The following is a 112,055-nucleotide window of genomic DNA, read 5'->3' on the forward strand; positions in this document are numbered from 1 at the left end:
CGGAGGGGACCTTGCCGTCCTTCTCGTACTCGACGCCCTTGTGGACGAGGAGGGTGGCGTCACCGCCGTCGTCGAGGATCATGTTCGGGCCGCCGGTGGGGCTGTCCGGCCAGGTCAGCGCCTGCTCGGTGCACCACCAGTACTCCTCCAGCGTCTCGCCCTTCCAGGCGAAGACGGGGATGCCCTGGGGGTTGTCCGGCGTGCCGTTCGGGCCGACGGCGATGGCGGCGGCCGCGTGGTCCTGGGTGGAGAAGATGTTGCAGGAGGCCCAGCGGACCTGCGCGCCCAGGGCGGCGAGGGTCTCGATGAGGACGGCGGTCTGCACCGTCATGTGCAGGGAGCCGGTGATGCGGGCGCCGGCCAGGGGCTGCGCGTCGGCGTATTCCTTGCGGATGGACATCAGGCCGGGCATCTCGTGCTCGGCGAGGGTGATCTCCTTGCGGCCGAACTCGGCCAGGGAGAGGTCGGCGACCTTGAAGTCCTGTCGGTTTTCGACAGTCGTCATTGCGAGCTGCTCCTCGGGGTTGGGGCGAGGTTGGGTACGGCTGGTCTGCGCGGCGGCGGACACAGGGGTGCCCGAAAGAGGACACAGGCATGCCCGCGTACGCGCAGCGCAGTCCGTCGGAGGCCCTCTCTCCCTCGGTCGGTCCGCGGTGGGACCGCCCGACCGCCATCAGCAGCGACGTCTGGCTCGGTTCCAAGCTACACCGGTCGCCCCGGCGGTCCCCAGTCCACCATCGAACACATCAGGCCGATCACGCTGTGTTGCGGGTGGCGGACGGCCGTTCAGTGGCCGGCGGGGTGGGGGGCCGGGCCGCCCGGTGTCGCTTCGCGGTCCGGGCCCTTGGCGGCCTCGGCCTCGCTGTAGATGTCCGGTTCCAGGTAGATCACGCGTGCGATGGGGACCGCGGCGCGGATGCGGGCCTCGGCGGCGTTGATGGCGGAGGCGACCTCGGCGGCCGTGTCGTCGTGCTGGACTGCGATCTTGGCGGCGATCAGCAGTTCCTCCGGGCCGAGGTGGAGGGTGCGCATGTGGATGATGCCGGTGACGGTGTCGCCGTCGACGATGGCGGCCTCGATCTTCTTGACCTCCTCCAGGCCCGCGGCCTCGCCGAGCAGGAGGGACTTGGTCTCGGCGGCGAGGACGAGCGCGATGGAGACGAGCAGCAGACCGATGCAGACCGTGCCGATGCCGTCCCAGACGCCGTCGCCGGTGAGCAGGGCCAGGCCGACGCCGCCGAGGGCGAGCACCAGACCGATGAGCGCGCCGAAGTCCTCCAGGAGGACGACGGGCAGTTCGGGTGCCTTGGCGCGGCGGATGAACTGCGACCAGGAGAGCTTGCCCCGTAGTTCGTTCGACTCCTTGATCGCCGTCCTGAAGGAGAAGCCCTCGGCGAGTAGCGCGAAGACGAGAACGCCCACCGGCCAGTACCAGTGCTCCACCTCGTGCGGGTGGCGGATCTTCTCGTAGCCCTCGTAGATGGCGAACATGCCGCCTACCGAGAAGAGCACGATCGAGACGAGGAAGGCGTAGATGTAGCGCTCGCGGCCGTAGCCGAAGGGGTGTTGCGGGGTCGCCTCGCGCTCGGCCTTCTTGCCGCCGATCAGCAGCAGGAACTGGTTGCCGGAGTCGGCGAGCGAGTGGACACCCTCGGCGAGCATCGAGGAGGAGCCGCTGAAGGCGAACGCGACGAACTTCGATGCCGCGATCGCGAGGTTGGCGCCGAGTGCCGCCACGATCGCCCTGGTGCCGCCTGACGCACTCATGTGTCCGCGTTGTCCCTTCGCCCTCGTCCGTCCGGCCGGTGTCGGCCTTTGCCCGTCCTTTGCCGGTGGGCCATTCTTGCAGTCCCGCCCGGCACTGACGTCTCAGGTATCCACAACCCCGGTCATACGATCACAGTGGCGCGGAAAATCGTGCCCGCACCCGTCACCTCGGCCTGTTCGCCCGCCGGGACGAACACCGACTGGCCGGGGGCCAGTTCGTACTCACCGGCCCGTACCGAACCGGCCGTGCACAGCAGGATCTGGGGGGTGGCGCGGGTGAGGTCGTGGGTCGTGCCGCCCTCGGGGAGGACGTACCGCGACAGCCGGAACTCGTCGATGGGGGTCTCGTAGACCTCCTCGCCGTCCGGGGATGCCTCGGGCCGCAGCACGCCCGGGTCGCTCGCCTCGAAGCGGACGATCCGGAGGAGTTCGGGGACGTCGATGTGCTTGGGGGTCAGTCCGCAGCGCAGCACGTTGTCGGAGTTGGCCATGATCTCGACACCCAGGCCGTTGAGATACGCGTGCGGGATGCCGGCGCCCAGGAAGAGGGCCTCGCCCGGCTGCAGACGGACGTGGTTGAGCAGCATCGCCGCGATGACGCCGGGGTCGCCCGGGTAGTGGTGGGCGATATCGGCGTAGGGGGCGTGCTCGCCGCCCAGGCGGGCGCAGGCGGCCGCGGCCTCGGTGACGGTGTGGCGCATCTCCTCCGGGTCGGCGCTGAGGATCGCCGTGAGGACCTCGCGCAGGGCGGCGTCCTCGGGGTGGGCGTGCAGCAGGTCGACGTACGGCTTGAGGGAGTCGACGCCGAGGCCGTCCAGCAGGTCGGCGGCCCGGAGCGGGTCGCGGAAGCCGCACAGGCCGTCGAACTCGGTGAGCGCGCAGATCAGTTCGGGCTTGTGGTTGGCGTCCTTGTAGTTGCGGTACGGGGCGTCGACGGGAATCTGGCGGCGCTCCTCGTCCTCGTAGCCCTCCTTCGCCTGCGCGAGGTCGGGATGCACCTGGAGGGAGAGGGGGGCGCCGGCGGCGAGGATCTTGAGCAGGAACGGCAGGCGGGGGCCGAACTTGGCGACGGATCCCGGGCCCAGTTCCTTCTCCGGGGCCGCGTCGATCACCTCCACCAGGGTGCCGCGTGGGGTGCGCGAGGGGGCACCGGGGTGGGCGCCCATCCACATCTCCGCCTGGGGTTCACCGCTCGGTTCGACGCCGAGGAGCGCGGGGATGGCGGTGGTGGAACCCCAGGCGTAGGGGCGGATGGTGTTGTCCAGGCGGTCCATGCGGTTCTCTCTGCCGGTCGATCGGTACGCGCGTGCGTGCACGGCTGCGTCAGGGCGCAGGCGTCAAGATCAGGCCCCCGAGGCGAGCGCCAGGTAAACGGCGGCGAAATCGGTGATGGCGATCAGTTCGGCGAGCGTCTCCAGTTCGCCGCCCTCCTCCGGCTCCAGCTCGCTGATCGGCGTGTCGTGGCTGAGGGCCAGGTCACGGGCGGCCGGGGCGGCAGTGAGGCCGCCGATGGGGCGGTCACGGAGGAGCACCACGCGCGCGTGCAGCGCGGGCGGCTCCTCCACACGGTCGCGGAAGAAGTCGTCCGGATCGGCGCTGGCGGCGAGCGGGCCGGCCAAGAGGGCGCTGTGCGCGGCGAGCGCCTCGGGGAGTTCGGCGACGACGGCGGGGGTGCCGGAGAGTTCCGCGAGCGCGGCGGCGAACCGACGCCCGGCCGGGCCCGCCGAGGTGCCCTCGGTCCATACGACCGGCAGTGCGTCGGCGAGTTCGGCGGCGAGGGTCTTCGCGGGGTTGCTGTAGGTCGCGATGGCGGGGCCGCAGCGCTCGGCGACCTGGTCGAGACGGTCGGCGACCTTCTCGATCGCGTCCGCCGGGGCGCTGAGCAGACCGGTGCGGTCCAGGAGCGCGAGCAGGGGCGTCAGCAGCGCCCACAGCACGCCGGGGGCCGAGGCCGCGAGGGGCTCGTCCTGGTCGTACGGGGCCGTCGCCATCGGTACGAAGAAGCCGTGTGCGCCCTCCACCGCCTCCGTGAGGGGCGTGCGGGCGGGGGCGACGGCGACGACCGTGCAGCCCCGGCGGTAGGCCGCGTCGGCGAGGAGGGACAGGCCTGGTTCGGTGCCGTCCGGGGTGGCGATCAGGAGCAGGTCGACCGAGCCGGCCCAGCCGGGGAGCTCCCAGCGCAGGGCGCCGGCCGCGGGGGCGACGCCGGTCGGGGCGAGGCGGATGACGGGGCTGCCGGGGCCGGCGAGGGTGCCGAGGAGGTCGGCGGCGTGGGTGGCGGCGGCGCCGGGGCCCGCGATGAGCACTGCGCGGGGGCGGCCGTCGGGCTTGAGGTCGTTGACGCCGGCCTCGGCGGCGTGCCGGGCGGCGGTACGGACGCGGGCGCCGGCCTCGGCGGCGCCGCGCAGCAGGCCGCGGCGGTCGGCCTCCGACAGGGCCTCGGGGGTGTCGAGCAGCGATTCGTCGAGCATGGGGCGGCGGCCTCCGATCGCCGGTGACGTTGTGCCGGCGGCGGCTTGGCGGGTGTGTGGGCGGGCGTCCTCGGGTTGTCTGCCGGGGGACGCCTTGGTGTGGCTTGTTTGCGGCTTGTGTGCAGCTTGTGTGCGGCTGTCTTCGGCTTGTCTCTGTGGCCGTCTGTGGCTTGCTTCGGTTGTCTACGGCTGTCGGTGGCTTGTTGCGGTTTGTCAGTTGTGCGGGCGGCGGGGCTGTCGAGTGTGTCGGCGGCCCGTCGGGTACGTCGGCTGCGGGCTGTTGGGTAACTCGGGTGCGGGCTGTTTCGCTCGGGGTGGCGGAGGCTCGTTTCCCACACTGGTTGCGGTCTCGTCCGCTTGCGTCGGGGCGGAGATCGTCGCTCGCGTCGGCGGCGGGCTGCGGCGCTTGGAGGCGGCGCTGGTCGTCGGCTGGTGAGCGGGTCGCCTCTGCGCCGGCTTTACGCGGGGCGGCGGGCCTCGTCGACGAGGAGGACGGGGATGTCGTCGCGGACCGGGTAGGCGAGGCCGCAGTCCTGGCCGGTGCAGATCAGCTCGGTGTCCTGCTCCTTGAGGGGGGCGTGGCAGGCCGGGCAGGCGAGGATCTCCAGGAGGCCGGCTTCGAGCGGCATGGGGTGTCCCTTCGGGGCGGGTACGCGTGGGCGTGCGGGTCGGTGTGCGGGGTGCGCGGATGTGCCTGGTCAGGGTACCGCCGGTGGGGGCGGGGTGGCGGGGGTTGGTGCGGGTGGGTGGGGGTGCGGGACTGGTTTCTCGCCCCCGCCGCCCCTACCCGTCCCATCCCCAGGGGCTGCCGCCCCTTCGACCCCGCCCAGGGGGCTCCGCCCCCTGCACCCCCGCCGGGGCTCCGCCCCGGACCCCGATCGGCCCTTCGGGCCTCGTCCTCAAACGCCGGACGGGCTGGATGATGCGGACCCGCGTCACACGCCCGGCGGACGGAATGGCGAGGACCGACGTCAAGCACTCGACGGGCTGAATGAAGCCGACCGGCGTCAAGCGCAGGGTCACTCAGGTCAGCCGGAGAAGGTCGGTTCAGGCTCTGATGATCGCCAGTACCTCGTCCCGCACCTTGGTCATCGTCGCCTCGTCCCTCGCCTCCGTGTTCAGCCGCAGCAGCGGTTCCGTGTTGGAGGGGCGGACGTTGAACCACCAGTCGGTGGAGGTGACGGTGAGGCCGTCGAGTTCGTCGAGGGTGACGTCCTCGCGGGCGCCGTACGTCGATCGGATCGCCGCCAGGCGGGACTTCTGGTCGGCCACCGTGGAGTTGATCTCGCCGGAGCCCACGTAGCGGTCGTATGCGGCCACGAGCGAGGACAGGGGGCCGGACTGGCCGCCCAGGGCCGCGAGGACGTGCAGGGCCGCCAGCATGCCCGTGTCGGCGTTCCAGAAGTCCTTGAAGTAGTAGTGCGCGGAGTGTTCGCCGCCGAAGATCGCGCCCGACGAAGCCATCTCGGCCTTGATGAAGGAGTGGCCGACCCGGGTGCGGACCGGGGTGCCGCCGTGCTCCTTGACCACCTCGGGGACCGACCACGACGTGATCAGGTTGTGGATGATCACGCCCTTGCCGCCGTTCCTCGCCAGTTCGCGCGCGGCCACCAGTGCCGTGATCGCGGACGGGGAGACCGGGTCGCCGTGCTCGTCGATCACGAAGCAGCGGTCCGCGTCGCCGTCGAAGGCGATGCCGAGGTCGGCGGACTCCTCGCGCACGCGCTGCTGCAGGTCGACGAGGTTGGCCGGGTCGAGCGGGTTGGCCTCGTGGTTGGGGAAGGTGCCGTCGAGTTCGAAGTACATCGGGACGACGGTCAGGGGCAGGCCCTCGAACACCGTGGGCACGGTGTGGCCGCCCATGCCGTTGCCCGCGTCGACCACGACCTTCAGGGGGCGGATGGAGGTCAGGTCCACGAGGGAGCGGAGGTGGGCCGCGTAGTCCGTCAACGTGTCACGCTGTGTGATGGTTCCCGGTGACGCGGCCGTTTCCGGCGCGCCCGACTCGCTCCACTCCTCGGCCAGTTCGCGGATCTGGACCAGGCCCGTGTCCTGGCCCACCGGTGCCGCGCCCGCCCGGCACATCTTGATGCCGTTGTACTGGGCCGGGTTGTGCGAGGCCGTGAACATCGCTCCCGGCAGGCCGAGCGCGCCCGAGGCGTAGTACAGCTGGTCCGTGGAGCACAGGCCGATCTCGGTGACGTCGGCGCCCTGGGCCGCCGCTCCGCGCGCGAAGGCGCGTGACAGGCCCGGCGAGGACGGGCGCATGTCGTGGCCGGTCACGATCGCGTCCGCCCCGGTGACGCGGACGAAGGCGGCGCCGAAGAGCTCGGCCAGTGTCTCGTCCCACTGGTCCGGGACCACTCCGCGTACGTCGTACGCCTTCACGATCTGCGACAGATCAGCAGCCACGGCCAACCCTCCTGAAGTCCTATCGGTCGCCCACAAACTACCCGTAGCGGATGACCGGGTGCCGTCCGGTCGTCGCGTAGCGCAATCCGAGCCGTTGGCTCGGGTCAGAACCGGGTGCGGGCGAAGGACGCGGGCGGGAAAACGCCCGGAGGGGGAAACCGGAGGAGGGTCTGGGGAGTCCCGAGCGGAACCGTCCCCGGGAGTCGGTCAGTTGTCCGGGGAGCGCAGTACCCGCAGGTGGCCGCGGCGCGCGACCTCCATGGGGTCCGCAGAGCGGGCCCCGCCGCCGCCCGCCTGGGCCGCCCGTTCCTGCGGACGGGCCGCCTCGCGCACCGCGTTGGCAAGCGCTTCCAGGTCGTCGCCGCTGGGGCGGGCCGGGGCGGAGCCGTCGAGGAGGCGGACGACCTCCCAGCCGCGTGGGGCGGTGAGGCGCTCGGAGTGCTCGGCGCACAGGTCGTAGCAGTGGGGTTCGGCGTAGGTGGCGAGCGGGCCGAGGACCGCGGTCGAGTCGGCGTAGACGTACGTCAGCGTCGCGACGGCGGGTCGGCCGCAGGCGGTTCGCGAACAGCGACGTACAGGGCTCACGACGTTGGACGGTACCGCACTCTTGAGCGGGCCGCGACGACTCTCCCCCAGGTCACCCCACCGTGTCGTGCTGTGAATCGCCCCACACACCTCTTCCGGCACCCCCCGCTGACCTGCGGGGACATCCGTTCACAGGGCATCGACCGCCCCCTCGTACGATCAACACTCCGTACAAACACCGTCATTTGCCTCGACATCGACGGTCTCGGAGAGATACGGAATCGAGCCCAACCTTGGCTGGAATGGTCATCCTGAGACAGGGCTTACCAGGCCCCCGGGACCGTCCGGTATGCCGTGTGGGGTCGGGCGGCCGGTCCGCGCGGGGACTACGCTTCACCGGTGATGGACAACCCCGTAACGCCCCGGGCCGCCGCCCCCGGGCCCCGTCGTCGTGACCGCCACGGCCGCGGCATGCGCGGGCCGATCGCACCGCCCCAGGTGCCGCTCGCCGCGAGCCGCGCCGACGCGTTCGCCGATCTGGTGCAGGACTCGGTGGAGCGCCTGGAGCGGCGCTGGCCCCAGCTCGCCGACATCGATTTTCTCGTCCTCGAGGTGCCACGTCTGGACGGCCCCGGGCAGAGCTGGAACGACGAGGCGGTGCCCCTGGGCGGCACGATCGCCGCGCGCGAGGGACGTCCCGCGCGCGTGGTGGTCTACCGGCGGCCGGTGGAGATCCGCACGAAGGGGCGGGACGAGCGGGCCGCCCTGGTGCACGAGGTCGTCGTCGAGCAGGTCGCCGAGATCCTGGGGCTGACCCCCGAGACGGTCGATCCGCGCTACGGCGAGGACTGACCCCCGCCGCCCGCCTACTTCTGCAGCACCGACAGGTCCTGGTCCGTCTGCGGTACGGCGACCGTCCCGCGGTCGTCGGGCAGCGTCTGCACGGTGAAGCCGAGCACGCCCCCTTCCGTCGCCGCCAGGGTGCGCGCGGCGTACACGGGCCCGCCGGACACGGGCTCGACCGTCAGCGCGTACGTGCCCTTCAGGCCGCTCGGGACCGGGGCGTCGACGTCCTGGGTGGTGCCGGCCTTGATCGTGTACGTCTTCGAGACCGCCGTACCGCCGTCGCTGCCCGCCGAGGCGGTGACCTTCACCTGCGCGGTGCGGGTGGGCGCGGTGATGGAGAGGGTGGTGCCCTTGCCGCTGTTGTCTGCGGACGTCGCGCGCGTGCCGACCGGCGCGGTGGCCGGGATGAACGCCGTCTCCTGCTTGGCGCCCTTGCCCCGTACGACCTTCAGCGCGGCCACGACCGGCACGGACTGGCCGGTGGGCGTGAGGATCAGGGAGCCCGCCTCGCCGCGGGTGACGTCACCGAGGTCGGCGGCGGTCGTCATGCCCGCCTTGACGTGCAGCGTCTCGTTGCCCGCCGGGGTGATCGAACCGCTCGGGGAGGCGAGGCGCACCTTCAGGTCGGCGTCCGCGTCGCCGGGCGTGAAGGCGATCAGGCGCACGGACGTGGCGTCCTTGGGGATGCCGGGCAGGACGAGGCTGCCCGCGGGGTCGCCGGCGGCGGCCAGCCAGTCCCCGCCGGCCTTGTCGTCCAGCGCCTGCACGGCGGCGCCCAGCCGGCCGCTGCGGACGTTCACGTGGACGGTGAGGTCGGTCTGCTTCTCGTCGGTGAGCGTGGACAGCAGGATCGGCTCGCTGGAGTGCGGCGGGACCGTGATGCCCTCCCCCACCGTGGACTTGAGGTCGCCGTCCTTGCCGTAGAGCCCGATGTCCACGACGGCGGCGGAGTCGTCGGGGTTGGTCAGGTGCACGTAGTCGGTGCGGCCTACGGCGGTGCTGGCGCCCGGGAACCAGAACTCGGTGTCGGGAGCGGTGCAGTTGACGCCCTGCAGGCCGCGCCCGTTGCCCGCGGCGACCTCGGTGGTCTCCTGGACCGTCCAGCCGGGCGCGAACTTCCCCTCGGCCGTGCCGACCAGACCGGGAGTGTCCGAACCGGAGGCGTCGGCCGTGACCGGAGTGCCGGGTTCCTTGGGGGTGAGGGTCGGCGCGCCGGTCTTCTTGTTTCCGCCCTTCTTGGCGCCCTTCTTGTCGCCGTTCTTGCCGTCCGTCTTGCCGGTGCCGCCCGTCCCTTGGGCCGACTGCCCGGAGGCGGCCTGGAACGCGGCCTTGCCGTCGCTTCCCGTGCCCTTGGTGACGGGCGTGAAGGACGTGTACGAGGTCTCGGCGAGGTCGGAGGTGCTGGGCGCCGGGCACAGCAGTGAGGTGCGCTCCACGGGCAGTTCGGCGGCCGCCCTGGCGGTGTCCGTGCCGGAGGCGCCCGGCGCGGACAGCGAAGCGAAGCCCGTGACGGCGGCGAGCGCGGCGGTCCCGGCGATCAGGGACAGGGTGGTGCGGTTCACTGCTGACTCCCGTCGGGGCGCTCAGGGGCGTGCGGCTGCTGCTGCGCCGGGTCGTACGCGGGGTCGTAACCCTGCTGGTACGTCGGGTCGTAGGCGGTCTGGTCGTACGTCCCCTGGGTCTGGCCGCCGTAGCCGTACGGGTCGTACTGGCCGCTCTGGTACGGGTCCGCCTGGTACGTCTGGTCGTAGCCCGCCGGGTACTGCTGGGCGCCCTGGTACTGCTGCTGCTCGGCGTAGTCGCCGTACTGGGCGCCCGCGTAGGTCGCCGGATTCCATTCGTCGTAGGCCTGCTGCTGCGGGACCGCGACCGGGGTCTCCTCCTGCGGAGGAGACGGGAACTCCTCGCTCTGGTCGGCTTCCTCGGCCTCGGTCTCGGCCTGGGCGCGCAGGCGGCGGGCGCGGCGGCCCTCGCCGGCGACGGCCTGGGCGGGGATCGACGGCTCCTCGGGGAGGTCGTCGTCGACGTCGCGGCGCCTGCCGGGCAGGGCGAGGACGACGAGGACGACGGCGAGGGCGCCCTGAGCCCACAGCCAGGCGGTGTGGGTGATCGGGGCGTCGTAGGTGACGTCGAGGCGGCCGCCGGAGGCGGGGAGCTGGAAGCCCTGGGCCCAGCCGTCGACCGTGGTGCGGGTGAGCGGCTTGCCGTCGAGGGTGGCCGTCCAGCCCTCGGCGGCGGTGTCGGCCAGGCGCAGGACGCGGCCGTCGGGGCCGGCGGGGACCGTGGTGTGGATGTCGACAGGTCCGGCGGCGACGGGCTGCGGGGCGCCGGTGCCGGAGACGATGGTGGCGCGCGCGACCTCCTGGTCGACCCGCCACAGTGCGCCGCCGCCCTGCTGGCTCAGCCGGGACAGACCCGGCGTGGCGTCCAGGACGCGGGTGATCTCGCGGGGTGCGCCCTTGTGGACGAGGACGTAGCGCACGGCGAACTTGCCGAGCTGGTCGGCCTGGTCGGCGCCGGAGCCGGCGACCAGGTTGGCGACGACCTTGTCGAGCTGGGCGTTCTCGCCGTCGGCCGCGGCCGTCTCGGCGTCGCCCATGCGGGCGCCGGAGCCGCGGACCAGGGTGTAGCCGACGCGCGCGGTGGAGTCGCTGTCGAGGACGAGCGTGCGTGCCTGGTCGCGGGTGCCGCTCTCCTCGGCGACGAACGCGGGCACCTGGGTGGGGTCGCGCCGTTCGACCGGGCCGTCGGCGCCGCGGAGCATCCAGCCGCCGGCGATCAGCAGCGGGCCGGCGAGCGAGGCGAAGGCGATCAGCGCGGCCACCGGCTGGCGCCAGCCGAAGCTCTGCTCGGCCACCCGCGCGCGGGCCCCGTCGGCGCCGAGGGCGGCGGCGGCGAGCAGGGCGATGCCGTAGACGAGGGTCGCGGGTCCCGCCCAGGTCGAGTCGTTGGACAGGACGGCGAAGACCAGGCCCACCAGGGCGACCACCCAGGCCGCCCAGATGCCGGACTGGCGCTCCGAGCGCAGCAGGGCGGCCAGCGCGGCCAGCACGATGCCGATCAGCATCAGTCCGCTGACCGTGCCCGGGCCGCCGGGGCTCGCGCCGAGCAGGTCGAGGGCGGAGGCGGCCGAGGGGCCGTAGTCCAGGCCGGCCTCCTTGAAGAAGCCGGACGGCAGCAGGGTCAGCGACCAGGGGGCGAGGACCAGCAGGGGCGTGCCCAGCTGGGCCAGGAAGCGCAGGCCGTGGGCGGTGATGTCGTTGCGGCGCACGGCGAGGACCGCGACGCCCAGGATCAGGGCGATCGGCCACACGATCGGCGTGAAGGCGGTGGTGATCGTCAGCAGCAGCGCGTACGCCCAGGTGGCGCGCCAACTGCCGCGCGCTCCGGAGGTGTTCGCCAGGCCGCTTGCCGCCACGCCCGCGCGGGCGACGAGCGGCAGCAGGACGGCGAGTACGGCGGTGCCGATGCGGCCGCCGGCGAGGGCGCCGGTGGCGGCGGGCAGGAAGGCGTAGACGACGGCCGCCCACGCGCGCAGCAGCCGCGACTCGATGAGCGGACGGGAGGCGAAGTAGGCGGTGAAGCCGGCCAGCGGCACCGAGCACACCAGCAGGACCGTGACGGCGAGTCCGGTCGAGCCGAACAGCACAGAGGACAGCGTCGCCACGATCGCCAGGTACGGCGGCGCGGACGGGGTGCCTCCGGCGCCCACCGCGTGCCAGGCGTCGAGGTAGCGCGACCACAGCTCACCGGAGTCGCCCGGCGCGGGCAGCAGGGCGCCGCCGGAGAGCGCGCCGCCGGCGAGCAGGTCGCGGCAGGCGATCAGGGAGACGAACAGCAGGACCAGGAAGAGCATCGGGCCGGGCGCGCGGGCGACGCGCTTGAGGCGGGCGAACTGCTCGATCTCCAGGAAGTCGGCGTCGTCGCCGCCGGGCCCGGACTCGATCCCGCCGCCGTGCCGTCCCGCGCCGGAGGTGGCGTCGGGGTCGGAGCTGCCGAAGAGGTCGCCGGCGACCTGCTCGACGGTGGCCCGCACGGTCGCGCCGGGCGGCGGGAACAGCGCGCGCAGCTCGCCCTTGTCGATCTGCGGCTGACCGCGCCTGCGCCGGCCGGCGATGATCCGCTCGGGCCGCAGCAGGGTGCCCAGCAGGCCGCGGATCTCGTCGAGGGCCTGTCCGGGGACCTTGCCGACGAGATAGGCGACGGTACGCACGAGCGTGCCGAGCACCAGGCGCAGCAGCACCCAGGGCAGCGCGGCCGTACGCGCGTTGACGAGGAGGGTGTAGGCGGCGCCCGCCTTGTCGACCATGTGCGGGGAGGCGGCGCTGCGGCCCACGCAGTCGACGGTGCGGCGCTCGCGGGAGGCGGCCTCGGCGTGCCGTACGACCGCCTCGGGGGCGACGAGGACGCGGTGGCCGGCGGCGGTGGCGCGCCAGCACAGGTCGACGTCGTCGCGCATCAGCGGCAGCCGTTTGTCGAAGCCGCCGAGCTGTTCGAAGACGTCGCGCCGGATCAGCATGCCGGCGGTGGACACCGACAGCACGGACCGGACGTGGTCGTGCTGGCCCTGGTCCTGCTCGCGGCGGTCCAGGCCGGTCCAGCGGCGGCCGGAGTTGGCGATGGAGACGCCGACTTCGAGCAGCTGGCGCTTGTCGTACCAGCCGCGGAGCTTGGGGCCGACGACGGCCACGTCGTCGCGGCCGAGCTCCAGTTCGTTCTCCACGACGCGCAGCAGCCGGGCCAGGGCGTCGGGGTCGGGGGCGCTGTCGTCGTGCAGCAGCCACAGCCACTGGACCGGCTCGCCGTGCGGCAGCTCCGGCATGTCGTAGGCGTCGTCGCGCCAGGTGCGGGTGACGGGGTCCCAGCCGCTGGGCCGCTTCAGATAGGGCAGTTCGTCCGGGGTGAGCACGGGGGCGGTCCGGGCCGCCTCCTCGACGGCCTGGCCGAAGCCGGTGCGGCGGGCGAGGTGCAGCACCCGGTCGGCGCCGAGGGCCTGGGTGACCAGCTGGGCGGAGTCGTCGGCGCTGCCGGTGTCGGCGGCCATGGCGAACTGGACGGGCCGCTCCTGGCCGAGCAGCCCGGCGAGCGCGTCGGGCAGCCAGCGGGCGCCGTCGTGGGAGACGAGCACCGCGGTCACCACGTGACGCGGGAACTCAGGCGTGGCAGCGTCGTGTTGGGCTGCCGTGTGGCTGTGCACGGACATCGAGGTACGGGCCCCGGTTCGCTGGACTGCGGTGGACGTCTGTGCCCGGTGGGGGCAGCGAGGCGTCTCGGACGAGCGACCACACTATCGGCTGGGCACAGGGGCGGCCCGCCGCCTGTGGATAACCCACCTGCGACGGGCCGTTCGGTTGCGTGGGGAGTGGGGGCCGTCGGCTCAGACGGCCGCCTTCTTCAGGCGGCGTCGCTCCCGTTCGGACAGGCCGCCCCAGATGCCGAAGCGCTCGTCGTTGGCGAGGGCGTACTCGAGGCACTCGGAGCGGACCTCACAGGCGAGGCAGACCTTCTTGGCCTCCCTGGTCGAGCCGCCCTTCTCGGGGAAGAAGGACTCGGGGTCGGTCTGGGCGCACAGCGCGCGCTCCTGCCAGCCGAGTTCCTCGTCCGCGTCGTCGACCAGCAGTTGCTGCACCAGCTCGGTCATGTGCGCCCCTCGTCTGTCTTTCGCGTCCCCGTGATGTAGCCGTTACCGATTCCGGCTGAACGACACGAGTGAAATTACAAGTGTGCTGCTCCGGGCGAGTCAAGCCGAGATCTGCTATTGGGCCCCTTATTCACTCTGCGGAACCAAGGCCATGCGGAAAGTGTTCAAATCGGCATAATCCTTGACATGCAGACGAGGCCCCCGAGGGCCTACGGCCCGTACAGAGCCTTGTACGGGGAAGGACGCCCGGATGTTCGATCTCGTTCCACGCGCATCCCGAAGCAAGCCGGATCACAGTCGGATCACGGGATCACAACGAGGCTTGTGCGCCCGGTTGTGCGCCATGTGTCCCCGAGGACGCCAGCACAAACCTTTCACCTCTCAGATGAACCGGATGAGGTGAAACCGGTCCCACATACCGGGCGTCGAGTTGACAGTCGTGGTGTGAACCGATTGCCTTGTGGGCATGCTCGCGAACTTGGCACTCACCTGGACCGGCTCCGCCGGGTCCCACGGTGCTGCCCGCGCGCGCTGTAGCTGTTGTTGCTGTTCCAGCTGTTGAGCCACGTCTCGCTCCGGCTGTGACCGAGTCCCCTGCGACCCGGTCGGCGTTTTCTCATCACCCCGTTCCCTCTGACCTTCTTTCACTGAGGAACCACAACACCCCTTATGAACAGCGACAACGACCTCAAGATCGCCGGCGACATCCTTGAAGTCACCCACCTGCTGCAGCCGCCGCGCGAGCACCCGGCCACCGTGGCCGAGTTCGTGGGCCTGGCCCGCGCCATCGCCGCCGACCGCTCCCAGTGGGAGCACCTCGTCGAGTACGACGCCACGACGCGCTGGTACCACCGGCTGCGCACCGGGCCCGGCTACGAGGTGTGGCTGCTGTCCTGGGTACCGGGCCAGGGCAGCGGGCCGCACGACCACGGGCGCTCCTCCGGGGTACTCACGGTCCTGGAGGGCACGCTGACCGAGCGCACCGGGCGCGGCACGCGCGCGCTGGCGGCCGGGGCGCAGCGGGTGTTCGCGCCGGGGTACGTGCACGAGGTCGTCAACGACGCCCTGGAGCCCGCGATCAGTCTGCACGTCTACTACCCGGGCCTGACCGAGATGCCGATGCACACCAGTGCCGCCTGCGAGGCGCGTCCGGTGACTGCCTGACGCTTTGTCGTACCCGCCTGCCAGACTTGGCCCCATGCGCATTGTGGTTCTGGCAGGCGGCATCGGTGGTGCCCGGTTCCTGCGTGGTCTGAAGCGGGCCGTGCCGGACGCGGACGTCACGGTCATCGGCAACACCGGGGACGACATCCACCTCTTCGGGCTGAAGGTCTGCCCGGACCTCGACACGGTGATGTACACGCTCGGCGGCGGCATCAACGAGGAGCAGGGCTGGGGGCGGGCCGACGAGACCTTCCACCTCAAGGAGGAGCTCGCGGCCTACGGTGTGGGCCCGGAGTGGTTCGGGCTCGGCGACCGGGACTTCGCCACGCACATCGTGCGCACCCAGATGCTGGGCGCCGGCTATCCGCTGAGCGCGGTGACGGAGGCGCTGTGCGACCGGTGGCAGCCGGGCGTGCGGCTGATCCCCATGACCGACGACCGCGTCGAGACGCATGTCGCCGTCGAGGTCGACGGCGAGCGCAAGGCCGTGCACTTCCAGGAGTACTGGGTGCGGCTGCGGGCCTCCGTGCCGGCCGAGGCGGTCGTACCGGTCGGGGCCGAGCAGGCGAAGCCGGCGCCGGGGGTGCTGGAGGCGATCGCGGAGGCGGACGTCATCCTCTTCCCGCCGTCGAACCCGGTCGTGTCGGTGGGCACGATCCTCGCGGTGCCTGGGATAAGGGAGGCGATCGCGGAGGCCGGGGTGCCGGTGGTGGGCCTGTCCCCCATCGTCGGGGACGCGCCCGTGCGCGGCATGGCCGACAAGGTGCTCGCGGCGGTGGGCGTGGAGTCGACGGCCGCGGCGGTCGCCGAGCACTACGGCTCGGGGCTGCTGGACGGCTGGCTCGTCGACACCGTGGACGCGGGCGCCGTGGAGCGCGTCGAGGCCGCCGGGATCCGGTGCCGGGCCGTACCGCTGATGATGACCGACCTGGAGGCGACCGCGCGGATGGCCCGGGAGGCGCTGGAGCTGGCGGAGGAGGTGCGGGCCTCGTGAGCGGGACGCCGTCCGACGGCTACACGGTCTGGGCGGTGCCCGGGCTCCCCGAGGTGCAGCCCGGGGACGACGTCGCCAAGCTGATCGCCGCCGCCGAGCCGGGGCTGGCCGACGGGGACGTCCTGCTCGTCACCTCGAAGATCGTGTCCAAGGCGGAGGGGCGGATCGTCGCCGCCGCGGACCGGGAGGCCGCGATCGACGCCGAGACCGTGCGGGTCGTGGCCCGGCGCGGGGCGCTGCGGATCGTCGAGAACCGGCAGGGGCTGGTCATGGCGGCGGCCGGCGTCGACGCCTCCAACACCCCCGCGGGCACCGTCCTGTTGCTGCCCGAGGACCCGGACGCGTCCGCGCGCGCGATCCGCGACGGGCTGCGCGCGGCCCTCGGTGTCGACGTGGGGGTCGTGGTGACCGACACCTTCGGCCGGCCCTGGCGCGCGGGGCTCACGGACGTCGCGATCGGCGCCGCCGGGGTGCGCGTGCTGGACGATCTGCGCGGGGGCACGGACGCGTACGGCAATCCGCTGAGCGCGACCGTCGTGGCCACCGCGGACGAGCTCGCCGCCGCCGGTGACCTGGTCAAGGGCAAGGCCGCCGGACGTCCCGTCGCCGTGGTGCGCGGGCTGGCGCACGTGGTCGCCCAGGACCACGGGGAAGGGGCGCGGGCCATGGTGCGCGGGGCGCGCGACGACATGTTCCGGCTGGGGACCTCCGAGGCGGTACGGGAGGCGGTGACCCAGCGCCGTACCGTACGGGCCTTCACGGACGAGCCCGTCGACCCCGGGGCGGTGCGGCGGGCCGTGGCTCTGGCGGTCACCGCGCCCGCCCCGCATCACACCACGCCGTGGCGGTTCGTGCTGCTGGAGTCGCAGGAGTCGCGGACCCGGCTGCTGGACGCGATGCGTGACAAGTGGATCGCGGACCTGCGGCTCGACGGCAAGAGCGAGGAGTCGATCGCCAAGCGGGTGCGGCGGGGGGACGTGCTGCGCAACGCGCCCTACCTGGTGGTGCCGTGTCTGGTGACGGACGGGTCGCACCCCTACGGGGACCCGCGGCGCGACGGGGCCGAGCGGGAGATGTTCGTCGTCGCGATGGGCGCCGGCGTGCAGAACTTCCTGGTCGGGCTGGCCGGTGAGCGGCTGGGCTCGGCGTGGGTGTCGTCGACCATGTTCTGCCGGGACGTGGTGCGGGAGGTCCTGGGGCTGCCTGAGGAATGGGATCCGATGGGGGCGGTGGCCGTGGGTCATCCGGCCGAGGAGCCGCGGGCGCGCGGCGAGCGGGATGTGGGGAGCTTCGTCGAGGTGCGGTGACGTCGCGCCCGTACCCCCTAGTCTCTTAGGACGTCCCCGGCAGTCTCTCGGGACGATGCTCTCAGGACGTCCCCGACCTCCAGGAACCCAGCCGTGGCAGGACGCTTCTCTCCCCGGCCCACTCGTACGACCGTGCGGGGCGGGCATGTCGGTGTGTCCGCGGGGATACCCCGGCAGGCCGCGGCGCCCGGACGGGTGCGGACCGTGGTGCCCGCCGGGCCGCTGGAGCTGGGGCTGGTGCTGGGTGTGCTGCGGCGCGGGCCCGCGGATCCGACCTTCCGGGCCATGCCCGACGGGTCCGTGTGGCGGGCGAGTCTGACGCCCGGCGGGCCCGGGACGCTGCGGGTGTCCGTGAGCGGGGGCGCGGTCCGGGGCGAGGCCTGGGGACCGGGGGCCGAGTGGCTGCTGGAGCAGCTGCCGGAGCTGCTGGGCGGAGCCGACGAGCCGGAGGCGTTCGTGCCGCGGCACCGGGTGGTGGCGTCGGCGTGGCACCGGCGGCCGGGGTTGCGGCTGACGCGGACCGGGCTGGTGCTGGAGTCGTTGATCCCGTCCGTGCTGGAGCAGAAGGTCACGACCGACGAGGCGTACCGGGCGTGGCGGCTGCTGGTGCGGAAGTTCGGGGAGCCGGCGCCCGGGCCCGCGGCCGGGGGACGGTTGTGGGTGATGCCGGGACCGCGGACCTGGGCGCTGATCCCGTCGTGGGAGTGGCATCGGGCCGGGGTCGACAACAAGCGGGCGTCGACGATCCTGCGGGCCGTCCGGGTGGCCGGGCGGCTGGAGGAGGCCGTGGGGATGTCGCCGGAGAAGGCGCAGGCCCGGCTGGAGGTCGTGCCGGGGATCGGGCCGTGGACGTCGGCGGAGGTCGTGCAGCGCAGCCATGGGGCGGCGGACGCGGTGACCGTGGGCGACCTGCATCTGCCGGGGATCGTGGGGTGGGCGCTGGCCGGGGACCGGGACGCGGACGACTCCGTGATGCTGAAGCTGCTGGAGCCGTATGCGGGGCAGCGGCATCGGGCGGCCCGGCTGATCCTGCTGAGCGGGCGGACGCCGGCTCGGCGGGCGCCGAAGATGCCGCGGGTGGACATCGGACGGTTGTGAGGCGCGGTGGGTGCGGCCGCCGGCTTGTTCTCGCCCCCGCCGCCCCTACCCGTCCCGTCCCCAGGGGCTGCCGCCCCTTCGACCCCGCCCAGGGGGCTCCGCCCCCTGGACCCCCGTCGGCCCTTCGGGCCTCGTCCTCAAACGCCGGACGGGCTGAAAGAAACAAGCGCCGGACGCCGGAACGGACGGGCTGAATGATCCGGCCCGCACCCGCACCCCCTACTGGTCCGAGGAGAACCTCACCGCCCCCGCCGGGATCCTCGCGTCGCACCACACGCGCATGCCGTCCCGCAGTTCGTTGTCGGCGCCGATCACCGCGCCGTCGCCGATGACCGTGCCGGTGAGGACCGAGCGTTCGCCGACGCGGGCGCGGGTGCCGATGAGGGAGTCGGTGATGACGGCGCCGGGTTCGATGACGGCGCCCGGCAGGATGGTCGAGCCGAAGACGCGGGCGCCCCCGGCGACGAACGCGCCCTCGCCGACCACCGTGCCGCCGGTCAGTTTCGCGTCCGGGGCGACCGTGGCCGTCGGGAGGATCAGGCGGTCGCCGCAGCGGCCCGGCACGGCCGGCGACGGGGCCCGGCCCAGGACCAGGTCGGCCGAGCCGCGGACGAAGGCAGCCGGGGTGCCGAGGTCCAGCCAGTAGGTGGAGTCGACCATGCCCTGCAGATGGGCCCCCGCCGACAGCAGTTCGGGGAACGTCTCGCGCTCCACCGAGACCGGGCGGCCCTGCGGGATCGTGTCGATGACCGAGCGGCGGAAGACGTACGCCCCCGCGTTGATCTGGTCGGTGACGATCTCCTCGGGGGTCTGCGGCTTCTCCAGGAACGCCAGGACCCGGCCCGTGTCGTCGGTGGGGACCAGACCGTAGGCGCGGGGGTCGGTCACCTTGGTGAGGTGCAGGGAGACGTCGGCGCCGGTCGTCTCGTGGGTGTCGACGAGCGCCCCGATGTTCAGGCCGGTGAGGATGTCGCCGTTGAAGACCAGGACCGGGTCGTCGGGTCCCGAGTGGAGGCGGGAGGCCACGTTGCGGATGGCGCCGCCCGTGCCGAGGGGCTCCTCCTCCGTCACGTACTCGAGGTGCAGCCCCAGCGACGAGCCGTCGCCGAAGTACGGTTCGAACACCTCGGCGAGGTAGGAGGTGGCGAGGACGATGTGTTCGACGCCCGCCGCTCTCGCTCTCGCCAACTGATGTGTGAGGAAGGGGACCCCGGCCGCCCGGACCATGGGCTTCGGTGTGTGCACCGTGAGCGGACGCAGCCGCGTGCCCTTGCCGCCGACCAGGAGGATCGCTTCTGTCACCTGTCGTCTCTGCTTCCTGCCGGGACCGGCCGAAATGTCCTTTGGCCGGCCAGTCTATGCAGATCGTCGCGCGACGCCTTCGACGGCCCGGTGGCGTGGTGTCGGTTCCGCCCCATGTCCCCCGACGGCGGTGAACGCGGGTCCCCTCCCGGCGTCAACGGCCCTGATAGCGGGCCGCGGTCGAGCGGGCCGTGCCGAGTTTGCCGTAGAGCCGGCGGCCCGGGCACTCCGTGGCGAAACCGTCACGGTGGCCGGAGATCACGTTCAGTCGTACGTTCTTCCCTTTTCGGTAGAGATTGCCACCCCCGGAGGTGAGATATGTCTTCCCCCGCGGATTGGCCCCGTAGAGACCGAGTTTCCAGGCCGTCAGGCGGGCGATGGCGTCGAGGACCGCCGTCGGCGGCTTCGCCGAGCCGAAGCTGCCGAGGACGGCGATCCCCATGCTGTTGCTGTTGAAACCGAGGGTGTGCGCGCCCAGCACGGGTTTCGCCACGCCGCCGGCCCTGCCCTCGTAGATGGTTCCGCACTTGTCGACGAGGAAGTTGTAGCCGATGTCGCGCCAGCCCATGCTCCGGACGTGGTAGCGGTAGATACCGCGGATGACGGAGGCCGCCTGGGAGCACGTGTACCCGTTGCCGGAGGCGGTGTGGTGCACGAAGGCCGCCTTGACCTTCTTCGTGTAGACGAACCCCCTCGCACGCAGCGTCTCGTCGGCGCCCCAGCCGCGCCGGGTGATGATGCGGGGGCGCGGGCCGATGTAGGGGTTGGCGCGTTGACGGGGCGTCAACTCGACATCGGAGAGCGTCCGCAGTTCGTCCTCGGTGGCGGCCTTGGTCAGGGCCGGGATCTCGGTGGCGCCGGGGCCCTGGGCGCGGTCCGGGGGCGGGTCGCCGGGGTCGACGAGTTCCAGGCGCAGCCCCGAGGGCAGCGGGCCCTCGGCCGTGCCGGCACGGGTGCCGCGGGCCGTTCCGCCCCTGCGGTGCCGGCTCTCGGCGCGGACACGGACGTCCACACCGTCGGAGTCGCCGACCCACAAGGGGGCGGTGGAGCCGCGGACCCGGCCGGAGGCGCGCTCGGCGGCGCCGGGGTCGGCCACGTCGTCGTTGTGGGTCTCGAGGTCCCGCCAGCGACTCCAGGCGCCGTCGCGGGTGGAGCGGGTGCGGACCTGGACCCGGCCGTGGAGCGGGGTGTCGGCGTCGTCCCAGACCACTCCGACGAGGGCGAAGTGCCGTACGTCGTCGCGGGTCAGGCCCTGTTCGGCGGCCGCCGGACCCAGGGTGCGGTCGCGGGCGACGGGGACGAGGGCGAGTGACTGGGTGCTGCCGGGGACGGCGGCGTCGGGGGCGCTCGGCAGGGTCGCCGGCCGCGCGGATCTCGCGCCGGGCGGCGACGCCGGGCTCGTCGGGGCGGCGGTCGCGGGCGGGGCGAGCGGGAGGACGAGGGCGGCCGCGCAGCTGACGCCGATCGAGGCGGCGATCGTAGAAGCAAGGAATCCACGCATGCCCCTGATCTTGAACATAGTCAGACATATATGTCTATTGCGGAACTGACGGTTCGTCGGCTCCCGTTCGTCCGAACCGGTGGCACCTCCGCTGGGTGCGCGGGCGGGCGCGCGCGTACCCTTGCGCGGGTGAACGCCAGTGATCGCACCCCTGCCGACCTGCTGTCTTCCGCGCTCGTCGCGGATCCCTCACGCCCCTTGGTGACCTTCTACGACGACGCCACGGGCGAGCGGGTCGAACTGTCCGTGGCCACCTTCGCCAATTGGGTGGCCAAGACCGCGAACCTCCTCCAGGGCGATCTCGGCGCCGGGCCCGGCGACCGGGTGGCGCTGTTGCTGCCGGCGCACTGGCAGACCGCCGTGTGGCTGCTGGCGTGTGCGTCGGTCGGGGTGCTGGCGGACGTGGACGGCAACGCGGCGGCGGCCGACGTGGTGGTGAGCGGGCCGGATTCCCTTCAGGCGGCTCGGGCCTGCAAGGGGGAGCGGGTCGCACTCGCGCTGCGGCCGCTGGGCGGGCGGTTCCCGCAGGTGCCGGACGGCTTCGTCGACTACGCCGTGGAGGCGCCGAGCCAGGGTGACCGGTTCGTGGCGTTCGCGCCGGTGGACCCCGAGGAGCCCGCGCTGATCGTGGCCGGGCGGGAGTTCAGCGGGGCGGAGGTCGTGGAGCGGGCGCGGGAGGAGGCGACGGGGCTGGGGCTGACCGGGCCGGGGTCGCGGATCCTGTCCGGGCTGCCCTACGACACCTGGGAGGGCCTCAACGCCGGGCTGTACGGGCCGCTCGCCGTCGGCGGGTCCGTGGTGCTGTGCCGGCACCTTCAGGAGCTGGACGCCGAGGGACTGGCCCGGCGGATCGAGAGCGAGCGGGTCTCCGTCACCCGAACGGGGCACTAACGCCCGCCCCCGCCTCCCCCCGCGGGTCATGGTCGTAGGAGCCACACGTCCGTACGCCATGAGGGGTGGGCCCGCGCGTGAACGACAGCGTCAGCTCCCGTGGTCCCGGCGCCGGGTCGTCGGCCACCGGCAAGGGGCTGGTACGGCGGCGCCGGCGCAGGTGGGTCCGGGCCGGCGGGCTCGGTGTCGCGGTGGTCGTTCTCGCCGCGGTCGGGGTCGGATGGGGCGTCTATCTGAAGCTGGACGGGAACATCACGGCCGACGAGGCCGCCGCCGCCGAGCTCGCCCGGTTCGAGAAGGAGCGGCCCACGTCGCTCGTCAAGGACGCGCAGAACATCCTGGTGATCGGTTCGGACTCGCGCTCCGGGGACGGCAACGCCCGCTACGGGCGCGACTCGGGGACCGAGCGGTCGGACACGACGATCCTGCTGCACCTGTCGGCGGGGCGCCACACGGTCACCGCCGTGTCGCTGCCCCGGGATCTGATGGTGGACGTCCCGGCCTGTCTGCGGCCCGACGGGACCCGCTCCGAACCGGCGTTCACGATGTTCAACTCCGCGTTCGAGACGGGAGGTTCGGCCTGCACGATCCGGACCGTGGAGCAGCTGACGGACGTGCGGATCGACCATCACGTCGTCGTCGACTTCCACGGGTTCAAGGAGATGGTCGACGCCGTCGACGGGGTGCGGGTGTGTCTGAAGGAGCCCATCGACGACCGCGACGCCAAGCTGAGGCTGCCCGCGGGGCGGGTGACGCTCGACGGGGAGGAGGCCCTGGGCTACGTGCGGGCGCGCAAGTCGCTGGGCGACGGGAGCGACACGGAGCGGATGGACCGTCAGCAGCGGTTCCTGGGCGCACTCGTCAACAAGGTGCGCAGCAACGACGTACTGCTGAATCCGGTGAAGCTGTATCCCGTGCTGGACGCGGCCACCTCGTCGCTGACCACCGACCCGGGTCTGGCGAGCCTGCGGGGCCTGTACGACCTCGTGCGGGGGCTGCGTGACATCCCCACGAAACGGGTGCAATTCCTCACGGTTCCGCGGGAGTCGTATGTGTACGACGCCAACCGGGACCAGCTGATGGAGCCGGAGGCGCGGAAGCTGTTCGACCGGCTGCGCGCGGACCGGCCGGTGACGGTGGCCCGGGCGACCCCGGGGAATTCCGGCGCAAAGAGCGGCAATTCGGATTCGGCCGAGGGGTCGAACGGCTACGGCGCGTACGGAGTCGGCGACGGAAAGTCCGGAGCAATGGGGTCGGATGAACCGTCGAACGGGGTTTCGCCCGCACCGACGTTCTCGGGGAACACGGCGGCAGAAGACACCTGCGGGTAAAGGGATTACCAAATCGTCGCACTTATGTCCGAGAAAAAGGACGAATTGGCCCCCGTCGGGGCGTGGAATTTCTCACCGCCGTCATTGGGTGCCGAGCAGGGCGGATAGTGTGAGCGATCCGGTGCCCTCGGCCGTATGGGCTTGTGCACTGTGAGACCGAGACCCGAGCGCCTTGAGGGGGGAAAGGCGCCGCGCCCCGACGGAGGAATCGGACAACCGTGGACGCGACAGGCCGTGGGCGGGCGGACGACATCGATCCCGCAGACCAGTGGGTGCTCAATCCGACCACCGGCGAATACGAACTGCGACTGAGCCCTTCCGCACCGCAATCGGCGGTACCCGCTCCGCGCAGATCCGCGCCGCGGGACGCGGGGGCCACCGTGCGCAGCCGTACGGTCGCGCCCGACCGGCTGCCCGGCCGTGAGGTCCCGGGTCCGCGCCGGCGCCGTGGCGCGCCCGAGGAGCCGTTGCCCGGGCGGCGCGGACGCCGGCCGGTGAAGAAGAAGGGCAGGGGCAAGAAGATCCTGCTGTGGACCGGCGGGACGATGGCCTTCGTCCTGGTCGGCACGGCCGGCGCCGCCTACCTCTACATCGAGCACCTGAACGGCAACATCACATCCGTCTCCGACGACGGCGCGAGCACCGGTGGCTTCAGCAAGGGCAAGGCGATCAACATCCTGCTGATCGGCACCGACAAGCGCACCGGCAAGGGCAACGAGAAGTACGGCGACGCGGGCAGCGTCGGCCACGCGGACACGACGATCCTGCTGCACGTCTCCAAGGACCGCTCGAACGCGACCGCGCTCAGCATCCCCCGTGACCTGATCACCAATGTCCCGGACTGCCCGACCACCCTCGCCGACGGCACCCAGAAGGTCATCGCCGGCACCAGCGACGTCCGTTTCAACACCAGCCTCGGCCAGGACGACCGCACCCCGAGCTGTGTCGCGCGCACCGTCACGGAGCTGACGGGCATCACGCCCGACAACTTCATGGTCGCCGACTTCAACGCGGTCAAGACGCTCACCACGGCGGTCGGCGGTGTCGACGTGTGCCTGGGCAAGGACATCGACGACCCCAAGTCGCACCTGAACCTGAAGAAGGGCATGCGGCACATCGAGGGCGAGACCGCGCTCGCGTTCGTGCGCACCCGGCACGCGGTCGGCTTCGGCGGCGACCTGAGCCGGATCACGCTGCAGCAGCAGTTCCTCAGCGCCCTGATGCGCAAGCTGAAGTCGAACGACACGCTCACCAACCCGGCGAAGATGATCAAGGTCGCCGAGGCGGGAACCAAGGCGCTGACCGTCGACGACAACCTCAAGAGCATCGGCAAGCTGAAGGACCTCGGTCTGGAGCTCGGCAAGCTCAACCCGAAGAACCTGACGTTCACCACCGTGCCGGTCGTCGACAACCCGGCGGAGAAGGTGAAGGCGACCGTCGTCCTCAGCCAGGCGCCGGCCCAGCAGGTCTTCCAGATGATCAAGAACGACGTGTCGTTCACCGCGGTCAAGGCGCAGCAGAAGAAGGAGGCCGCCGCGGTCGCCGCCCGCCTGAAGGGCCCCAAGTCGGCCGCCTCCGCGGTCCGGGTGCGGATCCTCAACGGCGGTGCCGACGCCGGCAGCGCCCAGGCGGAGCTGAACTACCTGCAGAACGAGGCCGGCGTGCTGAAGTCGTCGAACGACGGCAACGCGGACGCCGTGCTGGCGAAGACGACGCTGGAGTACGGACCGGACCAGGCCGACCAGGCACGCCGTCTGGCCGACATCATGGGCCTGTCGGGCGCGGCGATGAAGCCGGGCAAGAGCGTGCTCAACGACCAGGGACTGCCGACGATCACACTGACCCTGGGCAAGGACTTCAAGGGGGCCGGGGTGAAGCTGAACGCCTCCTCGGGGACGGCACCGGCGGGGGTCCAGAAGTCCACGGCCGACAAGGTCGAGTGCGCCAAGTGACCTGAGGGGCCTGTCGTGCGTCTAACAGGACGCACGACAGGCCCGTTTCATGGCGCAAGGGTGGGGAGGACGGGGAATGACGCAGAGCAGTGTGCGCGCGGAGGGGACGCGAGGGGGCGTCCGGCGCGGTGCGCAGGATCACGCGGTCGCGCGGGAGGACGGCTCCGGCAGATCGGAGGACGGGCCAGGGTCGGGACACCGGCGGCGGCAGCCGCGGCCGCGCGGGCGCCGGGTGCTGAGATGGTCGGCGACCACGCTGGCGGTGCTGATACTCGGGACGGCCGGCGCCGGATACCTGTACTACGAGCACCTCAACGGCAACATCCACAAGGGCGAGCGCAGCAGCGGTGACGCCAAGGCGCAGAAGAGCAGGGCCAACGCGGCCGGCCAGACGCCGTTGAACATCCTGCTGATCGGCTCCGACAGCCGTAACTCCGACGAGAACGTGAAACTCGGCGGCGCCAAGTACGACCGGGGCAGCCCGCCCCTCGGCGACGTGCAGATGCTGATCCACCTGTCCGCGGACCGCAAAAGCGCCGCGATGGTGAGCATTCCGCGCGACACCCGGGTCGACATCCCCAAGTGCACCGACCCCAAGACCGGCAAGGTCTACCCGGCGACCAACACCATCATCAACGAGTCGCTGGCCCGCGGCGGCGCCGGTTGCACGCTGGCCACCTGGGAGAACCTCACCGGCGTCTACATCGACCACTGGATCACGATCGACTTCTCGGGCGTGGTGCAGATGGCGGACGCCATCGGCGGCGTCGACGTCTGTGTGCGGCAGAGCGTGTGGGACCGGCCGACGGCCGCGGTGCCCGGCGGCTCCGGACTGAAGCTGACGGCCGGCACGCACAAGGTCAAGGGCAAGCAGGCGCTGCAGTGGCTGCGCACCCGGCACGCCTGGGGCAGCGACCCGCTGCGGGCCAAGGCCCAGCACATGTACCTGAACTCGATGATCCGCACGCTCAAGGGCCAGAACGTCTTCACCGACACCGGGCGGCTGATGGACCTGGCCGAGGCGGCCACGAAGTCCCTGACGGTCTCCGAGGAGATCGGCACCCCCAAGAAGCTCTACGACCTGGGCATGCAGCTGAAGTCGGTGCCGACCGACCGCATCACGAGCCTGACGATGCCCAACGTCGAGGACCCGCAGAACAAGGACCACCTCGTGCCCGACGGCGCCAACGCCGACAAGATGTGGCAGATGCTCCGCGACGACGTGGCCTTCGACAAGCACGGCAAGGCGTCGGCCGCGAAGAAGACCACCGCCGAGGCCACCAAGGCCCCCTCGGCGCCGGACGACCAGATCGGCGTCACCGTCCAGAACGCCACCGCCACCACCACGCTCGGCCCGGTGTCCGGACGCGCCGGCACGATCGCGCAGGCGCTGGTGCAGAAAGGCTTCACCAAGGCGTCGAAGGACGTGACGGGCGGTCTGACCGCGCAGCGGACCCTGGTGCGCTACCCGAGCGCCGAACTCCAGGGAGACGCCCAGCGGATCGCCAAGTCCCTCGGGATTCCGCTGAGTTCGGTGAAGCAGTCCACCGATGTCTCCGGGGTCACACTCGTCGTGGGCGCCGACTGGCGCGACGGCACGACGTATCCGAAGGCCTCCGCCCCCAAGGCGGGCGACCTGCCGGCGGGCTCGGACGCCATCAACGGCTCGGACAAGGGCCAGTGCATGGACGTCTACGCGCCCTATCGCTGGTAGCAGTGCAACCCAACGGGTCCGTCGTAGGTCTCCTGGACGTACGGCGGGCCCGCCATGGGCGCCCAAAGGCATGGGGAGTACGGGAAATTGGGGCAGAACAGCGTGCGGCGACGCGTGCTCACGTGGTCCGCGGCCACCCTCGCGGCCCTGCTGCTGGGCACGGCCTGCGCCGGCTGGCTCTACTACCGGCACCTCAACGCCAACATCCAGCAGGCCGACCTCAACCTCGGTGACGACAAGGCGCCCGCTCCGACGCCGAACACCGCCGGCCAGACCCCGCTGAACCTGTTGCTCATCGGCTCCGACGCCCGTGACACCAAGGAGAACCAGAAGCTGGGCGGGGCGCGCGAGACCTTCGGCGGCACCCCGCTGGCCGATGTCCAGATGCTGGTGCACCTGTCCGCCGACCGGACCAACCTGTCGGTCGTCAGCATGCCCCGCGACACCCTCGTACGGATTCCGAAGTGCACCGATCCCGGCAGTGGGAAGGTCCATCCCGCGAGCGAGGGGCGGGTGATGACCAACCAGAGCCTCGGGCACGGGGGTCCGGGCTGCACGGTCGCCACCTGGGAGAAGCTGACCGGCATCCACATCGACCACTTCATGATGGTCGACTTCTCCGGCGTGGTCTCCATGGCCGACGCGATCGGCGGGGTTCCCGTGTGCGTGGACGCCGACGTCTACTCGCACACCTCCTCCGGCCACGGCTCGGGCCTGAAACTCAAGAAGGGCACCACCTCCGTCAAGGGCGAGCAGGCCCTGCAGTGGCTGCGCACCCGCTACGGCTTCGAGGACGGCAGCGACCTCGCCCGGGCCAAGGCGCAGCACATGTACCTCAACTCGATGGTCCGCGAGCTGCGCGCCAAGGCCACCCTGGGCAACCCGGGCAAGCTCCGCACCCTCGCCGAGCGGGCCACCGAGTCGCTCACCGTCGACCCGGGCCTGGACACCGTGAAGAAGCTCTACGACCTCGCCGACGAGCTGCGGCGGGTCAAGCCCGAGCGCATCACCATGACCACCATGCCCAACCGGTACGTCGGCGCCCGCGTGGAGCCCACCGAGGAGGCCCGGCAGCTGTTCCGGCTGGTGCGCGAGGACGTCGCGCTGGACGGCAGGGGCGGGAAGGAGCGGCAGCCGGCCGGGGAGAGTGTGCCCGCCTCGTCGGCCGACGGCGAGATCGGCGTCCAGGTGCGCAACGGCAGCGGTACCGGCACGCTCGCCGCGGCCCCGGGTCGGGCGGAAGCGGTGGCGGCGCTGCTGGTGGGCCGGGGCTTCACCCAGGCCGTGGCCGACCCGAGCGCGCCGACGGCCCGGCCGACGACCGTGGTGCGCTACCCGAGCGCCGACCTGGAGGGCGACGCCCGGCGCGTCGCGAAGGCGCTGGGGCTCCCGCCGAGTTCCGTGCAGCGGTCGACGGACGTCTCCGGCGTCACCCTCGTCGTGGGCGCCGACTGGCGTCAGGACACGGCCTACCGGGCGCCCCGGGCGGACGACCGGACACCGAAGTCCGCCGAGGCGCTCAACGGGGCCGACGACGGGGCCTGTATGCAGGTGAATCCCGCTTTCACATGGTGACCACAGCCGGGTCCTAACCGTCTGCTGAATGATGAGGCGCGCTCACCTCCTGGAGCCCGGAGCGCACAGGGTGAAAGGACAGGGAGTTGGCGCGAAGCGGTGTGCCCGCGGTCGAGGACACGATGTCCCTCACCCCACAGGGCACGGAAGCGGGTCCCGGCGGACGACGGTCGCACGAGGGTGACCGCAGGCGCCGCAGACGCCGGATACTGCGCTGGTCGGCGACGGTGCTGGCGGTCGTCGTGGTCGGCACGGCGGGGGCCGGCTGGCTCTACTACCGGCACCTCAACGCCAACATCCAGAAGGACAACCTCAACAACGCCGACGCCAAGGACCGCGCGGCCGAGTCCAAGGCGAACGCGGCGGGGCAGACCCCGCTGAACATCCTGCTGATCGGCTCGGACGCCCGCGACTCCGCCGAGAACCAGAAGCTGGGCGGCGCGAGGAGCACGTACAACACCGCTCCGCGCGCGGACGTCCAGATGCTCGTGCACGTCTCCGCCGACCGCACCGACATGTCGGTGGTCAGCATGCCCCGCGACACCCTGGTCTCCATCCCCAAGTGCACCGACCCGGACACCGGCACGGTGTACGCGGCGAGCACCTCCACCATGGCCAACGCCTCGCTGGAGCGCGGCGGCCCCGGCTGCACGGTCGCCATGTGGGAGAAGCTGACCGGCATCCACATCGACCACTTCATGATGGTCGACTTCTCCGGCGTGGTCTCCATGGCCGACGCGATCGGCGGGGTGCCCGTGTGCGTGGACGCGAACGTCTACTCGCACACCTCCTCCGGCCACGGCTCGGGCCTGAAACTCAAGAAGGGCACCACCTCCGTCAAGGGCGAGCAGGCCCTGCAGTGGCTGCGCACCCGCTACGGCTTCGAGGACGGCAGCGACATAGCGCGCACCAAGGCCCAGCACATGTACATGAACTCGATGGTCCGCCAGTTGCGGGCCAGCGCCACGCTCAGCAACCCCGACAAGCTCCTGAAGCTGGCCGAGACGGCGACCAGGGCGCTGACGGTGGACGACGGACTCGGCACGGTGACCAAGCTCTACGACCTCAGCAAGGAGCTCAGGAAGGTCCCCACCCGGCGCATCACCATGACGACCATGCCTTGGGTGTACACCTCGGACGGCAACCGGGTGCTGCCCCGGCCGGCCGACGCGGCGAAGCTGTTCCGGCTGGTCCGCGAGGACATCGCGCTGGACGGCAAGGACAAGAAGAAGACCACGAAGCCGGCCGCCACCGCCCGGCCGGCCCACGCGGACGACAAGATCGCCGTCCAGGTGCGCAACGGCACCCGCGGCGCCACCGGGGCCGCCGTCACCGGCCGGGCGCGGACGGTCGCCGAACTGCTCGTCGGCAAGGGCTTCGACGAGGCCGTGGCGGACTCCTCGGCGCCGCTGAGCGAGGACACCACCGTCGTCCGCTACCCGAGCGCCGACCTGAAGGGCGACGCCCAGCGCGTCGCGAGGGCCCTCGGTATCCCCACCGCCCAGGTGAAGAAGTCCACGGACGTCGACGGGGTCACCGTGGTCGTCGGCGCGGACTGGCGGTCGGGTACGACGTACACGGCCGCGGAGGACGACGACAGCACGCCGAGTTCGGCGAGCGCCCTCAACGGCGCGGACACCACGGCCTGCATGCGCGTCGACCCGGACTACACCTGGTAGTCCGGGCCGATCCGGGCCCCGCCCAGCTCAGTTGGAGGTGAGCACCGCGGGGCGCCGGGACGCGATGACCTTCCTCGCGAGGGACTTGGGGCTGGTCAGAAAGCCCCAGCCCCAGGACATGTGCATGGTCGCGAGGGCGACGGGGATCTGCAGCCGGGCCTTCAGCGGCAGGCCCCGTCCGGCCGGGACGGAGCCGAGGACGATCGCCGCGAGGTAGCCGCCGGGGATCAGCAGGGCCCAGGGGGTGACCAGCGCGCCCACGACGAGGCCCGCCGTGATGGCGAGCAGTGCCGTCGGCGGGGCGAGGTAGCGCAGGTTGATGGAGCCCTCGTGGTAGCGGGCCACGACATGGCGCCAACGGCCGTAGTCCTTGTACTGCTTGGCCAGCGCGCGCACGCTCGGCCGCGGCCGGTACGACACCCTCAGCTCCGGCGAGAACCAGATCAGCCCGCCCGCCTCGCGGATCCGGAAGTTCAGCTCCCAGTCCTGCGCGCGGATGAACTCCTCGTTGTAGCCGCCCTGCCGCTCCAGCGCCTCGCGCCGGAACACACCGAGGTAGACCGTCTCGGCCTCACCGGCCGCGCCCCCGGTGTGGAAGACGGCGTTGCCGACGCCGATCTTCGAGGTCATCGCGGCGGCGACCGCCTGCTCCCAGGCGTTCTCGCCCTCGGCGTGCATGATGCCGCCGACGTTCTGCGCGCCGGTCTCCTCCAGGAGCCGTACGGCGGTGGCGATGTAGTTCGGGGAGAGCATGCCGTGGCCGTCGACGCGGACGACGATCGGGTGCCGGGAGGCCTTGATCGCGGCGTTCAGGGCGGCGGGTGTACGGCCCGTCGGGTTCGGCACGGTGTGGACGCGCTTGTTCGCGTCGGCCGCGGTCTCGGCGACGAGCCGGGCCGCGATCTCGTCCGTGCGGTCCGTGGACGGACCGAGGGCGATCACGACCTCCATCTCGCCGGCGTACTCCTGCGCGAGGATCGCTTCGACGGCCCCGCGCAGATGCCGCTCCTCGTTCAGGACGGGCATGATCACAGAAACGGCGGGGAGCCGCACGTCGGAATTGGCGTTCATCGGTGCTCACGTTACCGCGAACGGGGGACAGCTCCGCGCCCCGCCGGGGCGGCGGACCGGGCCACAGATCGTATCGGCCTACGGTGCTCACGATCCCACGTACGGCCGTCGCCCGGAGGTGTTCCCCCTTGCCCACGCAGCCCCGGTCCGCCGCCCCCGCCCGCCCGCAGCGCCCCACCCGGCCGCCCCGCACCCCGCAGCAGCGCGGCGGCGGGCCCCGGCCCCCGGTGCCGCGCAGGAAGCCGCGCTGGGCCATGCGTGCGGTGACGACGCTCTCCGTCGTCGTCCTCGCCTCGGCCGGGATCGGGCACGCGGTGGTCACCAGCCTCGACGCGGACATCGCCCGGGTCGACCCCTTCAAGGACATGAAGAACCGTCCGCGCGCCGGCAACGGCATGAACGTCCTGCTGGTCGGCACGGACGGCCGGGACCGGATCACCGAGCGCGAACGGCACCGGTACCACCTGGGCGGGGCGCCCTGCCACTGCACCGACACGATCATGATCGTGCACATCTCGGAGGACCGGGAGCGGGCCAGCGTGGTGAGCCTGCCCCGCGACTCCTACGCCGAGGTGCCGGACTCCCATGGACACGGCACGCATCCCGTCAAGCTCAACGCGGCCTACGCCGAGGGCGGTCCGAACCTGACCGTGCGGACCGTCGAGAACATGACCCAGGTGAAGATCGACCACTATCTGGAGGTCGACTTCATCAGCTTCATGAGGACCGTCGACGTGCTCGGCGGCGTGCGGATCTGCACCCCCGCGCCCCTGAAGGACTCCTACACCGGCCTGAACCTGCCCGCCGGCACCCACACCCTCCTGGGCGGCCAGGCGCTGCAGTACGTCCGGGCCCGCCATGTCGACGGCGCCTCCGACCTCGGCCGGATGAAGCGCCAACAGCGCTTCCTGGCCGCGCTGATCGAACGCGCCACGTCCTCCGGGACCCTGCTGAACCCTATGCGATTCCGCGACGTCACGACCGCGGTGCTGGGCTCGGTCCGCGCCGACAAGGGCTTCGGCACGGACGAACTTCTCGACCTGGGGCGGGCGATGCGCAACTTCTCTCCCTCCTCCTCGGAGTTCACGACCGTCCCCGTCGGCCAGATGGGATACGTCGTCAAGGGCGTCGGCTCGACCGTGAAGTGGGACACGGCGCGGGCCGCGGCCCTCTTCCGCGACCTCCGCGACGACAGGCCCCTCACCGTGCACCGGCCGGCCGCCGCCAAGGTGGTCGAGGTGGAGGTGGCCCCGCAGCGGATCCGTGTGCAGGTCGAGAACGGCACCGCCACGGCCGGGCTCGGCAAGCGGGTGGACGGCGCGCTGGCGGGTGCCGGGTTCACCACCACCCGTACGCCCGTGAACGCGGCCGACCGCACGCAGAAGCGGACGGTCGTCGCGTACGACCCCCGCTGGGACCGCTCCGCGCGGTCCCTGGCGGCCGCGCTGCCGGGCAGCGAGCTGCGCGCGGTCACGGGGCTCGGGCCGACTCTGAAGGTGATCGCGGGGGCGGACTTCACGGCGGTGCGGAAGGTGCGGGCGCAGGATGCTGCGCCCGGGCGGTTCGAGGCGGTGACCGGGGATCAGGTGGTGTGCCCGTAGGGCCGTGGGGTGAGGTCGTCGCTCCAGTCGTCACGCCAGTCGTCACTCCCGTCGTGACTCCAATGGAGGCGTGACGGAATGTGTTCGACCGTTCCGTGTGCGGCAAAGAATGCGGATTGGGTGCGTCCGCCCGATGGCGCCCGGGTCGGGGAGGGCGTAGGACGGGAGGCACACGGGGCCCGCCCCGGGCCCCTCTCCCTCCCAGGAGGAGCCATGACCCAGACCGGACCCATGAGCGCCATGAGCAAGGAGATGCAGGACTGCGTCGAGGCGTGCATGTCCTGCCACAGCATGTGCGAGGAGACCATGAGCTCCTGCATGCAGATGGGCGGCCAGGCCCAGATGCAGGTCATGCGCGCGCTGATCGACTGCTCCGAGATGACCCGTATGTGCGCGGACATGATGATGCGCCGCTCCCCCATGGCGGCCGAGATGTGCGCGATGTGCGCCAGGGCCTGTGACATGTGCGCCGAGGCGTGTATGGCCATGCCCGACGATCCGCAGATGATGCGATGTGCCGAGGCGTGTCGCCGCTGCGCCGAGATGTGTCGCGCGATGGCGGGCGCCACCATGTGACCGACGTCCTTGAGTTGGGCGCCCCTCGGCAGGGGTGCCCGACGCGGCCCATCGGTGGGTGGGTCGGGGGCGTGGCGGTACGGCGAGCCCGCCGCCGACGGGGCGCCTGCCTGTCGAACAGGTGCGACGTGTCCAGGACGCGTAAGCGGCGGGCTGCGCCGCACCGCCACGCCCCACTCCCGTGCGTCGGCGACTGCAGGGGTAGACGTGGTTGCGCTTCGGTGGTGTCAGGTGAAGAGGGGCTGCAGGGCCCGTTCCAGGTCTGCCGGCTCGTGGAAGTGGAGCGCTTGCATGCCCAAGGCCTCGGCTGCGGCCACATTCTCCTCGCTGTCGTCTACGAACAGACAGCGGTCGGGGTGAACGCCGGCCAGGTCGGCGGCCAGGCGGTAGATGCGGGGGTCCGGCTTGGCGAGGCCTACGCGGGCGCTGTTGACGACGTGGTCGGCGAGATCGGCCAGGCCTAGGGAGGCGAGGTCGGACTCCAGTTCCAGGGCCGCGTTGGAGACGAGGACCAGGGGGACGCGGATGCGGGCCCGGCGCAGCAGGGCGACCACCTCGTCGTCCGCGTGGAAGGGGGACTCGAGGAGCGCCCGGGCCAGTTCGTACGCCGTCTGCGGCTCGGGGACCAGGCCGGCGAGGCCGTCCGCCACCGCCTCCGCCCATTCCTGCGAGGTGATCTCGCCGAGCAGCAGGGGAAGGTCGACGCCGGGGGCGAAGGCGATCTTCTTCGTCGTGCCCTCGGCTATGCCCGCCGCTCGCTCCAGTGCCTCCAGGCGGGCTGAGTCGAAGGTGCGGACCACGTTGTCCACGTCGCACAGAACCGCCCCGAAGGGCGGTCTGGCGTTGCTGTTGTCAGTCACTCGAGACCGTGACCTTCTGGTCGTTGTTGAGCTCGTCCACCAGGGTCTTCACCTTCGCCTTGTCCCAGACGAGGTTGCCGCCGACCGAGCCGGAGATCGGCATGTTCATCGACTTGCCGTCGCCGCCGTTGACGCCCTTCATCGCCCAGAACATGGATGCCAGGTCCCACAGGCTCATGCCCTTGTCGACGGTGAGGGAGTCCAGGCCCGCACCCATCGTGGGGTAGAGCTTGAAGGGGTTCAGGACGGTCGACGGGGTCGCCACCTGGTGGGCCAGCGCGGAGAGGAACTTCTGCTGGTTCTTCGTGCGCTGCAGGTCGCTCGCGGCGAAGGCGTGCCGGGTGCGGACGAAGGCCAGCGCCTGCTCGCCGTTCAGCGTCTGCTTGCCCGCCTTGAAGTCGGCGCCCGAGTACTTGTCCTTGAAGCCCTTGTCGATGTCGATGGTCACGCCGCCGACCGCGTCCACGATGTTGGCGAAGCCGGCGAAGCCGATCTCCACGTAGTGGTCGATGTGCAGGCCCATGTTGGCCTCGACCGTGCGGACGAGCAGCGTCGGGCCGTCCTCGGCGTAGGCGGCGTTCAGCTTGGTCTGCCGGCCGGTGGCCGGGTAGAGCTTGCCGGACGTGGATCCCTTGTACGAGGGGATCGTCACGTTCGAGTCGCGGGGCAGGGAGATCAGCACGTCGTCGCCGTTGTCAGCGACGTGCAGGATCATCATCGAGTCGGTCCGCTTGCCCTCGGCGGAGCCGGTGTGCAGCTTCTTCTTCTGCTCGGCGGACAGGCCGGCGCGACTGTCGGAGCCGACGATCAGGTAGTTGGTGCCGTCGCCCGACGCGGGGCGGTCGATGACCTTGGACAGGTCGACGTCCCGGTGCAGCTTGGAGTCGGCCCAGAAGTAGGTGGCGACGGACGTCACGACCAGCACGGTGACCAGGGTGATCGCCGTCCACTTGATACGGCGTCGCCAGTTCGGCCGCGGCCGGACCGCGCCGGGGTCTCCGGGACCGCCCGGTCCGCCGCCGCCCGGCGACCCGTAGACGTGGCCGGTGTTGTAGCCGCTGTCGTACCCGTCATAACCGGCGTCGTCGCCGTATCCCTGGCCGCCCTGGTACGAGGGCTGCTGGGGCACGCCGCCGCCGTACGGAGGCGCCGACGGGCCGGAGCCCCCGTACGCGCCCGAGGCGGGCCGGCGGACCTGCCGCATCACGCGGGCAGGGTCGGGCTGTGCGCTCGCGCTGCCGCGTCCGTAGCGGTTGCCGCGGTTGTCGTCGGACCATGCCTCGGGCCAATCATTCATGGGGCTTAGTGTGCCGGTGCTGGCCAGGTCCTTTACAAGGGTCGTAGGAAAATCAGGGCACGCCTGTTGCGAACCCAACACAAAGTCCGCAGATGTCACGTCCGCATAAGGTGGAGGCCATGACAGACCAGGCCGGCGTTGTGGAAACGGACAGCGCGGATATCCCGGGCAAGCCCACCTCGGCGTCGCGGACCACGCTCAGCCACATCATGACGCACAACGACACCAACCTGTTGGGCACCGTGCACGGCGGGGTGATCATGAAGTTGGTGGACGACGCGGCGGGGGCCGTGGCCGGCCGGCACAGCGGGGGGCCCGCCGTCACCGCGTCGATGGACGAGATGGCGTTCCTGGAGCCGGTCCGGGTGGGTGACCTGGTGCATGTGAAGGCGCAGGTCAACTGGACCGGGCGGACCTCCATGGAGGTCGGGGTCCGGGTCCTCGCCGAGCGCTGGAACGAGTCGACGCCGCCCACCCAGGTCGGCTCCGCCTACCTCGTCTTCGCGGCTGTCGACGCGGACGGCAGGCCCCGCCGGGTGCCGCCGGTGCTCCCGGAGACGGAGAAGGACAGGCGCCGCTACCAGGAGGCCCAGATCCGCCGCACCCACCGCCTGGCCCGGCGCCGGGAGATCATGGAGCTGCGGGAGAAGCGGGCGGCGGAGGGCCTGGACGACTGAGCCCCGGACGCACGACGGCCCCCGGCAGGACGCCGGGGGCCGTGGGGTGTGGGTGTTACGGCAGGTTGCGGGCCATGACGATCCGCTGGACCTGGTTCGTGCCCTCGTAGATCTGCGTGATCTTCGCGTCGCGCATCATGCGCTCGACCGGGTAGTCGCGGGTGTAGCCGTACCCGCCGAGCAGTTGGACGGCGTCCGTGGTGACCTCCATCGCCACGTCCGAGGCGAAGCACTTCGCGGCGGCGCCCTGGAAGGTCAGGTCGCGGTCGACGCGCTGCGAGGCGGCCGCGGCCTGGTAGGTGAGGGCGCGGGCCGCCGAGATCTTCATGGCCATGTCGGCGAGCATGAACTGGATGCCCTGGAAGTCGGCGATCGGCTTGCCGAACTGCTTGCGCTCCTGGACGTAGCCCTTGGCGTAGTCGAGGGCGCCCTGGGCGATGCCGAGGGCCTGGGCGGCGATGGTGATACGGGTGTGGTCCAGCGTCTTCATCGCCGTGGCGAAGCCGGTGCCCTCGTCGCCGATCATGCGGTCCGCGGGGATGCGGACGTTGTCGAGGTAGACCTCGCGAGTCGGGGAGCCCTTGATGCCGAGCTTCTTCTCCGGGGCGCCGAAGGAGACGCCCTCGTCCGACTTCTCGACGACGAAGGCCGAGATGCCCTTGGAGCGCTTCTCGGGGTCCGTCACAGCCATCACCGTGTAGTACTCGGACTCGCCGGCGTTGGTGATCCAGCGCTTGACGCCGTTGAGGACGTAGTGGTCGCCGTCACGCACGGCCTTCGTCTTCATGCCGGCCGCGTCGGAGCCCGCGTCCGGCTCGGAGAGGCAGTAGGAGAACATGCCGTCGCCCTTGGCGAGCGGGGTCATGTACTTCTTCTTCAGCTCCTCGGAGCCGGAGAGGATGACGGGCAGGGAGCCCAGCTTGTTCACGGCCGGGATCAGGGAGGAGGAGGCGCAGACGCGGGCCACCTCCTCGATCACGATGACCGTGGCCAGCGCGTCCGCGCCCGCGCCGCCGTACTCCTCGGGTACGTGCACGGCGTGCAGGTCGTTCGCGACCAGGGCCTCGAGGGCCTCGCGCGGGAAGCGGGCCTCCTCGTCCACCGCGGCGGCGTACGGCGCGATCTTCGCCTCGGCCAGGGAGCGGACGGCGTCACGGAGCATGTCGTGCTCCTCGGACGGGCGGTACAGGTCGAAGTCAGCCGATCCGGCCAAGGTGTCTCACGCTCCAAAGAAACTGCGCTTGCCGACGCTAATTACCGTTAAGTAACTCAAATTTTAGGGGGCGGCCCACGGGAGTGATACGTGAGCTTGGCGACAGCGGGAAAGTTGCCCGCTGAAGGCCTGTGGCATGCCCCGGATATGCTCGGGCAGCGCAGCGAACCACGTCCCCACTGGAGCCCCCATGAGCCTCAAGATCACCGTGATCGGCACCGGCTACCTCGGCGCCACCCACGCCGCGGCCATGGCCGAGCTGGGGTTCGAGGTGCTGGGCCTTGACGTCGTGCCCGAGAAGATCGAGAAGCTGGAGCGCGCCGAGGCCCCGATGTACGAGCCGGGGCTGGAGGAGCTGCTGCGCCGCCATGTCGCCGGGATCGAGGGATCGACGGGGCGGCTGCGCTTCACGATGGACTGGGCCGAGGTGGGGGCCTTCGGCGACGTGCACTTCCTGTGCATCAACACCCCGCAGCGGCACGGCGAGTACGCGGCGGACATGTCGTACGTCGAGTCCGCCTTCGCCTCCCTCGCCCCGCATCTGACCCGGCCCGCCCTGGTCGTCGGCAAGTCGACCGTGCCCGTCGGGTCGGCGGAGCGGCTCGCCCGCTTCCTCACCGAGAACGCCCCCGCCGGCGAGAACGCCGAGCTCGCATGGAACCCGGAGTTCCTGCGGGAGGGCTTCGCGGTGGACGACACCCTGCACCCCGACCGGATCGTCGTCGGCGTGCGCAGCGAGCGGGCCGAGAAGCTGCTGCGGGAGGTGTACGCGACCCCGCTCGCCGAGGGCACGCCGTTCGTGGTGACGGACTATCCGACGGCGGAGCTGGTGAAGACCTCCGCGAACTCCTTCCTGGCCACCAAGATCTCCTTCATCAACGCGATGGCCGAGATGTGCGAGGCCTCCGGCGGAGACGTCGCCAAGCTCGCCGAGGCGATCGGGTACGACGACCGGATCGGCCGGAAGTTCCTGCGGGCCGGTATCGGCTTCGGCGGCGGCTGCCTGCCCAAGGACATCCGGGCGTTCATGGCGCGGGCGGGTGAACTGGGCGCCGACCAGGCGCTGACCTTCCTGCGCGAGATCGACTCGATCAACATGCGGCAGCGCGGGCAGATGGTGGAGCTGGCCCGGCAGGTGCTGGGCGGCGGCCCGTTCCTGGGCAAGCGGGTCGCGGTGCTCGGCGCGACCTTCAAGCCCGACTCGGACGACGTGCGCGACTCCCCCGCGCTGAACGTGGCCGGCCAGATCCATCTGCAGGGCGGCCAGGTCACGGTGTACGACCCGAAGGGCATGGACAACGCCCGCAGGGTCTTCCCCACCCTCGGCTACGCGGACACGGCGCTGGACGCGGTGCGCGGTGCCGACGTGGTCCTGCATCTGACGGAGTGGCGGGAGTTCCGCGAGCTGGACCCGGCGGCGCTCGGCGAGGTCGTGGCCGCGCGGGTCGTGCTGGACGGCCGCAACGCCCTGGACCCGGCACTGTGGCGGAAGGCCGGCTGGACGTACCGGGCCATGGGGCGCCCCACGGCGTAGAGGCGCGCAGGGGCACGGCTGAAAGCGCCCCGGAGGCGAACGAGCAATCAGAAGGCGACGCCGGTTCGGCCGAGGCTCAGTCGGCCGAACCGGCGTCTTGTTGCATTCTGCACCACCGGCCTGTGCGGCGGCCGTGGAATGGGTGCGGGACTACTTGGCGCGGTACCGCCGCATCTTCGCCCGCGCCCCGCACACCTGCATCGAGCACCAGCGGCCGCGCCCGGCCGGGCTGCGGTCGTAGTACGCCCAGTGGCAGGTCTCGCTCTCGCAGGCCTTGAGTCGGGTCCAGGTGCCGTCGACGAGGGACTGGGCGACGGCGGCGGCGACCCGGGAGCGGAGCGGGCCGGCGTCGGCGGGGGCGAGGGCGGCGGTACCGTCCGCCGGGTCGACCCTCACCCGCAGCGGCGCGGACGCCAGCAGGTCGTCCAGGGGTGTGACCGGCGCGTGCGGCGGGTGACCGGCGTGGGCGAGCAGCGTGGCGCGCAGGGACTCGCGCAGTTCGCGCGCGGCGGGGACCTCGTCCGGGGTCAGGCCGAACGGCGCGCGGCCGTCCACCGTGTCGAGCGCGTCCGCCCCCGACTCGATGTCCAGCGTGTTCACCAGGGCCTCCACCAGGGCCAGGCTTCCCGGTGCGGCCGATCTGTCACTCACCCTTGCGACGTTACCGCCAATGCGGCAGCATGCAGTAACCGTTACTGGATGAAGCCTTCTACAGGTAACCGGAGGAAGTCATGGCTCTCGCCAAGCTGGGCGCCGTCGTCCTGGACTGTCCCGATCCGCGCGCGCTCGCCGGGTTCTACGCCGAGCTCCTGGGCGGCACGGTCGAGGGAGAAGGAGAGTGGGTGGACCTGAAGGTGCCCGGCGGTCAGTCGCTGGCCTTCCAGGCCGCCGAGGGATTCGTACCGCCCAAGTGGCCCTCGCCCGAGCACTCGCAGCAGTTCCATCTGGACCTGGTCGTCGACGATCTCGACCGTGCCGAGCAGGGGGTGCTGGCGCTGGGGGCGAAGCCGCTGGCCGAGGAGGGCGGCAGCAGCTTCCGGGTTTACGCCGACCCGGCCGGGCACCCGTTCTGCCTCTGTGCCTGCTGAACTCAGCCCGCTGAACTCCGTGCCGAACCAGGAGGAACCGTCGTGACCGTGGCCCGCTTGCGTTCCGTAGTGCTCGACTGCCCCGACCCGCGCGCGCTCGCCGACTTCTACGCCCAGGTCGTCGGCGGCACCCCCCAGTCGGAGGACGACGAGTGGGTCGTCCTCCAGGTCCCGGACGGGCCGCGGCTCGCCTTCCAGCGGGCGGAGGGGCTCACCCCGCCCGAGTGGCCGCGCGCGGACCGCAACTCGCAGCAGTTCCACCTCGACTTCGACGCCGGGTCGACGTGGGAGGAGATCGACGCGGCGCACGAGAAGGTGCGGGCGCTGGGGGCGCGGCCGCTGGATCTGGAGGACCGGGAGAAGAAGGACTTCCAGGTGTACGCCGACCCGGCGGGGCATCCTTTCTGCCTCTGCCGGATCGAGCACCCGTAGGCCCGCACGGGACGGCTATCCGTCCAAGTCGGCGATCTTCGCCGTCGACGGCTCGCGGCGCTGCTGGGCGGCGCGGGCCGTGAAGTCGGCGCTACGCAGGAGCCGCTGGGCGTTGCCCCAGGTCAGCAGGGCCAGATCGGGCTCGGACCAGCCGCGGTGCAGGAGTTCGGCGACGAGGTGCGGGTAGCAGGAGGCGTCGCCGAGGTCCTGCGGGTGCGCGGTGCCGGCGTCGTAGGTGCCGGACAGGGCGACGCACTCCGGGCCCGCGACCTCGCGGACGTGGTCGAGATGGTCGGCGACGTCCCGGACGAACGGGCCGGTCTGCTCGGCCGTCAGCGGCACCATGCACAGGCCCTTGACCGCGCCCAGCTCGGCGAGCAGGTCGTCGGGGAGGTTCGCGGGGTGGGGGCGCAGGGCGCGGGCGGCGGAGCGGGTGAAGACGACCGGCGCCTTGGAGACCGCGAAGACCCGGCGGATGGTGTCGGCGGAGGCGCCGGAGAGGTCGGCGAGGACGCCGAGCCGGTTCATCTCCCGCACGACCTCCTCGCCGAAGCGGGTCAGCCCGGCCCCGCTCGCCCAGCTGGCGCCGGACAGGGTGAGCGCGCGCAGGCCGAGGGCGTGCAGGGAGCGCAGGATGCCGAGGGAGTCGCCGAGGGCCGCCGCCCCGGCGGGGCCCAGCAGGACCGCGACACGGCCGCAGTTGCGGGCGTCGGTGACCTGCCCCGCGGCGTACGCCAGGCGCAGGCCCTCGGGGTGGGCGAGCACCACGGTCTTCACCAGGTCCAGCTGCTCCAGGGTCGCCCCCACGGCCCGGTCCCCGGCGAGGCCCTCCGGCAGGTGCAGCGACCAGAACAGGGCGCCGACGTGTCCCTCCCGCATCCGGGGCACGTCCGTGTCGACGGAGCTCTCGCCGAGCTCCAGGTCGTACCAGGGCAGATGTCTGAGGGCCCAGGGCAGCCCGCTGTAGCCGTCGGCGACGGGATGGGCGGCGAGGATGGCGTGGGCGCGCTCCAACGGCGCGTCGTCGGGGTCGGAGACGGGCGTGTAGGGCTCGGCCGCGAAGGTGTCCGGCAGCCCGTCGAGCGTGCCGACCTCGGCGGCGGCGTGCAGTTCGTCCTGGAGGTCTGCCATGGCGGGCTCCGTACGTCGTGATCGTCGTCCCCAGTCGTCCCCGAGGGATACGGTCACCGTCGCACGGAGCCCGGAAGGCTTCCTGGTGGGTGGGGCGTTCGGGGGTCCGCCGGTTCAGCGATCCCCGGCGGCCCGCCCGGTCAGCCGTCCAGCTCCTCGATCGTGGCGTTCGACGGCCCCCGCGTCGCCTGCAGACCGCGGGCCACGTCCTCCGCCGCGCCCAGCACCCGTACCGCGTTCTGCCAGGTCAGCTTGGCGAGATCCGAGGACGACCACCCTCGCGCCAGCAGTTCCGCGACGAGGTTCGGGTAACCGGAGACGTCGTTCAGGCCGTCGGGGGTGAAGGCCGTGCCGTCGTAGTCGCCGCCGATGCCGAGGTGGTCGATGCCGGCGACCTCACGCATGTGGTCGAGATGGTCGGCGACGGTCGCCACGGTGGCGACCGGGCGCGGGTTGCGCTCCTCGAAGGCGCGGTGCAGCTTCATCGCCTCCTCGCCGGTGTCGAGGTGGTGGAAGCCGTGGGAGCGCAGGTTCTCGTCGGCCGCGGCCGTCCAGTCCACGGCCGCCTGCAGCACGAACTTCGGCACGAACGTCACCATCGCCACGCCCCCGTTGCCCGGGAGGCGTTCTAGGACGTCGTCCGGGATGTTGCGGGGGTGGTCGCAGACGGCCCGGGACGAGGAGTGCGAGAAGATCACCGGCGCGCTGGTGGCGTCCAGCGCGTCCCGCATGGTCGTCGCCGCCACGTGCGAGAGGTCGACGAGCATGCCGAGCCGGTTCATCTCCCGCACGACCGCGCGGCCGAAGGCGGTCAGGCCACCGGCCCTGGGCTCGTCGGTCGCCGAGTCCGCCCAGTCGTTGTTGTCGTTGTGGGTGAGCGTCATGTAGCGGACGCCCAACGCGTACAGCCCGCGCAGGGTGCCGAGCGAGTTGGCGATCGAGTGCCCGCCCTCGGCGCCCATCAGGGAGGCGATACGGCCCTCGGCCCGCGCCGCCTCCATGTCCTCGGCCGTCAGCGCGGGCGCCAGGTCCGCCGGATACCGCGCCAGCAGCTGCCGTACGCAGTCGATCTGCTCCAGCGTCGCGGGCACCGCGTCCGGCAGGTCCGAGCGCACGTACACCGACCAGTACTGCGCCCCGACCCCGCCCTCGCGCAGCCGCGGGAGGTCGGTGTGCAGGTGCGCGTTCTGGTGTACGGCGATGTCGCGGGCGGCGAGGTCGTAGCGGACCTGCTCGCGCAGCGCGTAGGGCAGGTCGTTGTGGCCGTCGACGACCGGGAACTCGCGCAGGAGTTCCCGGGCCTCGTTCAGGAAGCTCACGGACGTCACTTCCCGAAGCCGAAGCCGCCGCCGTTGCCCTCGGCCTTGGCGCGCAGCCGCTTGCCCTTCTCGGTGGCCTGGTCGTTGAGATCCTGCTGGAAGTCCCGCATCCGCTGCAGCAGGTCCTCGTCGTGCGCGGCGAGGATCCTGGCCGCCAGCAGACCGGCGTTGCGGGCCCCGGCGACGGACACCGTGGCCACCGGGACGCCGGCCGGCATCTGCACGATGGAGAGCAGGGAGTCCATGCCGTCCAGGTACTTCAGCGGCACGGGGACGCCGATCACCGGGAGCGGGGTGACGGAGGCGAGCATGCCGGGCAGATGGGCGGCGCCGCCGGCACCCGCGATGATCACCTTCAGCCCCCGCTCGGCCGCCTGCTCGCCGTAGGTGACCATCTCGCGCGGCATCCGGTGCGCGGAGACGACGTCGACCTCGTACTCGATCTCGAACTCGTCGAGTGCCTTGGCGGCGGCCTCCATGACGGGCCAGTCGCTGTCCGACCCCATGACGATGCCTACAACGGGGCTCATTCGGTGATCGTGCCTCTCAGGTAACCGGCTGCGTGACGTGCGCGTTCGAGGACGTCGTCCAGGTCGTCGCCGTAGGTGTTGACGTGACCGACCTTGCGGCCGGGCTTCACGTCCTTGCCGTACATGTGGATCTTCAGCTGGGGGTCGCGGGCCATGCAGTGCAGGTACGCGGAGTACATGTCCGGGTAGTCGCCGCCGAGCACGTTGACCATGACCGTCCACTTCGCGCGGGGGCGCGGGTCGCCGAGGGGGAGGTCGAGGACGGCGCGGACGTGGTTGGCGAACTGGGAGGTGATCGCGCCGTCCTGGGACCAGTGGCCCGAGTTGTGGGGGCGCATGGCCAGTTCGTTGACGAGGATGCGGCCGTCGCGGGTCTGGAACAGCTCGACGGCGAGGTGGCCGACGACACCCAGCTCCTTGGCGATGGTCAGCGCCATCTCCTCGGCCCGCAGGGCCAGGGTCTCCTCCAGGCCGGGGGCCGGGGCGATGACCGTGTCGCACACACCGTTGACCTGCTGGGACTCCACGACGGGGTAGGCGACCGCCTGGCCGTGCGGGGAGCGGACGACGTTCGCGGCGAGCTCGCGGACGTAGTCGACCTTCTCCTCGGCGAGGACCGGGACGCCCGCGCGGAAGGGGTCCTCGGCCTCCTCCGCGCTGTCCACGACCCACACGCCCTTGCCGTCGTAGCCGCCGCGGACGGTCTTGAGCACGACGGGGAATCCGTCGCCCTCCGCCGCGAAGGCCGCCACGTCGGCCGGGTCGCTCACGATCCGGTGCCGGGGGCAGGGGATGCCGAGCGCGTCCAGCCGTGCGCGCATCACGCCCTTGTCCTGGGCGTGCACCAGCGCGTCGGGGCCGGGGCGCACGGGGATGCCGTCCGCCTCCAGGGCCCGGAGGTGCTCGGTGGGTACGTGTTCGTGATCGAAGGTGATCACGTCGCAGCCCTGCGCGAAGGCGCGGAGCGTTTCGAGGTCGCGATAGTCGCCCACGACGACATCGCCGACGACCTGCGCCGCGGAATCCTGAGGGGTGTCACTGAGGAGCTTGAACCTGATGCCCAGCGGGATGCCCGCCTCGTGCGTCATACGCGCGAGCTGGCCCCCGCCGACCATGCCGACTACCGGGAACGTCACGCCCCTAGGGTATCGGCCGTGCGGGCGCGACCGATTTCCGGTCGAAATCTTGCCCTCTTACCGGGCTCTTCCCGGACTTTTCATCCTCTTCCCGCGCTCTTCCCAAGCTGTTTCCGACCCGTGAACTCATCCACGGGAGATTGAGAGGCTGGGTGGTTAGCATGGCTTGAGTTGGCGAGAACAGCCGCAGAACTCCGAGAACGCCGAGAACGACGACGCAACGACCCGGATGGGGGCCTTCAGGACCATGGGACAAGGTTCCTCAGGGCTGCGAAGGCTCGTACAGGAGATCGCCAAGTTCGGTGCGGTGGGTGCCCTCGGTACCGTCGTGAACTTCGGCGTCTCCAACCTGCTGTGGCATCTGACCACGCTGCAGGCGGTGCGCGCGAACGTGATCGCCACGGTGGTCGCCATCGGCGTCAACTATCTGGGCTTCCGGTACTTCACCTACCGTGACCGCGACAAGGGCGCCCGGACCAAGGAACTCACGCTGTTCCTGGTCTTCAGCCTGGTCGGCCTCGTGATCGAGAACGGTGTGCTGTACGCCGCGATCTACGGCTTCGGCTGGGACAGCTCGCTGCAGCGCAACATCTTCAAGGTCGTCGGCATCGGCCTGGGCACGCTGTTCCGCTTCTGGTCCTACCGCACCTGGGTCTTCAAGGCCCTGCCGGTCGCGGACGCGGAGGCCCTGCTGGAGGCCGAGGCAATGAAGCGCTCACTGACCCCAAAGACAGAACAACACGTCAGCTGAACCCCGACGCCGATCAGCACCCTGCCTTTCCGCCCGGCACTGCGCCCACCCGATGCCCGGCCCATTCCGGCCCCCGGCACCCCGCACGCCTGGTGCCCGGCCCATTCGGCACCAGGCAGCGCACCCGCCCAAGCCCCCGTCCGAAGCCCGGCCCGGTCGGCGTCCAGCCACCCGGCGCCCAGCCACCCGGCGCCCGGCCCATTTGGCTCCGGGCAGCCCGCCCGCCTGTGCCCGCCCACCCGACCCGCACCTGATGCGCCCGAAACCCGGCTCATCTGACGCCCGGGCCGCCCGACACGCGCCCCATTCGGCACGGGTCAGCCCGGCCCCGCTCGCCCAGCTGGCGCCGGACAGGGTGAGCGCACGCAGGCCGAGGGCATGCAGGGAGCGCAGGATGCCGAGGGAGTCGCCGAGGGCCGCCGCCCCGGCGGGGCACAGCAGGACCGCGACGCGGCCGCAGTTGCGGGCGTCGGTGACCTGCCCCGCGGCGTACGCCAGGCGCAGGCCCTTGGCTCCCGGCCCGCCCGAGCCCCCGTTCACCTGACCGTCGGCTCCTCGTCTGCTGGATGGGGGCGCTTCAGTGGGGGGGTGCGGGAGAGGAACAGGCCGAATACCGGGGGCTTGGTCTGGAGCATCTCCAGGCGGCCGCCGTCCGCCTCCGCCAGGTCGCGGGCCACCGCGAGTCCGATGCCGGTGGAGTTGCGGCCGCTGATGGTGCGCTCGAAGATCCGCGCCCCGAGGTCGGCCGGCACGCCGGGGCCCTCGTCGGTGACCTCCACGACGGCCTGGTTGCCGGTGACGCGGGTGCGCAGCGCCACCGTGCCGCCGCCGTGCATGAGCGAGTTCTCGATCAGCGCCGCCAGCACCTGGGCGACGGCGCCCGGCGTGCCCACGGCCTGCAGATGCCGCTTGCCGGAGCTGACGATGGCCCGCCCCGCGCTGCGGTAGGCCGGCCGCCACTCGGCGAGCTGCTGTTGGATGACCTCGTCGAGGTCGAAGGAGACGGCGTTGCCGGCGCGCGGGTCACGGGAGTTGGTGAGGAGACGTTCCACCACGTCCGTCAGCCGCTCCACCTGGGTGAGCGCCACATTGGCCTCCTCCTTCACGGTGTCCGGGTCATCCGTGAGGGTGATCTCCTCCAGCCGCATCGACAGCGCGGTCAGCGGCGTACGGAGCTGATGGGAGGCGTCGGCGGCCAGCCGCCGCTCGGCGGTGAGCATCCGGGCGATGCGCTCGGCGGAGGAGTCCAGCACATCGGCGACCCGGTCCAGCTCGGGGACGCCGTACCGCTTGTGGCGGGGCCGCGGGTCGCCGGATCCGAGCCGTTCCGCGGTCTCGGCGAGGTCGGTGAGCGGGGAGGCGAGCCGGTTGGCCTGCCGGATGGCGAGCAGCACGGCGGCCACGACCGCGAGCAGCGCGACCAGCCCGATGATCAGCAGGGTCCGGCCGACCTCGCGGCTGACGGTCGAGCGGGGCTCCTCGATGACGACCGTCTCGCCCTCCTCGCCCTTGGCGTGCCCGCGGATGACCTCGCCCTCGGGCTTGGTGCCGAGAGTGAAGGCGGGCTGCCCCGGGATGTGCACGATGGCGTACCGCTCGCCGGTGACCTGGCTCTTGAGCACACCCGGGCTGACGGTCCCGGCCCCGGGCCCGGCCCCGCTCAGCCGGCTGTCCACGATGCTGGCCAGCCGCTGCGCCTCGGAACTCACCCGTTCCTGGGCGCTGCTGCTGATGGTCCGCGTCTCGACGATCACCAGGGAGACCCCGAAGACGGCGATGACCACCAGCACGACAGCGAGGGTGGACTGAATCAGACGACGACGCACGGGGCCCTCCGGGCAGCGGTTTTATGCGGACCAGTGTGCCTCGGGGCGCCTGCGACGCGCGTAGTCCCGCCAGCTCTTCCCGGCTCGACTCGAGTTCCTAGCTCTTCTCGAAGCGGAAGCCGACACCCCGCACCGTGGCGATGTACCGCGGGTTCGCCGCGTCGTCGCCGAGCTTCTTGCGCAGCCAGGAGATGTGCATGTCGAGCGTCTTCGTCGACGACCACCAGGTGGTGTCCCAGACCTCGCGCATCAGCTGGTCGCGGGTGACGACCCGGCCCGCGTCCCGTACGAGCACCCGCAGCAGGTCGAACTCCTTGGCGGTGAGCTGGAGTTCCTCCTCGCCCATCCAGGCCCGGTGCGACTCGACGTCGATCCGCACCCCGTGCGTGGCGGGCGGCTGCGCCGGCTCGGCCGCGCCGCGCCGCAGCAGGGCCCGCACCCGGGCGAGCAGCTCGGCGAGCCGGAAGGGCTTGGTGACGTAGTCGTCGGCGCCCGCGTCGAGGCCGACGACGGTGTCCACCTCGTCGGCCCGCGCGGTCAGGATGAGGATCGGCACGGTGTGGCCTTCGGCGCGCAGCCGGCGGGCGACCTCGAGGCCGTCCATGCCGGGCAGCCCGAGGTCCAGCACGACGAGGTCGCAGCCGCCCTGCATTCCGGCGTCCAGTGCCGTCGGGCCGTCCTCGCGGACCTCGACCTCGTAACCTTCCCGGCGCAGGGCGCGGGCCAGCGGCTCCGAGATGGACGCGTCGTCCTCGGCGAGCAGTACACGGGTCATGAGCTGATGGTAGTCCGCTCCTGACCTGTGCTGAGGTGTGATCGGCACGCGTGCTTCTTACCTTTGACCGCTTCGAGGCGAACCTGTGACTGCACGGTGCGAGAACCGTAGGACCTTGGAAAGAGGGTGTACGGTTCCTCGATCACCTGTGATCCCTGTCTCAAGTCCTTCCATATCCGGCAGTGTCCTGCCGTATGGTGAAAGAACGCCTGTAGCACTGCGGGGACCTTTGGCGCACTTGACGCCGAAGGTCCTCTTTGTGTGCGGTAAACCCCCACCAGCAAGGATCAACCATGGCGTCCAGCCTGACGAAGGACTCGGTCCGCCCGGGCACCCCCGGCTCCGGGAAGACCTTCTTCGGCCACCCCCGCGGTCTGGCCACCCTCTTCATGACCGAGATGTGGGAGCGATTCTCCTACTACGGCATGAAGGCCCTGCTCCCGCTGTACCTGGTCGCCCCGGGCGGCCTGCACCTGAGCGCGGCCACCGCGACCGCGATCTACTCGGTGTACCTGTCGCTCGTGTACCTGCTCGCCCTGCCGGGCGGCTGGTTCGCGGACCGGGTCCTCGGTCCCCGCAAGACGGTCGCCGTGGCGGGCGCGGTCATCATGCTCGGCCATCTCACCCTGGCCCTGCCGAACGCCGGCACCTTCTACGCGGGCCTCGGTCTCGTCGCGATCGGCTCCGGTCTGCTGAAGGCCAACATCTCCACGATGGTCGGCCACCTCTACGACGGCCCGGAGGACCCGCGCCGCGACGGTGGCTTCACGGTCTTCTACATCGGCATCAACCTGGGCGCCTTCGCCGCGCCGCTGGTCATCGGCACCGTCGGCGAGAACGTCGACTGGCACCTGGGCTTCGCGCTGGCCGCGCTCGGCATGGCGCTGGGTCTGGCCCAGTTCCTGCTCGGCAGCCGGCACCTGGACGCCCGCTCGGACGTCGTGCCCACCCCGATGTCCGCCGCCGAGAAGGCGGCCACGCTGCGCAAGTCGGCGCTGTGGGCGGCCGTGGCGGTCGTCTTCTACGCGGTCGTCGGCTTCTCCGGTCACTACACGCTCAACTGGCTGCTGGTGCCGATCACGCTCGCCGGTCTGATCATCCCGGTGATGGTCATCGCCCGGATCAAGCGGGACCGCGAGTTGGACCGGACCGAGCAGTCGAAGATGAGCGCCTACATCTGGTTCTTCGTCGCCGCCGCCGTCTTCTGGATGATCTACGACCAGGGTGGCTCGACGGTCTCGCTGTTCGCCGAGGCGTCCGCGAAGAACACGGTCCTCGGCTGGGAGTTCCCGGTCTCCTGGTACCAGTCGGTCAACCCCGTCATGATCATGGCGCTCGCGCCGGTCTTCGCCTGGGCGTGGCTGGCGCTCGCCCGGCGCGGCAAGGAGCCGAGCACCGCGGTGAAGTTCGCGATGGGCCTGGTGCTGATCGGGGCGTCGTTCTTCCTGTTCCTGGCGCCGCTGGCGATCGCCGACGGCGGTCACAAGGCGGCCGCGCTGTGGCTGGTCGGCATCTACTTCGTGCAGACCGTCGGTGAGCTGACGCTGTCGCCGGTGGGCCTGTCGGTGACGACGAAGATGGCGCCGGCGAAGTACGCCTCGCAGATGATGGGTGTGTGGTTCCTGGCGGTCACCGCGGGTGACGCGACGACCGGTCTGCTGTCCATCGCCGGGGTCGACCTCAACAAGACGGGGATCGTGGCGCTGGAGGCCGTGCTCGCGGTCATCGCCGGTGGGGCGGTGTGGATGTACCGCCGGAAGGTCCGCGAACTCATGGGCGACGTGCGCTGACCGTCGTCCCGGCCAAGGGCCCTGCGCACCTCGTCGAGGTGCGCAGGGCCCTTCCGTTCCACAGGGTCACCTGGTCCGCCGTCCCGGCATGAAGGTGAAGACGCCGGCTCCCAGCAGGACCGCCGTGCCGGCCACCAGGCCGAGTGCCTTCAGGGCGCCGTGGTCACTGGAGCCCGTCGCCGCGAGGCCGCCGCCCGACGAACCGCCGGTCGAGGTGGATCCGGAGGTGGAGGAGCCGCCCGAGGCGCCGCTGGCCTGCTGGGTGGTGTCCAGGGTCAGGGAGACGGCCGTGGTGTCGGGCTTGCAGGTCGTCGTCGTGCCCAGGGCGCTGATGGTCAGGACGCCCGGGGAGAGGGTCGAGGAGCCGCTCGCCCCCGGCTTGTAGGTGCCGGTGAGGTCGGGGATCTCGATGGGGTCGCCGGTCTTGATGTCGGAGGCGTTGGTCGGGCCCTCCACATGCACGGTGCCCTTGTCCGCGCCGCCCAGGACGACCTCCATCGACGGCTTGACCGAGCCCTTGGGGATGTCGGCCGGGCTGTCCATCACCGACTTCTTGAACTGCACGGTGAGGCCGAAGCTGCCGCCGTCCTTCTTGGCGTTGATCTGGATCGGCGAGGTCGCCTTCTTCGTGCCGAGGGGCGACTGGCAGGTGTAGGGGATGTCGACCTCCTTGCCGGTGAAGTCGGTCTGGCCGCTGCCGGTGCCGTCACTGGGTGAGGCCGAGGCGCTCGCCGTGTCGGAGGGGGACGCCGACGGGGACGAGGACTGCGAGGCCGTGTCCGTCGGGGACGGTGTCGTGCTCGACGTGCCGCCGTCGCCCGGTGACACCTCGATGGTCGCCGCCTTCGGCACGGTCACGGTCGGCGTGCACTTGGTGTCCGTCGACATCGCGTTGACCGTGTAGGCGTCCGGCGTCAGCGTCACCTCCCCCGCCGTGGTCAGTTTCAGCGAGCCCGTCATGTCGGACAGCACCATGTCGCCGCCCTTGGGGATCGCCGGGTTCTTCCGCGGCCCCTGCAGGGCGATGTCGGCGGTCTGCGCGCCGGCCGCCTTCAGCACACCCGACGGCTGCACGGAGTCGGCGGGCAGGTCGATGATGTTCGGGTTCTTCGAGGCCGCCTGGACGAACTTCCACACCACGTTCACCGTGTCACCCACCTTGGCCGTGGCCGGCGCGGTGATCTCGACCTTCGAGGTGCCGTCGACGGGGGTGATGCCGGCCGGCGGGACACAGTGCGTCGCGTACGACACCTCCGCCGCCTGCGCGGTTCCCGCGGCCAGCCCCAGCAGGGCACCCGCGCCGCCGAGCACCAGGGCGGCCCCCGCCGCGCCGAGCCTCCCTCTGCCGGCCGCTGTGACTCTCCTTCGCTGTCTCACATGGGTCCCTTCCTGGTGGGAGTCGTCGGACTCGTCGGACTGTCGTCGTGCGGTGCGGAGAGCCGACCGGTCGCCGTGCCCGGATCGGAGTCCGGGGTGAACCACGGCAGGGTCGAAGTCGGGGCGGGCTCCGGCCCGGCGGCCCGGTGGGCGGTGAACCTCGGTACGCGCAGGGCCAGTTCGGGCATCCGCAGGCCTCGGTGGCGCAGGCCGCCGGCCCGGCGCGGGCGTACCCGGTCCACGATCGCCATGCCGGCGCGGAAGACCGCGGCCGGCACGACCAGGCAGACCAGGATCCAGAACAGGGTCACGCCCCAGGGCCGGCCGACGCCCCAGGGCTGCTCGGCGAGGACCTTGCCCTCGTACTTCAGCGAGACCGTGTAGTCGCCGTGCGCGCCGGCGGTGAGCTCCACGGGCAGTTCGATCCGCGCCTTCCTGCCGGAGGCGATCGTGCCGCGCCATTCCTGGTCGTCCCACTGCGGGGCGAAGACGCCGTGCGAGGTGCCGACCTGGAAGACGGGGTTCCTGATCGGTGACGTGCCCGCGTTGCCGACGGTGAAGACCAGCGTGCGGGTGGCCGGCGCGCCGAACCAGGTGAGCAGACCGCTGGAGCCGTCCAGCCGGGTGTCGGTCAGCATCGACAGACGGCCGCCGGTCTGCTCCGCGGGCAGTGGCTCCACCGCGTGCCCGGCCACCTGGAAGACCGCGTCGGCCTGCGCCTTGGCGCCCTCCACGGTCGCCACGTGCACCACGCACGGGCACGGCACCGGCGGTTCGGACACCGGCATCTTCTTGCTGAAGCCGCCCTTGCCGTCGGTGGTGACGGCCCTGCCGTCGGCGTTGGCGCAGGAGTTGGTGCCGCCGACGACGCCCCGCGCGGGCGTGGCCTGTCCGCAGACCAGCATCATCAGCAGCGCGTGCGGCCGCCAGCCGCTGCCGCTGACGGTGATCGAACCGCCGGCGCCCGCCTGGGACGTGGACACCTTCACGGTGGGGCCGTCGGCCGTCGCCGTGCCCGCCGTCAGCGGCAGCAGGAGCAGCGCGAGCACCGCCACCAGCGCCGTGGTCCGCAGCTTGCCGTTCACGTCACCGCTCCCGTCAACTCGACTTCCGCCCGCGGGGGTTCCGGCTCGAGGTCGGTCGTGCGCCGCCTGCGAAGCCGTACGAGAAGCAGCGCGCCGCCCGCCGCCAGCGCCGCCGTGGTCCCGGTCACCGCGCCCCAGGGCACGAACCGCGCCGACCCGCTCGCCGTGTCGTGCGCGCCGCCCGCCGCGGTCACCGTCAGCCGCACGTCCACCGCGTCCAGGGCGGGCCGGTCGCGCCAGGGCTCGCTGAGCCGCAGGCGGCGGCCCGGCGCGAGGCGTACCGGCAGGGTGCGCGGGGCCCGGTCCAGGACCGTGCCGAGGACTCCGTCGGCGTGCACGGCGAGGCGCGGGACGAGGGTGGTCGTACCGCGGTTGACCAGGTCGTACGTGATGCGGTCGGGGTGCACCGAGACGTGCTCGACGGTCAGCGCGGACAGCGCCGCTTCGCCCACGCGGAGGTGCAGCGGAACGGAGCGGGAGCGGCCGGCGGTGTCGCGGGCGACGATCTCGCCGGTGCCGTCACCGCGGGCGCTCACCGTGAAGGGCACGTCGGCGCGGGTGCGGGCCGGCACCCTGACCCGGCTCGCCGCGAAGGTGACCGTCGCGCCGGTGCCGCTCAGCCGGACGGTGACCGCCCGCCCGCTCCGGTTCACCACGGACACGGTGTCCTGCAGCACGGCCCCGGGGGCGCCCTCGGCGTAGAAGGCGGGCCGCCCGCCCCCGGTGGGCACGAGCGACCAGCCGTCGGCGGCGAGGGCCGGGGGCGCGGCGGCCATCACCAGCAGCAGGGACACGAACAGGGCACGTGCGGCGGACGACATCCGGCGGCTCCAGCAGTCGTACTCGGTGCGGGTCGTACGGCGGTTCAGCGGCGGGCCGTCTGGTTCCTCCGGGTGATCCACAGCGCGCCCGCCGCTCCGGCGAGGAGCACGGTGCCGCCGAGGGTGCCCAGGGCGATCGCGGAGTCGTCGGGACCGGTCTGCGGGAGCGAACCGCCGGAGTCCGTGCCGGTCGTGCCGGTCCCGCCCGAGGAGCCGCCGCTCGCGGCCGTGACGTCGAGGGTCAGCGCGGGCTGGGGATTGTTGGACGGCTTGCAGGTCGTCTTCGTGCCCAGGGCCGTGATCGTGAGCACGCCCGGGGTGAAGGTGACCTTGCCGGTCTTCTTCGGCGTGTACGTCCCCGTCAGGTCATTGATCTTGATGGGGGTGTTGGCCGGTATGGCGGCCGCGTTGGCGGGCCCGGTGACGGTCACGGTGCCGCTGTCGGCACCGCCCACCGTGATGAGGGCACTCGGGTTGACCGCCCCCTTGCCCAGCTCCACCGGGCTGGAGGAGACGCCCTTCTGCCAGGACATGGTCAGCTTGTAGCCGCTGCCGCTCTTGACGCTCTTGATGTCGATGGGCGAGACGGCGCTCTTGGGCCCGATCGGCGTCTGGCACTGGTAGTTGACGTCCACGACCTCGGCTCGGGCCAGGGGGGCGGCGAGCAGCACCGCCGAGCCGGCCAGGGCCGCGACGGACGCGAACGCGGCGGTTCGATTCCGGTACGACACGGTTTCCGCTCCCTCTTCGAGTTCCTGACGGCACATCAGATGGGCCGTCAAGGTACGCCCGGGCTCGTGAGGAGGGAAGAGAAGGTACGCGCCGGAGTTGTGGGGATCCGGCGCACACGGAAGGGGGCTCGAGTGGAGGAGGCCCCCCGGGGACTAACCCTCGGTAACCCCAGGATGGAGCAACTCGGCACGCACGGCGGTCTCGTTCGGGCCCGGTGACGGGGGCGGCCGGCGGGGCACTCCCTCCCCGCACTCGGGAGTGGATGCGCACCGGCGCGCGAGGCCGCCGTCACAGCGGGGTGCGGCTCTCTCGGCTCGCGGGGGGCGCTACTGGTGTCCGTCAGCGCGTCGCCGACGAGGGTGGGGGCGCCGGGGCGGCCGGTGACAAAGGATTACGCGGGTGCGGCGAGCTCCGCCCAGACCGTCTTGCCGGCCACTCCCGGGGTCCGTACGACGCCCCAGTCCAGGCACAGCCGCTGCACGATGAACATGCCGTGGCCGCCGGGGCGGCCCGCGCGGTGCGGGGTGCGGGGGGACGGCTGGCCGGTGCCCTTGTCCGCGACCTCCAGCCGGATCACCTTGTTGTCGCAGGCAAGGCGCAGCTCGTCCGGGCCCTCGGCGTGCAGACAGGCGTTGGTGACCAGCTCGGAGACGACGAGCAGCACGTCCTCGGCGGCGGCCCGCCGGTCGGCCGTGTCGGCGGGCAGCCAGCCCCAGGCGTACAGCGCCTGGCGGGTGAAGTCACGGGCGAGCGGGACGACCCCGCTCTCGCCGTCGAAGTTCAGCCTGCGGACCTGGCGCCCCCCGGGCGGCGCGGCCGGCGCCGACGAGGCGGCGTCCCCTCCGGACACCCCGGTCGCCGGCCCGTCCCCGCCGGACGTCCCGGAAGCGCCGCTGGGCTCCGGGCCGCGGTCGCCCGGCGAGTAGGGCCGGGTGGTGCTCATCAGCGCTTCACCTCACCGATTCACCAGTTCACAATTCAAAAGTCTGTACGTTGCTCACGGGCGGTCGCGCCGAAGTGCGCGCCGACCGGTCCAGGATGTCTCCTGCCCGACCGAACCGGCAGAACACCCCCTGATTCGGCACGGAAGGCGTGACGCCCGGAAAGTGCCGGTCACCCAGGGGTGAGCGGGGCACACCTCCGGCCGGGCGGCCGGTTTCGGGCCCCACTCAGCCGGCTTCGCCGGAAAGGGCGGCCTCGAGGGTGTCATGGACGCTGAAGACCGCGTCCGCCCCGGTGATCTCGAAGACCCGGGCCACCACCGGCAGCATCGCGGCCAGGTGCACCCCGCCCCCGGCGGCCTCCGCCTTCAGGCGGGCCCCGAGCAGCACGTTGAGACCGGTGGAGTCACAGAACTCCAGCCGTGAACAGTCCACGACCAGCCGGCTGAATCCCTTGTCGAGGCAGTCCTCGAGCGGCTCACGCAACAAATCGGCCGTATGGTGATCCAACTCACCGGCCGGGGTCACGACGGCACTGGAGCCCTCTTCCCTGACCTCCACCAGTAGCCGGCCAGACTGTGCGCTGCCGACCGTCCCGCGGTCCATGCCGTCTCTCTCTCCCGACGTCGAGGCTGCTGACTGACGCCCTCGAACACTACGCCTTCTCCACACTCTCCGACACCCGAACAACCACCCGCAAACGGACATAACCGCACGTAGCGCACTTGCGGCGGGCGTCGTAAAGCGGGTAGGGCTAGTAGAGATACGTAACCGACACGGCCGGCTTTGGAGGCGCCGCACACCGCAGTGCACGGACTGGCTTCGGCAGCCATATGCCGAGAACGATGGAGGACATCATGTCACCCCGGCTCGACGGATCGCATACCCAGCAAGCGACGTCGACACCCCCTCCGGAACATCTGGATCCCATCGAGACCTTCGATCACGATGACAGCGGCGAGGACCTGCTCGCCGGTCTTCCGGAGATTCCCCCCTACGACGAGGTGGGGCCCGTCGACGCGCGAGCCCTGTCCAAGACTCTCTTCGAGCGGCTGGAGTCCCTCGAGGAAGGAACGTACGAATACTCGTACGTCCGTAACACCCTGGTCGAGCTCAATCTCGCGCTCGTCAAGTTCGCCGCCTCCCGCTTCCGCTCCCGCAGCGAGCCGATGGAGGACATCATCCAGGTCGGCACCATCGGCCTGATCAAAGCCATCGACCGCTTCGAACTCTCACGCGGCGTGGAGTTCCCGACTTTCGCGATGCCAACCATCGTCGGCGAGATCAAGCGTTTCTTCCGCGACACCTCGTGGTCCGTGCGCGTCCCGCGCCGGCTGCAGGAGCTGCGGCTCGACCTGGCCAAGGCCGGTGACGAGCTGGCCCAGAAGCTGGACCGGGCGCCCACCGTGGCGGAGCTGGCCGAGCGGCTGGGTCTGACCCGGGAAGAGGTCGTGGAGGGCATGGCCGCCTCCAACGCGTACACCGCCTCCTCGCTGGACGCCCAGCCGGAGGAGGACGACGCCGAGGGCGCGCTCGCCGACCGGATCGGCTACGAGGACCACGGGATCGAGGGCATCGAGTACGTCGAGTCGCTCAAGCCGCTGATCGCCGAACTTCCCGCGCGGGACCGGCAGATCCTCTCGCTGCGCTTCGTGGCCGGCCTGACCCAGTCGGAGATCGGGGAGGAGCTCGGCATCTCGCAGATGCATGTGTCCCGGCTGCTGTCGCGGACCCTGGTGCGGTTGCGCAAGGGGCTGACGATCGAGGAGTGAGCGTCCCGCAGGACAGGTAGGTCAGGGACGTGATGCCGCCTTCGTGAGTGCGGTGCGCCGACGGGTGCGCCGCACCAGGCGTTTCTCCGGTTACCCCCAGGAACCCCTTTCCGGCGGTTCCCTTCCGCCACTATGGTCACCCCCCAAACTGGCCGGTTAGTCAGGACCGGCCACGTGTGGCGAGGGGCCGAGGAGGCGGTGGATGGCTCGGGCCGGCGGGACCGACAAGGATGTCGAGACCGGGGAACGCGCTCATACGGGGACGTCCGACGCACGGCTGACCGAGCTGCTGCGCGCCGACACCGCGAGCGCCTTCCAGGCGCTGCAGGAGCTGCGCGCCCGGCACCGTCCGCGGGTGCTGCGCTACGCCCGGCTGTGCACCACGAGCGAGTCGGCGGCACGTCAGCTGGCGGCGCAGGCGTTCACCCTGGCCGCCCGGGAGACGGCCCGCGGCATCGACCCGGGCGGGCCCTGGCGCCACCAACTGCTGCTGCTGACCTCCCGGCTGGCGGCGGCCTGGGCTATGGACGACCGGGCGGGCGGCCTGGACGCCGGGCTGCTGCTGGTCCTCAACACGGCGGGCCCCGGCGGGCCCGTACCGCCGATGCTGGCCGCCTTCCAGAGCCTGCCGTCCCGGACGCAGGGCCTGGTCTGGTACGGCGTGGTGGAGGAGCAGCCGGCGGCCGCGACGGCGGAGTTCCTCGGCATCACCCCCGAGGACGTCGCCTACGGCACCGACCCGGCGCTCCAGCAGCTGGCCCAGACCTGTCTGCGCGCCCGGCTGGCGGCCTCCGACGACCCCCAGTGCGCCGACTTCCGCCGGCTGATCGAGGAGTCGGTACGGCCGGACAGCCCCCGCGACAGCGCCGACCTGCACGCCCACATGGCCCACTGCGCCCACTGCACGGCCGCCCACGAGGAGCTGTCGGCGCTGCGCGACTCCCCGCGCACCGCGCTGGCGGAGGGGCTGCTGCCGTGGGCGGGCACGGCGTACGCGACCGACGAGGACGCGCCCCGCCGCCCGGGCCGCCGCGCCGCCTCGCCTCCCTGGCCCCGCTCCCGGCGCTACCTGCTGGCCTCGGTCGCCCTGGGCGTGGCCCTCGCGCCGCTGCTGGTGTTCCTGCTCACCCGCGGTTCGCCCCCGGCACCCGCCCGGCAGTCTGCGGGGGCGGTGGGCACCCCGACGACCGCGCCGCAGGTCACGGTGACGGCGACGGTCTCGACGACCCCGTCGGTGTCGGCCTCGCCGGGCGCCAAGTCCCCGTCCCCCACGAAGAGTTCCGCGCCGCCCCGGTCGCCGAGGCCGACCTCCTCCCCCGCCCACGCCCCGAACGGCAGCTACGCCCAGGTCGTGAACGTCTCCACGGGCCGCTGCCTGGACATCCTCGACGGTGATCTGTCCAACGGCACCGACGTGGTGACGGCACCCTGCTCCGGGTCCGCCACCCAGCGCTGGCGGGTCGACACCGCCCGCGGGGTGGTGCAGTCGTACGCCGACTCCGGCTTCTGCCTGGACAGCCGGGGCGACGTGGACAAGGGCCTCGGCATCTGGGAGTGCGACTCGGCCGACGGCGACCACGGCGACAACCTCCGCTTCACCGTCGACTCCGACGGCGTGATCCGCCCGGCCATCGCCATCGAGACGGGCCTCACCCCGGCCGGCGGGGACGGGGTGTCCCTGGAACCGCTGAACGGGGGCGCGGGGCAGCGGTGGCGGGCGGGGGCGTCCTGATCAGTCCGGCCGGGAGTACCGCCGGACGCCCTCGCGCCACACCTCGCCGACCAGCGGCACGCCCGGGCGGTAGGCCAGGTGGACGTGGCTCGGGGCGTCGAGGACGAGCAGGTCCGCCCGGGCGCCGGGGGCCAGCCGGCCGATGTCGTCCCGGCGCAGGGCCGCCGCGCCGCCCGCCGTGGCCGACCAGACGGCCTCGTCGGGGGTCATGCCCATGTCCCGTACGGCGAGGGCGACACAGAACGGCACGGACGAGGTGAAGGACGAGCCCGGGTTGCAGTCGGTGGAGAGGGCGACCGTGACGCCCGCGTCCAGCAGACGCCGGGCGTCCGGCCACTCGGCGCGCGTGGAGAACTCGGCGCCGGGCAGCAGCGTGGCCACCGTGTCGCCGTTCGCCAGGGCGTCCACGTCCGCGTCGGTGAGGTGGGTGCAGTGGTCGGCGCTGGCCGCGTCCAGTTCGACGGCGAGCTGGACGCCGGGGCCGTGGGAGAGCTGGTTGGCGTGGATGCGCGGGGTCAGGCCCCTCGCCCTGCCCGCGGTGAGGATGGCGCGGGCCTGGTCGCCGTCGAAGGCGCCCTTCTCGCAGAAGACGTCGATCCAACGGGCGTACGGGGCGCAGGCGTCCAGCATCTCGCCGGTGACCAGGGCGACATAGGCGGCCGGGTCGTCGGCGAAGTCCGGGGAGACGATGTGGGCGCCGAGATAGGTGACCTCGTCGGTGTGCGCGGCGGCGATGCGCAGGGCACGGGCCTCGTCGGCGACGGTCAGGCCGTAGCCGGACTTGGTCTCGAAGGTGGTGGTGCCCTGGCGGAGGGCCTCGGCGAGGTAGCGGGTGAGGTTGGCTTCCAGCTCCTCGTCCGTGGCGGCCCGGGTGGCGGCGACGGTGGTGCGGATGCCGCCGGCGGTGTAGCTCCGGCCGGACATGCGGGCGTTGAACTCCTGGGTGCGGTCGCCCGCGAAGACCAGGTGGGAGTGCGAGTCCACGAAGCCCGGGATCACCGCCCGGCCGCCGGCGTCGACCCGATTGTCAGTGGCGGGTGCTTTGCTTGACTCACCGGTCCACACGACCCGGTCGCCCTCGATGACGACGGCCGCGTCCTGGACCAGACCGAGGGGGGAACCGTCGCCCAGGGAGGGGGAGTTGGTGACGAGCGTGGCGATGTTGGTGATGACAGTGCTGCTCATGGCGTCCTCGTGGGTGGTCGTCAGGCGCGGAGGGCTTCGACCGCCCGCGCGAGGGCGTGCGGCACATCCGGTACGAGCGTGTGCGCCCCGTCGCGTACGACATGCCGTCCGCCCACGATCGTGTGCCGTACGTCCGCTGCCGTCGCCGCGAATACGGCCGTCTCGGCGCCGAGCCTGGGCAGCGGGCCCGCCGTCCTGACCGAGTCCAGCGCGATCGTCGTGAGGTCGGCGAGCGCGCCCTCCTCGATGGTGCCCGCCTCGTCCCAGCCGAGGGCCGCGTGACCGTCGGCGGAGGCGGCGCGCAGCAGGGCCGCCGCCGTCCAGTGGCCGCGGGCGCGGGTGCGCAGGCGCTCGTTCAGCTCCATCGCGCGTGCCTCTTCGAGCAGGTCGACGACGGCGTGGCTGTCGGAGCCGAGGGAGAGCGGGGAGCCCTGCTTCTGCAGTGCCACGGCCGGGCCGATGCCGTCGGCGAGGTCCCGCTCGGTGGTCGGGCACATGCAGGTGCCGGTGCCGCTGCCACCGATCAGGGCGATGTCCTCGTCGGTGAGGTGGGTGTTGTGGACACCGGTGGTTCGCGGGCCGAGGACACCGTGGTCGGCGAGCAGCCGGGTGGGTGTGCAGCCGTGGGCGGCCTGGCAGGCGTCGTTCTCGGCGGTCTGCTCGGACAGGTGCACATGGAGCGGTGCCCGCCGCTCCTCGGCCCAGCGCGCCACCGTCGCCAACTGCCCGGCGGGCACGGCCCGTACGGAGTGGACGGCGGCCCCGATCCGTGCGTGATCCCGTTCCTTGAGAAGTGAACAGCGTTCGGCCCAGGCCTCCGCATGGCCGTCGGAGAAGCGCAGCTGGTGCGTGTTGGGCGCCTCGCCGAAGCCGGAGGAGAGGTAGGCGGTGTCGAGGAGGGTGATGCGGATGCCGGCCTCGGCGGCGGCCGCGACGAGCGCCTCGCCCATCGCGTTGGGGTCGGCGTAGGGGGTGCCGCCGGGGGCGTGGTGCACGTAGTGGAACTCGCCGACGGCGGTGATGCCGGCCAGGGCCATCTCGGCGTACACGGCGCGCGCGAGGGCGTGGTAGGTCTCCGGGGTCAGCCGGTCGGCGACGGAGTACATGACCTCGCGCCAGGTCCAGAAGGTGCCGGAGCCGACCTGGACGGTGCCGCGCAGGGCGCGGTGGAAGGCGTGCGAGTGGGCGTTGGCGAGGCCCGGGAGGGTCAGTCCGCGCAGGATCTCGGCTCCGGGGGGCGGACTCGGGACGTCCGTGCGGACGGTGGTGATGCGGCCGCTGTCGATGCCGAGGGCGACGCCCGGCTCGACGTGGGTGTCGAGCCAGGCGTGCTCCAGCCAGTACGTCTGCGTCACGTGCAGGCCAGTCCTTCCAGTACGTCGGCGAGTGCGAGCACCCCGGCCACGCAGTCGTCCTCGGCCGCGTACTCGGCCGGGGAGTGCGAGACACCGGTGGGGTTGCGCACGAACAGCATGGCGGTGGGGATGCGCCCGGAGAGGATCCCGGCGTCGTGTCCGGCACCGGTACCCAGGACGGGCACCCTCAGGTCCGTGTCCCTGCCGAGGATCCGGGCGAGTTCGTCGCGCAGCGCGTGGTCGAACTCGACGACGGGCGTGAAGGACTCCCGGACGACGTCGAGGTCGATGCCGTGCGCCTCGGCGTAGGAGCGGGCGGCCTTCTCGATGCCGCCGACGACGGTGTCGAGGGTGGCCTGGTCCTCGGCCCGGGAGTCGAGCCAGCCGCGCACCAGGGAGGGGATGGCGTTGACGCCGTTCGGCTCGACCGCGATCTTGCCGAAGGTGGCGACGGCACCGGCGAGTTCGGCCTCGCGCCGGGCGGCGAGTACGGTCTCGGCGTACGACAGCATCGGGTCGCGCCGGTCCACCAGCCGTGTCGTGCCGGCGTGGTTGGCCTCGCCCCGGAAGTCGAACCGCCAGCGTCCGTGCGGCCAGATGGCGCTGGCGATGCCGACGCGGTCGCCGGACAGGTCCAGCGCGCGGCCCTGCTCGACGTGCAGCTCGACGAACGCGCCGATGCGGCCGAGCCGCTCGGGGTCGGCACCGATGGCCTCCGGGTCGTACCCGGCGGCCTCCATGGCCCGGGGAAGGCTGATGCCGTCCCCGTCGGTCAGCCGATGCGCCTGTTCGACGGTGAGCTCCCCGGCGGTGAGCCGGGACCCGACGCAGGCCAGCCCGAACCGGGCGCCCTCCTCGTCACCGAAGTTGACGACAGCGAGGGGCCTGGTGAACTCCACTCCCCTGCGGCGGAGTTCGTCCAGGGCGGCGAGGGAGGACACGACCCCGAGAGGCCCGTCGAAGGCACCCCCGTCGGGCACGGAGTCCAGATGGGAACCGGTGACGACGGCGTCCCCCGCGGTGGGGTCACCGAGCCAGGCCCACTGGTTCCCGTTCCGGTCGACCTCGTACGTCAGCCCGCGCGCCTCAACCTGCGCCCTGAACCACTCCCGGCACTCGAGGTCCGCCCCGCTCCAGGCGAACCGCCGGTAGCCGCGGGACTCGGGGTGCCGCCCGATGGGAAGCAGCTCGCGCCACATCTCCTGGAAGGAGGGTGCGCTGCCGCCGGCGGAGCTCTGCGTCACGCGTCGTCACCCTCGCGCATCGGCACTCGCACGCCCCGCTCGTCCGCCACCGTCTCGGCGATGTCGTAGCCCGCGTCGACGTGCCGGATGACGCCCATGCCGGGGTCGTTGGTCAGCACGCGGCGGATCTTCTCGCCGCCGAGCTTCGTGCCGTCGGCCACCGTCACCTGGCCGGCGTGGATGGAGCGGCCCATGCCGACGCCGCCGCCGTGGTGGATGGAGACCCAGGACGCACCCGAGGCCACGTTGACCATGGCGTTCAGCAGCGGCCAGTCGGCGATCGCGTCGGAGCCGTCGAGCATGGCCTCGGTCTCCCGGTAGGGGGAGGCGACGGAGCCGCAGTCGAGGTGGTCGCGCCCGATCGCCAGCGGAGCCGCCAGCTCGCCCGAGGCCACCATGTCGTTGAACCGCTCGCCCGCCTTGTCCCGCTCGCCGTAGCCGAGCCAGCAGATGCGCGCGGGCAGGCCCTGGAAGTGGACCCGCTCCTCGGCCATCTTGATCCAGCGGGCGAGGGACTCGTTCTCCGGGAAGAGGTCCAGGATCGCCTTGTCGGTCTTGGCGATGTCGGCCGGGTCGCCGGACAGCGCGGCCCAGCGGAAGGGGCCCTTGCCCTCGCAGAACAGCGGGCGGATGTAGGCCGGGACGAAGCCCGGGAAGGCGAACGCGCGCTCGTATCCGGCGAGTTGGGCCTCGCCACGGATGGAGTTGCCGTAGTCGAAGACCTCGGCGCCGGCGTCCATGAAGCCGACCATGGCCTCGACGTGCCGGGCCATGGACTCGCGGGCTCGGGTCGTGAAGCCGGCCGGGTCCTTGGCGGCGGCGTCGGCCATGTCCTCGAAAGCGATGCCGGTCGGCAGGTACGACAGCGGGTCGTGCGCGGAGGTCTGGTCGGTGACGATGTCGATCGGGGCGCCCTCGGCGAGCATCCGCGGCAGCAGCTCGGCCGCGTTGCCCAGCAGGCCGATGGAGAGCGGGCGGCGGGCGTCACGGGCCTCGGTGGCCAGCTGGAGGGCGTGCTCCAGGCTGTCGGCCTTCACGTCGAGGTAGCGGTGCTCGATGCGGCGGTCGATGGCGCGCGGGTCGCAGTCGATGCAGATGGCGACGCCGTCGTTCATGGTGACCGCGAGGGGCTGGGCGCCGCCCATGCCGCCGAGGCCGGCCGTGAGGGTGATGGTCCCGGCGAGGGTGCCGCCGAACTTCTTCGCGGCGACGGCGGCGAAGGTCTCGTAGGTGCCCTGGAGGATGCCCTGGGTGCCGATGTAGATCCAGGAACCGGCGGTCATCTGGCCGTACATGGTCAGGCCGAGGGCCTCCAGGCGGCGGAACTCCTCCCAGTTGGCCCAGTCGCCGACCAGGTTGGAGTTGGCGATGAGGACGCGCGGGGCCCACTCGTGGGTCTGCATCACGCCGACCGGGCGGCCGGACTGGACCAGCATGGTCTCGTCCTGCTTGAGGGTGCGCAGGGTGCGGACCATGGCGTCGAAGGAGCGCCAGTCGCGGGCGGCCTTGCCGGTGCCGCCGTAGACGACGAGCTTGTCGGGGTGCTCGGCGACCTCGGGGTCGAGGTTGTTCTGCAGCATCCGCAGGGCGGCCTCCTGCTGCCATCCCAGGGCGCTCAGTTCCGTACCGCGCGGCGCTCGTACGGGGCGGGGTCCTGACATGGTCTGCCTCCTAGCGGATTGCTCCCAGTGAACTGTTACTGCGGTTATTCACATCCTGACGCCCTGAATAGAACTAGTCAATACATCCGTGGGCCAGCATCGGCCCACCGGAGGTGTTTGGCTGGGACCACACGGACGAGGACGGCGGAGAACGGGGGACGGTGTGGAGGACAGGGACGGAGTCGGGGCCGGGCGTGCGGCGCGGCGGGACGAGGCGGTGCGGGCCGCCGTGGAGCAGGGGCTGCTCGGGCCGGACGCTCCCATCGTCGGCCTGCTGGACGTCGAGGGCATCCGGGAGTCGGCCGCGCAGCTGCGGGCGGCGTTCGACGCGGTCGTGGCGCCCGGCACACCCGTGCTGCACGCCTTCGCGGTGAAGGCGACCCCGCTGGTGCCGGTGCTGCGGCTGCTGCACGAGGAGGGCCTGGGCGCCGAGGTGGCGAGCCCGGGCGAACTGGCGCTGGCGCGGGCCGCGGGAGTGCCGCCGAGCCGTACGGTCCTGGACTCGCCCGCGAAGACGCCGGCCGAGCTGCGCGAGGCGCTGGCGCTGGGGATCGCCGTCAACGCCGACAACCCGCAGGAGCTCGGCCGCATCGACGCCCTCATGCGGTCGGCCGACAGCCGTTCCCCGCTCGGGATCCGGGTGAACCCGCAGGTCGGCGGCGGGTCGATCGCGGCGACCTCGACCGCGACGGCGACCTCGAAGTTCGGGGTGGCGCTGCGCGACGAGGGGGCGCGGGAGTGGGTGGTGCGGGCGTACGCCGAGCGGCCGTGGCTGACGCGGCTGCACGCGCACACCGGCTCCCAGGGCATCCCGCTGTCGCTGATGGCGCAGGGCGTGGGCGAGGTGTACGCGCTCGCGGAGGAGATCAACCGGCGGCTCGGACGGCGGCAGATCGACACCCTGGACATCGGCGGCGGACTGCCGGTCGACTTCGGCTCGGACGCGGCGACGCCGACGTACGCCCAGTACGCGCGACTGCTGGACGAGACGGTGCCCGGGCTGTTCGACGGACGGTACGGGCTGGTGACCGAGTTCGGACGGTCGCTGCTGGCCAAGCACGGGACGGTGGTGGCCCGCGTCGAGTACGCCAAGAGCGCGGGCGGGCGGCCGGTCGCGGTGACGCACGCGGGCGTGCAGGTGGCGACGCGGACGGTGTACGTACCGGGGTCGTGGCCGCTGCGGATCGCCGCCTACGACGCCAAGGGGCGGCCGAAGGAGGGGCCGCACGTGGTGCAGGACATCGCCGGACCGGCGTGCTTCGCTGGCGACCTGCTGGCCGAGGGGCGGGCGCTGCCGCTGCTGGAGCAGGGGGACTACGCGGCGGCGCTGGACACGGGCGCGTACTACTTCGCGCACCACTACGCGTACAACTCCCTCGCCCGGCCCGCCATTCACGGCTTCGCTCCGGACGGGTCCGGGGGCATCGGTTTCGCGGTCGTGCGCGAGGCGCAGACCCCGGCCGAGATCGTCGCCGAGGCGGGAGGGGCGCACGCCCGCGCGCTCACCACCCTGCGCGCCCCCGGCCGCCGTTGAAACGGTACGGCGGACATGCAGGTCAACCCGTGTGAAAACAGGGTCAGTTGACCTACCTTAGCGGCCCGCAGCATGTTCCACCGGAAAATGCCCGATCCCTCACCCGTCGCGCACACGTTGCGTAGTTTCGGCGTCACTCAGCCGAACCCCAGGCGGGAGGGGAACCGCGGTGCCCGGAATCGACGAGTGTCTGCTGGAAGCCATGCGACTGCCCGGTGCCCGAGGCGCCGCGCTGATCGACTGGACGAGCGGGCTGGCCCTGGGCACCGTGGGCGAGTCCCCGGGCGGTGACCAGGAGACGGCCGCGGCGGAGGCCGCCGAGATCGCCCGGCTGGCCGCCGAGCAGCACGCCTTCGCGCCGGACGACGATCCGGAGGCACCGGCGGCGGCCGACACGGAGCTGCCGGTGGAGGACCTCATCGTCAGCAACCGGGACAGCTATCACCTGCTCAGGTTCGTGGGCTCGTCCTTCGACGGCAGCGTCTTTCTGCATCTGTGGCTGGCGCGCGCGGAGGGCAATCTGGCGCTGGCCCGCATCCGGCTGGGCGAGATGGCGGAACGGCTGGTGCTGGCATGACGGTCGTCCGGACCACCGAACCCCCGCGGCTGCCCGTGCGGGACAAGGCGGCCGCCCGCGCCCGGGGCTGGGGCGGGGTCTCGCCGATGCTGACCCGGCTCGCCGCCGAGCGGGCCACCGGCGTCCTGGTCCGCGAGCACGGCACGCTGCACCTCGCCGAGGGCCTGGTCGTCCAGGCCGAGAGCCGGCACGCGCCCGGACTCGGCGCCCTGCTCACCGCGCACGGCACGCTCGCCCCGGAGGCCTGGCACCAGGCGGTCAACGAGGCCGCCGACCACCACCGCGTCGGCCGCCATCTGGTCGACGCCGGGCATCTCCCGCTCGGCGCCCTGGAGTTGTGCCATCTGGCGGCGCTGTACGACGCGGCGTACTTCGTCCTGGCCCCGAGCAGCACTCCGCCCCGCTTCCGTTACGGGCCCGTCCACTGGCTCGGTTCCGTCCGCCCGGTGCCGGTGGAGGCGCTGGAGCGCGAGACGCTGCGCCGCCGTGACGTCCTGCACCGCATCTGGCCGCACCCCGGCATGGACGGCATCCCGCTGGCCCGGACGCACCTGCCGGGCACGCCCGCGCTCACCCGCCGTCAGCTCGCGGTCCTGGAGCTGGTCGACGGCGTCCGCACGGCCACGGACATAGCGCGCACGCTGGGCCACCTGGCCTTCCACACCCTGGTGGACGTACGGCGGCTGACGGCGGCCGGGGTCGTGACCACCGCCGCCCCGGCCCGTGTCCAGCCACCGCCGGGCGGCACCCGCGACGCCTCGGACCGCGGGCAGCCACCGCCACCCCCCGACCAGCCCCCGACGGTCCACGCCCAACTGCCCGGCCGGGGCCGGTCACCGCAGGGCCGTGGGCAGCCGCCGCGGCCGGACCCGGCCGGGGCGGACGGCTACGCACCGCCCGTCCCCGCCGAACCGCTGCCGCCCGATCCCCACATCACCTTGCTGAAGAGGCTCAGAGATGCGCTGGAGGCCCTTTGAGAGGAGTCACCGGATGGCCGCCGACCCCCACATCCTGGACGAGCTGCGCCGGCTGAGGGCCCGGGTCCCGCAGCTCACCGGCGCGCTCGCGACCGGCCCCGACGGAGCCGTCCTCGCCCAGGACACCCCGGGCGTCGACCCCAGGGCCACGGCCGCGCTCACGGTTCAGGCGCACGCGGCCGCCTCCGAGCTCGCGGACGCCACGGGCCAGGGGGAGTTCCGCGAGCTGCTGGTGCGCGGCGTGTACGGCTACGCGGCGACCTTCGCGGCGGGCGGCGCCCCCACGGCCGTACTGACCCTGCTCGCCCAGGACCGGGTGAACGTGGGCCGGCTGCTGCTGGAGGGGCGCCGGTCGGCCGCCCGGGTCGCCGAGCTCCTCGACAGCCGTACGGCGGCGGCGAACCGGGCCGCACCGGCCAAGCAGCCGGCCAAACCGGCCGCCAGGACGGCGGCCGCACGAACCAGAACCCCGCGCGCGGCACGCACGACGACCAACGCGCGCACCACCGAATAGTCGACCCGCACGGTCGACACAGTCGAGAAGACAAGGGAACGAGGAATCACAACCATGGCCAACACCGAGACCACGCTGAAAGAGTGCCTCGCCTCCATCGAGGGCGCGACCGGCGTCGCGCTCGTCGACTACACCAGCGGCATGGCGCTCGGCACGCTGGGCGGCGGCAAGACCTTCGACCTGAACGTGGCCGCCGCCGGCAACACCGACGTCGTCCGCGCCAAGATGCGCACGATGGAGCACCTGGGCCTGAAGGGCCAGATCGAGGACATCCTGATCACGCTGTCCGACCAGTACCACCTGATCCGTCTGATCAGCGGCCGGGGCGGCAACGGCCTGTTCATCTATCTGGTGCTCGACGGCAAGCGGGCCAACCTGGCGATGGCCCGCCACCAGCTGCGGAAGATCGAGGAGGAACTGGAGGTCTGACCCTCCCCCGCCCCTCCGGCTAGACGAGCGCCGCGGTACGGCGACGCGCCCCGCCCGGGGCCGCGTCGCCGGCCGCGATGCCCGTGCTGCGGTAGGCCTTGACCGCCTTGCCGGCCGGGCGGCCGCCGTTGCCGGCGAGCCAGTCGACCCGGACCCACAGCAGCGCGTCCTCGGCCCGCTCGAGCCGCCCCAGCCAGGCCGCCTTCAGCCGCAGCCCGGTACCGGCCCCGGCGAGCAGCATGCCGCCCGCGGCCGGCACGACGAACGAGGCGGCCAGCGCCACCACGAACGCCAGCAGCAGCCACCAGCGGTGCCCGCGCCGCCAGGTGCGCACACTCACCGCCCGGTCCTGCAGCACGTCGTGCTTGCCGGCGCGGACCGCCGAGCGGGCGAGGGCCGCGTAGCGCCTGCGGCGGGTGTACGACACCAGGGCCGCCGCGACGAGGAACAGCGCCGCCCCGGCCATCACCCCGATCCGCCGCCCCGTGACGCCCGGCACCAGCACCCCGACACCGGCCGCGAACACCCCGGCCCACCACAGCGGCGCGGCTCCGGCGCGTACGACGACAGCCACCCGAGCCAGTCCCAGACCTCCGCGTGCCACGTTCCGCCTCCTCTTCGTCCTGGCACAGTCCTGTGGGGCGAAGGCTAACGAGCGAATGTGAGACGACTCTGAAAAGACGACTCCGAAAGCGCGCTCCTACTCCACGAACAGCCCGCGCGCCGCCGCCCTGGCGTCGAACTCCTCCAGGCGGGACTGGGCGTCGGGCAGGTCGTCGCACATGGCCTCCAGCAGGACCCGGCCGAGCAGCATGGGCGCGCAGGCGGTGTCGAACGCGAGGCCGGTGCCGACGGCGGCGGGCAGCAGGAGGTCGGAGACCTTGGCGACCGGCGCGAAGGCGGAGTCGGCCACGGTCACCACCGTCAGCCCGGCCTCCTTGGCGAAGGCGAGGGTGTCGACCACCTCGCGCGGATGCCGGGGCAGCGCGAAGCAGAGCAGGGCGCTCGCACCGGCCAGCACGGCGGCCTCGATGCGGTCCTGGATCATCGTGCCGCCCTCGTTGAGCAGCCGGACGTCCGGGTGGACCTTGGCGGCGAAGTACGCGAAGCCGTAGGCCTGGGAGGCAGCGGCGCGCAGGCCGAGGACGGGGAGGGGACGCGAGGCGGCCAGCAGGCGCCCGGCCCGCTGCACGGGCCGCGGGTCGGCGAGCAGTTCGGCGAGGTTCCGCAGGTTCTCGATCTCGGCCTCGACGGCCTGCTGGTACTCGTTGTAGGAACCGGGCCGGTCCGTCGGCTCGGCGGGCGCGACCTCGCGCAGATGCTTGCGCAGGGCCGGGTAGCCGTCGAAGCCGAGGGCGACGGCGAAACGCGTCACGGACGGCTGGCTGACCCCGGCCAGCTCGGCCAGCTCCACGCTGGACAGGAACGGCACGTCGGCCGCCCGCCGCACCATGCTGTGCGCGATGCGCCGCTGGGTCGGCGTCAGACGGTGCCCCTCGAAGAGCGCCTGCAGCCGCCCTGCGGGACTGTCCGTCACACCCGTCTCCCTCTCCACGCCCATCACTCGCTCCCCCTCCAGATCTCCGTGAACCGGTCGAGCAGTGCGGCCGCCGCCGTCACGTCGTCCGTGAGCGGCCGGTCGGCCTGGTCCTCCTGCAGTACGGACTCCGCGAGCCGGAACGCTCGGCCGACCGGAAGGTCCGGCTCGGGCCTGAGGTCGCGCTGGCGCAGCGCCCGTACGGCGGCGACGAGTTCGCAGCCGACGACGAGCCGGTACGCGCGGCAGGCGCGCCCGGTCTGACGTGCGGCGAGCGAGGCGAAGCTGGCCTGTTCCTCGACGCCCCGGGAGAGTACAGCGTGCCCGAGCGAGGCGGGAGCGGAGAACGCGCGCAGTTCGCCGAGGGCGGCCCCGGCGGCGTACTCGAGGATCATCACACCGGAGGAGGCCGGCTCGTGGTCGGCGAGGAACGGGCGCAGCCGGGTGTAGGCGGGCTCGTTGAGGGTGGACAGCCGGGAGGTGGACAGCCGGGCCACCTGGGTCAGGGCCAGCCGGAAGTGGTCCAGGGCGAGGGCGAGCTGGGCCTGGTAGAAGCCACCGTGGTGGTAGGCGGCCATGTCCTCGGGTGAGATGAGGGGGTTCTCGGCCGCCGCGTTGATCTCTATCGCCAGCACCTCCTCCAGGGCGTCGGCGGCGTCGTGCGCCGGGCCGTGGATCTGCGGCAGGCAGCGGAAACCGTAGGGGTCCTGGATCCGGCCGAGCGGCGGGGTGGGCCGGTCGGCGGCGCCGATCAGCTCCCGCATCCGCGCGGCGACCCGGGCGCTCCCCCGGTGCGGGCGGGCGGCGTGCACGGGGGCGGCGTACGCCTCGTGCGAGCCGTCGACGGCGAGCAGCGACAGCGCGGCGACGACCTGGGTCGCCTCGACCAGCCCGCGCAGCTCGTACAGGGCGAGCGCCGACTGCCCGAGGGTGAGGGCGTTACTGCTGATGAAGGCCAACGCGTCGTTGTTGTCGAGCGGTTGAGCCTCGGGAGCCCCACCCACACCGGCAACGGAAGCGACAGCCGGAGCGGCGGTGGCGCCGGACCCCGGAGAGCCGCCCGCACCGGACCCCGGAGCACCGGCCGCGCCGGACCCGGGGGTGCCGGCCGCACCGGCCCCCGGAGCACCGATCGCAGCCGACCCCGGAAGGTCGGCCGCACCCGACCCCGAAGCTCCCATCGCACCTGACCCCGGAACGCCGGCCGCGCCGGACCCGGGAAAGCCAGCCGCGCCTGAACCCGGAATATCGGCCACACCGGACCCCGAAGCTCCGGTCGCAGCCGACCCCGGGTTGCCAGCCGCACCGGACCCTGGAACGCCAACCGCACCCGACCCCGAAGCTCCCATCGCACCTGACCCCGGAACGCCGGCCGCGCCGGACCCCGGAATGCCAGCCGCACCCAACCCCGGAACGCCAACCGCACCCGGCCCCGGAGCACCGGCCGCAGCCGACCCCGGAACGCCAACCGCACCCGACCCGGGAAAGCCAACCGCACCGGAACCCGGAGCTCCGGTCGCACCTGACCCCGGAATGCCGGCCGCCCCCGCCCCGGGGGCGCCCGGCTCCCGCCACGGATGCTCTCCCGCGAGCGCCAGTCCGACCTGGGCCAGGGCCGCGATGTCGCCGGTGCCGACCGAGCCGAACTCGTTGACGACCGGGTGGACGCCGTTCTCCAGCGCCTCGCACAGAGCCGTCACCACCGTCGGCCGCAGGCCCGCCCCGCCGGCGAGGAGCTGGTTGGCCCGTACCGCGAGCATGGCGCGCACCTGCCGGGAGGGCAGTTCGTCGCCGATCGCGCCGGCGTGGCTGCGCAGCAGCCTCAGACCGTGTTCGGCGGCCGCCTCGGTGGGCACGTCCTCGTTCCGGTTGGCGCCGACGCCGGTCGAGCGGCCGTAGACGCGACCGGTCGCGGCGATCTGCCGGGCCGCGTCCCAGGACTCGGTCACCCGCTTCATCGCGTCGGTCCCGGGCACCGGCCGCGCCGTGCCGTCGGCGAGGCGCACGACGTCCGCGACGCCCAGCCCAATCCCGTCGAGGACCACGAGCCCCGTGTGCACAGCTTCCGAAGTGTCCACGATCCGAGACGACATCAAGCCCAAATCCTTCCCAATACGGACACCTGATCTTGCTGTGCGGTCATCCGTTACCTCGGATTAACACCAAACCGTTGACAAGCTATTCAGCTACCAAGAACTCTGCATGACGTTATACAGCCGGGCAAGGGACAACTCATGATCCAGTTCGACGCGGTGCACAAGCGCTTCCCCAACGGCACGACAGCAGTACACGACCTCTCCCTGGAGATGCCGGAAGGCGGCGTGACCGTCCTCGTCGGATCTTCCGGTTGCGGCAAGACGACCACCCTCCGAATGATCAACCGGATGATAGAGCCGACCTCGGGCACCATCCGGGTCGGCGGCAAGGACGTGACCCGGCAGGACGCCGCCGAGCTGCGGCGCTCCATCGGGTACGTCATCCAGCAGTCGGGCCTCTTCCCGCACCGCACGGTGCTGGACAACGTCGCCACCGTGCCGCTCCTGCTCGGCTGGAACCGCAAGAAGGCCCGCGCCCGCGCCGCGGAGCTGCTGGAGACCGTGGGTCTGGCCGCCGACGCCGGCAAGCGCTACCCGCACCAGCTCTCCGGCGGCCAGCAGCAGCGCGTCGGCGTCGCCCGCGCCCTGGCCGCCGACCCGCCCGTCCTGCTCATGGACGAGCCCTTCGGCGCCGTCGACCCGGTGGTGCGCACCCAGCTCCAGGACGAACTGCTGCGCCTGCAGAAGGAGTTGAGCAAGACCATCGTCTTCGTCACCCACGACGTGGACGAGGCCGTCCGCCTCGGCGACCAGATCGCGATCTTCCGCACCGGCGGCCACCTGGTCCAGTGCGCCACCCCCGCCGAGCTTCTCGCCCGCCCCGCCGACGACTTCGTGGCCGGCTTCCTCGGCGCCGAGCGCGGTCTGAAGCTGCTGTCGCTGAAGACCCTCGCCGACGTCCCGCAGGGCCCGGCGCCGGAGGGCGGCACCTGGACCCTCGTCCTCGACGAGCAGCGCAGGCCCCGGCACTGGGCGTCGAAGGAGGCCGAACTCCCCGTACGACCGCTGCGCGACACCGACTCGCTGCTGTCCGCGCTCGACGAGTCCCTCGCCTCCCCCACCGGCCTGGTCGCCCGCGTCGACGCGGACGGCGTCCTCACCGGGGTCTCCTCCCGCGACCACATCCACGAGCACGCGGGCCGGGCGCACACGGAAGCGCGGGTGGCCGCATGACCATCGACTGGTCGTGGATCGGCGACCACACCGACGACCTGACCTCCCTGACGTTCTCCCACCTCCAGGCCGCCATGACCGCCGTCTTCTTCGGCGTGCTCATCTCGCTGCCGCTCGCGGTGATCGCCCACCGGATCCGTCCGCTGCGCGGCTTCCTGCTCGGCGTCTCGAACGTCCTCTTCACGATCCCGTCGATCGCGATCTTCGTGCTGCTGCTGCCGGTCAGCGGACTGACCCGCACGACCACCGTCATCGGTCTGACCGTCTACACCCTGGTCGTGCTGCTGCGGAACACCGTCGAGGGCCTCGACTCGGTCCCCGCGAAGACCAAGGAGGCGGCGAAGGCCATGGGCACGCGCCCGCTGCGCACGCTCCTCACGGTCGAGTTCCCGCTCGCCCTCCCCGTGATCATGGCGGGTGTCCGTATCGCCACGGTCATGTCGATCTCGCTGGTCTCGGTCGCCACCTACATCGGCGACGGCGGCCTCGGCCAGCTCTTCACCGACGGCTTCCAGCGCGACTTCCCGACCCCGGTGATCGTGGGCGTGGTCCTCACCATCCTGCTCGCCGTGGTCGCGGACGCCCTGCTGGTGGCGCTCCAGTACGTGCTGACCCCGTGGCGCAGGAGGCGGGCCTGAGATGTACGAGCTCTTCAAGAACCTCGGCAAGTGGCTCACCAGCGGCGCGAGCTGGTCCGGGACCGACGGCATCGCCCACCGCCTCGCCGAGCACCTCCAGTACTCGCTGCTCGCGACCCTCATCGCCGCCGCGATCGGCCTCCCGCTCGGCCTGCTCATCGGCCACACCGGCAAGGGCGCCTTCGTAGCGATCAACCTCGCGTCCTTCGGCCGCGCGCTGCCGACCGTCGGCCTGGTCGTGCTGGTCTTCCTGGCCGGCGGGCTGTCGATGCTGCCGGTGTACGTCGCCCTGGTCGCCCTCGCGGTCCCGGCGATCGTGACCAACACCTACGCCGGGATGACCGCTGTGGACCCGGATGTGAAGGACGCGGCCCGCGGCCAGGGCATGCGGGGCCACCAGGTCCTGTTCCAGGTCGAGCTGCCCCTCGCGCTCCCCCTGATCATGACCGGACTGCGGCTCGCCCTCATCCAGGTAGTCGCCACGGCCACCATCGCCGCGTACGTCTCCTTCGGCGGCCTCGGCCGCTACGTCTTCGACGGCCTCGCCCAGCGCGACCTCGTGCAGGTGCTGGGCGGCGCGGTGCTGGTCGCCGTGGTCGCCGTCGTCCTCGACCTGGCCCTGTCGGGCCTGCAGCGCTTCCTCTTCCGCCACCGCACCGCCTAGGGAACCCCCGATCATGAACCGACGCACCCTCCTCGGCGGCCTGTTCGCGGCCGCGTCCGTCCCGGCCCTGTCCGCCTGCGCGAGCGGCATCACCTCGCTCGACAGCCAGGGCTCCACGTCCGGCGGCGGTGGCTCCAGCAAGAGCGGCATCACCATCGGCACCGCCAACTTCACCGAGAACCAGGTCCTCGGCTACCTCTACGCGGCCGTCTTGCAGGCCGCCGGCGTCAAGGTGAAGGTCCGCCCCAACCTCGGCACCCGGGAGATCGTGATCCCCGCGCTGAAGGCCGGCGACATCGACCTGCTGCCCGAGTACCAGGGCGCCCTCCTGAACTACCTCGCGCCGAAGGACAACTCCTCGGAGCCCGGCACCATGCAGAACGCGCTCACCCTCGCGCTCCCCGCCGGCCTCCAGGTGCTCCCCTACGGACAGGCGGCCGACTCCGACTGCTTCGTCGTCACCCGGGCCACCGCCCGCAAGTACGGTCTGACCACCCTCGCCGACCTGGCCAAGCAGAACGGAAAGCTGGTCATCGGCGCCGCGCCCGAGGTGAAGAAGCGCCGGGTGGGAGCGGTGGGCCTGAAGGACTTCTACGGCGTGGAGTTCAAGGAGTTCAAGTCCCTGGACTCGGACGGTCCGCTGGTCAAGGGCGCCCTGAAGAAGGGCGACGTCGACGTGGCGAACCTCTTCACCACCGACACCGACATCGCCGCCAACGGCTGGGTGGTGCTGGCCGACCCGAAGAACCTCATCCCCAGCCAGCACATCGTCCCGCTCATCGCCGACCGCAAGTCCGACGACACGGTCCGCAAGGCCCTGGCCAAGCTCGGCAACATCCTCACCACCGAGCAGCTCACCCAGCTCAACAGCCGGGTCGACAACGACAAGAAGGACCCCGAGGACGTGGCCAACGCCTACGCCAAGCAGCATGGCCTGGTCTGATCCCCAGCCCGAACAGGGGGGCTAACCCCAGTGCGGCGGGCGGCGCGGCTCCTTACCGTGGATTGTCATGACGGGAATGGAGACGAGCATGGACGCGCGGGACGCCGAGCTCAAGAAGGAGCTCAACGCCACTCTGCAGGCCCGCAGGGAACTGGGTGAGGAGTACGAGTCCGCCCTGGTCGACTCGTTCCTGGAGAAGGTCGACCAGCGCATCGACGGGGCGGTGGAGCGCCGGGTGCGGCGGCAGATGGCCGAGCAGCAGATGGTGGTGGCACGGGGGGCGCGGGCGCCGAAGCCCACCGACTCCTGGGGCGAGCGCTTCGGCTTCGGCATCGTCTCGCTGGTGCTGGCGATCCCGCTGTCCGCGATCGGCGGCGGCATCGCACACCTGCCCGGCCTGCTGGTCGCCTGGGCGGGGATCGTCGGCGTCAACGCCTTCTCGGCGGCCCGCGTCAACCCGGGCCTGTTCGGCGGGCGCCGAAAGCGCGACAAGGACGAGGACCGCTGGGAAGAGTGACTGCGATCCCGCACGAAGTAATGCGCGGGGACCGCCGCACCCCCGTTGCCGGGGGGCGGGACGACGGCGGTCCCCGCGAAGGACGCTGACCGGGTCAGGGCCGGGTCTCGCGTCCGGCGTCCATGGAGGTCCGGGAGCCGCTCCGGAGGTCCTTGGACGTTCGGCGCCGGCTGGGGCGGGGAGCCGCTCCCGCCCTGCCGACACCCACTAATGTGCCGGAGCCGTGTTAAGCGTGTGCTGCGTGCACGTGACACCCTCGTACCACTTCCGCGAAGTCCACCGATTCGGTAGGCAACCGCAAGTTCGCCGTGGTGGGGCTCCGTTCACCGGACGTTCGCCGTCACTTTCCGCCCTTGGCCAAGAAGTGCAGCAGGTCCTGCCGGCTGATCACCCCGGTCGGCTTTCCCTCGACCAGGACGATCGCCGCGTCCGCCGCGCCGAGCACGGTCATCAGGTCGGCGACCGGTTCGCCTGAGCCCACCTGGGGCAGCGGGGCGGACATGTGCTTCTCCAGCGGGTCCTCCAGCGAGGCCCGCTTGGCGAACAGCGCGTCCAGCAGCTCCCGCTCCACGACCGAGCCGACGACCTCGGCGGCCATGACGTCCGGGTGACCGGCCCCCGGCTTCACGATCGGCATCTGCGAGACGCCGTACTCGCGCAGGACCTCGATGGCCTGGCCGACGGTCTCGTCCGGGTGCATGTGGACGAGCGAGGGGATGGCGCCGTGCTCCTTGTCGCTGAGCACGTCCGCGACGCGGGCGCTGGGGCCCTCGTCCTCGAGGAAGCCGTAGTCCGCCATCCACTCGTCGTTGAAGATCTTGCTGAGGTACCCGCGCCCGCTGTCCGGCAGCAGGACGACCACCACGTCGTCCTCCTCCAGGCGCCGCGCGACCTCCAGCGCCGCGACGACCGCCATCCCGCAGGAGCCGCCGACGAGCAGCCCCTCCTCCTTGGCGAGCCGGCGGGTCATCTGGAAGGAGTCCTTGTCGGAGACCGGGACGATCTCGTCGGCGACGGTCCGGTCGTAGGCGGTGGGCCAGAAGTCCTCACCGACGCCCTCGACCAGGTACGGCCGCCCGGAGCCGCCGGAGTACACCGAACCCTCGGGGTCGGCGCCGATCACCTTCACCTTGCCGTCGCTGACGTCCTTCAGATAGCGGCCGGTGCCGGAGATGGTCCCTCCGGTCCCCACGCCCGCCACGAAATGGGTGATCCTCCCCTCCGTCTGCTCCCACAGCTCGGGGCCGGTCGAGTGGTAGTGGGAGAGCGGGTTGTTGGGGTTGGAGTACTGGTCGGGCTTCCACGCGCCCGGCGTCTCGCGCACCAGCCGGTCGGAGACGTTGTAGTACGAGTCCGGGTGCTCCGGGTCGACGGCCGTGGGGCAGACCACGACCTCGGCCCCGTACGCCCGCAGAACGTTGATCTTGTCGGTGCTCACCTTGTCGGGGCACACGAAGATGCACTTGTACCCCTTCTGCTGCGCCACGATGGCGAGCCCCACCCCGGTGTTCCCGCTGGTCGGTTCCACGATCGTCCCGCCGGGCTTGAGCGCCCCGCTCTCCTCGGCCGCCTCGATCATGCGCAGGGCGATGCGGTCCTTCACGGAGCCGCCCGGGTTGAAGTACTCGACCTTGGCCAGGACGGTCGCCTTGATGCCCTTGGTCACGTTGTTGAGCCTCACCAGCGGGGTGTTGCCGACGAGGCTGATCATCGAGTCGTGGAAATGCACCGTTGTCTCCGGTTGCTTGCAAAAGAAGTGGTCCTAGTGGTTCCGCCAGCGTAGGCCCTGTCGTCCGCCCACGGCGGTCGTTCACTCCGCGTTGAGATTGGCGAACGGTCGGTACGGGGCAAGGAGTGGATGTACGGCAACGAAGGAGGTGGCGGCGAGGTATGACGAGCATGTCGAGGGCACGGGTGGCCCGGCGGATCGCGGCCGGTGCCGCGTACGGCGGCGGCGGGATCGGGCTGGCCGGTGCGGCCGCCATGGGACTGCTGCTGGCGGAGGTCCAGCTGGCCAAGCGCCATGTGGGCAACGGCAGCAGCGGCCGGGTGCCGGTGGCGGACGGCCTGTACGGCACCGCCTACACCGTGCCCGACGAACCTCCCCTGCGGCTGACGATGCTCGGCGACTCCACGGCCGCGGGGCAGGGCGTGCACCGGGCGGGCCAGACGCCGGGCGCGCTGCTGGCCTCGGGGCTGTCGGCGGTGGCCGAGCGCCCGGTGGAGCTCCACAACGTGGCCCTTCCGGGGGCGACCTCCGACGACCTGGACCGCCAGGTGGCCCTGGTCCTCGCCAACCCCGCGCTGGTCCCGGACATCTGCGTGATCATGATCGGCGCGAACGACGTCACGCACCGCATGCCCCCGACCCGTTCCGTCCGTCATCTCTCGGCGGCGGTACGGCGGCTGCGCACGGCGGGCGCGGAGGTGGTGGTCGGCACCTGTCCGGACCTGGGCACGGTGGAGCGGGTGCAGCAGCCGCTGCGCTGGCTGGCCCGCCGCGCCTCCCGCCAGCTGGCGGCCGCCCAGACGATCGGAACGGTCGAACAGGGCGGCCGCACAGTGTCCCTGGGTGACCTGCTGGGCCCCGAGTTCGAGGCCAATCCCCGCGAACTGTTCGGCCCGGACAACTACCACCCCTCCGCCGAGGGCTACGCGACGGCGGCGATGGCCGTCCTGCCGACGGTGTGCGCGGCGCTCGGCCTGTGGCCGGCCGAGGAGGAGCGTCCGGACGTGTCGCGGCGGGAGGGCTTCCTGCCCGTGGCGAGGGCGGCGGCGGAAGCGGCGTCCGAGCCGGGCACCGAGGTCACGGCGGCGATGCCGACGGGTCCGCGCGGGCCGTGGGCGCTGCTCAAGCGCAGGCGCAGGCGGCGGGTGCACGAGCCGGCACCGGAGCAGAGTTCCGTCTCCTCGACGCAGCCGGCCCCCTGACCCACAAAGCAAGCGCTTAGAAAATTGCGGTCAGGGTCACACCGCGACAGACGTGACCCTGACCATACGTACGGGTAACTTCCCAAGCAGCCCTGACCGTCTCGTTCGTACGCCAATGGAGCCGTCATGCCCGAAGCCGTCATCGTCTCGACCGCCCGCTCCCCGATCGGCCGTGCCGTCAAGGGCTCGCTCAAGGATCTGCGCCCGGACGACCTCACCGCCACGATCATCCAGACCGCCCTGGCGAAGGTGCCCGAGCTGGACCCGAAGGACATCGACGACCTGATGCTCGGCTGTGGCCTGCCGGGTGGCGAGCAGGGCCACAACCTCGGCCGGATCGTCGCCGTGCAGATGGGCATGGACCACCTGCCGGGCTGCACCATCACCCGTTACTGTTCCTCCTCGCTGCAGACCAGCCGCATGGCCCTGCACGCCATCAAGGCCGGCGAGGGCGACGTCTTCATCTCGGCCGGTGTCGAGATGGTCTCCCGCTACGCCAACGGCAGTTCCGACATGCCGAGCGGACGCAACCCCCTCTTCGCCGAGGCCGAGGCCCGTACCGCCGCCACGGCCGCCTCCGAGGGCTCCACCTGGCACGACCCGCGCGAGGACGGCCTGCTCCCCGACCCGTACATCGCGATGGGCCAGACCGCCGAGAACCTGGCGCGCTGGAAGGGCGTGACCCGCCAGGACATGGACGAGTTCGGCGTCCGCTCGCAGAACCTCGCAGAGGAGGCCATCAAGAACGGCTTCTGGGAGCGCGAGATCACCCCGGTCACGCTGCCCGACGGCACGGTGGTCAGCAAGGACGACGGCCCGCGCCCGGGCGTGACCCTGGAGGGCGTCTCCGGCCTCAAGCCGGTCTTCCGCCCCGACGGCCTGGTCACCGCCGGCAACTGCTGCCCGCTGAACGACGGCGCCGCGGCCGTGGTCATCATGAGCGACACCAAGGCCCGCGAGCTGGGCCTGACCCCGCTCGCCCGCATCGTGTCGACCGGCGTCTCGGGCCTGTCCCCGGAGATCATGGGCCTCGGCCCGGTGGAGGCCTCGCAGCGGGCCCTGCGCCTGGCCGGCCTCACCATCGACGACATCGACCTGGTCGAGATCAACGAGGCGTTCGCCGCCCAGGTGATCCCCTCCTACCGCGACCTGAACATCCCGCTGGAGAAGCTGAACGTCAACGGCGGCGCCATCGCCGTCGGCCACCCCTTCGGCATGACCGGCGCCCGCATCACCGGCACCCTCATCAACTCCCTGCAGTTCCACGACAAGCAGTTCGGCCTGGAGACGATGTGCGTCGGCGGCGGCCAGGGCATGGCGATGGTCATCGAGCGCCTGAGCTGAACCGCTGCGTAACCGCTGAGGCACCAACAGTGAGCTTCTGGCCCGGAGTCCGGAACACCACCGGCCTCCGGGCCGTTTTGTGATCCAATCTCCCCCAGGATGTGACCTATCTCCCTTAGCGGGGGGATTCACGCAGCTCAGGGCGGGTACGACAACCCTTCTGGGACCCAAAGTCCTGTCCGGTTCGTGACGTTACGCACTGACAGCTGGTCAGTCCGCCCTTCAAGCTGATGTAGGAAGTCGGGGGTCGACTTTGAACCGGGAGTACGTCAGTGAGCGCCATGCCGATCGCCTTGCTGCTCATCACGGCCGCCACGGGCGCCGTGGGCGTCGCCGTCCTGCGCACCCTCATGGTGCTGCGACGTGAGGTCGCCGCCCTGCACACCCAGCTCGCCGAGCAGCACGCCCCGCACGGTCTCGTGCCCGCCGCCCGTCTGTCCACGGAGGCCGACGAGATACGCGCCGCCGTCGCCGAGGCGCTCGCCGAGGAGCGCGAGCGCGAACTGGCCGAGGCACGCGCCTTCTGGGCCGCGCAGGAGTCCCGTGACGGCTCCGACGCGCCCTCGCTCCTCGGCCTGCCGGACAGCGAGCTGTACCTGCCCCGGCAGAGCGACTTCGTGGGGCTGGAGCCGCTGGAGCCGGTGACGGAGCAGGCCGCCGACGCCGACGAGTTCGCCGGGGACTCCCCCGAACTGGCCGCGGCCCGCCGCCGTCACCCCTCCCACCCGGACTTCGTCCCGGTGCAGTCACCCGTGGCGAACGACCATGAACGCACGGTGGCCACCCTCGAGGAGCTGGCCGCCACCCGCACCGAACTGACCGACGTCCGCCCCGGCCCGCTGGGCACCCTGGACGTCTATGTCTTCGCCGACGGCACGACCCTGTGCATGACCCCGGGCCACCGTGAGACGGCCGAGCGTCTGGCGGCCGCCCTGCGCGCGGGCCGGACGCCGGTCCTGCTCGGCGGTTCGGGCGTCTCCGGCGCCTACACGCTGACCTTCGAGTGCGGCGAGGAGAACGTGTACATCCTGGCGGACCGGGTCATAGCGTCCCTGTAGGGATCAGACGCCGGCGCGCTGTTGCGCCTGAGCCACCAGTTCCACCGCCTGTTCCAGCTGGCCCTCGTCCTCGAGCACGAGGGCCAAGTCGTGTGCGGCGACGGTGATTTGGTCGGCGGCGGCGAACATCCCGGCGTCCGGCATCAGTCGCGGCTCCGTCCCCGGGTCCTCCAGGACCTGCGCCCGGCAGGCCAACTCCCGGGCCAGTTGCAGGGCCTCGGCGGCCGCACCCCGCTGCAGCCGGCTCTGCGGAGCCGCCCTCAACCGGTCGGCAAAGTGATCCACGGCTCGCGTCAAGGGCGTCGTATCAACCACAGAACGAGCGTACGCGGCACCGCCAGACTGTTGCCAACAGGCGAACGCTCAGGCACCGTGACCTGAAGGACCGGCTTACATCCCCTTTGCGTTCGGAGGCGCCGATGTCCCACGTCCTCTCCGAGGAGACCCACCGCAACATGCTCGCCCGCATCCCCCACTGCACCGGTCGTGAAGTGTCCGACTGGATCCGCACCGTCGAAGAAGGCCCCGCCCTCTTCCGCTTCGAGGAAAAGGTCAGCTGGCTCCGCCACGAACACAACCTCGCGTACGGCCACGCGAAGGCGATCGTCCACGAATACGACCTGAGGAGGGCAGCGCGCAAACTGCTCTAGGCGCGCACCACGACATGACGAAGGGCCCCCGGTGAGAGCACCGGAGGCCCCTTCGTGTCAGCCACGGGACAGCCGGAGGGCGGCTAGTCGTTGCTGTTGAGGATGGCGATGATCCGCAGGAACTCCATGTAGATCCACACCAGCGTCAGCGTCAGCCCGAAGGCCGCCAGCCACGCCTCCTCCTTCGGCGCGCCGTAGGCGATGCCGTCCTCGACCTGCTTGAAGTCCAGGGCGAGTAAGCAGGCGCCGAGCAGCACACCGACGATGCCGAAGAACACACCGAGCGGGCCGCTGCGGAAGCCGAGGCCGTCGCCGCCGCCGAAGACCGCGAACAGCAGGTTCACGACCATCAGCAGCACGAAGCCGAGCGCCGCCGCCATCACGAAGCCGTAGAAACGGCGGTTGACGCGGATCCAGCCCGCCTTGTACGCCACCAGCACACCCGCGAACACCGCCATCGTGCCGATCACCGCCTGCATGGCCGCGCCGCTCGCGATGCGGTTGTCGACCACGCTGGAGACCACGCCGAGGAAAACACCCTCGAACGCGGCGTACGACAGGATCAGCGCGGGCGTGGCCTTGCGCTTGAAGGACTGCACGAGCGCCAGAACCATGCCGACCAGCGCGGCGCCGACACCGATGCCGTAGGAACGGTTGATGTGGGCGTCGTCGACCGGCAGCAGCGCCCAGGCGAGGGCGGCCGTGACGATCAGGGTGCCGAGGGTGGAAGCGGTGCGCAGGACGACGTCGTCCATGGTCATCCGGCCGGTGGTGGCCGGGGCCTGGGGCGGGGCGCCGTACTGCAGGTCCTGCTGGGCGTACGGGTTCTGCGCGTAGGGATTGCCGCCCGCGTAGGGGTTGGCCTGCGTTCCGACAGCGGGACCCCCGGCCTGCGGCGCGGTGTTGAAGCCCGCGTAGCCGTTGTCGCGGCTGAACCCCCGTCGCGAGAAGACCGGGTTTCTGCTCCTCATTTCACTCCTCCATGGCCGCACGTCGCGGCCTTGGCTCAAGAGTAATAGGTAGGCAAAGGATTGACCCTAGTGCTTGGGGAGGATCTTTCCCTCGTCGTGCAGCGCAACACGCTACGCGGGTCCGTGATTCCCCTCACCGCGGGGGTTCACACGGCCGTCAGTCCAGGGGAAAACCCGTGTAGCCCTGGGCCAGGTCGGCCTCGGCGGCACGCGAGGCCGCGATCCGCTCCAGACGGGCGAGCTGCAGGCGATGGTCGAAGGGGGTGGCGTCGGGGGCCGGGTGCAGCATCGTCGTCATGTCGTACGAGAACCGCTCGGCCTGCCAGACGCGGCGCAGACAGGTCTCCGAGTAGGCGTCGAGCAGCTCGGCCGAGCCGGTCTCCTTCTCGTACGACAGCGCCCGCGCGAAGGTCACCACGTCGCCGACGGCCAGGTTGAGGCCCTTGGCGCCGGTCGGCGGGACGATGTGCGCCGCGTCGCCGGCCAGGAAGAGGCTGCCGTACCGCATCGGCTCATGGACGTAGGAGCGCATCGGGGTGACGGACTTCTGGGTGATCGGGCCGCGCTCCAGGCGCCAGTCGTCCGCGGTCTCGAAGCGGCGCTCCAGCTCGTCCCAGATCTCGTCGTCGCCCCAGCTCTCGGCGTCGGTGCCGGCGGGCACCTGGAGGTAGAGGCGGGAGACGGACGGGGAGCGCATGGACAGCAGGGCGAAGCCGCGGTCGTGGCGGGCGTAGACCAGCTCGTCGTGGGAGGGCGGGACGTCGGCGAGGATGCCGAGCCAGCCGAAGGGGTACGTGCGCTCGAACACCTGGGTGAGCTCGGCGGGGATCGCCTGCCGGGCCACTCCCCAGAACCCGTCGCACCCGACGACGTACCGGCACTCCAGCACGTCCTCCCGCCCCTCGTGCCGGAACCGCACGGACGGGCCGTCGGTGTCCGCGCCCTCGACGGCGAGGGCCTCCGCCTCGAACAGCAGCGGGCCGCCCTCCTTGAGCTGGAGGGCGATGAGGTCCTTGCAGACCTCGGTCTGGGCGTACACCATCACGGACCGGCCGCCGGTGAGTGCGGGGAAGTCGACGCGGTGGCGCTTCTTGTCGTAGCGCAGTTCGATGCCGTCGTGCGGGAGGCCCTCCCGGTCCATGCGCTCGCCGGCGCCGGCCGCGCGCAGCACGTCCACCGTGCCCTGCTCCAGGATCCCGGCGCGCTGGCGGTGCTCGACGTAGGCCCGGTCGCGGCTCTCCAGCACGACGGAGTCGATCCCGGCGTTGTGCAGCAGCCGGGCGAGGAGGAGGCCGGCCGGGCCGGCGCCGATGATGCCGACGGTGGTACGCATCCCGCATCCCTTGGTCGTCTTGGTCGCTGTCTTGTTCTGGTCGTCTTGTTCACCGTTTGTTCGCTGAGTGAAATTTACTTCACCAGCTTCCGGGATGTGAGTCTGCGCCCGCCTCCGGGGGATGTCAATGGCCGACCGCCGTGCCGTGGGAGACGGACACGGCGGTCGGCTCAGGGCCGCCGGGATCAGTGCGCCGGGGGCCAGCCGTCGAGGTGACGGTGGAGGGTGACGTCGGGCTTCACGTCGCCCTTGGGGGCGTTCGCCACGGCGTCGCGCAGTACGGCGGTGACCTCGCCGGCCAGGCCGTCGACCCGGGTCTTGAGGTCGGCCGCGGGCAGCGAGGAGCGGGTCAGCTCGTCCAGCCGCTGGTGGATGTCGGCGAGCTTGCGCTGGGTGTCGGCGCTCAGGCTGAACGCGGTCGGCGTGGAGACGACGAACTGGTAGGCGCCGGCCAGGGTCTGGCAGCCGGTGCACTTCTTGTTCGCGGCGTCACTCAGGTTCACGGCGTTGAGGTGGGTGTGCTCGCCCGCCATCGTGACGATCTGGAACGACAGCGCGACGGAACGGCAGGCGTCGTCCGCCGAGCAGCCCGCCGAGACCGCGTTGGCCTGGTTGCGGGCGGCAGCGGCGTTCACCGTGCCGAACTGGCGCACCGTGAACGAGTCCCGGGCCTGCGTGTGGTGGGCCCGGTCGGCGTGCGTGAACACGTGGTCCGACGCGAACGCGGCGTGCGACACCCCGCCCGCGGCCTGCGCCGGCACGGCGGTCGCGGCCCCCGCGACACCGGCCGCGAACAGCCCTATGCCGAGGGCGCGGCGGGTGAGGGGGTTGCGGGTAGGTCGTGCTTTTCGATGGCTGGTCAACGGTTCTCCTCGGTGGATGAGTCGGTGGTGGGGGGTGGCGGTGTTGCGGGCGGCGCCGGTGCGGGGAGGCGGCGGTGCGGCATGGCGCTGGTGCGGGAGAGGCGGGGTGCGGAACCTGGGGCGGGTGCTCGGCCGTCGCCGGCCGCCGGTCGAGCACCCGCCCCCCGCGCAGGTCACCCCATGACCTGCGCGCGCCCCGCACCGTGGGCGGCCGCTCGGTCCGGCCCCGGGGACGTCCACCCCGGGACCGGCCCGGTCTCAGGTCGCCGCCGGTGACGCGCTGGGCGGCGGGGTCGTCGGCGGGTCGGTCGGGGAGGCCGGGGCGCTCTCCGACGGGGTCGGGGAGACCGGGGGCTCGGACGGACCTCCGCCGGGAGCGGAGGCGGAGGGGCCCGAGCCGGTCGGCGAGCCCCCGCCGGAGGCCGCCGGCTGACCCGTCGCCCCCTTGGTCGGGCGGGCCGACGCCGGGGCGGACGCGGAGGCGGAGGCCGAGGCGGTCGTACTCGCCGACGGGCCCGGTGAGGCACCGTTCGGCGCGGCGGAGGCGCCGGGTGAGGCGGACGGGGACAGGGACGCGGCGCCGTGTCCCGCGGGACCGCGCGAGGCTCCGCCGCCCGAGCCCGAGGCGTCCCGGGGGCTCGGGGCCTCGGTGGACACCCCGGGCTGCAGGATCGGGGCGATCGGCGGCTGCTTGGGCAGCGGCTTCGGGGTCATGCCGGAGACCCAGGCGTAGCTGAGGCCCGTCAGACCGGCCAGGGCGAGGGCGCACAGCGCGATCCTCAGGCGCGGGCGGCCCTCCGTGGAGCGTTTCGCGGCGCGGAAGATACGGCCGCTCATCTTCACCGACAGATAGACGACACCGGCCATCGGGCACAGCAGCATCACGCAGCCGATCACCCCGACCAGCCCGTCGACGATCTTGCCGTCCGCCAACGCCGAACCCGTGCCGACGAGTTGCTCGGTCAGCGACCGTGTCATCGTGGCGAGGATCCGCGGCAGGTTCCACAGGGCGTAGCCCAGCTCGCCGACCAGCAGCGGCACCATGGTCAGCACCCAGGTGGCGACGATGGTCCGCGCCGACTTCTTCAGCCCCGCGACCTCCTTGCGGGCCGCCTTCCCCTTCGCCCCCGGCACCAGGCCGAGCAGGATCGGCTTGATCTTGCCGTAGAGGTCCGGCACGCCCGCGAGGTCGCCCAGGATGTAGTAGCCGTCCAGCCGGACGGCCGGCATCAGCTGCTCCAGGATCTCGAAGTGCCCGAGGTAGACCGCGGCCAGGAAGAACTGCGCCCCGGTCGCGAAGTACGCCCCGGCCATGCCGAGCATGAAGACGACGTTGAAGTAGACCCCGCCCAGGTCGGTACGGATCCGTCCGGCCCGGCCGATCCGGTAGACGTCGGTGACGTCCGTGTACATGGAGGGCCAGATCAGGAAGAGCCCGCAGCCGATGCAGCCGGGCCGCGCGCCGCCGTACTTGCACGCGGAGGCGTGGCCGAACTCGTGGAAGACGAGCGAGGCCACGGTCAGCACGAACACGATGAGGATGAGGACCGGCTGGTCCAGGACCTCCAGGACCGGCTCGATCGCCCCGAAGAACCCGAACAGCCACACGTCCATGGCCACGGCGGCCAGCAGCATCGCCACGACCACGGCCGGCCGGTGCAGCCAGGACAGCGCCCGTGCGATCCGTGCCGTGCGCCGCTCGTTGAAGATCACCCGGTGGCCCTTGAGGGCGAGCAGCAGGTCGGAGCGCGGGGCGTCGACCTCGTCGTCATCCTGGCCCTCGGGGACCGTCACACCGAGCGGCTCGAGCTTGTTCTCCACCAGGTAGCGGATGTTCTCGCCGCTGACCTCGCGGCCGAATCGCGCGCTGACGCGGTACGCGATGGTCTCGACGTCACGGACGCCGTCGATGCTCGACGCCACGAGGTACAGCAGCCGGGACAGCTGCACGACCTGCCCGTCCCCCCGACGGGCGATGTACTTGGGGTCGGTGAAGCCCGACCCCTGGTACTCGCCGTGCAGCTTCAGCCCCGCGCTCAACCGCGGGACGACCGGCGGCTGTTCGACGACCGGCAGGTTGCCCGTCGCCACCTGCTCGTAGGTCACCGGCCAGCCGCCGGGTCCGGGCACGGGCCCGGTGTCGTACAGCGCCGCGGTCCCGTCTCCGAGCACTGTCATATGTGGTCTCCCCCCACGTGTCCCCCGCTTCCGCGCTGTTTCCCCCCGGAAAGCGCGCCGCCTTCCCCCCGGAAAGCCCGGCGGGTTCCCCCCGGAAAAGGCGCCGCGGGGGCGGGCCGCGCCGCACATGAGCGCGGTCCGCCCCCGTGGCCGTCGTAGCGGGTGAGTACCGCTACTACGGTGTCGCTACTGGGTGACGTTGATCGTCTGCGCGGCCGAGGACTCGGCGGCGGACCACGAGGAGTGGTCGTTCAGGGCGGCCGACTCGTTGTGCGCCGAGATGTTGGCGACGTGCTTGGTGACGTTGACCGTCTTGCCGAAGCTGAACTTCAGCCGGCCCAGGGCCTCGCGGCCCGGCAGCAGCTCGGCGGACTCGGTCTCCAGCTCGTTCATGTCCATGCTCATGACGGATGTCCTTTCGGTGATGTTCTGGGTTCGTTCGGAGGTGGAGCGCGAGCGTTACTGAGCGACGTTGATGGCCTGAGCGGCGCCGGAGTCGGCCACCGACCACGAGGAGTGGTCGTTCAGGGCCGCGGACTCGTTGTGCGCCGAGATGTTGGCGACGTGCTTGGTGACGTTGACCGTCTTGCCGAAGCTGAACTTCAGGCGACCGAGGGCCTCGCGACCCGGCAGCAGCTCCGCGGACTCGGCCTCAAGCTCGTAGGCGTCCATCATGATCAATTCCCCCTCAGGGATGGGCGTTTCCGATCGGACGGCGTCAGGTTCCCCCCGGACTCTGTCCAATCTGGTCGGACGAGCTGTCCAACGAGATTGGACACTAGGGCCTCGGAGGGCCGGTGCGCAAGCCGTTCGGCGAATCACCCTTTCGGCACCCCGGGGACGCGACCGTAGAATCGGCCCCGACATGGACGGTCTTGCCGACACAGCCAGCAGGAAGTGACCCACCGGTGGCCAACGCACTGCAGCAGTTGATCCGTGAGCGCCTCGACCGCAAGGGCTGGTCCTACGGCGACGTGGCGCGCCGCGGCGGCATCCCGCGCTCCACCGTCCACCACCTGGCCACCGCCGACCGCGTCGTGCGCATGCCGCAGTCGGCCACCCTGGAGGGGTTGTCCAAGGGCCTGGAACTCCCGTTGGACACCGTCCGCCGCGCCGCCGCGGAGGCCTGCGGCATCCACGTGTACGGCAGTCCCGAGGCCGGCGACCCCCCCGCGAACCCCGCCGACCCCGAGGTCGACCTCCTCATCGCGAGCGTCCAGAAGCTCTCGTCGGACGACCGCCGCCATGTCGCGGCCCTGGTGGAGTCCCTGCTGGACCGGTCGTCGCCGCATACACCCAAGGAGTGACGCCACCCGAACACGGATGCGTCGCATTCCGTCAAGTCGGAAAAAGAACGTCAACTGCCCCCGAACACCGCAAGATCCCCCGCTAGTCTCTCGTCCTGCCCGAGGAGCGAGACCCGCACGTCCACCCCGGGCTCCTTGGGGGGAATGTGTTGTTCGTGCATGGCGGACCGGCCACGGCCGTGGTCCGCGGGCCCGCGGGCCAGTCCGTCGTCCTGCTGTCCGGGGAACTGCCGGAGATACTCACCGAGGGGGCGGTCGCCGAGCTGGTCGACCTCGCCGCGGCGGTGCTGGACGCGGACGAACTGGAGCTGTTCCACAGCTGTCTGGACAGACTCCGCACCGACGGGATGCGCGCCGGCCGCCGGATCGAGGTCGAGGGCGCGGTCCTCACCGTGTACGAAGGGTGACGTCCGCCTACGGAACGCTCCGTTCCGTAGGCGCGGAAGTGCCCGGAGCCGGACTTGAACCGGCACGCCCGCGAAGGGGCAGCGAGGTTTAAGCTCGCCGTGTCTGCATTCCACCATCCGGGCAGGCCATGGGCTCCGCGTCGAGGTCCCGAGCCTATCGGGATGCTTCCCCCGAACAGCCCGGGCCGCAGCCCGATGTTGTCTTATTTTATTGATGTCTGAGGGTGCATCAGCACATGGAACACGCCATCCGCACTTGCCAGTAGCCTTACGCCCGACACCCGCGCGCGCATGCGGAATGACGGAATTTCACCGCCCGAACGAGGGTGCTCCACCGGTTCTCGACGCCCCCCGACGCAAGCGCTTGCCATGTACTCGGCAAAGCGAAGTCTCAGGGACCCCCGTCATCCCCAGGTATGACGCAGCGTCGCCGGGTCCGACCCGAGTCGCCCCCCGGAACCGGAACTGCGACTGACTACACGGGCATCTCCGGCCCCCACGATGGAACACGTCCCCTTCCAAGACGTCGTCCCTCGAGGAGAGCCTTCCCGTGACCACCACACCCGTCGCCGGCCGGGCCACCGAAACCGTGGCCGCACGCGCCACGGACCTGTCGAAGATCTACGGACAGGGCGAGACCCAGGTGGTCGCCCTGGACCGGGTCTCCGTCGACTTCCGGCAGGCCGAGTTCACCGCGATCATGGGCCCCTCCGGCTCGGGCAAGTCCACGCTGATGCACTGCGTGGCGGGCCTCGACACCTTCTCCTCCGGCTCGGTGCGCATCGGCGAGACCGAACTCGGCTCGCTCAAGGACAAGCAGCTCACCAAGCTGCGCCGGGACAAGATCGGCTTCATCTTCCAGGCCTTCAACCTGCTGCCGACCCTGACGGCCCTGGAGAACATCACCCTCCCGATGGACATCGCCGGGCGGAAACCGGACAAGCAGTGGCTCGACCGCGTCATCGAGATGGTCGGCCTCCGGGACCGCCTCGGCCACCGCCCCTCGCAGCTCTCCGGCGGCCAGCAGCAGCGAGTCGCCGTGGCCCGTGCCCTCGCCTCCCGGCCCGACATCATCTTCGGCGACGAGCCCACCGGGAACCTCGACTCCCGCTCCGGCGCCGAGGTGCTGGGCTTCCTGCGCAACTCCGTAAGGGAGTTGGGGCAGACCGTCGTCATGGTCACCCACGACCCGGTCGCCGCCGCCTACGCGGACCGCGTCGTCTTCCTCGCCGACGGCAGGATCGTCGACGAGATGTACCGGCCGACGGCCGAGAACGTCCTGGACTTCCTGAAGCAGTTCGACGCGAAGGGCCGCACCAGCTGATGTTCCGCACCGCCCTGCGCAACGTACTCGCGCACAAGGCCAGGCTGCTGATGACCGTGCTCGCCGTGATGCTCGGCGTCGCGTTCGTCTCGGGCACGCTGGTCTTCACCAACACCATCTCCGACGCGTTCCAGAAGAGTTCGGCCAAGGGCTTCGACCAGGTCGACGTGGCCGTGCGGGCCAAGTACCAGGAGGACGAGGGCAACACGGTCGGCAAGACGCCCGAGCTGACCCAGGCGATGCTGGACAAGAGCGCCAGGGTGCCGGGCGCCGCCGACGCCATCGGTGTCGTGAGCGGCTTCACCGCCATCGCCGACAAGAACGGCAAGCTCATCGGCGGCGGCTTCCGCTCCGAGGGCGGCAACTACTGGGGCGGCAAGGACCCGCGCTACCCGCTCAAGGACGGCAGCGCGCCGCACGGCGCGAACCAGGTCGCCATCGACGCGGACACCGCCAGGCGCGCCGGCTACAAGGTCGGCGACACCGTGCGGATCTCCGTGGACGGCCCGGTCCTCAAGCCCGTCATCAGCGGGATCTTCACCACCGACGACGGCAATGTCGCCGCCGGCGGCAGCCTCGCCCTCTTCGACACCGCCACCGCGCAGAAGCAGTTCGGCAAGGCGGGCACGTACGACGAGATCGATGTGAAGGCCGCCTCCGGGACCGCCCAGACCGCGCTGAAGACCTCCCTCGACGGCGCGCTCGGCACCCGGCTCGTCGAGACCACCACCGGCAAGCAGCTCGCCGACGACCAGGCGCAGCAGATCTCGTCGTCGATGAGCGGGCTCAAGCAGGGTCTGCTGGTCTTCGCCGGCATCGCCCTCTTCGTCGGCACGTTCATCATCGCCAACACCTTCACCATGCTGGTCGCCCAGCGCACCAAGGAGCTGGCGCTGCTGCGCGCGGTCGGCGCCTCCCGCCGCCAGGTCACCCGGTCGGTGCTGATCGAGGCGTTCGTGGTGGGCGCGGCCGCGGGCGTCAGCGGCCTCGTCGCGGGCATCGGCATCGGGGCGGCGCTGCGCTCCCTCATGAACACCCTCGGCGCGACGGTCCCGGACGGACCGCTGGTCATCACGCCGGGCACGGTCGCGAGCGCCCTCGCGGTCGGTGTCGTCATCACCATGCTGGCCGCCTGGCTGCCCGGTCGGCGGGCCGCGAAGATCCCGCCGGTGGCCGCGATGAGCAGCGTGCATGCGAAGGCGACGACCAAGTCGCTGGTGCTGCGCAACACGCTGGGCGCGCTGTTCAGCGCCGCGGGCGTGGCGACGGTACTGGCCGCCACGTCGATGAACGGCAGCGACGGCCAGGCCCCGATGGGGCTCGGCGCGGTCCTGCTGATCATCGGCGTCTTCATCCTCACGCCGCTGCTGTCCCGCCCGCTGATCGGGGCCGCCGCACCGGTGCTGCGCGTCTTCGGCGTCTCCGGCAAGCTGGCCCGGCAGAACTCGGTGCGCAACCCGCGCCGTACGGCCGCCACCGCCTCCGCGCTGATGATCGGCCTCACCCTGATCACCGGCATGACGGTGATGGCGGGGAGCCTGCAGAAGTCCATCGACAAGATGGCGAGTTCGGCGATCCGCGCGGACTACGTGGTCTCCATGGCGAACGGCAACGAGCTCTCGCCCGACGTCGACAAGAAGGTCTCCGCCACGGAAGGCGTCACCGCCACCAGCCCGCTGCGCAACGTCTATTCGCGCATCGACGGCACGGGCGAGTCCCTGACCGGCGTGACCGGATCGGCGATCGGCGAGCTCACCGACCTGAAGCTCGACAGCGGTACCTTCAAGGTCGGCGGCACTCAGGCCGTCGTCGACAAGGAGACCGCCAAGTCCCACGGCTGGAAGGCGGGTTCGTCCTTCACCGCGCACTACGAGGACGGCAGGTCCTCGCGTCTGACGGTCTCCGGCGTCTACGAGGGCAACGAGCTGATCCGGGGCATCCTGCTCGACAGCGCCGTCGTCACCCCGCACGTGAAGGACCCCGGCGACATGCAGGTCCTGGTGAAGACCGCCGACGGCGCGTCCGGCGCGACCAAGGACCGGCTGGAGAAGGCGCTCGGCTCCAACCCGGCCATCAAGGTCCAGGACAAGAAGGACCTCTCCAACAGCATCGCGCAGACCTTCACGCTGATCCTGAACATGGTCTACGGCCTGCTCGCCATGGCGGTGGTCGTCGCGGTCCTCGGGGTCATCAACACCCTGGCCATGTCGGTCTTCGAGCGCTCCCAGGAGATCGGGATGCTTCGCGCGATCGGCCTGGACCGCAAGTCCGTCAAGCGGATGGTCCGTCTGGAGTCCCTGGTGATCTCCCTGTTCGGCGGGGTGCTCGGCATCGGCCTGGGCGTCTTCTTCGGCTGGGCGGCCGGCGAACTGCTCGGCACGAAGATGCCGACGTACGAACTGGTCCTGCCCTGGACCCGGATGGCGGTCTTCCTCCTGCTGGCCGCCACGGTCGGAGTCCTCGCCGCCCTCTGGCCGGCCCGCCGCGCGGCCCGCCTGAACATGCTGTCGGCCATCAAGTCCGACTAGCGGCACGGCAGTCGGGGCCCCGTCCGGCCACCGGACGGGGCCCCTTCGCACCTACGCGCCTCAGACACCCCAGGTCCGGGCGCGCAGCGGCATCCCGGACGCGCCGCCCTCCGGAGTGCGCACCGCCAGCACCTGGTTGACGCCGATGCGGTTGCGCTCGAAGGAGAGCGCGGAGGCGGCCATGTACAGCCGCCAGACGCGGGCCCGGCCCGCCCCGGCCAGCCGCACCGCGCGTGCCCAGTCGGCCTCCAGGTTGTCCACCCAGCGGCGCAGGGTGAGCCCGTAGTGCTCGCGGAGCGCCTCGACGTCCCGCACCTCGAACCCGGCCCGCTCCAGCTGGGTGACGGTGGTCCCGACCGGGGCGAGCTCCCCGTCGGGGAACACGTACGCGTCGATGAACTCGTCCACGTTGTACGACGATTCGTCGCGCTGCGGACGACGGCCGATCTGGTGGTTGAGCAGCCGCCCGCCGGGCCGCAGCAGCCGGTACAGGTCCTGCGCGTACTCCAGGTACCGGTCGGCGCCCACGTGTTCGGCCATGCCGATGGAGGAGATGGCGTCGTAGGGCCCGTCGGCGACGTCCCGGTAGTCCTGCACCCTGATCTCCACCAGGTCGGTCAGACCCCCGTCGGCGGCCCGTTTACGGGCGTACGCGGCCTGTTCCTGGGAAAGGGTGATGCCGACGACGCGCACGCCGTACTCGCGGGCCGCGTGCAGGGCCAACGAGCCCCAGCCGCAGCCGACGTCCAGCAGCCGCTGACCCTCCGTCAGCCCGAGCTTGCGGCAGACGAGATCGAGCTTGTCGCGCTGGGCCTGTTCGAGCGTGGCGTCCGGGGCGGCCCAGTAGGCGCACGAGTAGACCATCGACGGGCCGAGGACGATCTCGTAGAAGTCGTTGCCGACGTCGTAGTGGTGGCTGATGGCGCGTCTGTCGGTGCGCTTGGTGTGCAGATGGGCGCGGGCCCTGCGGACCTCCTCGCGGGGCGGCGCGGGCGGCAGCGGCAGCCCGGCGATCTTCACGAGCCCCCGGGCGGCGGCCCGTACCTTCGGGTCCCGCAGCGCCTGCAGCAGGGTCCTGGCGCCCTCCCCGCGCTCCCAGACGAGCTCCGCCATCAGGTCCAGGGCCTGGTACAGATCGCCCTCGATCTCCAGGTCCCCGGCGACCCAGGCCCGGGCCAGCCCCAGCTCCCCCGGCTTCCACAGCAGCCGGCGCACCGCCCGGCGGTTGCGCACGACCAGCGCCGGTGCGTCCGGCGGCCCCGCCTGCGAACCGTCCCAGGCGCGGATCCGCACCGGCAACGGCACTCCCAGCAACTGCTCGACGAGGCTCTTCAGCCGCAGCGCGGCGTCAGCCATGGCGCACACCTCCGTGACGAGATCCCGGAATGTCCCATACCCACGAAAACATCGTTGAGGTGGCCGCGCAGTCCCCCACGGCTGTTACGGATCAGAAAAAACCCGAAGGGCCTCCCGCACCACGGATGGCGGGAGGCCCTTCGGTTCGTTCAGCGACCGGAAACCGGTCAGGAGGCCTTGGCCTCGGTCTTCTTCGGCTCGGCGGCCGGCACCGGACGGGCGGCCTCGTAGAACTCCTCGCGCGGGTGCTCCATCGCGCCGAGGGAGACGACCTCGCGCTTGAGGAACATGCCGAGGGTCCAGTCGGCGAAGACGCGGACCTTGCGGTTCCAGGTCGGCATCGCGAGGCCGTGGTAGCCACGGTGCATGTACCAGGCGAGACGGCCCTTGAGCTTGATCTTCATCTTGCCCATGACGATCATCGCGACGCCCTTGTGGAGGCCGAGACCGGCCACCGCGCCCTTGTTGGCGTGGCTGTAGTCCTTCTGCGGGAAGCCCCGCATACCGGAGATCACGTTGTCGCCGAGGACCTTGGCCTGGCGCAGCGCGTGCTGGGCGTTCGGCGGGCACCAGGCGTTCTCGTTGCCCGCCTTGCGGCCGACGAGGTCCGGGACCTGGGCGTTGTCGCCGGCGGCCCAGATGTAGTCGGTGCCCTTGACCTGGAGGGTCGGCTCGCAGTCGACGTGACCGCGGGGGCCCAGCGGCAGGCCGTAGCGGGCGAGGGCCGGGTTGGGCTTCACACCGGCGGTCCACACGATGGTGTTGGAGTCGACCTCGAGGCCGTTCTTGAGCACCACGTGGCCGTCGACGCAGGAGTCCATCGAGGTGGAGAGGTAGATCTCCACACCGCGGCTCTCCAGGTGCTCCTTGCCGTAGGCGCCCAGCTTGGGGCCGACCTCGGGCAGGATCTTGTCGGCTGCGTCGACGAGGATGAAGCGCATGTCCTCGCGGGAGACGTTCTTGTAGTACTTGGCCGCGTCGCGGGCCAGGTCCTCGACCTCACCGATGGTCTCGGCACCGGCGAAGCCGCCGCCGATGAAGACGAAGGTGAGCGCCTTGCGGCGGATCTCCTCGTCGGTGGTGGAGTCGGCCTTGTCCAGCTGCTCGAGGACGTGGTTGCGCAGGCCGATGGCCTCCTCGATGCCCTTCATGCCGATGCCCTGCTCGGCGAGGCCGGGGATCGGGAAGGTGCGGGAGACCGCGCCGAGCGCGATCACCAGGTAGTCGAAGGGCAGCTCGTACGCCTCGCCGACCAGCGGGGCGATCGTGGCGACCTTGCGGTCCTGGTCGATGGTGGTGACCCGGCCGGTGAGGACCTCCGCCTTCGGCAGCACGCGTCGCAGCGGGACGACGACGTGGCGCGGGGAGATGTTGCCGGCGGCGGTTTCGGGGAGGAAGGGCTGGTAGGTCATGTACGACCGGGGGTCGACGACCGTGACGGTCGCCTCTCCGTAGCGCATCTTCTTCTGGATGCGCCGAGCTGCGTACAGGCCTACGTACCCACCGCCTACTACGAGGATCCTGGGACGCTCCGTGGTGCTCATGGCATCGAGTATCCACCCGCCCCAGGGGGGTCGCTCGTGCGCCCCTTCACAAGCTCTTGCAGGGGGTGTGTTATCCTGCGCGACCCGCGTGACGTGGATCATGATCGTGCGGGGAACCCCCCGCCCGGTACGACCCGTTGTCAATGCCGCGTGAGCAGCCTCTCCGGCCTGATGACGCTCTCGTGAGCGGCCCGAAACAACCCCCCGGAAGCCCCTTCCCCTACCCCCCTACACGCTCCCATTGAACGTGTTCAAGGGCCTGTTGGACCCCCGGAAGGCCCAAGCGGGGCCTTTTCGTGGTTCGACACGGTGGAATTCCTTGTGAAGAACTTCACGAACTTTCCCGGCGGCGTGTCGCCGAAGGGCCCGCGAGGGCCCCTCGATCATGCTCAGACGCTACCCGACCTGCTCGTCCGAGTGCTACCGATCAGTAACAAACGAGACCTACGCCACCGACCACGCGATGCCGTCGAGGATGTCGTGCTCGCTGACGACGACCTCCCCCGCACCGGTCCGCTCCATGATCGACAGCAGGACGAGGGCCCCGGCGGCGATGACGTCGACCCGGCCCGGATGCATGGACGGTACGGCGGCCCGCTCGGCGTGGGTGGAGTGCAGCAGCCAGTGGGTGATCTCCCGGACGCGTTCGAGGGAGACCCGCGAGTGGTGGATGCGGGCGGAGTCGTACTCGGGCAGTTCCTGGGCGATGGCCGAGACGGTCGTCACCGACCCCGCGAGCCCGACCAGGGTGCGCGCCTCACGCAGCGGGACCGTCTCCTCGGCGAGGTCCAGGGCCCGCTCGATGTCGGCCCGCATGGCGGCGACCTGCTCCTCGGTGGGCGGGTCGGTCACGGCGCCCTCCCGGACCAGGTGCCGCTCGGTCATCCGGACGCAGCCGACGTCCACGGAACGGGCCGCCCGCACGTGCTCCTCACCGACCACGAACTCGGTGGACCCGCCGCCGATGTCCACGACCAGGTACGGCCTGTCGAGGTGGTCGGCGCCGGCCAGCTCCCGGGTCGCCCCGGTGAAGGAGAACTCGGCCTCCTGGTCACCGGAGATGACCTCCGGCTCCACGCCCAGGATGTCGAGGACCCCGCGCACGAACTCGTCCCGGTTCTCGGCGTCCCGGGAGGCGGAGGTGGCCACGAACCGCAGCCGCTCGGCGCCGTGCTCCTTGATGACGGCCGCGTACTCGCGGCAGGCGGCGAAGGTCCGCTCCAGCGCCTCGGGCGCGAGCCGCCCGGTCCGGTCGACGCCCTGCCCGAGCCGCACGATGGTCATGCGCCGGTCCAGATCGACGAGCTCCCCGGTCCGGGGGTCCGCGTCGGCGACGAGCAGCCGGATGGAGTTCGTACCGCAGTCGACGGCGGCGACACGGGTCACTGGGCGTCTCCCTCGCTCGGCTTCACGTCCCGGCCGACGGGCCGGGAGGCGAAGTAGCCCGTGCCGTCCTCGGAGACGTCGGTCTGCCATCCCTCGCCGGCCGGCGGCCCCAAGGGCGTCACGCAGGCGCCCTTGCGCCACCACTCGGGCAGCATCGCCAGTGCCTCGTCGCCGAGCGGGTTCACACCCGGGCCCGCGGCCAGCGAGTGGGCCACCAGGACGTGCAGGCACTTCACCCGGTCCGGCATGCCGCCGGCGCTGGGGAAGCCGGTCAGCTCCTCGATCTCGTCCCGGCGCCGCACGTAGTCCTCGTGCGCGGCACGGTACGCGGCGGCCAGCTCGGGATCCGTCCCCAGCCGCTCCGTCATCTCCTTCATCACCCCGTTCGCCTCCAGCGTGCCGATGGCGGAGTTCGCCTTGGGGCACGTCAGGTAGTACAGGGTGGGGAAGGGGGTGCCGTCGGGAAGGCGGGGCGCCGTCTCCACGACGTCCGGCTGCCCGCACGGGCACCGGTGGGCGATGGCGCGCAGGCCGCGCGGCGGACGCCCGAGCTGCTGCTTGAAGGCCGCGACGTCCGCGTCGGTGGGCTCGGTGCGCGGGGTGGTCGGCGGAGGCGTTTCCACTACGAACTTGTCTCTCTCGTCACGTCACTGGTCGGAGGCGTCGGACTTGTCGACCCCGTACCAGACATTGGCGTACCAGGGCCGGTCGGCGGCCCCGAGGTCGGCGCGGGACTGCTTGGCCGCGTCCGGGTCGATCACGACGTACCCCGTCTCGCCCGGCATCACATAGTGCAGCCGCTGCCGGATCTGCTGCTCGGCGTACGCGTCGTCCTGCCAGCGCGCCTTGAGGTCGCGCAGCTGCTCGACCCGCTGTCGCTCCTGTTGCTGCTGCCGCTCCAGGTCGGAGATCTGGGCGCGCTGGGAGACGTACTGGCGCATCGGATAGGCCAGCGCCACCACCAGCGTGCACACCACGAGCGCGAGCAGGGCCGCGCGGCCGGTGAGGCGGGAGCGGCGGGCCTGGCGCCGGGTCTGGGAGCGGTAGACACGGGCGGCGGTCTGCTCGCCGAGCAGCCGCAGTCTGGTCGCGGTGGAGAACCGGTCCCGGTCCTTCACGGCCATGTTCCCCGCCTCCCGTCACACGTGCGTACGTCCCCGCACACGGTACGGGACCGGTACGGGGACGTACGTACGACTGGCTAAGGCTCAGCCCCGTAAGGATCAGCCGTCGACGGTGCTCAGCCCTTGGCGCTCAGCCCTGCGTGCTCAGCCCTTGAAGCGCGGGAACGCGCTGCGGCCCGCGTACACCGCCGCGTCGTCGAGGATCTCCTCGATGCGCAGCAGCTGGTTGTACTTGGCGACGCGCTCGGAGCGGGCCGGGGCGCCGGTCTTGATCTGGCCGCAGTTGGTGGCGACGGCCAGGTCGGCGATGGTGACGTCCTCGGTCTCGCCGGAACGGTGCGACATCATGCACTTGAAGCCGTTGCGCTGGGCGAGCTCGACGGCGTCCAGGGTCTCGGTCAGCGAGCCGATCTGGTTCACCTTCACGAGCAGGGCGTTCGCGGTGCCCTCCTCGATGCCGCGGGCGAGGCGCTCGGGGTTGGTGACGAACAGGTCGTCGCCGACGATCTGGACCTTGTCGCCGAGCTTGTCGGTGAGCACCTTCCAGCCGGCCCAGTCGTCCTCGAACAGCGGGTCCTCGATGGAGACCAGCGGGTAGGCGGCGACGAGCTCCTCGTAGTACTCGGTCATCTCGGCGGCCGAGCGGGACTTGCCCTCGAACTCGTACTTGCCGTCCTTGTAGAACTCGGACGCGGCGACGTCGAGCGCGAGCGCGATCTGCTCGCCCGGGACGTACCCGGCCTGCTTGATCGCCTCGAGGATGAGGTCGAGGGCGGCGCGGTTGGACTCGAGGTTCGGGGCGAAGCCGCCCTCGTCGCCGAGGCCGGTGGCCAGGCCCTTGCCCTTCAGGACCTTCTTCAGGGTGTGGTAGACCTCGGCACCCCAGCGCAGCGCCTCGGAGAAGGACTCCGCGCCGATCGGGGCGATCATGAACTCCTGGATGTCCACGTTGGAGTCGGCGTGCGAGCCGCCGTTCAGGATGTTCATCATCGGCACCGGCAGCAGGTGCGCGTTCGGACCGCCCAGGTAGCGGAAGAGCGGGAGGTCGCTGGCCTCGGAGGCGGCGTGGGCGACGGCGAGGGAGACGCCGAGGATGGCGTTGGCGCCGAGGGAGCCCTTGTTGTCGGTGGCGTCCAGGTCGAACATCGCCTGGTCGATCAGGCGCTGCTCGGTGGCGTCGTACCCGACCAGCTCCGGGCCGATCTGCTCGATGACGGCGAGGACGGCCTTCTCGACGCCCTTGCCCTGGTAGCGGTTGGGGTCACCGTCGCGGAGCTCGATGGCCTCGAAGGCACCCGTGGAGGCGCCGGACGGGACGGCGGCACGACCCGTGCTGCCGTCGTCGAGGCCGACCTCGACCTCGACCGTGGGGTTGCCTCGGGAGTCCAGGATTTCCCGGGCTACGACGACGTCGATGGACGGCACGAGCATCTCCTTCTTCCATGTGACGCGGCTGTGCAGCGCCGCGGTGGCTCTGCGAGACGAGCCTAACCGCCCAAGGCCGATCGGCCACGCCGCCGACCACCTCTTGGGCAGAACCGAGAGTAAATTGTTTCTGAACGGAACAAAGAGGGTGGGGCGCTCCCGCGTGAAAACGGCGCGAGCACCCGCGCGCGAGCACCCGCGCATGAAAAAGCCCCGCCCCGGTGCGTACGGGGGAACACGCACCGGAGCGGGGAGCCCGTGGGGACGGGGGAGGCCCTCACATGTCCTCCACACTGGGGGACACGGCTGTCAGGGCCCTGTCGTTCAGCTATTACTTCAGGTGCAGCTGCTGACCCGGGTAGATCAGGTTGGCGTCGCTGATGATGTCCTTGTTCAGCTCGAACAGCTTCTTCCAACCGCCCTTGACGCCGTGCTTGGCGGCGATGGAGCTGAGGGTGTCACCCTTGACGACCTTGTACTCGCCGTCGCCCTTCTTGACCTTCTTGCCGGTCGGGGTGGTGACGGTCTTCTGGCTCTTGTGGGTCTTGACGGCCGGACGCTCGGAGGAGCGGGAGGCGGCCTTCGACTCGGTCGAGCGGTTCGTGCTGCCGCTGGAGGCGCTCGCGCCGTTGTAGGCGGCGCCGGACAGGCCCTTGCCGCAGACCGGCCAGGCACCCTTGCCCTGGGAGGCGAGGACCTTCTCGGCGACGGCTATCTGCTGCGCCTTGCTGGCCTGGTTGGCCTGCGGGGCGTAGGCGGTGCCGCCGTACGCGGCCCAGGTGGAGGCGGAGAACTGCAGGCCGCCGTAGTAACCGTTGCCGGTGTTGATGGACCAGTTGCCGCCCGACTCGCACTGGGCGACCGCGTCCCACTCGGAGGCGGTGGCGGCGGAGGCGTTGCCGGCCGCCATCAGCGGAGCGGCGATGGCGACACCGGTGACACCGGCGAGCGCGGCGGCACGGGTGGCCTTGGACGGACGGCGGTGCTTGCCCTTGCTGGAAAACAGCATGGTTGATCCCCTCACCGACGCCTGCGAGGTGAGCTGTCGGGTTCGGGCCGGTTGAGTTGCCCGGACGCGTCCTCGCTTCCGCGAGACGCGGCTCCACCCCAAGCCGCCACCGTCAACTGCCCGGTGGGGCACTTACCTTGGGTCCCCCGCTCCTGCCTACGGCGCTGTCAAGCGACGACTGTTCCCGTACGGCCACTGGCAGGATTCGGCGTTGCGGCCGTCGGGGCTCGGATTGCCGAGCGGTGAAGACCGTAGACACGGAATCGGCGGAATTTCAAAGACGATCAGGGCTTCTGAGACTCATCCCACACTTTCGCCAAACCGGACATTCAGCGCGAAATATGACGTGAACTCCCGTCTTTTTCCGCCCCGTTCGCCCCTTATTCAACCGGAAGGTCGAGCGTCTGACCGGCGGAGACGTGGTTCGGGTCGGTACCGATGGCCTGCTTGTTCGCGCCGTAGAGCGCGCGCCATCCGCCGTCCAGGCCAAGGCTGTCGGCGATGGAGCCGAGGGTGTCGCCGGCGCGCACGGTGTACGTGCCACCCTTGGCGCTCTCGGTCACGGCCTCCTCGGCACTCGCGCCGCGGTGCCGTCCGGTGCCCGTATCGGAGGCGACGGCGCCGGTGTCGACGAGGCTCCAAGAGCCCACCGCCTGCTGCTCATTGTCCGAGTCGTCGCTTTTCGACCGACCTGTCGACGGGCTGTCGGCCGCCCGCGAATCCGAGGGGGACGCGGAAGGCGAGGTCGAGTTGTCCGATTTGCTGGACTTGCCCGCCGAAGCGGAGGGAGAGCCGGTGGAGGCGGAGGGCGACGGCGAGCCGTCCGTCGAGGAGGAGTCACCCGCCGAGTCGCCCGAGGAGTTGGACAGACCCGTGGAGCCGGACCCGTTCGAGGTGTCGGACGAACCGGATGAACCGGACGAACCGCCGGACACACCGGTGTCGATGTCCACCGATGCCGAGTCCTTGGTCAGCCCGGAGGTCAGTCCACAGGTGTGGAAGGCGCCGACGCCCTCGGCATCGAGGATCTTCTCGGCGACGGCTATCTGCTGGTTGCGGCTGGCGAGGTCGGGGCGCTCGGCGTAGTCGAGGCCGCCGTACTTGTCCCAGTCGTCCTGGGTCAGGTTCAGGCCGCCGTAGAAGCCGCCGCTGTTCTCGCTCCAGGAGCCGCCGGTCTCGCAGTTCGCCACCTTGTCCCACGTGGTCCCGTCGGCCGCGTTCGCGCTCGCCGCACCGAGGAGCGGGATGGCGATGGCGGAGCCGGTCACGCCGGCCGCGACGAGCAGGGCCGGAGCCTGGCGGGGGCGACGGTGACGACCGTTCCCGGAGAGCATGTGCAGGGCCTTTCGCGAGACAGCACTGAACACGGCGCGTGAAGCATGGGCCAGGCCCTGGCGCCGCTGTTGATCCGTGAACGTATCGTCAGACGATCACTTGTCACAAGTTAATGCCGCGTAGATCACGTGAAGATCACAGACTTGAGCGCGTGTCATGTTTGTCCGGCGTTTGTCCGGCGGTGTCTCCTCACCCGGCCGGGGTGAACTCCACCGGAAGCGTGCGCAGTCCGCGCATGATGAGCCCGCCGCGCCACCTCAACTCGGCCGGGTCGGCACCGAGTTGCAGATCCGGCAGCCGGGTGAGCAGCGTGGCCAGCGCGGTCTGGCCCTCCAGCCGGGCCAGTGGGGCGCCGAGACAGTAGTGGATGCCGTGACCGTAGCCGAGGTGTTGGTTGTCACGCCGGGCGAGGTCGAGGGTGTCGGGGTCGGCGAACCGCTCCGGGTCCCGGTCCGCGGCGGCCAGGACGACGAGAACCGGGTCGCCGGCCGCGATGTGCTGTCCGCCGATGGTGAGGGGTTCGGTGGCGAACCGCCAGGTCGCCAGCTCCACCGGGCCGTCGTAGCGCAGGAGTTCCTCGACGGCGGTCGCGAGCAGACCCTCTTCGCCGGCCGCGAGGGAGGTCTGGAGGGCTCGCCGCTGCTCGGGGTGGGTGAGCAGGGCGTAGGTGCCGTTGCCGATGAGGTTGACGGTGGTCTCGAACCCGGCGAACAGCAGGATGAACGCCATCGCCGCGGCCTCGTTCTCGGTGAGGTGCTCGCCGTGGTCGGAGGCGCGGATGAGCCCGGAGATGAGGTCCTCGCCGGGAGCGGGGTCGTCCGGGAGGGCCTGGCGCTTCTTGTGGATGAGCTCGGCGAGGTATCCCCGCATCTTCTTCACCGACCTCGCGACCCCGCCCCTCGGTCCGCCTCCGTGCCGGATCATCATGCCCGCCCAGTCCCGGAAGTCGTCCTGGTCCTCGCGCGGGACGCCGAGGAGGTCGCAGATCGCGTAGATGGGGAGCGGGAAGGCGAACTCGTGGATGAGGTCCGCTTCCCCCTTCCCCGCGAACCCGTCGATGAGACGGTCCGTCAACTCCTGCACCCGCGGGGCGAACTCGGCGACCCGGCGCGGGGTGAAGGCCTTGCTGACGAGCCGGCGCAGCCGGGTGTGGTCCGGCGGGTCGATGTTGAGCAGATGCGTCATCAGCTCCGCCTTGCGCTCCCCCGGGATACCCGTCCTGCCCCTGGCGTGGGCGGGTTCGTCGTGGTGCGCGGGGTTCTTGGAGAGCCGGCTGTCGGCGAGCGTCTGCTTGGCGTCGGCGTACCGGGTGACCAGCCAGGCCTCGACTCCGCTGGGCAGCGTGGTCCGGTGGACGGGGGCGTGCTCACGCAGCCACGCGTAGGCGGGGTAGGGGTCGGTGGCGAACTCCCAGCTGAAGAGTTCCGGGACGGTGCTGTCGGGAGCGGGATGGCTGGTCACTCCTCGACGGTATCCGGCCGCGGGTACCCGTCCAGACCTCGGTGCCGGGACGACGGGGGACGGCGACGCTACGACGGCGGCCGCGGTGCCAGGGCCGGTGGCGAAAGTCCCGCCGTCCGCCGGGAGGGCGGGCCCTGCGGCGTCATGGGGGCTGCCTCGTGCGAGGCTGTTCGAGCGTTGGGGAGCGTGCCGGGCGTCGCGGAGTAGGCGGGACCTGCGCACAGGCCCTAGGAGGACACCCCCTCAGCCGCACGCACCGCGTCGCGATAGGTCCGCGCCGCGACCCGCAGCGCCGCTTCCGGGTCCACGCCCTGCGCCTCCGCCCGCGCCGCCAGCGCGAGCAGCTCGTAGCCGATGCCCTCACCCGTCGGCAATGGCACGTCCAGTTCCGCCGTCCGCACGCGGGACGCCAGCTTCGACGCGAGGGCGAGGCCCGGCTGGCCCAGGGGTATCCCGTCCGTCACCGACTCCCGCCGCTTCTCGATCGCCTTGGTGCGCAGCCAGTGCTCCTTGACCTCCTCCGGGGTCGTGGCCGTCTCGTCGCCGAAGACGTGCGGGTGGCGGTGGATGAGCTTGGCGACGATGCCGCCGGCCACGTCGTCGATGGAGAAGGGTGTCTCCGGGTCCTCCTCGGCGATGCGGGAGTGGAAGACGACCTGGAGCAGGACGTCGCCCAGTTCCTCGCGCAGCTCGTCGCGGTCGCCGTCCTCGATCGCCTCGACGAGTTCGTACGCCTCCTCGATGCCGTACTTCGCCAGGCCCTTGTGGGTCTGCTGGGAGGACCAGGGGCATTCGAGACGGATCCGGTCCATGACCTGGACGAGGTCGAGGAGGCGGGCGCCGGGCAGGTCGTAGGAGGCGGGCAGGAGCTCCAGGTCGGGCATGCTCACACGGCCCGAACCGGCGAGCCGCGCGAGGCCGTCCGTGAGGGCCGGCTCGCCCTCGCCCGTGGCGACGACCACGACCGTGCGGCCACCGGAGCAGGCGGCCACCAGCTCCTCGGCCGTCGGGGCCCCCTCGTCGACCGCTATACCGGCCTCCCGCAGATACGGCAGCTGCGGATGCGCGCCGTCCGCGCACAGCACACGGTCGGCCGCGTGCAGGGCCTGCCACGCGGGCCAGGACAACAGGCCGGGTGCCACCCGGTGGCTGGTGGTGAGCAGGACGATGCGGCCGGGGGCGACGGCGGCGTCTTCGGGGCGGCTGGTTGCGTTCACGGTTCGAAGCTAACCCACGTCACCGACCCCACCACGAGTTGTCCACAGGGCGGGAGGCCGGCTGTCCACAGGTGGGCGGCGCGGAGCCTGGTCGTCCACAGGTGGGCGGCGCCGCCGTACCGTTCCTCCGGCTTCGGCTACGCCGACTGCTGGGTCGCCGTGACCTCGCGGACCCACGGCGTCTTCGCGTCCACGCGGCTGCTCTTCTTGACGTCCCAGGTGCCGTAGCGCGGGTTGAGGTCGACGTGGAGTTCCTTGGACGCCTTGGACAGGGCGTCCCAGAAGGCCGGCTTGCTGGTGTCGGTGCCGAGGCTCTGGGCGAGCTTCTGGGCCTCGAGCTGGAGGCGCAGGTTGTCGTCGAGGCGCTCGGGGGCCACCCCGTACTGCTGCAGCCAGGCCGTCTCGAGCGCCTTGGAGCCGCCGACCTGCTGTTCCAGGCCGGCCCGCATCTGCTGGATGTCCTTGGGGGTGACGCTCACGCCCGCGTCCTGGGCGGCGCGCCGCACCACCTGGTCGAGGACCATGCCGTGCAGGGTGTCGCGGGTGAGGCTGCCGGTCTGCGCGACGGCCTGCTTGTACTGCGCCTCGTTCGCCACGGCCGCGCGCTGCGCCTCGCGTACCTCGTTCACCCGGTTCTCGAGCTGCGACACGGTGATGCGCTGACCGCCCACGACGGCCGCCGCGCCGGGATGCGCGTCGCTTCCACAGGCGGTGAGGAGAGGGGCCGCAGCGGCGATCGCGGCGGTGAGCAGGAGCGCGGTGCGACGGCGGCGGTGCAAGGAAGCCTCCCGAGGAGATTGTGCGACGGTGCACAAAGTCTTGCGGTGATCGATGGTAGGCAGTGGGACGGCTGGGGCCAACCCCTCGACCGACCCATTCGACCAACGATTCACCGCGGCTTCGGGCACCGCCGCGCCCGCACGTGCCCGGCGCGGCCCGGCCGGCTCAGCCCGTGATGGCCACCGGGGCGTCCCACGCGTCACGGTCCACGGTGAGCGTGTAGCCGTTGCGCGTCTCCTTGCTGTTGACCAGGTACTGGTGAGCGCGGCTGTGGTCGGTGTACTGGGTCTTGCCGAACGGCCAGTCCGTCGTCGTGGTGTTCTGCTTGTCCCACAGCGCGTACCAGAGGTTGCCCGGCAGGTCGGTCTTGTCGGTGGCGTTGGCGATCGCCTTCGCGCTGGAGCTGGTGAAGCCGTAGTAGCCCGCGCGGTAGACCTTGGCGCGCAGTTCCTTGTCGAAGGCGCGGACATAGGTGAGCACGGCGTTGTTGCACGACGTGTTCGTGATGTCGTACGACTCCATGTCCAGGTAGATCGGGCTGCCGGCCTTCATGCCGAGCGCGGAGGCCTTCGCCACGGCGTCGTCGGCGTCGGTCCTGCCGAGGGAGGCGGCCGTGGCGGCGGTGAGCTTCTCGGGGTTGGAGCCGGACTGGCAGGGCGGCTGGGCGCCCACGTAGATCGGGACGAGCTTCCAGCCCACGCTGCTGACGGACTTGACCCAGGAGGCGGTCAGGTTGGGCTGGGAGCAGCCGCGGTTCTTGCCGCCGACGTAGACCGCGGCGGCGCCGTAGAGGCCGCCCTTCCATGCCTTCATCGCGGCGAGCGAGGGAGCGGCGCAGGTGTCGAAAGCGCGCCCTGTGTACGTCCGCTGCGCGGGCCAGGTGGTGGCGGCCATGGAGGTCTGCGCGGCGACACCGGCCCCGGCCACGACGGCGGTGCCCGCGACGGCCCACGTGATGTACCTGCGCTTCTTGGACTGCCGATGGCCGGCCATGACTACCCCACCCCTGGTTGTGCGTTGCCGCTTTGGCGAAAAACGAACCGAATCTATCCGGCACCGCTCATGCGTTCGGGAAACGTAAGCCCCGTAGGTTTACAGGATTCACTCACGGAACAGCAAAATCATCCGCCCCACTAGCCGCGCACCTGTCCCAGCCACTGCAGCGTGCGGCGGATCTCGGCCGCGAGGGGGTGCGCGGGGCCGCGCAGCCGCTCCACGTCCATGAGCAGGCGCGCGAGCGTGTCGTGCGCGGCGGCGCGGTCGCCGAGGGCGAGCAGGAGGTGGCCGATACGCCGGCGCACGTCATGGGAGAGCTCGGGGTCGCCCGCGGACACGTACTGGTTCTCGTAGTACGGCAGCAGCGCGCGGTACTCGGCGAGCGCCGCCGCCGGTTCGCCGAGCGACTCCAGGCACTGGGCGGCCTCGTAGCGGTAGCGCAGGGACTGCGGGTCGGCCTGGCCGGCCTCGGCGGCGCGTTCGTCGGCGAGCCGGCGCAGTTCGGGCAGCGCGCGCCGGTACTGGCCGTCGTCCATGAGCGTGGCCGCGTACTGCTTGCGCAGGGTGCGGACCACCGGGGAGTGCTCGCCGTGCTGTTCGGCGGCGGCGGGCAGGATCGCGCCGAGGATGTCGACGGCCTGGGTGATGCGGCCCTCCCCCAGCAGCCGCTTGACCTCGTCGACGGCGCGCGCGACGTCGGGTTTCTCCGGGACGGGTGCGACCGGGGCGGGCTGGGGCGCGGGCGTGCGCGCGCGGTCCGGCCAGGGGGCGTGCGGGCGCAGGAAGGGGCGCGTGGGATCCAGCGGCGCCCCTGTGGGCATCCCGCGCGCGGGCAGGAGCAGCGCCAGGTGCTCGTACACCTCCTGCGCGGACGCCGGGCGGTGCTGCGGGTCCTTGGCGAGCAGGCGCAGGACGAGCGCTTCCAGCGCCTCCGGGACCTCGGCGCGCAGACGGCGCACGGGCACCGGGGGCTCGTACAGATGCCGGTGCAGCACGCCGAGCGCCGTGGAGCCGGCGAACGGGACGTCACCGCTGAGCAGTTCGTGCAGCAGCACGCCGAGCGCGTACAGGTCGGTGTACGGCCCGACCGCGCCGCCCATCGCCTGCTCGGGCGCCATGTAGGCGGGCGAGCCGATGGGCGTGCCGGTGTGGGTGAGCCGGGTGGTGTCGGCGTCCATGACGGAGGCCACGCCGAGGTCGAGGACGGTGACGGTGCCGTCCTGCTTGACCATCACGTTGCGCGGCTTGAGGTCGCGGTGGACGATCGGCACGGCGTGCACGGCGCTCAGCACGGCGCACAGTTGCGCGGCGACGGCGACCGCCCACTGCCACGGGTACGGGTCGTGCTCGGCGAGATGGTCGGAGAGGTCCGCGCCGTCGACGTACTGCATGACGAGGAACAGCTCCTCGCCCTCGCTGCCCGCGTCGTGCACGGTGACGAGCCCGGGGTGGTCGACCTGCGCGGTCACCCGGCACTCGCGCACGAACCGCCGGCGCAGCTCGTCCGCCTCCTGCCCGGCCACCTTGTCGGGGCGCAGCAGCTTGACCGCCACGCGCCGGTCGAGCCGCTGGTCGTACGCCGTCCAGACCTGGCCCATGCCGCCCTGACCGATGAGCGTGGACAGTTCGTAACGGCCGGCGACGACGCGTCCCGCCGCCACGCTCACCTTCCGCCCTCAGGATTGCCGGGGTGCTTGCGCAGGTAGTCGCTGAGCTCGTCCAGTTCGGCGCGCACCTGGTCGATCCGGGCGGGCGCGGGGCGCTGCGGCGGGGCGGGGACGGGCGGCTGGGGCACGGGGGCGTGCGGCTGGGGCACGGGGGCGTGCGGCGCGGGCGTGTGGGGCATCGGGGGCGCGCCGTACGGGGGTTGCGGAGTGCTCGGCACGGTCGCCGCGGTGAACGGCGAGGCGGGCTGCGGGTATCCGTAGCCCGGCGCCATCGGCGGCTGCCCGGCGCCCACTTGGTGGAGCCGACTGTGGTGGCGTATGTCCGCGTAGAGGAAGTAGCCGACGCAGGCCACGGCGTTCAGCAGCAGGATGATCATGCCCGTGTTGCCGTTCGGCGTGCTGAAGTCGTCGGTGTGGTCGGTGCTGAGGAAGGCGAAGCTGATGCCGAGGACCACCACGGAGGCGGCGAAGACCCACCAGTCGACGGCCCTGCGGGTCACGATCGCCGCGCGCAGCGTCGCCACCCACGCCAGGAACCCGATGCTGAGGATCGGCACGGCCACGAAGATCACGCGCAGCACGACCAGCACCCCGGTCGAGGGTCGCTTCGGCGGTGGCGGCGCGTAGCCGTGGCCTTGCATGGCTGCTCCTGTAGGCCTGATGGGGACGGACGTGGGTGCCGAGTCCGAGCGTATAGGCCGACAAGGACAACGGGTCCGGCTTGTACCGAACCGTTGTCGTGCCGATCCGATCCCGGTGGTGGCGCGTGACCTCAGCCGGGCGCCACCGTCCCGTCCGTCAGCCCGTCGTACATCCCGCGCACGAGCTGGTCGCCGAGCCGGTTCGCGCGCCTGAGCGCCCGCTCGAACTCGTCGAGCGCGCGGAAACGCGCGCCGTAGCGCCGTTGTTCGTCGAGCGCGAGCCGGGGCAGCTGGAGCCGGCGCACGTCCAGACGCGTGGCCGTGGACGCGTAGCTGCTGGCCTGGCGATTGTTGGCGGTGCCGCGCAGGAACCCGGCGAGGAACCAGGGGTCGAGCGCCGTGGGATCGGGGCGCAGGAGCACGAGGTTGCGCCCCAGTGCGGCGCCCCGCGTCGCGCCGTCGATCACGCGGGCCACCGCGCCCCCGCCGAGCACCGGCACGACCACGTCGCCCGGCTCGGTCAGCACCGCCTCCTCGTCGCTCTCGGGCAGCGACCCGGACGGCCCGGTGCCGGCGAGGACGTCGTGGTCGGTGAGCACGGGCACGCGCGCGTGGCCGCCGTTCCCGCCGGTGCGCAGCATCAGGGCTCCCCCGCGCGCGAGTTCGCCGACGGTGGTGAACAGCCAGCGCGGCGCGGGCTGCGCGGGGTCGGCCGGCGGCGGGGTGAGGTCGGCGGTCAGCCGCAGGGTCTCGCCGAGGCGCTCGCGTACGGCGATGAGCGCCCCGGCGCCCTCGGGCGCGGTCGGCGGCGGGAGGTGGCGGGCCGGGGCGAGGTCGACGTCGTCGTCCAGGAGGTCGATGACGGGGAGGGAGCGGGCGAGACCGGGGCGCTCCTTGAGCGTTCCCGCGCGGTCGAAGGCGCTCCAGGCGCCCATGACCGCCTCGCGCACCGCCCGCCAGTCGGGCCCGCCGCGTCCCTCCGTCGCGAACTGCCCGGTGTCCACGAGGAGTACCTCGGGCTGCGCGGGCGCCCGGTCGGGCCGGCACAGCACCCACAGATGCAGCGGGATGTTGTACGGCGGGGCCGCGCCGACGGGCAGGGCGACCACGGCGCGCAGCGCGCCCCGGCGCAGCAGGTCGGCGCGGATCCGGCGGCCCGAACGGCGGGAGGCCGCGGCCGGCGGCATGAGCAGGACGGCGGTGCCGCCGTCGCGCAGCCGGGCGAGGGCGTGCTGGACCCAGGCCAGCTCGGACTCGTTGCGGGCCGGGAAGCCGTACTCCCAGCGGGGGTCGTAGGCGAGTTCGTCGTGTCCCCAGTTGCGCTCGTTGAACGGGGGGTGGCACAGGACGGCGTCGGCGCGCAGCTGCGGGAAGGCGTCGGCGCGCAGGGAGTCACCGGCTGCGCCGCGCACGCCGGCGCGGGTGTGCAGCGCGAGGCGGAGCGCGGTGAGCGCGGCGAGGTCGGGGGCGCTGTCCTGGGCGTACAGCTCCTGGTCGGGTCGGTTGGCGACGGCACCCAGGAGGGCGCCGGTGCCGCAGGCCGGGTCGAGGAGGGTGCGGGCCGGACCGGCCAGGTCGGCCATGAGACCGGCGAGTTCGGCGGGGGTCGGCGTGTACTGGCGCGGGTTGGCGTCGAGATGCCGGCCGAGCAGGAACTCGAAGGTCTGCCGCGCCCCCAGCTCGGCGGCGAGTTCGGCGGCACCGCGCAGCAGGGGGACGGAGGGGAGGAGCTGGGGGCCGCTGGGGGTGTGAACGGCCGGGAGGGTGTTCACAGGCCTCGGATCGTTCACAGACCTCAGGCTGTTCCCAGGGCTCGGGCCGTTCACGGAGCCCGACCCGTTCGAGAGCCGCCCCGCCAGCACCGGCTCCAGCGCCTCCGGCAGCATCGCGGCCAGCCGTTCGTCCGAGCCGGCGGACGCCTCCAGCCACACCGTCGGCCGGTCGTGGATGAGCAGCAGGGCGCAGCCCGCGTGGATCAGCGCCGCGACCGGTCCGTCCGGATGGCCCGCGAGTTGCTGCCAGACGCGCTCGCGCAATGGCACCTCGGCGAGTTTGCCCTGCTTGCGCAGCCATGCCTCGACCTCGGCCAGGGCGAAGGAGGGGCTGGTCTCGGTGCCGCCGACCGGTTTCGGGAAGTCGGCGTGGCGGCGCCGCCAGTTGCTGACGGCGGCCCGGCCGACGCCGGCCAGCCGGGCGATCCCGGCGGCGGTCACCTCTGTCGCGTTGTCCTGCACCGCCGGCTCCCCTCGTTGCGTGTGACGCCGAGCATATCGACGTACGCAAGATCTACCCCTTCACACCGTGTACGCAATCATTCTCGTGAATCGTGTTGACTCGGTTCACACGCTCTGCTGTTATTGACCCAGCGAACAAGCGATGGCTGACACGCGGCGGTCGCAGGTCCTAGGGGGGGAAGACATCGGCATGGGCACGAAGGGCAAGGTGGCGCTGGGCGCCGTCGTGGGGTTCGTGGTCATCGGCGTCGTGTCGGCGAACGCCGGCGCCAACGGCACCGGCACCCGTCCCGGCGCCCCTTCCGAGAACAAGGCCGCGTTCGCGGGATATGGCGACTTCCGGGTCGGGACCGACATCAAGCCCGGCACCTACCGCACCACCGGTAACGGCGACGGCACCTGCTACTGGGAGCGCGCCAGGGACACGAAGGGCGAGACGGACACGGTTCTGGCCAACGAGCATGTGACCGGCACCAGTTACGTCACCGTCAAGCCCACCGACGGACTCTTCGTATCCAGCGGCTGCAAGGAATGGCAGGCCGTCGACACCACGGCGAAGGGCACGCCCGCCACCGCCATGGCCGGCGACGGCGGCATGTTCAAAGTGGGTGCCGACATCGCGCCGGGCACCTACCGTTCCACGGGCAACGCCGACGACGCCTGCCACTGGGAGCGGGCCAAGGACGCCGACCACTCGCCCGGGTCGGTCATCGCGAGCAACAAGGTGACCGGCACGGCCGTCGTCACCATCAACGCCTCGGACGCCTACTTCAAGACGACCGGCTGCACGGCCTGGTCGAAGACCGGCTGACCGAGCGGGCTCACACCGCCGCCCGAGTCACCGCCGCTCACCTCACCATCCATCACCATCACCGTCGTAACCAAGGAAGTGTCATGCGTCGTACCGCACTTGCCGCCCTCTGCCTCGTCGCGGCGGCCACCACAGGACTCACCGCCTGCCAGTCCGGGCATTCCGGACAGGCCGGTCAGGACAAGGCGGACGGCAAGGCGTCCGCCACCCCCGCGTCGAGCAATCCCAAGGACCCCTTCGCCGGTCTGAGCGCCGCGGAGATCGCGGACCGGGCCATGACGGCCACCACCGGCGCCTCCTCGCTCCGCCTCAAGGGCGACGTCCAGGACGACGAGAGCAGCGGGACGATCAGCCTCGACATGGCGCTGAACAAGAAGACCGAGTGCGCCGGGACGATCGGCATGGGCGGCCAGGGCAAGGCCGACCTGATCAAGACGGGCGACACGGTGTACATGAAGTACGACGAGGCGTTCCTGCGCGCCCAGGGCAAGGGCGAGTCCAAGGCGGACACCGACGCCGCGGTCGCCCTGCTGGCCGGGAAGTGGGCCAAGATGTCCGCCAAGGGCTCCGACGCGAAGGACATCGCGAGCTTCTGCGACCTGGACACGGTGCTCGGCGGCGCCGAGGACGTCAACTCCGGTGGCAACGGCGGCTCTTCGGACGGTACGGCGGACCCGACGGCGACCCGCGCGGGTACGGCGACGGTCGACGGCGCGCAGGCGGTCGTACTGAAGGTGAAGGACGGCAAGGAGAGTTACACCCTGTACGTGGCCACCGAGGGCAAGCCGTACCTGCTCCGTCTGGACAGCACGGCCAAGGACGCCGGCTCCCTCACCTTCAGCGACTACGAGCAGCCGGTTCCGGCGCGAAAGCCGGCCGGAAAGATCGTGGACC

The 112,055-nt window shown here is 71.6% G+C and carries 100 protein-coding genes, 1 tRNA gene, 1 pseudogene and 1 riboswitch (1 of these 103 running past the window's edge); of the genes and pseudogenes, 41 read left to right on the forward strand and 61 right to left on the reverse strand.

All coding sequences use genetic code 11. From position 1 onward, the window contains the following. The 7 genes from ACWCQ1_RS27620 to ACWCQ1_RS27650 all read right to left on the reverse strand — a co-directional run. Positions 1–505, reverse strand: a 505-nt coding sequence (locus ACWCQ1_RS27620; protein WP_451027610.1) for an adenosylhomocysteinase, incomplete at its 3' end; no start/stop codon positions are given. Between the two features lie 281 nt (positions 506–786). Beyond that, positions 787–1,767, reverse strand: coding sequence for a cation diffusion facilitator family transporter (locus ACWCQ1_RS27625; RefSeq protein WP_133046007.1), 981 nt, complete (start codon positions 1,765–1,767; stop codon positions 787–789). A gap of 122 nt (positions 1,768–1,889) precedes the next feature. Then, the gene (gene manA, locus ACWCQ1_RS27630) at positions 1,890–3,041 is read right to left on the reverse strand and encodes a mannose-6-phosphate isomerase, class I (RefSeq protein WP_451027611.1); all 1,152 of its coding nucleotides are present in this window, start codon (positions 3,039–3,041) and stop codon (positions 1,890–1,892) included. 69 nt (positions 3,042–3,110) lie between these two features. Further along, a complete protein-coding gene (locus tag ACWCQ1_RS27635) occupies positions 3,111–4,238 on the reverse strand; it encodes an SIS domain-containing protein (protein ID WP_133046005.1) in 1,128 nt (375 codons plus the stop codon). Positions 4,239–4,696: 458 nt separating this feature from the next. After that, positions 4,697–4,867 (reverse strand): Trm112 family protein, encoded by a 171-nt coding sequence (locus ACWCQ1_RS27640; RefSeq protein WP_133046004.1) that lies wholly within the window; start codon positions 4,865–4,867, stop codon positions 4,697–4,699. 418 nt (positions 4,868–5,285) lie between these two features. After that, positions 5,286–6,650 carry a phosphomannomutase/phosphoglucomutase gene (locus ACWCQ1_RS27645; RefSeq protein ID WP_451027612.1) on the reverse strand — a complete coding sequence of 455 codons (1,365 nt, stop codon included), beginning with the start codon at positions 6,648–6,650 and terminating at the stop codon, positions 5,286–5,288. Positions 6,651–6,857: 207 nt separating this feature from the next. Next, entirely contained in the window at positions 6,858–7,235 is a 378-nt protein-coding gene (locus ACWCQ1_RS27650) for a DUF3499 domain-containing protein (protein WP_308286699.1), read from the reverse strand. 342 nt (positions 7,236–7,577) lie between these two features. On the opposite strand from ACWCQ1_RS27650, the gene ACWCQ1_RS27655 reads away from it, so the two are divergent. After that, on the forward strand, positions 7,578–8,027 hold the full coding sequence (locus tag ACWCQ1_RS27655; RefSeq protein WP_133046030.1) for a metallopeptidase family protein: 450 nt from the start codon (positions 7,578–7,580) through the stop codon (positions 8,025–8,027). Positions 8,028–8,041: 14 nt separating this feature from the next. Here ACWCQ1_RS27655 and ACWCQ1_RS27660 read toward each other — a convergent pair whose 3' ends face one another. The 3 genes from ACWCQ1_RS27660 to ACWCQ1_RS27670 all read right to left on the reverse strand — a co-directional run bounded on the left by ACWCQ1_RS27660 (position 8,042) and on the right by ACWCQ1_RS27670 (position 13,662). Beyond that, positions 8,042–9,583 carry a DUF5719 family protein gene (locus tag ACWCQ1_RS27660; RefSeq protein WP_451027613.1) on the reverse strand — a complete coding sequence of 514 codons (1,542 nt, stop codon included), beginning with the start codon at positions 9,581–9,583 and terminating at the stop codon, positions 8,042–8,044. Continuing rightward, positions 9,580–13,224 (reverse strand): glycosyltransferase, encoded by a 3,645-nt coding sequence (locus tag ACWCQ1_RS27665; protein ID WP_451027614.1) that lies wholly within the window; start codon positions 13,222–13,224, stop codon positions 9,580–9,582. Before ACWCQ1_RS27665 ends, ACWCQ1_RS27660 begins: the two co-directional genes overlap by 4 nt. 174 nt (positions 13,225–13,398) lie before the next feature. Continuing rightward, positions 13,399–13,662, reverse strand: a complete 264-nt coding sequence (locus ACWCQ1_RS27670; RefSeq protein WP_003975777.1) for a WhiB family transcriptional regulator — start codon at positions 13,660–13,662, stop codon at positions 13,399–13,401. A 669-nt stretch (positions 13,663–14,331) separates the two neighbouring features. Here ACWCQ1_RS27670 and ACWCQ1_RS27675 point away from each other — a divergent pair. The 4 genes from ACWCQ1_RS27675 to ACWCQ1_RS27690 all read left to right on the forward strand — a co-directional run bounded on the left by ACWCQ1_RS27675 (position 14,332) and on the right by ACWCQ1_RS27690 (position 18,225). Next, positions 14,332–14,826 (forward strand): cysteine dioxygenase, encoded by a 495-nt coding sequence (locus ACWCQ1_RS27675; protein ID WP_133045999.1) that lies wholly within the window; start codon positions 14,332–14,334, stop codon positions 14,824–14,826. Positions 14,827–14,860: 34 nt separating this feature from the next. After that, positions 14,861–15,820, forward strand: a complete 960-nt coding sequence (cofD, locus tag ACWCQ1_RS27680; protein WP_356768641.1) for a 2-phospho-L-lactate transferase — start codon at positions 14,861–14,863, stop codon at positions 15,818–15,820. Next, entirely contained in the window at positions 15,817–17,127 is a 1,311-nt protein-coding gene (locus ACWCQ1_RS27685) for a coenzyme F420-0:L-glutamate ligase (RefSeq protein WP_358592850.1), read from the forward strand. The genes cofD and ACWCQ1_RS27685 overlap by 4 nt, the downstream gene beginning before the upstream one ends. Positions 17,128–17,220: 93 nt before the next feature. Further along, the gene (locus ACWCQ1_RS27690) at positions 17,221–18,225 is read left to right on the forward strand and encodes a DNA-3-methyladenine glycosylase family protein (RefSeq protein WP_133045996.1); all 1,005 of its coding nucleotides are present in this window, start codon (positions 17,221–17,223) and stop codon (positions 18,223–18,225) included. 219 nt (positions 18,226–18,444) lie between these two features. Here the strand turns inward: ACWCQ1_RS27690 and ACWCQ1_RS27695 are convergent, their stop codons facing one another. Both ACWCQ1_RS27695 and ACWCQ1_RS27700 read right to left on the reverse strand, forming a co-directional pair. Continuing rightward, positions 18,445–19,527, reverse strand: a complete 1,083-nt coding sequence (locus ACWCQ1_RS27695) for a mannose-1-phosphate guanylyltransferase (protein WP_133045995.1) — start codon at positions 19,525–19,527, stop codon at positions 18,445–18,447. A 154-nt stretch (positions 19,528–19,681) separates the two neighbouring features. Then, positions 19,682–21,028 (reverse strand): peptidoglycan recognition protein family protein, encoded by a 1,347-nt coding sequence (locus ACWCQ1_RS27700; RefSeq protein ID WP_358592848.1) that lies wholly within the window; start codon positions 21,026–21,028, stop codon positions 19,682–19,684. Positions 21,029–21,157: 129 nt separating this feature from the next. Between ACWCQ1_RS27700 and ACWCQ1_RS27705 the strand changes: the two genes are divergently transcribed. The 6 genes from ACWCQ1_RS27705 to ACWCQ1_RS27730 all read left to right on the forward strand — a co-directional run bounded on the left by ACWCQ1_RS27705 (position 21,158) and on the right by ACWCQ1_RS27730 (position 30,170). Continuing rightward, the gene (locus tag ACWCQ1_RS27705; RefSeq protein WP_451027615.1) at positions 21,158–21,919 is read left to right on the forward strand and encodes a TIGR03089 family protein; all 762 of its coding nucleotides are present in this window, start codon (positions 21,158–21,160) and stop codon (positions 21,917–21,919) included. 77 nt (positions 21,920–21,996) lie between these two features. After that, positions 21,997–23,250 (forward strand): LCP family protein, encoded by a 1,254-nt coding sequence (locus tag ACWCQ1_RS27710; RefSeq protein WP_358592844.1) that lies wholly within the window; start codon positions 21,997–21,999, stop codon positions 23,248–23,250. A 218-nt stretch (positions 23,251–23,468) separates the two neighbouring features. Further along, complete coding sequence (locus tag ACWCQ1_RS27715) at positions 23,469–25,202, forward strand: LCP family protein (RefSeq protein ID WP_133045991.1); 1,734 nt, start codon at positions 23,469–23,471, stop codon at positions 25,200–25,202. Positions 25,203–25,278: 76 nt separating this feature from the next. Further along, entirely contained in the window at positions 25,279–26,916 is a 1,638-nt protein-coding gene (locus tag ACWCQ1_RS27720) for an LCP family protein (protein ID WP_451027616.1), read from the forward strand. Between the two features lie 54 nt (positions 26,917–26,970). Beyond that, a complete protein-coding gene (locus tag ACWCQ1_RS27725; protein ID WP_451027617.1) occupies positions 26,971–28,491 on the forward strand; it encodes an LCP family protein in 1,521 nt (506 codons plus the stop codon). Between the two features lie 122 nt (positions 28,492–28,613). Then, positions 28,614–30,170, forward strand: a complete 1,557-nt coding sequence (locus ACWCQ1_RS27730; protein WP_451027659.1) for an LCP family protein — start codon at positions 28,614–28,616, stop codon at positions 30,168–30,170. Between the two features lie 27 nt (positions 30,171–30,197). Here ACWCQ1_RS27730 and ACWCQ1_RS27735 read toward each other — a convergent pair whose 3' ends face one another. Next, positions 30,198–31,241, reverse strand: coding sequence for a glycosyltransferase family 2 protein (locus ACWCQ1_RS27735; RefSeq protein ID WP_133045988.1), 1,044 nt, complete (start codon positions 31,239–31,241; stop codon positions 30,198–30,200). A 128-nt stretch (positions 31,242–31,369) separates the two neighbouring features. Between ACWCQ1_RS27735 and ACWCQ1_RS27740 the strand changes: the two genes are divergently transcribed. Together ACWCQ1_RS27740 and ACWCQ1_RS27745 are read left to right on the forward strand one after the other, a co-directional pair. Further along, positions 31,370–32,842 carry an LCP family protein gene (locus ACWCQ1_RS27740; protein ID WP_451027618.1) on the forward strand — a complete coding sequence of 491 codons (1,473 nt, stop codon included), beginning with the start codon at positions 31,370–31,372 and terminating at the stop codon, positions 32,840–32,842. A gap of 213 nt (positions 32,843–33,055) precedes the next feature. Continuing rightward, on the forward strand, positions 33,056–33,418 hold the full coding sequence (locus ACWCQ1_RS27745; RefSeq protein ID WP_133045986.1) for a four-helix bundle copper-binding protein: 363 nt from the start codon (positions 33,056–33,058) through the stop codon (positions 33,416–33,418). A 227-nt stretch (positions 33,419–33,645) separates the two neighbouring features. Here the strand turns inward: ACWCQ1_RS27745 and ACWCQ1_RS27750 are convergent, their stop codons facing one another. Together ACWCQ1_RS27750 and ACWCQ1_RS27755 are read right to left on the reverse strand one after the other, a co-directional pair. Continuing rightward, on the reverse strand, positions 33,646–34,278 hold the full coding sequence (locus tag ACWCQ1_RS27750; protein ID WP_133045985.1) for an HAD family hydrolase: 633 nt from the start codon (positions 34,276–34,278) through the stop codon (positions 33,646–33,648). Further along, entirely contained in the window at positions 34,271–35,575 is a 1,305-nt protein-coding gene (locus tag ACWCQ1_RS27755) for an LCP family protein (RefSeq protein WP_207929872.1), read from the reverse strand. Before ACWCQ1_RS27755 ends, ACWCQ1_RS27750 begins: the two co-directional genes overlap by 8 nt. Before the next feature lie 119 nt (positions 35,576–35,694). Here ACWCQ1_RS27755 and ACWCQ1_RS27760 point away from each other — a divergent pair, with 119 nt between their 5' ends. Further along, entirely contained in the window at positions 35,695–36,252 is a 558-nt protein-coding gene (locus tag ACWCQ1_RS27760; protein ID WP_244374551.1) for an acyl-CoA thioesterase, read from the forward strand. A 55-nt stretch (positions 36,253–36,307) separates the two neighbouring features. Here ACWCQ1_RS27760 and ACWCQ1_RS27765 read toward each other — a convergent pair whose 3' ends face one another. Beyond that, a complete protein-coding gene (locus tag ACWCQ1_RS27765; RefSeq protein WP_133045983.1) occupies positions 36,308–37,465 on the reverse strand; it encodes an acyl-CoA dehydrogenase in 1,158 nt (385 codons plus the stop codon). Between the two features lie 190 nt (positions 37,466–37,655). On the opposite strand from ACWCQ1_RS27765, the gene ACWCQ1_RS27770 reads away from it, so the two are divergent. Beyond that, entirely contained in the window at positions 37,656–38,999 is a 1,344-nt protein-coding gene (locus tag ACWCQ1_RS27770) for a UDP-glucose dehydrogenase family protein (protein WP_358592834.1), read from the forward strand. Positions 39,000–39,149: 150 nt separating this feature from the next. Here ACWCQ1_RS27770 and ACWCQ1_RS27775 read toward each other — a convergent pair whose 3' ends face one another. Then, positions 39,150–39,650, reverse strand: coding sequence for a CGNR zinc finger domain-containing protein (locus tag ACWCQ1_RS27775; RefSeq protein ID WP_133045981.1), 501 nt, complete (start codon positions 39,648–39,650; stop codon positions 39,150–39,152). Between the two features lie 80 nt (positions 39,651–39,730). Between ACWCQ1_RS27775 and ACWCQ1_RS27780 the strand changes: the two genes are divergently transcribed. Together ACWCQ1_RS27780 and ACWCQ1_RS27785 are read left to right on the forward strand one after the other, a co-directional pair. Next, positions 39,731–40,087: a VOC family protein gene (locus tag ACWCQ1_RS27780; protein WP_133045980.1), complete on the forward strand. Its 357-nt coding sequence runs from the start codon at positions 39,731–39,733 to the stop codon at positions 40,085–40,087. A 48-nt stretch (positions 40,088–40,135) separates the two neighbouring features. Beyond that, positions 40,136–40,519 (forward strand): VOC family protein, encoded by a 384-nt coding sequence (locus ACWCQ1_RS27785; RefSeq protein ID WP_358592927.1) that lies wholly within the window; start codon positions 40,136–40,138, stop codon positions 40,517–40,519. Positions 40,520–40,534: 15 nt separating this feature from the next. On the opposite strand, the gene ACWCQ1_RS27790 is transcribed toward ACWCQ1_RS27785, so the two are convergent. The 4 genes from ACWCQ1_RS27790 to ACWCQ1_RS27805 form a co-directional block, all read right to left on the reverse strand. Next, on the reverse strand, positions 40,535–41,650 hold the full coding sequence (locus tag ACWCQ1_RS27790; RefSeq protein WP_451027619.1) for a dipeptidase: 1,116 nt from the start codon (positions 41,648–41,650) through the stop codon (positions 40,535–40,537). A 140-nt stretch (positions 41,651–41,790) separates the two neighbouring features. Continuing rightward, entirely contained in the window at positions 41,791–42,969 is a 1,179-nt protein-coding gene (locus ACWCQ1_RS27795; RefSeq protein ID WP_451027620.1) for a dipeptidase, read from the reverse strand. Between the two features lie 5 nt (positions 42,970–42,974). After that, complete coding sequence (purE, locus tag ACWCQ1_RS27800; protein ID WP_133045976.1) at positions 42,975–43,499, reverse strand: 5-(carboxyamino)imidazole ribonucleotide mutase; 525 nt, start codon at positions 43,497–43,499, stop codon at positions 42,975–42,977. Next, complete coding sequence (locus ACWCQ1_RS27805; RefSeq protein ID WP_358592828.1) at positions 43,496–44,635, reverse strand: 5-(carboxyamino)imidazole ribonucleotide synthase; 1,140 nt, start codon at positions 44,633–44,635, stop codon at positions 43,496–43,498. The genes purE and ACWCQ1_RS27805 overlap by 4 nt, the downstream gene beginning before the upstream one ends. Before the next feature lie 247 nt (positions 44,636–44,882). Here ACWCQ1_RS27805 and ACWCQ1_RS27810 point away from each other — a divergent pair, with 247 nt between their 5' ends. Beyond that, positions 44,883–45,386 (forward strand): GtrA family protein, encoded by a 504-nt coding sequence (locus ACWCQ1_RS27810; RefSeq protein ID WP_133046027.1) that lies wholly within the window; start codon positions 44,883–44,885, stop codon positions 45,384–45,386. 312 nt (positions 45,387–45,698) lie between these two features. Here ACWCQ1_RS27810 and ACWCQ1_RS27815 read toward each other — a convergent pair. The 3 genes and pseudogenes from ACWCQ1_RS27815 to ACWCQ1_RS27825 form a co-directional block, all read right to left on the reverse strand. Next, a pseudogene (locus ACWCQ1_RS27815) lies at positions 45,699–45,896 on the reverse strand (membrane dipeptidase); the annotation flags it as partial. Positions 45,897–45,922: 26 nt separating this feature from the next. Further along, the gene (locus ACWCQ1_RS27820) at positions 45,923–47,212 is read right to left on the reverse strand and encodes an ATP-binding protein (protein WP_133045974.1); all 1,290 of its coding nucleotides are present in this window, start codon (positions 47,210–47,212) and stop codon (positions 45,923–45,925) included. Positions 47,213–47,309: 97 nt separating this feature from the next. Beyond that, positions 47,310–47,987 (reverse strand): response regulator transcription factor, encoded by a 678-nt coding sequence (locus ACWCQ1_RS27825; protein ID WP_207929870.1) that lies wholly within the window; start codon positions 47,985–47,987, stop codon positions 47,310–47,312. Positions 47,988–48,280: 293 nt separating this feature from the next. Between ACWCQ1_RS27825 and ACWCQ1_RS27830 the strand changes: the two genes are divergently transcribed. Beyond that, positions 48,281–49,777 carry an oligopeptide:H+ symporter gene (locus ACWCQ1_RS27830; protein WP_451027621.1) on the forward strand — a complete coding sequence of 499 codons (1,497 nt, stop codon included), beginning with the start codon at positions 48,281–48,283 and terminating at the stop codon, positions 49,775–49,777. 66 nt (positions 49,778–49,843) lie between these two features. Here the strand turns inward: ACWCQ1_RS27830 and ACWCQ1_RS27835 are convergent, their stop codons facing one another. From ACWCQ1_RS27835 to ACWCQ1_RS27860, 6 genes are all read right to left on the reverse strand, one after another. Further along, positions 49,844–51,088, reverse strand: coding sequence for a hypothetical protein (locus ACWCQ1_RS27835; protein ID WP_358592924.1), 1,245 nt, complete (start codon positions 51,086–51,088; stop codon positions 49,844–49,846). Positions 51,089–51,150: 62 nt separating this feature from the next. After that, positions 51,151–52,239 (reverse strand): hypothetical protein, encoded by a 1,089-nt coding sequence (locus tag ACWCQ1_RS27840; protein WP_358592823.1) that lies wholly within the window; start codon positions 52,237–52,239, stop codon positions 51,151–51,153. Further along, complete coding sequence (locus ACWCQ1_RS27845) at positions 52,236–53,060, reverse strand: hypothetical protein (RefSeq protein WP_451027622.1); 825 nt, start codon at positions 53,058–53,060, stop codon at positions 52,236–52,238. Before ACWCQ1_RS27845 ends, ACWCQ1_RS27840 begins: the two co-directional genes overlap by 4 nt. Positions 53,061–53,104: 44 nt before the next feature. Next, a complete protein-coding gene (locus ACWCQ1_RS27850) occupies positions 53,105–53,791 on the reverse strand; it encodes an LPXTG cell wall anchor domain-containing protein (protein ID WP_207929869.1) in 687 nt (228 codons plus the stop codon). Positions 53,792–54,183: 392 nt separating this feature from the next. Further along, positions 54,184–54,735, reverse strand: coding sequence for an ATP-binding protein (locus tag ACWCQ1_RS27855; RefSeq protein ID WP_358592819.1), 552 nt, complete (start codon positions 54,733–54,735; stop codon positions 54,184–54,186). Positions 54,736–54,961: 226 nt separating this feature from the next. Continuing rightward, positions 54,962–55,339 (reverse strand): STAS domain-containing protein, encoded by a 378-nt coding sequence (locus ACWCQ1_RS27860; protein WP_133045966.1) that lies wholly within the window; start codon positions 55,337–55,339, stop codon positions 54,962–54,964. Between the two features lie 239 nt (positions 55,340–55,578). Between ACWCQ1_RS27860 and ACWCQ1_RS27865 the strand changes: the two genes are divergently transcribed. Together ACWCQ1_RS27865 and ACWCQ1_RS27870 are read left to right on the forward strand one after the other, a co-directional pair. After that, positions 55,579–56,505, forward strand: a complete 927-nt coding sequence (locus ACWCQ1_RS27865) for an RNA polymerase sigma factor SigF (protein WP_358592817.1) — start codon at positions 55,579–55,581, stop codon at positions 56,503–56,505. A gap of 202 nt (positions 56,506–56,707) precedes the next feature. Further along, on the forward strand, positions 56,708–58,237 hold the full coding sequence (locus tag ACWCQ1_RS27870) for a ricin-type beta-trefoil lectin domain protein (protein WP_451027623.1): 1,530 nt from the start codon (positions 56,708–56,710) through the stop codon (positions 58,235–58,237). Here the strand turns inward: ACWCQ1_RS27870 and hutI are convergent, their stop codons facing one another. From hutI to hutU, 4 genes are read right to left on the reverse strand one after another with little or no spacing between them, the layout of a single operon-like run. Beyond that, positions 58,238–59,422 carry an imidazolonepropionase gene (hutI, locus tag ACWCQ1_RS27875; protein WP_133045963.1) on the reverse strand — a complete coding sequence of 395 codons (1,185 nt, stop codon included), beginning with the start codon at positions 59,420–59,422 and terminating at the stop codon, positions 58,238–58,240. 20 nt (positions 59,423–59,442) lie between these two features. Beyond that, positions 59,443–60,783 carry a formimidoylglutamate deiminase gene (locus ACWCQ1_RS27880; protein WP_358592922.1) on the reverse strand — a complete coding sequence of 447 codons (1,341 nt, stop codon included), beginning with the start codon at positions 60,781–60,783 and terminating at the stop codon, positions 59,443–59,445. Then, positions 60,774–61,976, reverse strand: a complete 1,203-nt coding sequence (locus ACWCQ1_RS27885; protein ID WP_451027660.1) for an allantoate amidohydrolase — start codon at positions 61,974–61,976, stop codon at positions 60,774–60,776. Before ACWCQ1_RS27885 ends, ACWCQ1_RS27880 begins: the two co-directional genes overlap by 10 nt. 41 nt (positions 61,977–62,017) lie before the next feature. Beyond that, positions 62,018–63,682, reverse strand: a complete 1,665-nt coding sequence (gene hutU, locus ACWCQ1_RS27890; RefSeq protein ID WP_133045961.1) for a urocanate hydratase — start codon at positions 63,680–63,682, stop codon at positions 62,018–62,020. A 163-nt stretch (positions 63,683–63,845) separates the two neighbouring features. Between hutU and ACWCQ1_RS27895 the strand changes: the two genes are divergently transcribed. The 5 genes from ACWCQ1_RS27895 (at position 63,846) to ACWCQ1_RS27915 (ending at position 67,713) form a co-directional block, all read left to right on the forward strand. Continuing rightward, a complete protein-coding gene (locus tag ACWCQ1_RS27895) occupies positions 63,846–65,216 on the forward strand; it encodes a diaminopimelate decarboxylase (RefSeq protein WP_451027624.1) in 1,371 nt (456 codons plus the stop codon). Between the two features lie 169 nt (positions 65,217–65,385). Then, positions 65,386–65,793 carry a hypothetical protein gene (locus ACWCQ1_RS27900; RefSeq protein WP_133045959.1) on the forward strand — a complete coding sequence of 136 codons (408 nt, stop codon included), beginning with the start codon at positions 65,386–65,388 and terminating at the stop codon, positions 65,791–65,793. Further along, positions 65,790–66,770 carry a transcriptional regulator gene (locus ACWCQ1_RS27905; RefSeq protein ID WP_358592809.1) on the forward strand — a complete coding sequence of 327 codons (981 nt, stop codon included), beginning with the start codon at positions 65,790–65,792 and terminating at the stop codon, positions 66,768–66,770. The genes ACWCQ1_RS27900 and ACWCQ1_RS27905 overlap by 4 nt, the downstream gene beginning before the upstream one ends. Before the next feature lie 13 nt (positions 66,771–66,783). After that, a complete protein-coding gene (locus ACWCQ1_RS27910; protein WP_358592807.1) occupies positions 66,784–67,284 on the forward strand; it encodes a roadblock/LC7 domain-containing protein in 501 nt (166 codons plus the stop codon). A 54-nt stretch (positions 67,285–67,338) separates the two neighbouring features. After that, a complete protein-coding gene (locus ACWCQ1_RS27915; RefSeq protein ID WP_133045956.1) occupies positions 67,339–67,713 on the forward strand; it encodes a roadblock/LC7 domain-containing protein in 375 nt (124 codons plus the stop codon). A 19-nt stretch (positions 67,714–67,732) separates the two neighbouring features. Here ACWCQ1_RS27915 and ACWCQ1_RS27920 read toward each other — a convergent pair whose 3' ends face one another. The 3 genes from ACWCQ1_RS27920 to ACWCQ1_RS27930 form a co-directional block, all read right to left on the reverse strand. Then, on the reverse strand, positions 67,733–68,317 hold the full coding sequence (locus ACWCQ1_RS27920) for a hypothetical protein (protein WP_451027625.1): 585 nt from the start codon (positions 68,315–68,317) through the stop codon (positions 67,733–67,735). Positions 68,318–68,413: 96 nt separating this feature from the next. Further along, the gene (locus ACWCQ1_RS27925; protein WP_133045954.1) at positions 68,414–69,274 is read right to left on the reverse strand and encodes a MurR/RpiR family transcriptional regulator; all 861 of its coding nucleotides are present in this window, start codon (positions 69,272–69,274) and stop codon (positions 68,414–68,416) included. Then, positions 69,274–71,328, reverse strand: coding sequence for an aromatic amino acid lyase (locus ACWCQ1_RS27930; RefSeq protein ID WP_451027626.1), 2,055 nt, complete (start codon positions 71,326–71,328; stop codon positions 69,274–69,276). The genes ACWCQ1_RS27925 and ACWCQ1_RS27930 overlap by 1 nt, the downstream gene beginning before the upstream one ends. Before the next feature lie 156 nt (positions 71,329–71,484). On the opposite strand from ACWCQ1_RS27930, the gene ACWCQ1_RS27935 reads away from it, so the two are divergent. From ACWCQ1_RS27935 to ACWCQ1_RS27955, 5 genes are all read left to right on the forward strand, one after another. After that, on the forward strand, positions 71,485–72,519 hold the full coding sequence (locus ACWCQ1_RS27935; protein ID WP_133045952.1) for an ABC transporter ATP-binding protein: 1,035 nt from the start codon (positions 71,485–71,487) through the stop codon (positions 72,517–72,519). Continuing rightward, positions 72,516–73,157 carry an ABC transporter permease gene (locus tag ACWCQ1_RS27940; protein ID WP_358592800.1) on the forward strand — a complete coding sequence of 214 codons (642 nt, stop codon included), beginning with the start codon at positions 72,516–72,518 and terminating at the stop codon, positions 73,155–73,157. The genes ACWCQ1_RS27935 and ACWCQ1_RS27940 overlap by 4 nt, the downstream gene beginning before the upstream one ends. A 1-nt stretch (position 73,158) precedes the next feature. Further along, entirely contained in the window at positions 73,159–73,821 is a 663-nt protein-coding gene (locus ACWCQ1_RS27945; protein WP_133045950.1) for an ABC transporter permease, read from the forward strand. Positions 73,822–73,834: 13 nt separating this feature from the next. Further along, the gene (locus ACWCQ1_RS27950) at positions 73,835–74,764 is read left to right on the forward strand and encodes an ABC transporter substrate-binding protein (RefSeq protein ID WP_358592797.1); all 930 of its coding nucleotides are present in this window, start codon (positions 73,835–73,837) and stop codon (positions 74,762–74,764) included. Positions 74,765–74,852: 88 nt separating this feature from the next. Next, positions 74,853–75,281, forward strand: coding sequence for a hypothetical protein (locus ACWCQ1_RS27955; protein WP_208781090.1), 429 nt, complete (start codon positions 74,853–74,855; stop codon positions 75,279–75,281). 340 nt (positions 75,282–75,621) lie between these two features. Here the strand turns inward: ACWCQ1_RS27955 and ACWCQ1_RS27960 are convergent, their stop codons facing one another. Further along, a complete protein-coding gene (locus ACWCQ1_RS27960; protein ID WP_133045947.1) occupies positions 75,622–77,010 on the reverse strand; it encodes a cystathionine beta-synthase in 1,389 nt (462 codons plus the stop codon). Positions 77,011–77,171: 161 nt separating this feature from the next. Between ACWCQ1_RS27960 and ACWCQ1_RS27965 the strand changes: the two genes are divergently transcribed. From ACWCQ1_RS27965 to ACWCQ1_RS27975, 3 genes are all read left to right on the forward strand, one after another. Then, a complete protein-coding gene (locus ACWCQ1_RS27965) occupies positions 77,172–78,212 on the forward strand; it encodes an SGNH/GDSL hydrolase family protein (protein ID WP_207929867.1) in 1,041 nt (346 codons plus the stop codon). Between the two features lie 126 nt (positions 78,213–78,338). After that, on the forward strand, positions 78,339–79,556 hold the full coding sequence (locus ACWCQ1_RS27970; protein WP_451027627.1) for an acetyl-CoA C-acetyltransferase: 1,218 nt from the start codon (positions 78,339–78,341) through the stop codon (positions 79,554–79,556). 281 nt (positions 79,557–79,837) lie between these two features. Beyond that, positions 79,838–80,614 (forward strand): hypothetical protein, encoded by a 777-nt coding sequence (locus ACWCQ1_RS27975; protein ID WP_207929874.1) that lies wholly within the window; start codon positions 79,838–79,840, stop codon positions 80,612–80,614. Positions 80,615–80,617: 3 nt separating this feature from the next. On the opposite strand, the gene ACWCQ1_RS27980 is transcribed toward ACWCQ1_RS27975, so the two are convergent. Beyond that, positions 80,618–80,929: a hypothetical protein gene (locus ACWCQ1_RS27980; protein ID WP_451027628.1), complete on the reverse strand. Its 312-nt coding sequence runs from the start codon at positions 80,927–80,929 to the stop codon at positions 80,618–80,620. Positions 80,930–81,033: 104 nt separating this feature from the next. On the opposite strand from ACWCQ1_RS27980, the gene ACWCQ1_RS27985 reads away from it, so the two are divergent. Then, positions 81,034–81,264 (forward strand): DUF4287 domain-containing protein, encoded by a 231-nt coding sequence (locus tag ACWCQ1_RS27985; protein ID WP_133045944.1) that lies wholly within the window; start codon positions 81,034–81,036, stop codon positions 81,262–81,264. Between the two features lie 83 nt (positions 81,265–81,347). On the opposite strand, the gene ACWCQ1_RS27990 is transcribed toward ACWCQ1_RS27985, so the two are convergent. From ACWCQ1_RS27990 to ACWCQ1_RS28015, 6 genes are all read right to left on the reverse strand, one after another. After that, positions 81,348–82,235: a Bax inhibitor-1/YccA family protein gene (locus tag ACWCQ1_RS27990; protein WP_451027629.1), complete on the reverse strand. Its 888-nt coding sequence runs from the start codon at positions 82,233–82,235 to the stop codon at positions 81,348–81,350. Positions 82,236–82,392: 157 nt separating this feature from the next. After that, positions 82,393–83,568, reverse strand: coding sequence for a 4-hydroxybenzoate 3-monooxygenase (locus ACWCQ1_RS27995; protein WP_451027630.1), 1,176 nt, complete (start codon positions 83,566–83,568; stop codon positions 82,393–82,395). Positions 83,569–83,753: 185 nt separating this feature from the next. Then, positions 83,754–84,431, reverse strand: coding sequence for a hypothetical protein (locus tag ACWCQ1_RS28000; protein WP_133045941.1), 678 nt, complete (start codon positions 84,429–84,431; stop codon positions 83,754–83,756). A gap of 258 nt (positions 84,432–84,689) precedes the next feature. Then, positions 84,690–86,609 (reverse strand): hypothetical protein, encoded by a 1,920-nt coding sequence (locus ACWCQ1_RS28005; RefSeq protein WP_451027631.1) that lies wholly within the window; start codon positions 86,607–86,609, stop codon positions 84,690–84,692. 186 nt (positions 86,610–86,795) lie between these two features. Further along, a complete protein-coding gene (locus ACWCQ1_RS28010) occupies positions 86,796–87,014 on the reverse strand; it encodes a hypothetical protein (protein ID WP_133045939.1) in 219 nt (72 codons plus the stop codon). 54 nt (positions 87,015–87,068) lie between these two features. Next, positions 87,069–87,284 carry a hypothetical protein gene (locus ACWCQ1_RS28015; protein WP_207929866.1) on the reverse strand — a complete coding sequence of 72 codons (216 nt, stop codon included), beginning with the start codon at positions 87,282–87,284 and terminating at the stop codon, positions 87,069–87,071. Positions 87,285–87,517: 233 nt separating this feature from the next. On the opposite strand from ACWCQ1_RS28015, the gene ACWCQ1_RS28020 reads away from it, so the two are divergent. Continuing rightward, positions 87,518–87,916: a helix-turn-helix domain-containing protein gene (locus ACWCQ1_RS28020; RefSeq protein ID WP_358592778.1), complete on the forward strand. Its 399-nt coding sequence runs from the start codon at positions 87,518–87,520 to the stop codon at positions 87,914–87,916. Between the two features lie 155 nt (positions 87,917–88,071). Next, a complete protein-coding gene (locus tag ACWCQ1_RS28025; RefSeq protein WP_308286659.1) occupies positions 88,072–88,323 on the forward strand; it encodes a hypothetical protein in 252 nt (83 codons plus the stop codon). A 39-nt stretch (positions 88,324–88,362) separates the two neighbouring features. On the opposite strand, the gene ACWCQ1_RS28030 is transcribed toward ACWCQ1_RS28025, so the two are convergent. Next, positions 88,363–88,446 (reverse strand) — tRNA-Leu (locus tag ACWCQ1_RS28030). 427 nt (positions 88,447–88,873) lie between these two features. Between ACWCQ1_RS28030 and ACWCQ1_RS28035 the strand changes: the two genes are divergently transcribed. After that, positions 88,874–89,647, forward strand: a complete 774-nt coding sequence (locus ACWCQ1_RS28035) for an ABC transporter ATP-binding protein (RefSeq protein WP_133045937.1) — start codon at positions 88,874–88,876, stop codon at positions 89,645–89,647. After that, on the forward strand, positions 89,647–92,175 hold the full coding sequence (locus ACWCQ1_RS28040) for an ABC transporter permease (RefSeq protein WP_451027632.1): 2,529 nt from the start codon (positions 89,647–89,649) through the stop codon (positions 92,173–92,175). Before ACWCQ1_RS28035 ends, ACWCQ1_RS28040 begins: the two co-directional genes overlap by 1 nt. A gap of 60 nt (positions 92,176–92,235) precedes the next feature. On the opposite strand, the gene ACWCQ1_RS28045 is transcribed toward ACWCQ1_RS28040, so the two are convergent. The 15 genes from ACWCQ1_RS28045 to ACWCQ1_RS28115 all read right to left on the reverse strand — a co-directional run bounded on the left by ACWCQ1_RS28045 (position 92,236) and on the right by ACWCQ1_RS28115 (position 110,350). Next, on the reverse strand, positions 92,236–93,531 hold the full coding sequence (locus ACWCQ1_RS28045; protein WP_451027633.1) for a class I SAM-dependent methyltransferase: 1,296 nt from the start codon (positions 93,529–93,531) through the stop codon (positions 92,236–92,238). A gap of 167 nt (positions 93,532–93,698) precedes the next feature. Next, positions 93,699–95,075, reverse strand: a complete 1,377-nt coding sequence (locus ACWCQ1_RS28050) for an NAD(P)/FAD-dependent oxidoreductase (protein ID WP_133045933.1) — start codon at positions 95,073–95,075, stop codon at positions 93,699–93,701. A gap of 444 nt (positions 95,076–95,519) precedes the next feature. Next, the gene (locus ACWCQ1_RS28055; protein WP_451027634.1) at positions 95,520–96,461 is read right to left on the reverse strand and encodes a Ppx/GppA phosphatase family protein; all 942 of its coding nucleotides are present in this window, start codon (positions 96,459–96,461) and stop codon (positions 95,520–95,522) included. Continuing rightward, positions 96,458–97,084 (reverse strand): DUF501 domain-containing protein, encoded by a 627-nt coding sequence (locus ACWCQ1_RS28060; RefSeq protein ID WP_358592768.1) that lies wholly within the window; start codon positions 97,082–97,084, stop codon positions 96,458–96,460. The genes ACWCQ1_RS28055 and ACWCQ1_RS28060 overlap by 4 nt, the downstream gene beginning before the upstream one ends. Positions 97,085–97,108: 24 nt before the next feature. Beyond that, positions 97,109–97,585 (reverse strand): FtsB family cell division protein, encoded by a 477-nt coding sequence (locus ACWCQ1_RS28065; RefSeq protein ID WP_133045930.1) that lies wholly within the window; start codon positions 97,583–97,585, stop codon positions 97,109–97,111. Positions 97,586–97,729: 144 nt separating this feature from the next. Next, entirely contained in the window at positions 97,730–99,016 is a 1,287-nt protein-coding gene (eno, locus tag ACWCQ1_RS28070) for a phosphopyruvate hydratase (RefSeq protein WP_133045929.1), read from the reverse strand. 325 nt (positions 99,017–99,341) lie between these two features. Then, positions 99,342–100,019 (reverse strand): transglycosylase family protein, encoded by a 678-nt coding sequence (locus tag ACWCQ1_RS28075; RefSeq protein ID WP_133045928.1) that lies wholly within the window; start codon positions 100,017–100,019, stop codon positions 99,342–99,344. 3 nt (positions 100,020–100,022) lie between these two features. Next, positions 100,023–100,193, reverse strand: a riboswitch (cyclic di-AMP (ydaO/yuaA leader). A gap of 206 nt (positions 100,194–100,399) precedes the next feature. After that, the gene (locus ACWCQ1_RS28080) at positions 100,400–101,353 is read right to left on the reverse strand and encodes a LysM peptidoglycan-binding domain-containing protein (protein ID WP_451027635.1); all 954 of its coding nucleotides are present in this window, start codon (positions 101,351–101,353) and stop codon (positions 100,400–100,402) included. 190 nt (positions 101,354–101,543) lie between these two features. Then, complete coding sequence (locus tag ACWCQ1_RS28085) at positions 101,544–102,815, reverse strand: cytochrome P450 family protein (protein ID WP_133045926.1); 1,272 nt, start codon at positions 102,813–102,815, stop codon at positions 101,544–101,546. Positions 102,816–103,042: 227 nt separating this feature from the next. After that, the gene (locus ACWCQ1_RS28090; RefSeq protein WP_451027636.1) at positions 103,043–104,032 is read right to left on the reverse strand and encodes a nucleoside triphosphate pyrophosphohydrolase; all 990 of its coding nucleotides are present in this window, start codon (positions 104,030–104,032) and stop codon (positions 103,043–103,045) included. 137 nt (positions 104,033–104,169) lie between these two features. After that, complete coding sequence (locus ACWCQ1_RS28095; RefSeq protein ID WP_133045924.1) at positions 104,170–104,811, reverse strand: SurA N-terminal domain-containing protein; 642 nt, start codon at positions 104,809–104,811, stop codon at positions 104,170–104,172. A 166-nt stretch (positions 104,812–104,977) separates the two neighbouring features. Next, positions 104,978–105,805, reverse strand: coding sequence for a glycoside hydrolase domain-containing protein (locus tag ACWCQ1_RS28100; protein ID WP_358592758.1), 828 nt, complete (start codon positions 105,803–105,805; stop codon positions 104,978–104,980). A 140-nt stretch (positions 105,806–105,945) separates the two neighbouring features. Further along, a complete protein-coding gene (locus tag ACWCQ1_RS28105; protein ID WP_280117596.1) occupies positions 105,946–107,433 on the reverse strand; it encodes a serine/threonine-protein kinase in 1,488 nt (495 codons plus the stop codon). Positions 107,434–107,471: 38 nt separating this feature from the next. Further along, positions 107,472–108,116: a hypothetical protein gene (locus ACWCQ1_RS28110; RefSeq protein ID WP_358592756.1), complete on the reverse strand. Its 645-nt coding sequence runs from the start codon at positions 108,114–108,116 to the stop codon at positions 107,472–107,474. A gap of 131 nt (positions 108,117–108,247) precedes the next feature. Next, complete coding sequence (locus tag ACWCQ1_RS28115; protein ID WP_451027637.1) at positions 108,248–110,350, reverse strand: N-6 DNA methylase; 2,103 nt, start codon at positions 110,348–110,350, stop codon at positions 108,248–108,250. A gap of 190 nt (positions 110,351–110,540) precedes the next feature. On the opposite strand from ACWCQ1_RS28115, the gene ACWCQ1_RS28120 reads away from it, so the two are divergent. Next, positions 110,541–111,161: a hypothetical protein gene (locus ACWCQ1_RS28120; RefSeq protein ID WP_451027638.1), complete on the forward strand. Its 621-nt coding sequence runs from the start codon at positions 110,541–110,543 to the stop codon at positions 111,159–111,161. An 83-nt stretch (positions 111,162–111,244) separates the two neighbouring features. Further along, positions 111,245–112,055 carry the 5' portion of a hypothetical protein gene (locus ACWCQ1_RS28125; RefSeq protein ID WP_358592750.1) on the forward strand. It continues 20 nt past the right edge of the window, so the window shows 811 of its 831 coding nt (coding positions 1–811); the start codon lies at positions 111,245–111,247; its stop codon lies beyond the right edge, outside the window.

Source organism: Streptomyces sp. NPDC002144, assembly GCF_053593695.1.

What these genes read in the sequence shown, in the direction of transcription:
- ACWCQ1_RS27730 (WP_451027659.1), top strand. Translation starts at nt 28,614, where the DNA reads ATGTCCCTCACCCCACAGGGCACGGAAGCGGGTCCCGGCGGACGACGG.
- ACWCQ1_RS27910 (WP_358592807.1), top strand. Translation starts at nt 66,784, where the DNA reads ATGGCCGCCGACCCCCACATCCTGGACGAGCTGCGCCGGCTGAGGGCC.
- cofD (WP_356768641.1), top strand. Translation starts at nt 14,861, where the DNA reads ATGCGCATTGTGGTTCTGGCAGGCGGCATCGGTGGTGCCCGGTTCCTG.
- ACWCQ1_RS27655 (WP_133046030.1), top strand. Translation starts at nt 7,578, where the DNA reads ATGGACAACCCCGTAACGCCCCGGGCCGCCGCCCCCGGGCCCCGTCGT.
- ACWCQ1_RS27755 (WP_207929872.1), bottom strand. Translation starts at nt 35,575, where the DNA reads ATGAATGATTGGCCCGAGGCATGGTCCGACGACAACCGCGGCAACCGC.
- manA (WP_451027611.1), bottom strand. Translation starts at nt 3,041, where the DNA reads ATGGACCGCCTGGACAACACCATCCGCCCCTACGCCTGGGGTTCCACC.
- ACWCQ1_RS28010 (WP_133045939.1), bottom strand. Translation starts at nt 87,014, where the DNA reads ATGAGCATGGACATGAACGAGCTGGAGACCGAGTCCGCCGAGCTGCTG.
- ACWCQ1_RS28120 (WP_451027638.1), top strand. Translation starts at nt 110,541, where the DNA reads ATGGGCACGAAGGGCAAGGTGGCGCTGGGCGCCGTCGTGGGGTTCGTG.
- ACWCQ1_RS27700 (WP_358592848.1), bottom strand. Translation starts at nt 21,028, where the DNA reads ATGCGTGGATTCCTTGCTTCTACGATCGCCGCCTCGATCGGCGTCAGC.
- ACWCQ1_RS27830 (WP_451027621.1), top strand. Translation starts at nt 48,281, where the DNA reads ATGGCGTCCAGCCTGACGAAGGACTCGGTCCGCCCGGGCACCCCCGGC.
- ACWCQ1_RS27995 (WP_451027630.1), bottom strand. Translation starts at nt 83,568, where the DNA reads ATGCGTACCACCGTCGGCATCATCGGCGCCGGCCCGGCCGGCCTCCTC.
- ACWCQ1_RS27940 (WP_358592800.1), top strand. Translation starts at nt 72,516, where the DNA reads ATGACCATCGACTGGTCGTGGATCGGCGACCACACCGACGACCTGACC.
- ACWCQ1_RS27640 (WP_133046004.1), bottom strand. Translation starts at nt 4,867, where the DNA reads ATGCCGCTCGAAGCCGGCCTCCTGGAGATCCTCGCCTGCCCGGCCTGC.
- ACWCQ1_RS27720 (WP_451027616.1), top strand. Translation starts at nt 25,279, where the DNA reads ATGACGCAGAGCAGTGTGCGCGCGGAGGGGACGCGAGGGGGCGTCCGG.
- hutI (WP_133045963.1), bottom strand. Translation starts at nt 59,422, where the DNA reads ATGAGCAGCACTGTCATCACCAACATCGCCACGCTCGTCACCAACTCC.
- ACWCQ1_RS28040 (WP_451027632.1), top strand. Translation starts at nt 89,647, where the DNA reads ATGTTCCGCACCGCCCTGCGCAACGTACTCGCGCACAAGGCCAGGCTG.
- ACWCQ1_RS28065 (WP_133045930.1), bottom strand. Translation starts at nt 97,585, where the DNA reads ATGGCCGTGAAGGACCGGGACCGGTTCTCCACCGCGACCAGACTGCGG.
- ACWCQ1_RS27745 (WP_133045986.1), top strand. Translation starts at nt 33,056, where the DNA reads ATGACCCAGACCGGACCCATGAGCGCCATGAGCAAGGAGATGCAGGAC.
- eno (WP_133045929.1), bottom strand. Translation starts at nt 99,016, where the DNA reads ATGCTCGTGCCGTCCATCGACGTCGTCGTAGCCCGGGAAATCCTGGAC.
- ACWCQ1_RS27760 (WP_244374551.1), top strand. Translation starts at nt 35,695, where the DNA reads ATGACAGACCAGGCCGGCGTTGTGGAAACGGACAGCGCGGATATCCCG.
- ACWCQ1_RS27945 (WP_133045950.1), top strand. Translation starts at nt 73,159, where the DNA reads ATGTACGAGCTCTTCAAGAACCTCGGCAAGTGGCTCACCAGCGGCGCG.
- ACWCQ1_RS27810 (WP_133046027.1), top strand. Translation starts at nt 44,883, where the DNA reads ATGGGACAAGGTTCCTCAGGGCTGCGAAGGCTCGTACAGGAGATCGCC.
- ACWCQ1_RS27985 (WP_133045944.1), top strand. Translation starts at nt 81,034, where the DNA reads ATGTCCCACGTCCTCTCCGAGGAGACCCACCGCAACATGCTCGCCCGC.
- ACWCQ1_RS27625 (WP_133046007.1), bottom strand. Translation starts at nt 1,767, where the DNA reads ATGAGTGCGTCAGGCGGCACCAGGGCGATCGTGGCGGCACTCGGCGCC.
- ACWCQ1_RS27735 (WP_133045988.1), bottom strand. Translation starts at nt 31,241, where the DNA reads ATGAACGCCAATTCCGACGTGCGGCTCCCCGCCGTTTCTGTGATCATG.
- ACWCQ1_RS27790 (WP_451027619.1), bottom strand. Translation starts at nt 41,650, where the DNA reads ATGGCAGACCTCCAGGACGAACTGCACGCCGCCGCCGAGGTCGGCACG.
- ACWCQ1_RS27870 (WP_451027623.1), top strand. Translation starts at nt 56,708, where the DNA reads ATGGCTCGGGCCGGCGGGACCGACAAGGATGTCGAGACCGGGGAACGC.
- ACWCQ1_RS28005 (WP_451027631.1), bottom strand. Translation starts at nt 86,609, where the DNA reads ATGACAGTGCTCGGAGACGGGACCGCGGCGCTGTACGACACCGGGCCC.
- ACWCQ1_RS27825 (WP_207929870.1), bottom strand. Translation starts at nt 47,987, where the DNA reads ATGACCCGTGTACTGCTCGCCGAGGACGACGCGTCCATCTCGGAGCCG.
- ACWCQ1_RS27635 (WP_133046005.1), bottom strand. Translation starts at nt 4,238, where the DNA reads ATGCTCGACGAATCGCTGCTCGACACCCCCGAGGCCCTGTCGGAGGCC.
- ACWCQ1_RS27665 (WP_451027614.1), bottom strand. Translation starts at nt 13,224, where the DNA reads ATGTCCGTGCACAGCCACACGGCAGCCCAACACGACGCTGCCACGCCT.
- ACWCQ1_RS27865 (WP_358592817.1), top strand. Translation starts at nt 55,579, where the DNA reads ATGGAGGACATCATGTCACCCCGGCTCGACGGATCGCATACCCAGCAA.
- purE (WP_133045976.1), bottom strand. Translation starts at nt 43,499, where the DNA reads ATGAGCCCCGTTGTAGGCATCGTCATGGGGTCGGACAGCGACTGGCCC.
- ACWCQ1_RS28080 (WP_451027635.1), bottom strand. Translation starts at nt 101,353, where the DNA reads ATGCTCTCCGGGAACGGTCGTCACCGTCGCCCCCGCCAGGCTCCGGCC.
- ACWCQ1_RS27955 (WP_208781090.1), top strand. Translation starts at nt 74,853, where the DNA reads ATGGACGCGCGGGACGCCGAGCTCAAGAAGGAGCTCAACGCCACTCTG.
- ACWCQ1_RS27780 (WP_133045980.1), top strand. Translation starts at nt 39,731, where the DNA reads ATGGCTCTCGCCAAGCTGGGCGCCGTCGTCCTGGACTGTCCCGATCCG.
- ACWCQ1_RS27925 (WP_133045954.1), bottom strand. Translation starts at nt 69,274, where the DNA reads ATGGGCGTGGAGAGGGAGACGGGTGTGACGGACAGTCCCGCAGGGCGG.
- hutU (WP_133045961.1), bottom strand. Translation starts at nt 63,682, where the DNA reads ATGTCAGGACCCCGCCCCGTACGAGCGCCGCGCGGTACGGAACTGAGC.
- ACWCQ1_RS27935 (WP_133045952.1), top strand. Translation starts at nt 71,485, where the DNA reads ATGATCCAGTTCGACGCGGTGCACAAGCGCTTCCCCAACGGCACGACA.
- ACWCQ1_RS27860 (WP_133045966.1), bottom strand. Translation starts at nt 55,339, where the DNA reads ATGGACCGCGGGACGGTCGGCAGCGCACAGTCTGGCCGGCTACTGGTG.
- ACWCQ1_RS27770 (WP_358592834.1), top strand. Translation starts at nt 37,656, where the DNA reads ATGAGCCTCAAGATCACCGTGATCGGCACCGGCTACCTCGGCGCCACC.
- ACWCQ1_RS27885 (WP_451027660.1), bottom strand. Translation starts at nt 61,976, where the DNA reads ATGTGGCGCGAGCTGCTTCCCATCGGGCGGCACCCCGAGTCCCGCGGC.
- ACWCQ1_RS27915 (WP_133045956.1), top strand. Translation starts at nt 67,339, where the DNA reads ATGGCCAACACCGAGACCACGCTGAAAGAGTGCCTCGCCTCCATCGAG.
- ACWCQ1_RS28050 (WP_133045933.1), bottom strand. Translation starts at nt 95,075, where the DNA reads ATGAGCACCACGGAGCGTCCCAGGATCCTCGTAGTAGGCGGTGGGTAC.
- ACWCQ1_RS28045 (WP_451027633.1), bottom strand. Translation starts at nt 93,531, where the DNA reads ATGGCTGACGCCGCGCTGCGGCTGAAGAGCCTCGTCGAGCAGTTGCTG.
- ACWCQ1_RS28110 (WP_358592756.1), bottom strand. Translation starts at nt 108,116, where the DNA reads ATGCAAGGCCACGGCTACGCGCCGCCACCGCCGAAGCGACCCTCGACC.
- ACWCQ1_RS28075 (WP_133045928.1), bottom strand. Translation starts at nt 100,019, where the DNA reads ATGCTGTTTTCCAGCAAGGGCAAGCACCGCCGTCCGTCCAAGGCCACC.
- ACWCQ1_RS27990 (WP_451027629.1), bottom strand. Translation starts at nt 82,235, where the DNA reads ATGAGGAGCAGAAACCCGGTCTTCTCGCGACGGGGGTTCAGCCGCGAC.
- ACWCQ1_RS28100 (WP_358592758.1), bottom strand. Translation starts at nt 105,805, where the DNA reads ATGGCCGGCCATCGGCAGTCCAAGAAGCGCAGGTACATCACGTGGGCC.
- ACWCQ1_RS27975 (WP_207929874.1), top strand. Translation starts at nt 79,838, where the DNA reads ATGCCGATCGCCTTGCTGCTCATCACGGCCGCCACGGGCGCCGTGGGC.
- ACWCQ1_RS27855 (WP_358592819.1), bottom strand. Translation starts at nt 54,735, where the DNA reads ATGAGCACCACCCGGCCCTACTCGCCGGGCGACCGCGGCCCGGAGCCC.
- ACWCQ1_RS27725 (WP_451027617.1), top strand. Translation starts at nt 26,971, where the DNA reads ATGGGCGCCCAAAGGCATGGGGAGTACGGGAAATTGGGGCAGAACAGC.
- ACWCQ1_RS27675 (WP_133045999.1), top strand. Translation starts at nt 14,332, where the DNA reads ATGAACAGCGACAACGACCTCAAGATCGCCGGCGACATCCTTGAAGTC.
- ACWCQ1_RS27970 (WP_451027627.1), top strand. Translation starts at nt 78,339, where the DNA reads ATGCCCGAAGCCGTCATCGTCTCGACCGCCCGCTCCCCGATCGGCCGT.
- ACWCQ1_RS28015 (WP_207929866.1), bottom strand. Translation starts at nt 87,284, where the DNA reads ATGATGGACGCCTACGAGCTTGAGGCCGAGTCCGCGGAGCTGCTGCCG.
- ACWCQ1_RS27950 (WP_358592797.1), top strand. Translation starts at nt 73,835, where the DNA reads ATGAACCGACGCACCCTCCTCGGCGGCCTGTTCGCGGCCGCGTCCGTC.
- ACWCQ1_RS27845 (WP_451027622.1), bottom strand. Translation starts at nt 53,060, where the DNA reads ATGTCGTCCGCCGCACGTGCCCTGTTCGTGTCCCTGCTGCTGGTGATG.
- ACWCQ1_RS27965 (WP_207929867.1), top strand. Translation starts at nt 77,172, where the DNA reads ATGACGAGCATGTCGAGGGCACGGGTGGCCCGGCGGATCGCGGCCGGT.
- ACWCQ1_RS27905 (WP_358592809.1), top strand. Translation starts at nt 65,790, where the DNA reads ATGACGGTCGTCCGGACCACCGAACCCCCGCGGCTGCCCGTGCGGGAC.
- ACWCQ1_RS27670 (WP_003975777.1), bottom strand. Translation starts at nt 13,662, where the DNA reads ATGACCGAGCTGGTGCAGCAACTGCTGGTCGACGACGCGGACGAGGAA.